Source organism: Spongiivirga sp. MCCC 1A20706, from assembly GCF_046524175.1.
GTDB lineage: Bacteria > Bacteroidota > Bacteroidia > Flavobacteriales > Flavobacteriaceae > Spongiivirga.
In genome coordinates this window covers 1-115,343 of sequence record NZ_JBEFZF010000008.1, presented here as the reverse complement: position 1 = coordinate 115,343, position 115,343 = coordinate 1, and the positions used below count along the sequence as shown (strand labels likewise).

Below are 115,343 nucleotides of genomic sequence, written 5' to 3'. Positions count from 1 at the left end.
TTCAGCCGCATTGGTATAATAATTTTCCTTTAAGAAATAAAAAGCCAAGAAAAACACTTATTCCTGGCTTTTTATTTGATTTTAAAAGAAGCTAATCTATTGCTCCCGACATGTTTTGTTCTTCTTCAACACCCGCTGTATGACTATTGGGCAAGAACCATTTTGGCTTAGTTAAGCCCTTTCTTTGTGAAGTCATTTTATTATTTATAGCGTTAGGATATTCCGTTCTAATATAATTATCATTTTGATCGTAAAAATCAATGCGATTTAATGTTTCATTTTCGTAGAAATATATTTGGTAGCTATTATCAGTATTATATTCGTATAGCTCATAACTTCTTAAGGTATCAAACTCGTCATAATAATCAACACGCTCTATGTTTTGATTTATATCATATCTATATATAGTGGTTTGAAATAAACTTGGTTCCCCATCAATGTAGAGATAACTTACTGATTTTTCGACCTTATCAAAGTCATTATATGTGTATTCAAAAGTTTGATTCAATTCTCCTTCAAGTGTATAAAACTTAGTAAGAAGTTGTTGTCCCATCTCATTATAGCTTGTTTCATCAAGTAATACGCCAGTTTCGGAATCATATCTTTTGGACAAGTTAATTATTCCATTTACATAGTATATTTCCGAAAAAAGAATACCCTCGGGTGAGAAATTTTTATCACTCGTAATAACCCCCGATTCAAAAGTTCGTATCGTTACGGCACCTTGAGCATTCGTGAATTTACTCCAAGAGCGAAATTCCATCATATCGTATTCGTACTCAAACATTACTATATTTATTCCACCTTGACCATCATCAATTTGGATAGTACTTGTACTTTTTTCCAAAGAATTATTTTCGCGATAGGTAAAAGTTCGATTTCTAAAGGACTCATTATCTTTGAAGCTTTCTGTTGATTCAAAGTTCCCATTTTCAAGGTAATTGGATATGGTTTTTAATACTGGGTTTCCATTAGTATAGGTAATTGTATTGCTAATTCTATTACCATTTTCATCATATGTTCTAACGGCGGTGTCAAGTAATTGTTCGTTTTCGTCTATTCGTTTTACATCAGTCGTTTTCCATTCTTCATCAAAAGTAAACTCATAACTTATGTTTGGCGAGTTTTCTTGAATTCTATGATCTCGCTTAATAATGTTATTTTCATCATACTCATATCTTGCAGTAACCTTTCGGTTTCTAAAGAAGAAGAAGTCTTCTATTTCATATTCAGTTACTAAGCCATCGGAATTGTAGGTTAGATAGGTAGTTTTAGTGACCAAACGGTTTGTGAATTTTCTATATTGATAAGATTCTAATATTTTTCCAGATTCATCGGTATAGTGCACCCAATAAAATCTATTAGGGGCGCCATATGACCACCAGTGTTCCACAAAAGGAATCAAATGGTACTGGTTGTTATCTTCTATTTCATAAGACCCTTCTACGTTCCGAGCTAAGTGCTTTGCCGCTATTTCCGGCAGTACTACCGTTAAATTCTCGTTGGTATTGGTATTAACCTCTTCTACAATTTTACTAAGAATATTGACTATGGACTTCTCATAATCAATTTCATCTACAGATATATTTTGTAGAGTTTGTGTTGAAATACTAATCCCATTATCAGGATTGCCATCACTGTCTAAAGTCTGAAGTAAGGCTGCAATATTTTTAACCTGTTTTGTGTTAACAGTAGATTCAGGAATTAAATCTATTGGAGTAATAATATCTTTGGCTATAGCCGTTCCTATTGGCAGACTTCCAACAGAGAATTCAATTTCCTCGCCTTCTAGATATGAGAACTCGCCATTTGCATTCGTTAGTCCAGTTTTGGTAGGTGTTTTAAATGTCAAGCCAGCGACCTCACTATCAATGAACCTCCCGGTCAAAACTTCAGCGGGAGTAGGTTCTTCCTGCATTCCTGAGTCGGGGTCTGTGATATCTGGATCAATTTCTTCTATTGAGCAAGCAGCTACTAAAAACCATATTAACGTAAAAAAAGTTAAGAATTTAAATAAGCTTGTTTGTTTCTGGTAATATTGCATTCCTATTATAGTTTAGTAAATGCAATATAGAGTATTTAATTTCTACTTCAAATAGAATATCTTTTGAACCTCAAAAAAATGGGATAAACTAAACACTTCAATAGTTAGTCTTTGTTTAAAAGTACATTTACCCTAGCCCAAAGCTCATTATGAAAAATTGTAGGCACCAAAGAATCATCTGGTGCTTCACCAACGCGTATCATTACTAAATTTTCGCTAGGTACAACACTAATGAATTGCCCATTCTTTCCGATAGCCGAGATCAGATCTGATGGCGCTTCTTCTGATAAACTTGTATCAAAGGAGGTAGCGATCCCGGGATAAATAATACGATCTTGACCATTTAACCACCATAAGTAACCATAAGATGGATTTAGATTTTGCGAAGGAGTTGTCATTTGGGTAAAGTAATTATTGTCGTTCAAAATTGCAGTTCCATCCCAATTTCCTCTATTTAATATGAGAAGTCCAAATCGAGCCATATCTCTCGTGCTACCCCAATAAACATTATTATCACCTGTTTGTCGCCAACTTCCTTTTAAGCCGATGGTGGAGCCCAATCGATTTGCTGTAAAAGCATTGTACGATTCATTTGAAGCACTTTCAACCACATTTTTTAATAAGGTATAGGGTGCATTGTGATAAAACCATTGATTGTCGGCATCTTGCTTGTATAAAAGGCAGGGAGCATCTACACAATTAAGATCAGCGATTTCATAATCTAAACCAGTGGTCATTGTCAACTGGTTTTTTATACTTATCAGATTTTCTTTTTCCAGTGGTAAATTGGTCCATCCGTTTCCAAGGTAATCCGACGTTTTATCATTAATATCAAGTAGCCCTTCTTGTTGGGCAATACCCAATAATGTTGCGGTTAAACTTTTTCCCGCTGAAGCCCAATACCAATTGGTGTTTAGGTCAAAGGGTTTTGTATTTAAAATGTCGTTCCCCCAATATTGTTCTAAGACAATTCGTCCGTTTTTTATAAGAATAAAACCTCTAGTTCTATTATCCTCTAGATAGGTATAAAGAGATGATAGTTTGCTTGTATCCCAGGATAGCGATTCAGGACTTACTGTTTCCCATTGATCAGAATCTATTTCAGGGAAGTACATCAATTGTGCATCAGGGTTACTTTCTGTATCATCTTCCGATTCACATCCGGTTGATACAGATACAATTAATAGTGCTATGATAAGTCGATATAAAAAGTACTTGGGGAACATGGTTACCTTGTTTTATCCAATAATGTAGACTTGGTTATCTCATAAAGGTTTAAAACGTTTTTTGAGTTTTATTCGTATATCATTAATTTTCTTCGGGGAGCATGGTTGCCTGATAAGCCCCCAGATCGGGGCTCGATGTTCGATTGACACCTAAAAGATCCAGTGGCACCTGTGAAGCGGTATTTGAATCTCCTAATCCCAAGCCCTCTGAAGCTAATCCAATTTGAAATTGATTGGCTGAAGGGTTTAGAAAATCAGGATTTGCATTAAATAGCATATTTTCAAAAAGGTTGAAATTGTCAAAGTCGTAAAGTGGATTTTCCGAAAATTGATTGTTTACATCATTAAACTGAAGCAAACAATTAGTAAAGCTATAATTAAGCTGAGCAGCATCATTTTGCTGCAAGAATAGCTCTAAATTATTATCACCTTCGATAATGCAATTGGCAAAATGTGCTTGAACAAGGTCACTTGTAAAGAAGCTTCCATCTTGCAACTCAACAAAATTATTAATGAGTAAGGTCGGGAAAGAGCGAGTTCCATTAAAATAGTTCGCAAACGTACAATGCTTAAAATTGTAGGTGCCGCCAATACTTAAAAAAGCAGATGAGCGTGCGGCACTGCCAAAGACAGTATTTTCAGCTTCGATAGTCGCGGTACGTGCCACCATACCAAAGTCTGAATGGTTAAATAGTTGACTATTCTTTATAATTAATGTTGGGTTTCCTTCTCCATCATTATTATCAACTAAAAGACCGATCGTCCCATTTTTAATAGTTGCATAGTTTATTTGATTGTTGGTGCTTCCATCAGTTAACCAAATGGCTCCCCACTGCCCGGCAACATCATCAAATGAACTTTCTAGCCTATCGCCTTCAAAAATCACCTCATTTTCAAGCAAGGTCTGGTCACTACTTAATGAACCATTTACTTGAATACTACCATTATTACCAACAATAATACCTGAATCTCTATGAAAATGAATTCGAGATCCGGCTTCAATGTTTAACACTTTATCGGCACCTACAGCTGCATAGCCGTAGATGACATAGGGCTTTTCGCTAGAAAAGTTCAACTCAGAATCATCAAGTAAAAAACCTTCTATTTCGGTCTCACTTGGTGTACCTACCCCCAGAATAAGACTTTCAGTGGTGCCATCATCAAAACGTTCTGGAAATAAAAAAACCGCATCCTTTACCAACGAAACAAGTTCAACCTCTTGTTGATTGGGGGCTTGGTCAAACTGTATAGCATCGGTATATAAAAACTCAAGATTTCCAGAAGCAACCTCTTCGATATCAATAGTGGTTTCGACAAAAACGAAAATACTGTCTTTTGCTAAAATGGTAATATCTTCAAAGCTAGTACCCGCAATACCATCTACACTTAATCTAATTTTACTATTGTTGCCTTCACGTAGACTAATGGTCGGTATTGAAATATCGTTGTCAGAACGGTTATAAACTTTTAGATTAAACGTACTGGAGCCAATATTGGTAAATACAGTGTCTAGATATACGGTATCCTTAGAAAAAGATAAAGTTCCGCTGCTTGGCACAGTATCAAAGTCTTTTCTGCAAGAGCTCCATAGCATAAACAACAATAGCGTAGAGAGCAGCCAGGCTATTTTTTTAACTTTTACGATATGCTCTGTTTTTGTTTTCAAATAATTAATTAAAGATTAGATGAACATTGCGATCATTTCATCATTCATTCTTGCCGGTTTTTGTGTTGCTCTATTCAGCATACACCAGTTAGTAACAGTCTTACAAACTAAGGTTTGATCTTCTTCTTTTATTATTTCAACAATACGGGTTGAAATAGCCCCACGCATTTTTTGAACGTAAGTGGTTATCAGCAATTTTTCACCTAAAAAAGCGGGGTTTTTGTAGCTAATATGATGATCCATCGCAAACCAAACCACCTCTTTTTTGTCTTTTTGTGTCGCCACCAGTTCCCAATGCTCCTTAGCGATATCTTGAACCCACAGTAGGTAACGTACATTGTTTACATGTTTGTTTTCATCAAGATCATTGTTGGTGACGATAATTTGTTTACTGTGTTGTTTCATTAATTATCGCTCGATCAATTCGACTTCAAACAATGTATCCCAATATTTACCGGTAACAAATAGTGTCTTCTTGGTTGGGTGGTAGGCAATACCATTTAAAACATCTAATTGATCATGTTGAGATACCTTCTCTTTTAGCCCTCCAAAATTAATAACACCTTCTACTGCGCCATTTTTAGGATTGATAATTACCGCAACTTCTCTATTGGGTTGCCAGGTATTAGCATATATTTTGCCATTGACCCATTCCAGCTCATTAATGTCTTTTAAAATTTTGTTATTAGTGCAAACTTGAATGGAACCTTCCTCAATTAACGTATCTGGATTAAGACGCCAAATATGAGCTGTACCATCTGATTTATAAAGAGTATTACCATCATTACAAAAGCCCCAACCTTCTTTACTTTGCCCATATTGAAAGCTTTCTTTTTTCTCAAGACTAATGGGATCGTAAACAAAGCCGATACCTGCTTGCCAAGTTAGCGCGTACAATTTGTTATTTAAAATCGTAATTCCTTCTCCGAAATGATTGGCTGCCAGATCAGCTTTCCTGTTTACAGATCCTGATTTTAAGTCAACTATACGTATTGACGAAGCGCCACGCTTTCCGGTACTTTCGTATAACGTATCGCCTTTAAATTCTAAACCTTGTGTAAAGGCCTTTATATCATGCGGATATTCGTTGATGACTTTGTAGCCATACACCTTTGGTTTCTCACTTGAAAAAATACTGACTGGTAGTCGAACTAACTCGACCTCATTATCATGGTAAATAGAAAAGAGAACATCATGTTTACCAAGTGGTGCATTATTTAGAGAAAGTTCAAAGTTAGAAGAGGTAGTAACCTGATCTTCACTTTCACCATCAATTTTATAGGTAATAGAATCGACAGTGATACCTTTGTTATTCACCAAACTGAAACGCAACACATCATTTGTGTTAATATGCTTTTTTTTGGTTAGCAATTGTACCGCAAAATTCGATCCTCTTGCTTTTTTTCCACCATTGCAGGAAAATTGGAGGCCAAATGTCACTAGGATCAGCGTTATTCTAAAAACCTTCATTATTTCATTTAAATTTTAGGCAATTTATTCATTTTACTCTTTAATAATAGTATGATAAGCCCTTTTTAATTTGAATTATCAATAGTTTTTTCAACTTTTTATTAGATAACTATCACATATTAAAATGAATAGTTAAAGGAGCTTCAAAAAGTTAAATTTAAGTCTAATAATTGCCTGCTAGATTTTAAATTGTAGTATCTTTGCAGTCGGCAAGTCCTACACAACCAGCTCCTGTTGAATCCCCCAGGGTGGGAACACAGCAAGGGTAGACGGTCGTAGCGGTGTGATGTAGGTCGCTTGCCTTTTTTTGTGCCCTATTTTTAAGTATTAAGTTGATGTAATTTTACTTTTCTTTGCAACTTAATTCCAACATTAGTTTATGCCGAAAGTAGTTTTAATTACCGGAGCCTCTTCAGGAATTGGTAAAAGCATTGCACTTTTTTTAAAAGACAAAGGTTTTGTCATATATGGTACCAGTCGAAATCCTGATCAGTTTACTGATGGGAATGCTTTCAAATTACTTCAATTGGATGTAACAAAACAGGATACGATCCAGAATACAGTAAATACGGTCATAGCTGAGCAGGGTAAGCTCGATGTATTAATTAACAATGCAGGGATGGGGATTACTGGCCCAATTGAAGAGACCCCTATTGAAGAAATGAAGTTTGCTTTCGACACCAATTTCTATGGCCCCATTAGCGTTATGAAAGCGGTTTTGCCACATATGCGTAAGCAAGGTAGTGGACTAATAGTTAATATTACTTCTATTGCCGGATATATGGGATTACCGTTTAGAGGTGTTTACTCAGCTACTAAGGGGGCATTAGAATTAATTACCGAGGCAATGCGGATGGAGACCAAAGCATTTGGTATTCAAATCACCAATGTAGCTCCGGGAGATTTTGCTACCAATATTGCATCTGGTCGCTACCATACTCCTGTTTTTGATGATTCGCCCTATAAGGAAACTTATGGAATGTCGCTTAAAGAAATGGATGCGCATGTCGATCAGGGAGGTGATCCAAATGATGTTGCGAAACAAGTGTATAAAATCATTCTGACGAAAAAGCCTAGAATACACTATAAAGTAGGGGCTTTCATGCAAAAATTTTCAATAGTGTTAAAACGGGCGCTACCAGATAAGGTGTATGAAAAATTGTTGGTAAACCATTATAAACTGTAAATAAAAACACAGTTTAATGTGACTTAATTACTGATTAACTGTTTACTTTTACACCATTAATTTGCTAAACAAATAATAAGCACAACAACTATGAAATTTTTTATCGATACCGCAAACCTTGATCAAATAAAGGAAGCTCAAGCACTTGGTATTTTAGATGGTGTAACCACCAATCCGTCCTTAATGGCTAAAGAAGGTATTACAGGTCAGGATAATATCATTAATCACTATAAAGCAATTTGTGAGATCGTTGATGGTGATGTATCCGCAGAGGTAATATCTACGGATTATGAGGGAATTATAAAAGAAGGCGAGGCGTTAGCAGCCTTGCATCCTCAAATTGTTGTAAAAGTGCCAATGATCAAAGAAGGGGTAAAGGCAATAAAACATTTTAGCGACAAAGGAATAAGAACTAATTGCACTTTGATTTTTTCAGCAGGGCAGGCGTTATTGGCTGCTAAGGCAGGTGCCACCTATGTGTCTCCATTTATTGGTCGTTTAGATGATATTTCTACTGACGGGTTGAACCTGATCGCTGAAATTCGCTTAATTTTTGATAATTATGCTTTTGAAACAGAAATTTTGGCAGCTTCAGTACGCCATACTATGCATGTAATTGATTGCGCTAAAATCGGAGCTGATGTAATGACAGGACCACTTTCATCAATAGAAGGGTTATTAAAACATCCGCTTACCGATATAGGTTTGGAGAAGTTTTTAGCCGATTACAAAAAGGGAAATGCTTAATACGCACTGATAGATTAACATAAGTAAAGCCCAAACTATTTTAGTTCGGGCTTTTTTTAGGCTCTGTGTTATAGCGTTTTTAATTATTATAAACTTTGTTGATTACCGCAGTTCCTTTTTTCTTATTCATTAAAAAAACATAGTTCTTTGAGCCGTTTGTAAAGAACTTTGCAGCGCTCCATCCAATGTCCGGTCTATTTAGATTATTGTCAAAGACATTGTCTCCAACTGTTCCGCTAGCGCTCACAAAATTTTGCTTGATTTTCCCATCTTTGTATTTCATCAAAAAAATGTATTGTTGATGGTTGCTACCTTTGAATTCGGCTGTGGTCCATCCTCGGGTCCAGGTCTTATTGTAAGTTCGCCCACCAACTAAGCCATTACTATTAAGTTTATAAATGCGGGCCTCTCCGGTAGACGATCTATAAAGAAAAAGATGCTTTTGAAAATTGGTTTGAAATACCTTGGCAAGGGACCATCCGGGGGTTCCGTTAGTTTCACGAATTTGAGAACCAATGGTCCCATTTGTATTTACTTTAAAAATTTTCGATTTACCTGTTGCAGTTTTCCTCAAATAGAGGAAACCGTTAGATCCTTGATTATAAAATTCTGCAATCGACCATCCCGATGTCCATTTTTTATCATAGACCCTAGGGCCGACTGTCCCATTACTATTAAATTTATGGATGTGTACGTCTCCGGTACCCTTTTTAAGTAGAAACAAGAAACTTTGCGAACCTCTTTGGAAAATTCTAACAGTGGTCCATCCAGTTGTCCATTTTTTGTCAAATATTTTAGCTCCTACGGATCCGTTTTGATTTAGTCGATTTATATGGACATCGCCCGTTTTAGACTTTAGCATAAAGAGATAGTTTGTATTTCCAATTTTAACCACTTCAACATTATCCCATCCTGAGGTCCATTGATATGCAAACAAGCCGGGACCCAGTAAATGTCTATTTGTGCGATTGGGATAGATGTTTCCAATTCCGATTTTATCAAATGATGAAAGTTCAGAATTCGATTTAACTTCGAAATCACAGCTAGTAATACTGTTGCTTATGCCATAAATCATAATTGATTTAGGGTCAAAACGAGTTGAATTGCCGATATTACGAGTAGATAGAGCTTCTAAATTACCTCGGGTTTTTTTCTCTGACCATCCGTTAGTTCTCTTATAAAAGGCGATAGCTTTTTTCCAATCCCAACAAATTCCGGCTGCAGGGTTTTGATGTTCGTGTTTTAACCCTAATGCATGACCAAACTCATGCAGTATAGTGCGTTTATATCTACTTTCGCTTATGCCATTTTTAATGTCGCTACCATCCCAGCCAAAATTCATAGTTTTTCCTGTAAAATTTTTAGCATCGGTTCCTATTTTTGACCACCACCCGCTGGTGGTGTCCATGCCTATGCGAATATCGGCCGAACTGCTGTTTGTGGTGAATTGAAATTTGATGTTAGCATGTTTTTCCCATTCTTTTGCATATTTTTTCACTTTGGCTTCAACTGTAAGTCGTTGAGCCTTTTTTGGTTGATTAGAAGATGAGACAAAGGCAACTTTTAATGTGGCGCCATTATCCCAAATTACATTCGGTAGTATCACTACGGCATTCGGAAGCACAGGAGGGAAGTCAAAGTCCATTGCACTACACATTTCAATGGAGTTGTTTTGTTGAAGCAATGTCGAGCCGATCTTTTTAATATTATTGTTTTTGACTGTAACATTTCGATTAAACTTACTAGTAGGTTTAATTTGAGCACTGATAGCAGAAAAGAACAATAGGAGATAAATTGTTGTTATCGTTTTCATGATTTCTAAGGATTTGTTCAACGTATATTTAATCCTTAGTGGTGTGAATAGGAGGGGAGGTTAACATGTTAGCGGTTTAAAAGATAACAGAAATAAAAAAGAGCCATATAGGCTCTTATTGATTTTTGGTATGTTTTTTTAGGAATTAATTCGAACTTACAATAGCCCGATCAGCATTCAAAATGGTAAGTTGTCTCTCAAAGTCGGCATCGAACAAATTTGCAAATGCATTGACGATTTTACCATTACCATCAACGATAATAGTTTTATGAATTCTAGGAATAATTAGCTTCTCTTTCATGCTTTCAAAGTTCTTAGCTCTAAATTGTGATTTGCTGTTGAAACTTGTGGTAGCTAAAGTATTCATCCACTTCTCTTGATCACTATTAATGTTAATTCCTATAAACTGTAGGTTTGGAAAACGATTCTGGTACTTAGTAATTTTTCTGTTTAAACTTCTAAGATGTCTTTTTTCATAAATAGACCAGAAATAGTAAATAGTACCATCTTCGTTTTTATTTAGGTCTTGAGTTGAAAGTTCATTACCATTAACATCAACAAGGTTCACTATTGGTAGCGGTTTCCCTTTTTGAACATTTTGAATATTGTGATACAAATCGTCTATTTCACGATCATACTGAGGGTTAGTCGAATATTTAAAGAACATGGTTAAGAACTTTTCATCATTCACATGTTCATGATTATCAAACAAATACGAAGTAGCTGTATGGCGTAATAGTATATTTTTAACCTTATCAGCCTTTACGACACTGTCAATTAGCTCCATTTTGTGAGTGCTATAGTGCAACGATTTGCTAGTAACATCACGATCACACAGATCATTACAATACTCATATGTAGCGCCGTTTACGTAAGACTTTAAATAGTTTATATATTGCCGATAATGACTGAGCATTTCATTGTTAAAATCAACCTCCTTACGAAATGCATAAAAATTATCTGGCATTTCATTGGCATTATCTCTACCAAATTTGTTTTTATGTCTAAACGGATAAAGCTCTTTTGTTCTATAGTGCGGATAATTGATAGTTGCTAAAAGTAATGTCTGGGCGTTTTCAGAAATTTCATTGTCAACAATAAATTTATCGAACTTGTTAAGCTTCAAATGCTGCATTGAATCTACCGCATTCATAAAGTGCTCCGGGGGAAATTCATACAGACTAAACGTATAATCCGTCTCTTCTTCGTGATCAAGATATGTTTCTAGCAAAAAGTTGTTTTTTTCCCCTCCTTTTCCTGAAAAAACCAACGATTCATCAAATTCAAAGGTATTTAATCTAAGCAAGATGCTATCACCGGGTTCTATATGAACATATTGGTACTCCGGACTATGCCAAAAATGATAAAGTCCTGGTAAAACTGAATCTATTTGTAGTAAAAAACGATTATTCTTATCAAGATTAATTGTATCAATTAAGGTATTGTCCTTAAAAAGAAGAACAAAATCCTCATTTGGATTCACAATTTGCCCACCAAAATATGCGATGTCACCCTTTCGGTCAGTTGATTGACCACAAGAAAAAAGTAAGGGAATAAGAATGAAAAAGTATAAGTGCTTCATATGCAATTGCTTAGCTAAAAGCATGGCGATATACTATTATGTTTCAAACAAATCTAACCAACCACCACAAACAGCGCTGTTAATAGGCTGTTAAATTACTTTCGGAAAAGTTAAGATATACATGGCATTAACGTTGATTTTAAATATTTTTGCATTCTGAAAAAAGTACGAAAGAAAAACTATGTTATCAGTTTCAAATTTATCGGTTCAATTTGGCAAACGAGTATTGTTTGACGAGGTAAACACTACGTTTAATCAAGGGAATTGCTATGGGATTATCGGGGCAAATGGTGCTGGGAAATCAACCTTTTTAAAAATATTATCTGGCAAGCAGGAACCTACTTCAGGGCATGTTCATTTAGAACCTGGGAAAAGAATGTCTGTTCTTGAGCAAGATCATTATGCTTATGACGAGTTTAACGTTTTAGAAACCGTTATCATGGGTAATAAGCCCTTGCACAAAATCAAGACTGAGATTGATGCTTTGTATGCTGACTATTCTGATGAGAATGCAGAAAAAATAGGAGAGCTTCAGGTGCAATTTGAAGAAATGAATGGTTGGAATGCCGATAGCGATGCGGCAGCGATGCTTTCCAATCTTGGAATAAAAGAAGATTTACATTATACCTCAATGGCCGATCTTGATGGTAAACAACGAGTGCGAGTACTGATCGCCCAGGCACTATTTGGTAATCCTGATGTGTTGATTATGGATGAGCCTACCAACGATTTAGATTATGAAACAATCGCTTGGCTAGAAAATTTCTTGGCTAATTATAATAACTGCGTAATCGTGGTGAGTCATGATCGACACTTTTTAGATGCGGTTTGCACCCATATTTCTGATATTGACTTCGGAAAAATTAATCACTTTTCAGGAAACTACACTTTTTGGTATGAATCTTCTCAGCTTGCAGCTCGCCAAAGAGCGCAGCAAAACAAAAAAGCAGAAGATAAGAAGAAAGAGCTTGAAGAATTCATTCGTCGATTCTCTGCTAACGTAGCAAAGTCAAAGCAAGCTACCAGTAGAAAGAAGATGATCGAGAAACTAAATGTTTCGGAGATTAAACCATCGAGTCGTCGTTATCCTGCAATTATTTTTGAAAGAGATAGGGAAGCGGGTGATCAAATTTTAAATGTAGAGGGTTTAAGTGCATCTTTAGACGGTGATACGCTGTTTCATAATGTAGATATTAATTTGGCGAAAGGAGATAAGGTAGTTGTGTTTTCTAAAGACAGTCGTGCGACTACCGCTTTTTATCAAATTATCAATGGCAAGCAAAAAGCAGATACGGGTGAATATAAATGGGGTGTAACCACAACACAATCATACTTACCTCTTGATAATTCAGAGTATTTTGATAACGAATTGAATTTGATCGATTGGTTGCGCCAATGGGCAACAACAGAGGAAGAACGTGAAGAGGTTTACATTCGAGGGTTTTTGGGGAAAATGATCTTTAGCGGTGAAGAAGCTTTTAAGACTAGTAATGTACTTTCAGGAGGAGAGAAAGTACGTTGCATGCTATCTAGAATGATGATGGTGCGTGCTAATGTATTGATGTTAGATGAACCTACAAATCACTTAGATCTCGAATCGATTACAGCTTTTAATAATTCGCTTAAAAATTTCAAGGGAACCGTATTATTTACTACACATGATCACGAATTTGCGCAAACAGTAGCAAATCGTATTATTGAATTAACACCTAACGGAGTTATTGATCGCTATACTACTTTTGATGAGTATATGAGTGATAAAAAGATAAAGGAGTTGAGGGATAAAATGTATGCCGTGACAGCATAAGTTCCTTAAATAAAATAGGTTAAAAACCCCGCATAAAGCGGGGTTTTTTATTTGATGGATTTTGGATATTTGTGAAAATATGGTGTTTAAATTACCGTATTGTCTTATTTAAAGGTCCAATTTTATTAAAAATAAATTTTTTTAAGAAAATTTAACTAAATTAAGGCTGACGTAATATCAACTAAAACCAAACTAAATGAAAAAAATTACCCTAGTAGCATTTGTTGCTGTGCTCGCCTTTGTTGTTTCCTGTACTTATGAAGAAGTTAATAATCAACCTGATACCGAAGCTATTGACATTATAGATCAAGACAAGCCATTAAATATTGAACAAATCAATAGCGCAATTCAAGAACAATTAGATACTAAAGGAGTTTTTGACTGGACCATGGCGAGTGATCATTTATTGTGGAGTGCAACACAACATAGTAATAACTTGCTAACTGTGGGCTACGGCATCAATGGGGAAAGTTTTAGTACCGCAAAAGGTCAAGCACTTGAAAGTATTAAAACAGAAATTTTGAATACCATATTAAAAAATTCTACAGCTAAGTCTACTGAAGATATTTTAATTTATGATGACGATATTTTAAATTACATCGATGTTACAGTTACTACTTTAGAAAGCATTGCTGAACTTAGAAAGAACAAGCAAATTCGCTATTTAGAACCGGAAGGATATCGCTTTTTTACCCAAGATCAAAACCAGGAAACAGGCCGATCTTCTGCTGGTTGTAGCCAAAGTGGTGTTAACATTCCTATAGCGGATTATGGAACCAATGGCAATGGAGCGAAAATACCTTGGAATTATTATGATCATAAAATTAATCAGGCTTGGGCATATAGTACTGGTCGTGGTATAGGAGTAGGAGTTATTGATACCGGATTGTCACCCAATCAACCACTTTTAGGTTCTCGTTTTGATGACTTTTATAGCGGGCGATACGTGCAGAAATATGGCACTTATGTCGATTCATTCTGGTGGTGGTCAACTAAGACTGATGGTCCAAATGACCGATGCGGACATGGTACAAGTGCCAGTGGAGTGATAGCTGCCCCGAATAATAACACAGGAGATTTTATAGGTGTAGCTTATGAAAGTAACTTAATTTCTTATAGAGGAACAAGCGATGTAGTACTTGAAGGTTATCATGAACGCAAGGGTGTTGCTAATGCTTTGAAAGCTTTAGCAAGAAGATCCGATGTTAAAATTATTTCAATGTCTATAGGATATCCCTGGTCCATTGGTCGTATTAAAGATGCCGTTCGCTATGCTTATTCAAGGGGTAAAATGATATTTGCAGCTGGTGGAACATCAACTAATTTTACAAACTGGTATGGTGTAATTTTCCCGGCAACGATGAGTGAAACAGTTGCTGTAACCGGAGTTGAGGAACGGGCGACTTATGATCGTTGTGATATTTGTCATGATGGTAGTAAAATTGACTTTACTATTATTATGGAAAGAAGTAACAATAACCACCAACCGGTTATAGGTTTCAACAATGGGGAATCTAGCAGTTTTGGTGGCTCGTCCACTGCCACGGCCACAACCGCTGGCATTGCTGCCTTGGTATGGGCTAAGAACCCTTCTTGGAACAGGAGTCAGGTTTTACAAAGACTAAAAGAATCAGGAGACTTTTATCCCAATAGAAGTAGTCGATATGGTTACGGAAATATAGACGCCTTGAAAGCGGTGAGAGGATATTAAAATGGGATTCGAAGAAATAAAAAGGCCCGTCAAGTATTTTGCTTGACGGGCCTTTTTTATTGTATGAAATGGGCTAAATATTAGCGCTCATTTCTTGTACTAAAGGTACTGCTTTATCCAACTCATCTTTATGAACAAAAATTTGTTGCATTCCGGCAGGGGCGCCAAAACCTCCTAGTCTTGCAGACTCAGCATCATCACGTACCACAGCAGAAATACCTAGCTCTTTAAGTCGACTTACTATCGATTGTACTTGAGCAAAATTTCCTGTATAAACTCGTGTATAATTGGAATCTGTCATCTATAAGTTTTAAAAGTTTGCTCGGTCATATTTACTATTCCAAATCATGGTATTAAAACTCTTTCCTAAGGCAAAACCGTAAAATAACACTACACCTACTACCGATTTAAGCATAAACAGAAACAACATCAAAAATTCAGTGTTAGAAGCTCCGTTTTTAGAGAAAATTCCCGTAGGAATCATACTTGTTAGTAGGTAACTCACCAGAATCATTACAAACATGAGATTGGGAAATGATTTAAATGGCATCATTAAGAGTTTTCTAAATGGATGAAGATCATTTCCCCATTTATGAATAAGATAAAAATATCCATTACCAATTGGAGTAAACAATAACGGATCATCGGCTTTCTCCAACTTAAATAACTTGGAAGGCGCTATTATTTTAAATGAATTAATTTCTATGTTATGATTTCGTTCTAAAGACTTTATCTCGCTGATAGCTGCATGAGGGATTTTAGATTTAAAATACTTAGAGTCTAAAAAGCGCAAGCGGTAATCAATGCAAATTTTCTTTATCTGACTAATATGATAGATACGATTACTATCTAGCAGATCGATATCAAAATTATTAGTAGAACCGAAGCGATTCCCTTTAATCACATTTTCTATACGTTCTTCTTGTAACCTATCTTTCTCTAAAACAGCATATACTTGAGAAAGAATATCAGTGTCTTTTAATTCTCGTTGTCGAGCTCTGGAAAGAGCTTCTTCGATATTTGTTTTTTTTAGGAGCATTTTCTTTTTCTTTAGCTCCACTAAATTAGTGCATTAGGATTTGGGATGCAAACAATATCAGATATGATATACCTTATTATCCGAATACTTTTTGTTTTTTAAATACCATTCTACAACGAATAGCCCAAGTATCAGTAATATGATCTGTACTATTATACCAACAGTTTCAGTGTGATTTAAAATTTCTGGATTTACTTCTTGATTATACCCAATTTCAAAAAGACCTTCGTATTCTTTTTTCATGCCTATAGCAGCCAATGTTACATTGGCTGCATAATGAATCCCAGTAGGAAGCGAAATACCATCGGACCAGATTGCAGAAATACCATATATAACTCCCCAAACACCCGGACCGATTAGCATTGTTAATATTGAAGCTGAATCAAAATGATATAAAGCGAATAGAATAGCCATTATCAATATTGAAAGTCGTATTCCAATCGCCTTATTCAACCTAATTAAAGGAAGCCCTCGAAATATAACCTCTTCCATGAATGCTAATGGGATTAATGCAAGTGTCCAAAAAATAAAGGAGATAATATTATAGTTTTCTTCTACATGAATTTCAAGATCAGTCATTATTATTAATATTCCAATCATTGAGATAGCAATTAAAAAACCTAAAAGGCATCCTATCAGAAAACGTTTTAGTGTTTTTGATTGCCAGTATAAACCGATATCTTTCAACGTTTTTTTCTGAAATCGAACGAAAATCCAAGACAGTGAAAGGGCTACTACTGTTCCGCTTAAACCGGTAATAAGCCGTTCGAATTTATGAGGCAACGTAATGGATAATTTGAAGGTTAATAATAAAATTGCTACAAATAGAGCACAAAAAAGTATTGATGAAAAAATGGCTTTTAGTTTCATGATATATTTTTAGTCCCATTTTAGTAAATAGGAAAATGAATATTAAGTTGTTGAAATATGAAATGCCTAATGGCTAGAATTTGAAGACATTTTCTTCTTTTTCCTTAGAAAAGGAATAGATAACGGATACCAATATTTTTGATCATTTAAAGCTCTAACTATATTGACCAGCGTTATTGTAATACTTAAGAGTAGTATCGCAATCGTGGCAATAAAATTAAAACCAGGAAGAATAAAGAAAAATACTAACGAAATAATAACGGTAAGGGTCACGGTAGCATGAAAGTTGACTGCAGCTCGGCCATGATCATCATAAATTTTGTTATCATCGGCTTTGTGAATCCATAAAAATAGCGGAAATAACACATTACAGAAAGGGATGACCAACCCTAAAAAAGGTGTCCCATGAATGAGTAAAAGCCATTTTTTTTGAAGTGTTTCTTCATTCGGATTGTCTAATGGCATTAGGGCATTTAACTCGATGTCCAATCCGACTGCAAGTAATTTTACTGTTTGCAGATGCGGACTGACATCACCTTTTTCAATACGTTGAATGGTTCTAACGGTAACCTGAGTTTTTTCTGACAGCTCTTCTTGGGTGAGGCCTTTTAATTTACGTTGATACAGTAAGTTTCTCGCAATAGATTGTTGTTCCATAGGACTGTTTTTGACATTGCAAAACTATTGCGAATAGGCTACTTTTATAACGACATTTAGATGTCACCTAGGTGTCATTTACTGGTTTTACAGGTGTTTCAAGATAATTATATTAATTATTATGTGAAAATGAAATGACCTTAAAACGAAGATCGGTAAGAAGAAAATGTTCTGAATGTAAAAGATACGATGGCGTTTAGTAATTATCGAAGTTGTGCTTCCAACTGTTTCTCGAAATTCTGCTGTAGCTTGTTCATGATTTTATCGATCTGTTTATCGGTTAGCGTTTTATTCTCGTCCTGTAGCGTAAAACTAACTGCATACGATTTTTTACCTTTTGGTAAGTTTTTACCTTCATAAACATCAAACAAACCAACTTTTTTCAGCAACTTACGCTCCGTTTTAAGCGCAATATCATAAATCTCCTTAAAACTTGTTTTCTGATCGATCAATAATGCAAAATCACGTCGTACCTCAGGATACTTCGGAATTTGGGTGAACATAATCTTGTTGTTTTTAAGCATTTTGATAACCACTTGCCAGTTCACTTCAGCATAAAATACTTCTTGATCAATACCAAAATGAGATAATATTGGTTTTTTAACAGTACCTAATGAAACAATTGTCTTAGTATTTGTAATTAAAGAAATACCTTCTCCAAAAATTTCATCGAATACTGGCTGTTCTTCAAAATGACTAATACCTAGTCGATTTAACAATGATGTAACTGTACCTTTTAGTTGAAAGAAATCGCTTTTCGTGCTACCAGTCGACCAATCGTCTGATGTCCGGTTGCCAGTGATAAAAAGCGAAAGTACCTTTTTTTCAATTCGTTTATCATTTATAAAATGATAGGTTTTCCCAAACTCAAATAAGTTAAGGTTTGATCGTCTGCGATTTATATTGTGAATAACAGCTTCAAGACCTGAAAATAATAATGATTGCCTTAGGACAGAAAGATCATTGCTCAACGGATTTAGCATGGTAATGTGGGCTGAATCTTTCAAATCGTCGGATAATGAAGTATAGGTTGGTGATGTTAACGAATTGGATAGAATTTCATAGAATCCTTGTCCTGCAAGTTGATCACCTGCTATGTTTTGTACCCTATGATCATCTAACTTATCAACATGAGCAACAGATGCATTAATTTTTGTTCCGAAAGAAATGTTGTTGTACCCGTACACTCTTAAAATTTCCTCTATTACATCAGCTTCACGAACAACATCAACCCGATATGCAGGAATGGTCAACCCGATTCCCGTTTCGGTAACGTTGTTTACTTTAATGTCTAAAGACATTAAAATATTTTTAATCTTTTCTTTAGGAATTTCCTCACCGATAAGCTTGGCAGTATTCTGAAATGAAAGAAATACCTGATGATCTTCAATTTTGTTTGGATAAACATCAATCAGGTCACTAGTGATTTCACCGCCTGCCAATTCCATAATCAAAATCGCTGCTCGTTTAAGAGCATATTCAGTGATGTTTGGATCGATGCCACGTTCAAAACGGAAAGAAGCATCGGTATTCAAACCGTGTCTTTTTGCGGTTTTACGAACGGAAACAGGGTTAAAATAAGCACTCTCTAAGAAAATACTGGTTGTATTCTCTGTAACTCCAGAACTTACGCCTCCAAAAATACCAGCAATACACATGGGCTTTTCAGCATCGCAAATCATTAAATCATCTTCATGAAGCGTTCGCTCAACGTCGTCTAAGGTGGTGAATTTTGTGCCGGGCTCTACGGTTTTAACGACAACCTTATTACCTTTTATCTTAATTGCGTCAAACGCATGCAACGGCTGCCCTAATTCATGCAAAACATAGTTTGTAGCATCCACTACATTATTAATGGGACTCAACCCAATAGATTTCAGCCTATTTTTCAGCCAATCGGGTGATTCTTTAACTTCAAGCCCAGAAATGGTAACACCACAGTAACGAGGAGCCAATTCTTTATTTTCAACCTGAACGTCAATTTTAAGGCTTCTATTTTCAACATGAAAACTACTAACCGACGGTGTAATAATCGTACTCATTACATCGTGCTGTTGAAGCCCTGCTTTTAAATCTCTAGCTACACCCCAATGGCTCATGGCATCAGCTCGGTTTGGTGTAAGTCCTATTTCAAAAACTTGATCATTTTCAACCTCAAAAACTTCAATAGCCGGGGTGCCTGATTTCAGATTACTGTCCAATACCATGATGCCATCATGATCAGTGCCAAGCCCTAACTCATCTTCAGCACAAATCATACCCTGACTTGCCTCGCCACGTATTTTTCCTTTCTTAATGGTCCAGGCTTCTCCCTTATCATCATAAAGTGTTGTCCCGATAGTTGCAACAGGAACTTTTTGACCCTTTGCAACGTTAGGCGCACCACATACTATTTGTAAAGGTTCTTTTTCGCCAATGTCAACTGTAGTTAGTTTAAGCCGGTCAGCATTTGGGTGCTGTTCACAGCTAATTACATGACCTATTACAACGCCTTTTAGTCCACCTTTTACCGACTCAAATTCTTCGATACCTTCTATCTCCAGACCAAGATCAGTCAGTAATTCTCCAGTTTTATCGGCACTCCAATCAATATTAATAAACTGTTTTAACCAGTTATAAGAAATCTTCATTCAGCGTAAATTTTCAAAGTGTCAAAGATAGCATAATGGCCTAAGTTGTCAAATATATCAGTAAATACTAGGGTTTGTTTTTGTAAGTTTTTTGTTGTTTTTTCGATTCTTTAGAAAACACGAGCTATGCTTAGATATTTAGTAGTATTATTTTCATTTATTTTATTGGTTTCATGCGCTGAAACCAAAACAGCTAATTCTTTGCAAAAAGGAATCTGGAGGGCTGAGCTTGAAGTGCAGGATAATAAGATATTGCCTTTTACTTTTGAAGTCAATGAAGATAAAACACTCACCATTTTTAATGCAGAAGAACGAATCTTAGTCGATGAAATTGAGATTAATGGGGATTCAATCACAATCAAAGCCCCTGTTTTTGAAGGTTATTTAGCCGGAATATTTACAGATGATACAACCATTAAAGGCGATTTTGTAAAGGAAAGTCTTGATCGCATCGTGCCGTTTACAATGAGTTATGGCAAAACAGACCGATTTGCAATATCAAAAAATCAAATGGCTGATTTAACCGGTGTTTGGGAGACAGTTTTTAGCCCTAATGTTGAGGAAGATCGATATATCGCTAAAGGTATTTTTAAACAAGAAAAAAGTGGGATTGTCACTGGTACATTTCGCACTACAACCGGAGACTATCGATATCTGGAAGGAGTTTTAGATGGTAATGAATTAAGCTTATCAGCTTTTGACGGAGGACACGCGTTTTTGTTTACCGCTACGGTTACGGATAGTACAATGACAGGAACTTTTTATTCAGGAAATCATTTTCAAGAGCCTTTTGTGGCAAAACGCAATGCGAACTACGAATTACCTAGTGATTATTCATTGACCTTTTTAAAAGAAGGCTATGATAAGTTTGAGTTCAGTTTTCCTGATGTCAATGGAAAGATGATATCTCTAGAAGACAATCGTTTTAAGGATAAGGTAGTTTTAGTGCAGATATTAGGCTCATGGTGTCCTAATTGCTTAGATGAGACTAAATTTTATGCGCCATTTTATAAGGAGAATAAGGAGCGTGGTTTTGAAATCGTTGGGCTTAATTTTGAATATGCTAAAACAAAGGAAAAGGCCATTAAAAGCATGAATAGATTGGCAGATAAAATAGGAGTGGAATATCCACTATTGTTGGCGCAGTACGGAACTTCGGATAAGGAGGAAGCAGCGAAAAAATTGCCAATGTTGAATCATGTATTATCTTATCCTACAACTATTTACATTGATAAGAAAGGTAATGTTCGTAAAATACATACTGGTTATAATGGTCCTGCAACCGGGGAGAAACACTTAGAGTTTAAAAAGGAATTTACAGCCTTTATTGGTGAACTAATAGCGGAGTAGTGGGTAGTATCATATAAAAAAACCTCCAAGATTTAGATCTTGAAGGTTTTTACTTTTTTCAAGTAAATTTTTCTAATTATTCAGCATCACCGGCATTACCAGCATTGTAATTTGTTCACCTTCATCTAAACCATCAATAGGAGTAAGAATCCCTGCACGGTTAGGAAGTGACATTTCTAACTGAACGTCATTTGCATTTAGGTTATTCAACATTTCAATTAAGAAACGTGAGTTGAATCCTATTTGTATATCATCACCTTGATAATCACAATTTAAACGCTCCTCTGCCTTGTTGCTATAGTCTAAATCTTCAGCAGAAATATTAAGTTCTGCTCCAGCAATTTTCAAACGAAGTTGATGTGTAGTTTTATTAGAGAAGATAGAAACACGTCTTGATGAGTTTAAAAACTGATTGCGTTCTACTGTTAATTTATTCGGGTTCTCTTTAGGAATTACCGCTTCGTAATTTGGATACTTTCCATCAATTAATCTACTTACTAATTCGGTGTTTTCAAATGAGAATTTAGCGTTGGAATCATTGTATTCAACCTTCACCTCCGCATCATTACCTGCCAAAATGCTTTTTAAAAGATTTAAAGGCTTTTTAGGCATAATAAATTCTGCTACCTCAGAAGCAGCGATATCTTCTCGGGTATATTTTACCAGTTTATGTGCATCAGTAGCAACAAAAGTCAAATTCTCGGGTGAAAATTGAAAAAATACACCAGACATTACCGGACGCAAATCATCATTACCGGCAGCAAAAATAGTTTTGCTTATAGCAGTTGCCAACACATCACCTACGATAGTAGTCGAGCTTGGATTGTCAAGTGAAACTGTCTTTGGGAACTCAGCACCATCTGCATACGCCACTGCATACTTACCATGATTAGAGCTAATCTCTACCGTATTATTATCCTGAACTACGAAGGTAAGCGGTTGTTCAGGAAATGTTTTTAAGGTGTCTAATAACAATCGGGCAGGAACTGCAATATTTCCTGTCGCATCCGATTCTACTTCTAAAACTGATGACATCGTCGTCTCAAGATCTGAAGCTGATACTTTTAAAGTGGAATTATCTAATTCGAACAAAAAATTATCTAGAATAGGTAGCGTATTACTGTTGTTAATTACGCCACCTAAAACTTGTAAATGCTTTAAAAGATACGTGCTTGATACGATGAATTTCATGTGAAGTAGTCTCTGGTTTAAATTACTGACAAATATAGGTAATCCCTTTGTTTGCTAAAACAAACTTATTAACATTTCTAACGGTATTTTTTCTTTCTGATGAGGTTAAATAAAAATCCAAAAACTGTTAGTGCAATTAACGGAACCACCATATTAACAATTTGCCATTTAGTACGTTGTTCAATCACTTTCTGTTGATCTAAAAAAGCAATTTTTATTTCTTTTGATCGAATATTTATCAAACCGTCGTCATTCAAAAGATAATTTACTGCATTCAATAGGAACTCTTTATTACCATACTGTTGTCCAGTCCAGCGATCGAATCCAAGTTCTAAAGGCCGACCTTGTTGAAATTGATTTTTTACCACATCACCGTCAGAAACAACGATCATCTTGGCATTCCTTCCATCTTCCATGGTCGAGTCCATCTTGAATGGTTTAATTCTGTTTTTATAAACTGATTTGAATTTTCCTTCCAACAAAACAGCCAGTGGTATATGTCCGGCAGTATAGCTCTGCAAATCCGGTTCTTTTTCTACAATGTCAAGTGAGATTATTTGTGGTGTTCCAACTTTTTTGGTTGCCGCAGAACTTTGCAGTAAGATCGTTTTCTTAATACTATTTTTAAGGGTGTCTAACGGATTTGCAAAATCAAATTTCACCAGATTAATATTATTAGAAATAGGGTGGTTAGTTGCAGCATCTGCCAGGGGCGAATAGAACCATTTTACAGGAACAAAGCGGGCATTATTGCCTTCTCCCGTAGCCAAGGTGATCGGAGCCGAGTATAAGTCGTTTACCAATACTGGATTTACTCGTACGCCATATTGAAATAGCATATCATTTAGGTTCAACTCCCTGTTAAACGCAAGTGCTTCCCCATTCTGCCTTAAACTATCTGTTTCCATATTAACAGCATCTAACAACCATAGACTGCTTTTGCCTCTCATGATAAATTGATCGATAATCATTTTTTCCTTATCTGAAAAAGCGATAGTGGGCTTGGCAATAATGGCAAGATCAAATCGCTCAAGATTTTTAAGGGTTTTTATTGGTTCATTATTCAGGGAATCTAAGTCGAAAGGTGCTATAAAGTACGATTCTTTTAAAGTAGATAAAAAGTCAATCAAATACCGGTCTTCAAGTTGTCCATTTCCTTTTAAAACCGCAATTTTTCTTTTCTTAGGATTCACCAGTCTGCTAAAACCATCAGCAAAAGCATATTCTAATTGTTGAACAGAATTGGCGACGCGTTCTTCCTGATTTGCTCCCAATTTATTTTTCATTAACGGTATACGAACAGTGCGATTTTGATAATTCGCAATGGCCCAAGGGACGATTAGTTCTTGCGAAGTTTTTCCATTTTCAGTGACTGTAACGTTAGCGGGGGTTAAACCTAGCTGCACAAGTTGTTGGGTAATAGCATTCGCATTTTCTTCTTCTTCAAATGGGTCAATAAAGTTGACTTGCACTTTATCATTATGATTTTCAAACTCCCTTAGTAACTGCTGTGTTTCTAATTGTAGGCGTTTAAATTCTGATGGAAAATCACCTTTCAAAAAGACATCAATAAAAACTGGAGAAGTTGCATTGTCTAGAGTGGCAATAGATGCTTCCGAAAGGGTATAACGCTGATCCTCGGTAAGATCAAAACGTTTATTAGCGGTAAAACCAAGCCCGACTATAAAACCGAGAAATATGATGGGTAAAGCATATTTTTTAAGGTCAATTTTCCTGTCTAATAACACCTGGGTGGTAATTAAAAACAGAAGGGTGAGCCCAATAAAGTAGCAAATATCAGCAATACTGATCACACCACGACCGGTACTTTCATAATGCGAATTAATACCTAGGCTTTCAACGAAAAGATCGGCTGAACCAAAGAGTTCAAAACCTGCAATACCATCAAATCCTAGATAAAATAAGAAGCACAAGAATACCCCACTAACAAATGCAATTATCTGATTTTGAGTAATAGCAGAAGCGAAGACGCCAATAGCCGTATATACTGAAGCAACTAGAATTAAACCAGTGTAAGAGCCGATTACACTGCCGCTATCAAATGAGCCTTCAGGATTACCTAATTTCGAAATGGTAAGTACATACAGTAATGATGGTAATAAAGCCAATAGCACTAATAAGAATGAAGCCAAATATTTTGCAACAATGATCTTAAAGCGCGAAATGGGTTTTATCAAAAGCAGGTCGAGGGTGCCCTGTTTTTTTTCTTCAGAAAAACTTCTCATGCAAACTGCAGGAATTAGAAATAACAGTACCCAAGGAGCTAGTTTAAAAAATCCGGACAGATCGGCAAAGCCAGAATTCAGTATGTTGAAATCTCCATTAAATACCCATAAAAATAGTCCGGTTACCAATAAGAAAATGGCGATTACCAAATAGCCGATTGGGGAAGAGAAAAAACTGTTTATTTCTTTTTTTAGTATGCTTAACATAAAATGTTATTCGGTTTTGGGGTCATTTACCACATAGAGGGTATCAACACTCCATGCTTCAGGTTTATCATTAAATAATGCTTTGGTAGCTTTCCAAACTTTTTCAAAATAGTCAGAATGTCTATAGGCATTTAAATGCGCTTCACTTTGCCAATGACTATAGGTAAAAAACAAGTTAGGAGTGTTTTTATCTTGATATAGCTCTAAATGATCGCAACCATGAAACCCTCTAATTTTCGACTTACTATCTTCAAAAATGCTAATAAAATCCTCAATATGCTGAGGGTTAAAACTCATTTTTACAATTCTTACCAACATTAGCTAAAATTTATAGTTATGGTATCTCTATAGTCCAAGGCATATAATGAAGATGCTCCGCCCACAGTCATTGGGTTACTTTTATAAATAGCGACTTCTAAAAATGAAGCAGAATTAAATACAATAAGTCCGCTACCATCTACTTGACGCTCGTTAATTGGAATGTCAAAATTTACAAAGTCACTATAGTTGTTATATATTTTGGTAAAACGGTGGTTTCGCACTGAAATTTCGAATGACCTGGTTTTTCCAATTTCATCAAACAGTTTTCGAGTAATGTTCGTAACAACATTACCGTAGTTGTCAATGTAAATAACGTTACCAATTATCTGATTCCCCTCGGTATTAATCGACGGTTTGATGGTGGTAAGCTGTTTTATTTCTTTGGCTTGTTTACCAATAACATCTAAAGTTCCGCCTCGAGCAATATGGCATGCGACTTTCACAAATACATCAAGTACAGTAAAACTGGTTTGCATGGTATTATGTATGTTAATCTCGACCATTTTTTCCGCAACAAATTCCGAACTAATCATTGAAACGATGCCATTATTTGCACAAATAAAATAGTGTCCATCCATTTTTAATGCTATATGCCTGTTTTCAGGAGTTAATTCAGCATCAATACCTATAATATGAATACTCCCAGCGGGGAAGCTTTTATAAGCATTTTGGATTATGTAGGCCGCTTCTTGAATATTAAAGGGAGAAACATCGTGTGAAATATCAATAACTTTTGCATCAGGCAGCTCCTTATAAATTGCTCCTTTAACCGCTCCTGCAAAGTGGTCTTTTTTACCAAAATCCGTAGTTAAGGTTATTATTGGCGTTGGCAAATTGTTGATATTTTTTTAATTAGGCAGATATAAAAAAACGTAAGTTTGTCTTATGTCATGGTCACTATAACAGGCTTCATAACATATATAGGACGAAAGTATATTTTTTCGATATAAAATTAAAGTGTTCTCGAAAAAGTTACCCACAAACAATGGTGTATATCCTTATTTTAATAAAGCATTAATTATTAAATAGATCGCATTTGAACGAACTTACAATCGAACTTTCTGAGATCACGCCAAGAGATTTCTTCGGACAGCAAAACGCAAATATCAAATTATTAAAGCAATATTTCCCTAAGCTTAAAATAGTTGCTCGTGGTAATAAGATAAAAGCCTACGGAGATGAAGAAATGTTAGAAGAGTTTGACAAACGTCTCGAAATGTTAATCGCCCACTTTGGTAAATACAACAAGCTTGACGAAAATGTGATCGAGCGGGTGCTGACCAGTAATAGCAGTGCAGATTATCAGACTTCAAAAGAAAGTGACGCTGTATTAGTTCATGGTGTAAGTGGCAGGTTGATAAAAGCACAAACAGCCAATCAGCGTAAATTGGTTGAATTAAGCAAAAAAAATGATCTTATTTTTGCTATCGGGCCAGCAGGTACTGGTAAAACCTATACTGGTGTTGCATTGGCAGTCCAAGCCTTAAAAGCAAAAGAAGTTAAACGTATTATTCTAACTCGACCAGCGGTTGAGGCAGGTGAAAATCTTGGATTTTTGCCAGGGGATCTTAAAGAAAAGTTAGATCCGTATATGCAGCCTTTATATGACGCATTACGCGATATGATACCGGCCGAAAAGCTGGAAGCACATATTGAAAAAGGAATTATTCAAATAGCTCCTCTAGCTTTTATGCGCGGTAGAACCTTAGATAACGCATATGTTATATTAGACGAGGCTCAAAACACCACCCATGCTCAAATGAAAATGTTCTTAACGCGTATGGGGAAAAATGCTAAGTTTATGATTACCGGCGACCCTGGACAGATTGACTTGCCAAGAAGAGTAATTTCAGGATTAAAAGAAGCCTTATTAGTACTTAAAAATACTCAGGGAGTCGGAATGATATTTTTAGATGATAAAGATGTGATTCGTCATAAATTGGTGAAAAAGATCATTGCAGCATATAAGGCTATCGAAAACCGCGATTAATAATATAAAATTGTCAGTTCAAGTGAATTTGATTGAATGTTTTTAAGATCAAATTAGTATCGAGAACTTTTATACTTTCAAGAAATAGATGAATACCATTACCAATACCAACTTCAATTTCCCTGGGCAACAATCAGTATATAAAGGAAAAGTACGAGAAGTATATAGTTTAGATAATGACCTTTTGGTGATGATAGCGACCGATCGTTTATCAGCTTTTGATGTGGTAATGCCAAAAGGGATTCCCTATAAAGGCCAGATTTTAAATCAGATCGCTACCAAGTTTATGAAGCAAACCGAGGATTTGGTGCCCAATTGGTTAATCGCAACTCCAGATCCTAATGTAGCAGTTGGACATCGGTGTGAGCCATTTATGGTAGAAATGGTCATTCGCGGTTATTTAAGTGGTCATGCGGCTAGGGAATATAAAGCGGGTAAGAGAATACTTTGCGGAGTATCTATGCCAGAGGGCATGATAGAGAATGACAAATTCCCAGAACCAATTATTACTCCAGCAACCAAAGCAGAACAAGGCGATCATGATGAGGATATTTCGAGAGAAGATATCCTGTCAAAAGGCATAGTTTCAGAAGAAGATTATTTGGTTTTAGAAGACTATACAAGAAAGCTCTTTCAACGCGGTTCGGAGATTGCGAAGCAACGTGGGCTCATTTTGGTGGATACTAAATATGAGTTTGGCAAAACCAAAGATGGTAAAATCGTTTTGATAGATGAAATTCATACTCCCGACTCATCTCGCTATTTCTATGCAGAAGGCTATCAAGAAAGACAAGAGAGAGGAGAAGCGCAAAAACAGCTTTCAAAAGAATTTGTACGCCAGTGGTTAATTAGCAATGATTTTCAAGGGCTGGAAGGGCAAACAGTGCCTGAAATGAGTGATGAATATATCAAGACAGTATCAGAACGCTATATCGAATTATATGAAAATATCATGGGAGAGGATTTTGTAAGAGCTGATATTAGTAATATTCAAGAACGTATTGAGAAAAACGTACTTCAATATCTCACGGCATAATGTAGAGGCTTCTAGATCAGACTTCAGTACTTTCTTTTTCGCTTTCCTCAGCCAAAAGTCTTAATCACTTACTCATTAATCTACTTCCCTCATTGCAGATTGTGGTAACCAAAGGTTGTATCTAGTTTAGTGTAAAATTCAAAAAGACACTAGGATGAAACGACTTATAACATTTTTAATTCTTGTTTTCATTACAACGGGAATTTCAGCACAAGAAATTAAAATTACAGGAACGGTTACTGATGCCAATGACGGCTTAGCATTGCCAGGCGTAAATGTGATGGTTAAAGAAACGATTAATGGTACTTCCACCGATTTTGACGGTCATTATGCCATAAAAGCATCGAAAGGTCAAATTTTAGTGTTTTCGTATATCGGTATGATCACCCAAGAAGTTGTAATATCAGATCAAACAACAATTAACGTATCACTAGAAAGTGATGATACAGCATTGGAAGAGATTGTGGTCATGGGTTACGCCACAAAAAAGGTAAAATCGGCTACTGGATCAGTAGTTGCTGATTATGCACCTGCAGAGTCAAGAAGTTCAACTAAAGGAGAGCGAAGACGGTACGAGCCACAATCCGGTCAATTAACAGCCGGTGAGATTAATGACCTAGAAAAATGGGAGGAGTGGTTAAAAGTGTCAAATGAAGATGAAGCAAAAAGGATAAAAAACAACTGGGGCTTCTTATTACAAGAAAAAATAGAGGTCTATGTGACCGATGAAAATGAGAATCCGCTACCTAATGCCCAGGTAACTATTTATAATGAACTTAATAAGTTAATCATGAGCACCCGTACCGATGTGTTTGGCAAAACGGTATTATTTAAAGATTCAAATGGTATTAAAAAAACTAAATACTATCGTGTTCAGGTTACTCATAATAATCAAATTAAAGGAAAGAAAATCACCAACGGTCATAAGGAGTTAAACTTTCAACTTACTAATGGTAAACAAGATAACAGCATCGATATTATGTTCACCATTGATGCTACCGGTTCAATGGGTGACGAAATTGCTTACTTAAAGGCAGAATTAAAAAACATAATGAACCGAATCGATAGTAGTATTGATGAAAAAAGGGTTGCCCTTACATTTTATAGAGATATAAATGATGAATATGTTGTTAGGGATTTCGATTTTGATACCAACATAAATAAGGTTCAAAAAAGCTTAGCAAATCAATATGCAGGAGGAGGTGGAGATTATGAGGAGGCTGTTGAGGTAGCACTTAAAAACAGCATGCAACAGTCGTGGAATAAGAATGCTAAAGCACGCATGCTGTTTTTGTTATTAGATGCACCTCCTCATTTAAATCAAGAAAATGTTGTGACTATTAAAAAACAGATCGCATTGGCAGCCGAAAAAGGAATCAAGATCATACCTGTAGTAGCAAGCGGTGCTGATAAGAATGTCGAATTTCTAACACGGTTCTTCAGCATAGCAACGAACGGAACCTACGTTTTCTTGACGGATGATAGCGGAATAGGGAATCCGCATTTAAAACCAACAACTGATAATTATAAAGTGGAAAGACTAAACTACTTGTTGGTACGATTAATACAAAAATATGCTGGTGTAAAAACAGATATTCAAATGGCCAGCAGATAATGATGTTGAGGTATGAGTTATGAGCGACGAATTTTGAAAAACACCAACTACTAATTACTCACTACTCATTACTCAATACTAAAGGAAAATACATTTGGTTGGAGGCGAAGAGCACCAGTGATCAGTTAGTTACTTAGTTGGTTTGGTGCTCTTTTTAATTTTCAGGTAAATACTCCTTGGGAATAGGCAAATCAGGACGTTCGCCCGTCCAATAAATATTAGTGACCCAATAACGGGTACCATCAAAAAATAGTTGAATACTATTGATGCCTCGGGCAAATGGTTCGGTATCAGAAACATTTTTAAATGATTCATAAGTACTCCAAACATGCACTAAGCTACCAAAAGTCTCCGTTTTACGATGAAGTTCCTTTTCAAAAAAGCCATTTTCTTCTAACCACTTTCCCGATAGTTCAATATAGTCTTTAGTAGTTAAATACCTCGGTGTGTTAGCACCTTGTCTATTGCGGCCTGAAGGAATTAATTTGGCATCGTCTAAGAACAAATAATTAAAAAGCTCCCAATTTCGCTTTTGTCCTTTCGGCCCCGAAATAACCGCATACAATGTTTCAATGGTACTGTCTAAAGTCGATACTTTTTGTAAATATTCATTTTCTTGGGCCTCACCAAAACCAAAAAAAGATATCGCTATTATTAGAACGTAAAATGATCTTTTCATGCTAATGTCTGTAGTTGTTTAATAGTTAAAGTTAATCATTATACTTTTTAAAAATATCAGAAACCACCTCTTCAATCTTTTCATTTTTTATCCTTTTTTCATAAAGGCTTGCTGAAGCTACGCGGACATCACAATCTTTTACCGGACAGCGCTCACAAGTAACGCCAACATTTACATGTTTTATTGCACGATCATCAATAAAAGAAATCTTTTTTTGCAGTTGTTTATTAATTAACAAGCCAAGACTAATACTACGAAATTGATCAGGGTGAAAAGGATCTTTAGTCGCTGATGCTAAAACTAAATACGATTGATTATCTTCTTGATAATGCGAGATCTGTAAATCAAAAGCATGATCGACGTTAGACTGTTGTAGCTGATGGATTACTTTTAACGAAACCCATCTTCTACAATAATGCTCGTTACTTTCATTAGCATGCGGCGAATGTTGATGCGTAAGGTGTAACTCTTTATTTAAGGAATATGATTCACTTCCTTCTTTATGAGTAAATCGAAGAAAAAACAAATTATTAAGCCCAAAATCTCTGGGTAAGATATTGGTCAATCGCTGGTAAACTGATTCCGGCGAGGCATTAAAAGCCTCAAATAATGAAAGGAATTTGGAGTTATCAAGCGCTTCACCGTTAAATATTGAAATGAGCTTTTCTGAGAGTGCTTTTCGGGGTAAAATTAATGCACCAGCAAAATAGCTGGCATATAAATTATTCAATACCTGGTCAAAATTTTCAAATTTGATCCAAGAAAATGTATAAAGGCGATCAGTAAACCCTAAAAAATTATAGGCAAGCTCCTTAGCATAGATAAACGCCTTTTGCGCATCATCAATGTGATCTGCTAATAAGAGGGTTTTTGTTTTGGGTACAAAAATAGATCGCAATGAATAAAGTTCCTTATGGGTTTTAAGATCTTGATCATTAATAGTGTACCCATATTCTTCGATCAAGATATCTTCAAGTTCATCTGTTTTTATCGGTTGTTGCAGGTTAATTTGATAGGCTTCTGCAAATTCTAGTACTTGTTCTTCTAAAAATTGAAAATAATTATTATTCGATTCCTGGTACGATCTAACAGAGGCTAAATAAAAGCTCTCCCTACTTAAATTGTAATGTTTTGCGATTTCAATGACCGTGCTTATAAAGGTATTGGTCTTAACAGGTGCTTCTGAAATAATATCGATGAGGTCAGATTCTTTTATGCCAAAGTGGTCTAAAGGAATTTCTTTTAAGATTTTTGATTGTAAAATTTCACCAATTGGAGCTAGGTTTTTATCTAGCTTTAAGGAAACGAGATTGTCATAGGGGACATCTAGTTTCTCCGATAATAATGCAATTTTATCAGTTTTGGGATACTTTTTCCCTTTTTCAATCTCATTTAGGTATGATTTAGACAAGCCAGTTAGCTTTGACAAGCCAAACAAGGATAGTTTTTTGTCAGTTCTTAACTGTTTTAACTTCAGTCCGAAAATTAATTTGATGTATTCCTCTTCCATAATTCTCAAACAAAGATATTCTTTTTTGCGAATTTATTAAAAATTGCGAAATAATAATATTTAGCGAACGTTCGCTTGTATTTATTGATTCTTTGTTTTAATATTGTTTTCTAAATAAGCGAAACATGGAACAGTTAGCAATCCAAACAGCAAAAATTCAATTTCATAACAGGATAACAAATCGATATCCTGAATTATTAACATCTGAGGCCCTGGAGTTTTTGGCGGCATTACAACTTCGATTTAATGAAGAGCGTCTTACTTTATTAAAAGCACGAAGAAAACAACAGCGAGGTTTTGATAAAAACGAGTACCCTGAATTTCCAAAAGAGACAAGGCATATTAGGGAGGCAGACTGGAAGGCATCTTCAATTCCGGACGATTTAATAGATCGTCGTGTTGAAATAACCGGACCAGTAGATCGAAAAATGATAATCAATGCTCTCAATTCTGGAGCTAAAACCTTTATGGCTGATTTAGAAGATAGTAACTGTCCGTCATGGAGTAACTGTATGGAGGGACAGCAGAATTTAATTGATGCCAATAGCGGAATTATTGAGTTGCTTGATATTAAGAAGCAAAAACACTATCAGTTGAATTCGAAGACAGCAGTGCTTATTGTTCGTCCACGTGGGTTACATATGAATGAAAAACATCTTCGAATTGACGGAGAGCATATGTCAGCTAGTTTGTTTGACTTCGGGCTATATGTATTTCACAACACTAAGATTTTAATGGAGAAAGGAAGCGCCCCATATTTCTATCTGCCAAAGCTTGAACATTATAAGGAAGCTGGTTGGTGGAATAAGGTTTTTGAATTTGCCCAGGAGTATTTAAGTATACCAAATGGTACTTTCAAGGCTACCGTATTAATTGAAACAATTACAGCAAGTTTTCAGCTAGATGAAATTATTTACGAATTAAAAGATCATATTGTAGGGTTAAACTGTGGTCGTTGGGATTACATTTTTTCCTACATAAAGAAGTTTAGAAACCATGATGGATTCATAGTCCCAAACCGCGATCAAGTTACAATGACCACTCCCTTTATGGATGCATATTCAAAGTTGGTTATTCAACGGTGTCATAAGCGAGGTATTCTGGCAATTGGTGGCATGGCTGCTCAAATTCCTATCAAAAATGATCAACGTGCCAATGAAAGAGCACTTGAAAAAGTAAGATTAGACAAAGAGCGGGAAGCGAAAAACGGACATGATGGTACATGGGTTGCACATCCAGGACTGGTTGAGCTGGCTATGAATGAGTTCGATAAGTATATGCCAACACCTAACCAAATGCATATAAGCAGAGATGACGTGAGCATTACAGCAATGAATTTGGTAGAAATCCCGCTAGGAACGATCACGGAAACCGGTATCCGTAAAAATATTAATGTAGCTATTCTTTACCTAGAAGCGTGGCTTAGAGGAAACGGAGCTGTAGCCTTGTATAATTTAATGGAAGACGCAGCAACAGCGGAGATCAGCAGAACACAGGTATGGCAATGGCTTCATAATGAGGTAAGATTAGAAGATGGTCGCTTTTTTAGTCTAGAACTTTACGAGCAGTTGTTAGATGAGGAGGTGGAAAAAATCATTACAGAGTTGGGGGATGTAACTATTAGAAATACACGTTTTGAAAGTGCGATTAATCTGTTTGATTCCTTAGTACGTAACCCGGAGTTTGAAGAATTTTTAACAGCACCGGCTTATCAAAATATCTAGATGACAATACAAAAAAAAGAATCCCATCAAAATGCGGTCACATTATAAACGGGATCCTTAAGAATACTTAAATAAATATCAATTGTAAAATTATGGAAACAAAAGACAAAATTCAAGCATTAGTAACAGATTGGCTTACCAATCCAAGGTGGAAAGGTATTGAACGTCCTTATACCGCTAAAGAAGTTATTAAATTACGTGGGTCATACACTATTGATCATAGTATTGCAAGACTTGGAGCTGAAAAGCTTTGGAAAAAGTTAAAAACACAGGATTTTGTAGCGGGATTAGGAGCTTTAACCGGAAATCAGGCTGTTCAGGAGGTTGAAGCTGGCTTAGAGGTCATTTACCTAAGTGGGTGGCAGGTGGCGGCTGATGCAAACTTAGCTGGACAAATGTATCCCGATCAGTCACTGTACCCCGCTAATAGTGTTCCGCAAGTGGTAAAAAGAATTAATAATGCTTTATTAAGGGCAGATCAGATACAAGTGGTAAATGGAGTTGATGATAAAAAAGACTATCTGGTACCTATTGTAGCAGACGCAGAAGCAGGATTCGGTGGTAATTTAAATGCATTCGAGTTAATGAAATCAATGATTGAAAATGGAGCGTCCGGTATTCATTTTGAAGATCAACTAAGTTCTGCTAAGAAATGTGGTCACTTAGGGGGTAAGGTACTGGTACCGACTCAAGAAGCTATTAATAAATTGGTAGCTGCTCGCCTGGCGGCAGACGTAATGGGTGTTCCATCAATCATTATAGCACGCACCGATGCCGATGCAGCTAATTTATTGACAAGTGATATTGATGATAGAGATAAAAAGTTTTGTACCGGAGAAAGAACTGCTGAAGGCTTCTTCCATGTCAAAAATGGGATTGAGCAGGGGATTGACCGTGGGTTGAGCTATGCTCCTTATGCTGATTTGATTTGGATGGAAACTTCAACACCTGATTTAGAACAAGCAAGGCAATTTGCAGATGCGATACATGAGAAATATCCAGAAAAAATGCTTGCCTACAATTGTTCGCCTTCGTTTAATTGGGCGGCGAAATTAAGTGAGGCAGAAATGGAAACATTTCGTGAAGAACTCGCCGCAATGGGTTATAAATTTCAATTCATAACACTTGCTGGCTTCCATGCTCTAAATACCAGTATGTTTGAGCTTTCAAGAGCTTATAAACTTCGTGGAATGGCTGGCTATTCTGAATTGCAACAACGAGAATTTACTTTGCAGTCAGATGGATTCAAAGCAGTAAAACATCAGGCGTTTGTAGGTACTACCTATTTTGACGCAGTACAAAATACGGTGACCGCTGGTACGTCAAGCACAGTAGCGATGAAAGACAGTACGGAGGTGGCGCAGTTTTAATTAGATTTTAGTTAGGTTAATAAAAAGGGATCGTGAAAAACGATCCCTTTTTTAATATATAAATTGAAAAACTCAAAAAGAATAGTATAAAATTTTAAAAAAATCTCATTTATTATGTTTAAAAAATCATATATATATAATAAACAGAATCAGGTATTAATTATAATATATGCTAAATTAGTATATTTATGCTAAATTAATATATATGTCTATTTCCAACTGTCCTAACTGTGGTTCAGATCATTTTGTGAAAAGTGGAATTATTAAGAATCGCCAGCGGTATCGATGCAAGTCTTGTTCGTATTATTTTACTGTGAATAAGCTTGGGAAAAGAATCGATGAATATTATGTTAACAAAGCTTTGCAGTTATACTTAGAAGGTTTAACCTACAGGGAAATAGAGCGAATTCTAGGGATATCTAATGTTAGCGTAATGAACTGGGTCAAGAAATATAATATTAAAAGACCTGCAAATTTTAATTATCATCCTACATATAAGATACTGAATGCGAGTGAGCTGGCTAGTTTTTTTCAAAAAAAAGAAAATATATCAGGAGCCGGAGTTGTAGTTACGGAATTAGGGGATAAGTTTATGCTTATAAAATGGGAGCGATTTAGGGATTAACTATATTATTAGCAAAAAACTATATTAATTTTTTGTTAGCAAATGAATTTGATGAGTTTAGTACTGCACGTAACTTTTTTATTTAGTACTAACCAAAATTCATTTTTTTATGAAAAACAGTTTAAAAAATCTGTTGCTAGTGTTTTGTATTGCAACAGCTTCTGTAAGTTTTGCTCAAGGAATCACAGAATATACTGGAGGTTTTAAAGTGAAGCTGAACGAAGATGGTTCTAAGTATTTTAGGATGATTACCTGGGGTCAATTTTGGGCTCAATATCAGGACGATGTACCCGATAATACAAGCAAACTAAACTTGAGTGTTCGTAGAGCACGTTTGTTAACGTATGCTCAGTTGAATAAAAAGTTTTTGATTCTAACGCATTTTGGACTTAACAGTCTTAATGGAAATAACATAAGTCCATTGGGAAAAGGTGAATCAGCACAATTATTTTTTCACGGTTTTTGGGGAGAATATCGTTTAGGTGAAAATCATGCTATTGGTGCTGGTCTACACTACTGGAACGGTATTTCACGTCTTAATTCGCAAAGTACTTTAAACTTTATGACTTTGGACAATAACCGACAGTCGTGGGCTACAATCGGACTTTCGGATCAATTCGCAAGGCATATCGGGGTGTATTTAAAGGGTAAACTTGAGAAATTTCACTACCAAATCGCATTAAACGAAGCGGTTTCTGACAACTTGCAGGCAACCGTAGATCCTGTTAATGGCGGGCCTGCCATTTACGCTGGACGCAGGCTACTAGGATCAAAAGATGCGGGCAAGACCTATGCCGGCTATTTTGATTATCAATTTTTGGATCAAGAATCTAATTTTTTGCCTTATCGTGTAGGGAGCTATCTGGGAAGCAAAAAAGTGTTTAATGTAGGTGCTGGTTTTTTCCTGCACCCTAGTGGTTCTGTAGTTGCTGACGCAACAGGTAACCTCACTGGGGAAGACGTTTCTATTTTTGCTGTTGATGCATTTTACGACAGTCCGTTAAGTGATAACGGGGACGCCATAACTGCGTATGCTACGTTTCAAAGCAATGATTATGGCGAAGATTTCCTTTTAGGTACTACCTATGCCACTGGTAATATGATTTATTCTCATGTAGGATATTTATTACCGGGTGAGCAAGGTAAAACCCGCTTTCAACCCTATTTATCATTTAATACAAGACAAATCGATGCCATTGATGACAACGCCACGCGATTTGGTTTTGGCGCAAATGCCTATTTTACTGGACACCATTCCAAGTTGAGTTTAGAATATAGTAACCAAAAGTTTGGTGATGCCGATGCTATTGGTTCGGTTACACTACAAGCAATGATTTACCTCTAAAACTATAATTATGACTGATAAACAAAGGGCGGTAGCCTATTGGAAAGAAAATTTGAAGTATTTATTAATTCTCTTGAGTGTGTGGTTTATCGTATCCTATGGATGCGGGATTCTTTTTAGGGAAGCGTTAAACGAAATAAGGCTAGGAGGCTTTAAACTTGGATTTTGGTTTGCACAGCAAGGCTCTATTTACGTCTTCGTGATACTAATTTTCATTTATGTACGATTAATGAACAAATTGGATAAAAAATACGGTTACGACGAGTAATCAATACTAACTTTTTAAAATTATAATTATGAGCGTTCAAGTATGGACATGGATTTTAGTTGCGGTTACTTTCGGACTTTATTTTGGTATTGCCATTTGGGCTAGGGCCGGATCGACCAAAGAGTTTTATGTAGCTGGCGGAGGTGTATCGCCATTAGCTAATGGAATGGCAACAGCTGCTGATTGGATGAGTGCTGCCTCATTTATTTCAATGGCGGGTATTATTTCTTTTGCAGGATATGACGGGTCAGTCTATTTAATGGGATGGACGGGAGGATACGTGCTATTGGCACTTTTACTTGCTCCGTATTTAAGGAAGTTTGGTAAATTCACAGTACCTGATTTTATAGGCGACCGGTATTATTCAAACACAGCAAGAACAGTTGCGGTTATATGTGCCTTAATTGTCTCATTTACTTATGTCGCCGGGCAAATGCGCGGAGTGGGCATTGTTTTTTCACAATTTTTACAAGTTGAAATAGAGTGGGGAGTAATCATTGGTATGGCTATAGTCTTGGTATTTGCTTTTTTAGGTGGTATGAAAGGTATCACATATACCCAAGTAGCTCAATATTGTGTGCTGATCTTTGCCTTTATGGTTCCGGCATTCTTTATTTCAATGCAGATGACAGGAAATATTATTCCTCAAATTGGGATGGGTGGTTCTGGTGCCGATGGTACTTTTTTACTTGACAAATTAGATGCCTTGCATACTGACCTTGGTTTTAAAGAATATACTACAGGATCTAAATCTACCTGGGATGTTTTTGCAATAACTTTAGCATTAATGGTAGGTACGGCAGGTCTGCCTCATGTTATAGTTAGGTTCTTTACCGTGCCCAAGGTAAAAGATGCACGTAAGTCAGCCGGGTTGGCACTATTATTTATTGCTATTTTATATACAACGGCTCCTGCAATTGCAGTTTTTGCACGAACTAATTTAATTGAAACTGTTAGTAACCAAGATTATGAAAAGGTTCCTGAATGGTTTAAGAATTGGGAAAATACCGGATTAATCGCATGGACTGACAAAAATGGTGACGGTAAAATTCAGTACGTAGAAGGGAAAGCGTTAAGCAGTAAAAAACCAAAATATGTGGATGTCAAGGATTCTGATGGTAATCGAGTTCCCAAAAGGGGGGAACATGGTCAGCGTTTAATCAGTAATGCAAGCGATGCAACTAATGAGTTATATGTTGATAGGGACATTATGGTGCTTGCAAATCCTGAGATAGCCAAATTGCCCAATTGGGTTGTTGCATTGGTAGCGGCAGGGGGGTTAGCAGCAGCGTTATCTACAGCAGCCGGATTGTTATTAGTGATATCGACTTCCATTTCACACGATTTGATTAAAAAGCAAATCAAACCTAACATTTCAGATAAAGGCGAGCTATGGGCAGCTAGAATAAGCATTTTGGTTGCAATCATTATTGCAGGATTGTTTGGTATTTATCCTCCTGGATTTGTCGCCGCAGTAGTAGCTTTGGCTTTCGGTTTGGCTGCAGCATCATTTTTTCCAGCAATTATTCTTGGAATATTTGATAAAAGAATGAACAGACAAGGTGCAGTTGCCGGAATGATAGTGGGTATTACTCTAATGTTATTTTACATGATACGTTATAAAACCGGATTGATTGGCGTAATGGATCCACGACCAGCATCTGAATGGTGGTTTGGTACTTCTCCCGAGGGCTTTGGTACTATTGCGATGATCGTAAATGTTGTGATATCGGTTGTGGTATCTCGATTAACTCCACCACCGCCTGAAAACGTTCAGGAAATTGTCGAAAACATAAGGATACCTAGCGGTGCGGGAGAAGCACAGGCTTCCCATTGATTATGGTGTTAGTTGGTCATGGTGCTACCGTTATGTGTAGCACCATTTTTTTCTTAATTTTAGTTGGAACTAGTCATTTTTATCTGTGAAAAAAAGACATCAACAAAAATTCGTAATTATTTCACTGTCACTGTTTTTGGTGCTCAATGTACCGCTGGTATTAATTTTTGATACTGATGGGCAGTTTTTAGGTTTTCCAACCTTTTATTTTATAGTGTTCTTATTGTGGTTATTAGTCATTGTTTTATCCTACTTTATTTTAAACAAACACTATGAGTAACATTTGGGTCATAGCTACGATACTTATCTACCTATTTTGCTTATTTCTCATTGCTTTTTGGGCTGAGCGCAATGCTAGTAGTAAATTAATCAATAATCCCTATGTCTACGTATTATCCCTTGCCGTTTATTGCTCTGCTTGGACATACTACGGAAGTGTAGGTGTGGCAGCGACATCAGGAATAAATTTTCTAACAATTTATTTAGGGCCTCTTATTGCTATTCCACTTTGGATTATCGTTATGCGAAAGATTATTCGCATTTCTAAAACACATAAGATATCAAGTATTGCAGATTTTATTTCATTACGATTTGGGAATAATAGATTTTTAGGTGGGATGGTTACTGTAATTTGTCTTCTTGCCATTGTGCCCTACATTTCACTCCAGCTAAAAGCTATCTCAGAAACATTTAAAGTGATCACTGGAAATGATAATACTGTTTCCAGTTCTATTTTTGGTGATTCAACCTTTTATATCTCCGTTTTATTAGCACTCTTTGTTGTGTTTTTCGGTACATTGAATACCGACGCTTCTAAACGTAGAAAAGGAATTGTAACAACAGTGGCAGTAGAGTCGGTTTTAAAGTTGATGTTTTTTCTGGTAATTGGAGCCTACGTTACGTTCTATGTATTCGATGGGACTGCAGATTTATATGGAAAAGCAGTAGTTACAGATAATTTTAGAAATCTAAGTTCTTTCAACGGTATCGACAACGGTTTTAATTGGATGTTTACAATTATGTTATCGTTTTTTGCAATTTTTCTTTTACCTCGTCAATTTCAGGTAACTGTTGTTGAAAATAGTAATGAAAAGCACTTAAAACACGCTATTTGGCTATTTCCATTGTACCTTCTTTTGTTTAACGTCTTTGTAATTTTCATAGCTTGGGCCGGAAACCTCTCACTACCTGACGGGGTAAATAAAGATTACTATACCTTGCTTTTACCGTTGCAGCAAGATAATCTGTTTCTGGCATTTCTAGTGTTTTTAGGAGGCTTTTCCGCTGCTATTTCTATGATTGTGGTGTCAACCTTATCACTGTCTACTATGGTAAGTAACAACTTGATTATACCTTATGGTTATTTAGATAAATTTGGTTCAGGAGATTTGGAAAAAAATGCAAATCGCATTAAAACAATCCGCCGTATTTCAATTTTTTGTTTGATAATAGCGGCCTACTTTTTTTATGCTCTTTTTTCATACGAACTTTCGCTATTTTCTATTGGGCTTATTGCTTTTGTTTTTATTGCACAGTTAGCACCATCCTTTTTTATCGGTTTGTACTGGAATCGTGGTTCTTCAAAAGCTGCGATTATTGGTATGATTGGCGGCGTTGTAGTTGTGGCCTATATGCTTATAGCCCCTCAAATGACTACTGTCATAACAGGTAATACTAACTTTATAGATTATGGCCCTTTTAGTATTGAGTTATTGAAACCATACCAGTTTTTGGGTATCGATTTTTTAAATCCCGAGGCGCATGCTTTTTTCTGGAGTATGTTGATTAATGGACTACTTTTCTTGTCTATCTCATTAGCGGGAAAGGGTAATTACAGAGAGCGGAATTATGCTGAAATGTTTGTAAATAGTGAAAATTATGAAAATCTTCAAGAGGGCGCTTTTGTTTGGAAGGGGGAGGCCTACGTTTCTGACATAAAATCGCTGTTAATTCGATTTTTGGGGGAGCAGCGAACCAAGAGAGCTTTTGATTTGTTTAATAGGAAGCACGATATCTCTGAAGAACAGGAACGCGCTGACGCGCGGTTGATTAACTTTTCAGAGAAATTACTCACTGGAAGTATTGGGAGTGCTTCCGCAAGAATTTTAATTAGCAGTGTAGCGAAAGAACAACCTGTTAGTTTGGTCGAAGTATTAAACATTCTTGAAGAATCAAAAAAAACCAGATTGGTCAACAAAGCGCTTCAAGAAAAATCCGATGAACTTTCACAATTGGCAGGTCAGTTGAAAATGGTGAATTCTGAATTACTCGAGCAAGATCGAATTAAAAATGAGTTTCTTGATACAGTAGCTCATGAACTGAAGACACCAATAACTTCAATAAAAGCTGCTTCAGAATTATTGACGGACGACGATGAGATGCCAGAGGGATTAAAACATCAGTTTTTACATAATATTTCAAAAGATGCGGATCGACTAAGTACCCTAATTCATAATCTATTGGATCTTGAGAAATTATCAAATGACGTTGATCCGCTTAATATCAAACCGTATCAAGTTGATCAAACTATTGAAAAAGCAATAAGAGGGGTAAAACAAATCGCAGATAAGAAATCGGTCGATCTATTATTTCAACCTGATGAACCTATGAGTGCGTATTACGATGAAGATAGAATTATACAAGTATTAACCAATTTACTATCTAATGCGATTAAATTTACCGAAGAAGATCATGGTAAAATTAAGATAAAAGCTTATGAACAAAATGGAAATATCGTGATTGATGTAGAGGATAACGGTAAAGGGGTTCCAGCTGAAGACCAAAATTATATCTTCGATCGATTTTACCAAGCTAAACATCAAAACATAAAAAAACCATTGGGCAGCGGACTTGGATTAGCCATCAGTAAAAAAATTATTGAGAATCACCATGGTGATATTTGGATAGATTCCACTTATCTTAAGGGCGCAAAATTTTCATTTACTATCCCTAAAGAAACAGTATGAATAAAATCTTAATCGTTGATGACGAACCCAATATTGTAATGTCGCTGGAGTACGCATTTAAACGAAAAAACTTTCAGGTATTTATAGCTCGAGACGGTAGCGAAGCTATGGAGATTATGGAAAAAGTAGTGCCAGACGTAGTGATTTTAGATATAATGATGCCAAAAGTAGATGGTTTTCAAACGCTTAAATATATTAAAGGGCAAGAGAAATTTAAGAATACTAAAGTGGTGTTTTTAACTGCAAAAACAAAAATTGATGATATCGAAAAGGGATTGCAGATGGGGGCGGACAAGTATTTAACGAAGCCCTTTTCAGTCAAAAAAGTTATTTCAGAAATAAATCAATTATTATAAAACAAAAGTTACGTGCAACTAACAATGTTTTTTAATAGTAATACAAAAAGTTATGAGTAATTATCATATCAAACACCTAGAAGAATATTTCCAGGTATACCGAAAATCAGTTAGAAACCCGGAAAATTTTTGGGAAGAAATTGCCGAAGAGCACTTTTTATGGCGCAAAAAGTGGGACAATGTATTAAGTTGGGATTTTTCAAAACCCGAAATAAAATGGTTCGAAGGCGCCAAATTGAATATAACAGAAAACTGTTTAGATCGACACCTAGCTACTAGAGCCGACAAAACAGCGATCATATTCGAGCCAAATGATCCGAATGAAAAAGCACAACATATCACATATCAACAACTAAGCGATCGTGTAAATAAGTTTGCCAACGTATTGAAAGATAAGGGTATTAAAAAAGGTGATCGCGTTTGTATTTATCTACCGATGATTCCTGAGTTAGCTGTTTCGCTATTGGCGTGTGCTCGAATAGGGGCGATTCATTCTGTAGTATTCGCAGGTTTTTCTTCAACCGCATTGGCAACCAGAATCAATGATAGTGAATGTAAAATGGTCATCACCGCTGATGGTTCGTACCGAGGAAACAAAACAATCGATTTAAAATCGATCGTTGATGAAGGTGTTGCGGAGTGCACTTGCGTCGATGCTGTTTTAGTAGTAAAGCGAATTGGAAGTGAAGTTTCAATGGTTGAAGGTAGGGATGAATGGTTGCAACCTCTACTTGACAATGCTTCAACAGAATGTAGTGCTGAAGTCATGGATGCTGAAGATGCGTTGTTTATTTTGTATACTTCTGGTTCTACCGGTAGCCCTAAAGGGATGGTGCATACCACCGCTGGCTACATGGTATACACAGCTTTTACCTTTAAAAATGTATTTCAATATCGTGAAGAAGATGTGTATTGGTGTTCAGCTGATATTGGTTGGATAACTGGTCATAGTTACATAGTTTATGGACCTCTTGCCAATGGCGCAACCACAGTCATGTTTGAAGGAGTGCCTAATTATCCCGATTGGAGCCGTTTTTGGGAAGTGATCGAAAAACATCAAGTAAATCAATTTTATACTGCACCAACTGCTATTAGAGCTTTGGCAAAGGAGAAATTGGACTATGTAGAAAAACACGATTTGTCTTCTTTAAAGGTATTAGGTTCAGTGGGAGAGCCCATTAATGAAGAGGCTTGGCATTGGTATAACGATAATATTGGTAAGAAAAAAAGTCCTATTGTTGATACTTGGTGGCAAACTGAAACAGGGGGAATTCTTATTTCACCGATCCCTTATGCCACACCGACAAAACCAACATATGCAACACTACCAATGCCTGGAATTCAGCCGGCTTTAATGGACGAACAAGGTGAAGAGATTAAAGGAAATCAAGTAGATGGTAGACTTTGTATCAAATTTCCTTGGCCAAGTATGGCTAGAACTATTTGGGGCAATCATCAGCGATATAAGGATACGTACTTTTCTGCTTTTAACAATAAGTATTTTACCGGCGACGGAGCGCTACGAGATGAAGTAGGGTATTATCGTATTACGGGTCGGGTAGATGATGTCGTGATTGTGTCTGGTCATAATTTAGGTACCGCACCCATAGAAGATGCAATTAACGAACATCCGGCAGTTGCGGAGTCTGCCATTGTAGGTTTTCCTCATGATATAAAGGGAAATGCATTATACGGTTTTATCATTTTAAAAGAAGTAGGTGAAAGTCGTGATCGCAATAATTTAGGAAAAGAAATTAATCAAACAATTACCGAACATATTGGTCCAATTGCTAAGCTTGACAAAATTCAATTTGTTCCTGGCTTGCCTAAAACAAGAAGTGGTAAAATAATGCGTCGTATTTTGAGAAAAATTGCTTCCAAAGATTTTTCTAACTTTGGCGATACCTCTACTTTACTGAATCCTGATGTGGTTCAAAAAATAAAGGAAGGCGCCCTATGATGAATTAAAAATGAAACCCTTGACAGGATTATGGAGAAAATTCCTCTTTCTGAAGACGAACTTACTAACATTAAAAAAAGGTACAAGTACAATCTTGAAAAGTTTAAAAGAAACTTTGTTATTTCGACTATAGTGGGACTGGCAGCCCTGTTTGTGAAAACGGATGCTTGGTTTCGTCTTGGTTGGTATCAACCTGAAGAAATTCCCGATATACCACCTAGAACTAACCTAATAGAGGTATGGGGTGCAGTTCCTGCTATTTTTATCATATTGGGAGTTATAGGGATTATTTTATTAGTAAGCTACCGCATGTTTTTATATTCATTTCGTATGGATATGAAGCATAAAATAAAAACTCGAGGTGTTTATGAGGTGGCTAGAATTCAGTTAATAAGCCAGAATTATGCGAGTATGTTGGATGGTGACGATGCAATACTTCATTTTAAAAAGAAAGACGGCACTCCTGTAAAACATGTGTTTTTTAATCAAGAGCAAAATCCTGATTGGTTGAAAGCTAAGAAATTCATGATCGAGCGAGCACAATATTCCTATACCCATTTTAAAGAGGAATTGGTTGAATAGTTTGAAAAGAATTCCTTTTTCTGATAGGGTCAAATTTATTAAAGAAGCTATAAAAGCCCATAAGTTGTTGGTTGTGGGCTTTCTTATTTTTTTTCTTATCGGTTGCATTCTTATTTATGTAGGAACAACTATAACTGAAAGCAGTACCAAATGGTTTTTATATGTTTTCGGCGGATCTTTTATTGGATTCATGTTGTTTTTTGTTGGATTTACGATGCCCTCTAGTTTGCGGTATTACTACGAAAAGGCACTAATCAAAAAATATGGTGCTTTTGGAAATGGCATTATCACCAAGTTAGAAATCGAGGATCATAGTTATATTGATGATGAAAAATCTATTGAACAATTTCATTATGGTATAGGGTATTCATTTGAGTATTTGAACAACACCTATGAAGGCTTTTTTTATGTGTATCATAAAGAGTGTTTTGAAAAGTTAGCTATTGGCGACACAATCCCTATTAAATTTTTAAAAACAAAGCCTGAAAAATCTTTTCCTCGACGTATCAAACTCTGTAATGAGTTACAGTTAACTAGGGAGTTTTGCGCTGAAATTGTTACTGTTGATTAGTACAGTTTAATGTTAATAAAATTAGTCTGCAAAACATCTTGTATTTAGTAATTTCGAGGTTCAGAATGGTTATGTTATATAACGATAAAATACTGAATCCGCTACGCTGAACTACTTTATAGATGTCATATTACCAATTCCGCTTCAAAAGCTATTTACCTATACGGTAACAGAAGCAGAAGCAAATTTCTTGAAACCCGGTTTTCGAGTAGCTGTACCTTTTGGCAAAAGAAAGGTATACACGGCCTTAGTCGTCAATATCCATCGAAATCCGCCTGAGACGTATGAAGCGAAATCTATTCAACAAATTCTTGATGAAAAAGCGGTAGTTAGGGCTGAACAGCTTTCACTTTGGAAATGGGTTTCCAGTTATTATATGTGCAGTATGGGCGACATTTTTAGAGCAGCATTGCCTAAAGCATTTTTGCTGGAGAGCGAGACCATAATTTATCTGAATGCAGACAACCAAATAAATGAATCGATCTTAAGCGATCATGAGTTCTTGGTGATTGAGGCTTTAGGACATCAATCTTCTTTAAAAATTGAAGACCTCTGGGCAATTTTAGACACTAAAAAGATTTTACCAATAATCAATAGCCTTATTGAAAAGGAATATATTGCTGTACAAGAAGAACTATATGAGCAGTATAAACCAAAAGAAGAAAGTTATGTAGTGCTTCATGAACAGTATACTGCTGAGGAAAAAATGCATGAGCTGCTAGATGTATTATCACGTGCGCCTAAACAACGAGAAGTGGTAATGCGCTTGTTTACCTTATCTGCTGCAACCAAAAAACCAATTAAAAAATCAATACTACAAAAAGAAAGTAATAGTACAGCTGCTATTATCAAAACCTTGGTTGATAAAGGGATTTTAAAAACATTTAAACAGCAGGTTGATCGTGTAACTTTTGAAGGGGAAACAAATGAGATTAAAACGTTAAATGCACATCAACAAAAAGCCTTAGATGAGATAAAACATTCGTTTTTAGATAAGGAGGTAACGCTGTTACATGGGGTAACTTCATCAGGAAAAACTGAAATATATGTGCAGCTTATAGAAAAAGAGCTAACTAAGGGGAGACAAGTATTGTATTTGGTACCTGAGATTGCGTTGACAACTCAGTTAATTCAAAGATTACAATATTATTTTGGCGAAAAGGTAAGCATATTCCATTCTAAATATTCGGTAAATGAACGTGTTGAGGTCTGGAATAATATGTTGAATAAATCATCAAAGGCTCAACTTATTGTTGGCGCACGATCGGCTATTTTTTTACCGTTTTCGAATCTTGGGCTGACTATTATTGATGAAGAACACGAGGCATCTTATAAACAGTTTGACCCAGCTCCAAGATATCATGCAAGAGATACCGCTGTTGTATTGGCTAATATTTTTAAAGCAAAAGTACTAATGGGGACCGCTACTCCCGCTGTGGAAACCTATTTTAATGCAAAGCAAGATAAATATGGTTTGGTGAATTTAGATAGACGGTATGGCGATGTATTGATGCCAGATATAGAGTTGGTAGATCTAAAGGATAAGCATAAGAAAAAGAGGATGCAAGGCCATTTTTCTGACCGTCTTATTGAAGAAATCGAGGAGGCCTTAAAGAATAAGGAGCAAGTAATTTTATTTAAGAACCGCAGGGGTTTCTCTCCAATAGTTGAATGTGGTACATGTGGTCATTCTCCGCAATGTCCCAACTGCGATGTGAGTCTCACTTATCATCAATACAAAAATGAATTGCGCTGTCACTATTGTGGTTATCGTATGGCGATGCAAACTAATTGTCAAGCTTGTGGTGTGGCGAATTTAGATAGTAAAGGTTTTGGTACACAACAGGTAGAAGCAGAATTAAAAGAACTATTTCCTAAGGTTAAAGTAGGTAGAATGGATCTTGATACCACTCGAGGTAAACACGGTTACGAAAAGATTATCAACGCGTTTGAGAATGAGGAAATAAGCATTCTGGTTGGTACTCAAATGCTAACCAAAGGATTGGACTTTAGAAATGTTGGTTTAGTGGGTATAATGAGTGCAGATAGTATGCTTAATTTTCCTGATTTTAGGGCACATGAACGCAGTTTTCATCTAATGCTTCAAGTTGCTGGTAGGGCAGGGCGAACCAAAAAGCGAGGCAAGGTTCTTATCCAAAGTTTTAACCCGTATCATCAAATACTGCAACAAGTTTCTACGAATGACTATTTAGGAATGTTTACTGATCAAATTAATGAGCGACGACAATATGAATATCCTCCTTTTTTCAGATTAATCAAAGTAACCTTGAAACACAAGGACTTTAATAAAGTAAACCGAGGTGCTGACTGGTTAAGTACCTATTTAAAAAATAGTTTTGGGAAATATGTTTTGGGGCCGGAATTTCCTCCAATTGCTAGGATTAGAAACCAGTATCACAAGAATATTTTGATCAAAATACCGAAACAGCAATCTCTTACTAACACCAAAACACACATAAAAAAAATCAGGAACAGTTTTGAAGCTATTCCTGATTTTAGAAGTATTCGATTAATTATCGACGTCGATAATTACTAAAGATTTTCTAACGCGTCGGATAATTGTGTTTTCTTATTTCTACTTAAAGGAATTTGTTTTCCTTCAACTTCTACTGTTTTACTATTAAAACGCTCCACTTTGGTCAGGTTAATAATATATGACTTGTGTATGCGTAAAAATTTATCTGCAGGCAGTGTTTTTTCAAACGACTTCATGGTCGATAATACGATGATACCTTGATCGTTTGTAATCAGCTTAATGTAGTCTCCTAAAGCTTCAATCCATTTTATCTCATTTAAGAATACCTTTTTCTTCTTAAGGTTACTCTTAACGAAAATGTACTCCTGATCTTCAGGGTTTACCGCATGTTTTGCTTTGTAGCGTTCGATAACACGCTCTATCGCCTTTTCAAAGCGATCTTTTTCTAAAGGTTTATGTAGATAATCTGTTACATCATAGTTAAAGGCTTTAAACGCATAATCTACCTTTCCGGTAACTAAAATAACCTGCGGTGGTTCTTGCAAAGACTCTAAAAGGTCAAAACCAGTCAATACAGGCATTTCGATATCTAGTAGAATAAGATCTACATTTTGCGTTTTTAAGCCGTTCTTAGCTTCAATGGCGTTGCTGTATTCGGCTACCAAATTCAGCGCAGGGTGATTCATAATAAGCCTTGTAATGGCAAGTCGCTGCGTGGAGGAGTCGTCTACAACAATACAATTAATTTTCATGTGTTAAGATGCTATATAAGTGTGCCGCAATTTATGAAAAAATCGATAATAAGCAATAAAATACGACTATTTAGTTGTTTTAAACAAATGCATGTTGTTTCATGTAAGAATTTAGACAAATAGATCGCAGTATAATCCTTTTAAAATTGGTGATTTAGCGAAAAAAGTATTTAATTTTCATTGTCCCATTATGATCCGAAAATCGTTCGGTTTTTTAAAAGTGCTTAATTCCCATAATCTTATTGTTTTAATGATTAAAATTAGCTACTTTTGCACCCGCTTTTAAGTAAAAAAGCAATTAACATATTTTATTTATTATGAATCAATACGAAACTGTTTTCATCTTGAATCCCGTTTTATCTGATACTCAGATAAAGGAAACAGTAAAGAAATTTGAAGATTTTCTTGTTTCTAAAGGAGCTAAGATGGTATCAAAAGAAGATTGGGGGCTTAAAAAGCTTGCGTACCCAATCCAAAACAAGAAAAGTGGTTTTTATCACTTATTTGAATTCACTGTAGATGGTGAAGCAATTACTCCTTTAGAGTTAGAATTCCGCAGAGATGAGCGTATTATGCGTTACTTAACAGTAAAGCTAGACAAACACGCTATCGATTGGGCGGTACGAAGAAGAGAAAAGTTAAACATTAAAGCGTAACAAGTATGTCTTCAATAGAACAACAAGCAAAAGGCAAGAAAGAAGGAGAGATCAGATATCTTACTCCTCTTAATATCGATACCAATAAAGCAAAGAAATACTGTCGCTTTAAAAAATCAGGTATCAAGTATATCGATTATAAAGACCCTGACTTTTTATTAAAGTTTGTAAACGAGCAAGGTAAAATCTTACCTCGTCGTTTAACCGGTACTTCACTTAAATATCAACGTAAAGTTTCTGTTGCGGTAAAAAGAGCGCGTCATTTAGCGCTTATGCCATATGTAGCAGACCTTTTAAAATAATTGGGAGGGTAAGAAGATGGAAGTTATATTAAAACAAGATGTAGAGCAGTTAGGCTTTAAAGACGATGTAGTGAGCGTAAAAAATGGTTACGGTCGTAATTATTTAATACCTCAAGGTTATGCGATTTTGGCAACTGAGTCTGCTAAAAAAGTATTGGCCGAAAACTTAAAGCAACGTGCTTATAAGGAAGCGAAGTTAGTAGAAGACGCTAAGAAAGTAGCAACTGCTATTGCTGACTTAACAATTAAGATCACTGCCAAAACAGGCGCAGGAGATAAGCTTTTTGGTTCTGTAAACAACATTAATGTTTCAGAAGCTCTTGAGAAAGAAGGTCATAAAATTGACAAGAAGTTTATTACCGTTGCCGGAGGTAACGTAAAAAGAACTGGAAATTATAACGCAAAAGTTCGTTTACATAGAGAAGTTGTTGTAGACCTGCCATTTGATGTGGTAGCAGAAGCAAAGTAATTAACAATTTTTCTTTATAATTAGTATAAGAAGCCACCATTTTGGTGGCTTTTTTCATTTAATTTTAAACTAATTATAACAAGCAATTAACTCAATCAAAACCTTTATGAAAACAAGATTATTGTTCATCTTTATGTTGGTTTTTAGTGCATGTACGTTTGCACAGGTAACGACCTCAAACATAAAAGGTTTGGTCTTAGATGACCAAAATGTACCATTGCCGGGAGCGAATATTCTGGCAGTTCACAATCCAACGGGAACCAAGTATGGCGCTGCTACGAACTTCGATGGCCGCTTTAACTTATTGAACCTTCGTGTCGGTGGGCCTTATACCGTAACTATTAGTTATGTTGGCTTTAAAACACAGGAATTTACAGATGTGTATCTAACATTAGGTAAAACCTATAACGTCGATGCAGCAATGACCACCGATGCAGCACAATTAGATGAGGTGGTGGTAACGGGAGACCAGTCTGGTACTTTTGGTAATGACCGCACTGGAGCTGAAACTAGTGTGGGAAGAAGAGAACTTACTAGACTACCAACTATTTCTAGGTCTACTAACGATTTCACGAGATTAGAGCCTACCGCGAGTGCAGGGTCTTTTGGCGGTAGAAATGATCAATACAATAACTTTTCACTGGACGGTGCCATCTTCAATAATCCGTTTGGATTAGATGCTGCACAACCGGGTGGGCAAACGAATGCAACACCAATTTCTATTGAAGCGATTGAACAAATACAGGTTACAACAGCACCTTATGATGTAACGCAATCTGGTTTTACCGGTGCTTCTGTAAATGCCGTAACTAAGAGTGGTACCAATGAATTTAGAGGTACGGTTTATGGCTTCTTTAGGAATGATGACTTAACCGGAGGAAAGATCAACGGAGATGATATCACCAAAACCGGACTAGAGCAAACGCAATATGGTATTAGTATAGGAGGGCCTATTATTAAGGATAAATTGTTCTTCTATGCCAACTTTGAAAGAGATGACCGTACCGAGTTAGGTACTGATGGTTTTATTCCAAACAGAGGATCAGGAGCGATTAATGAATCGCGTGTTGCACTTGCGGATTTGCAGTTGGTTGACAACATTCTTCGTCAGGTGGTTGTGGGTCAAGATGCCCAAGGAAATGATATTTTTTATAATCCAGGCGGATTTGAAAACTTTAATTATGATTCAGAGTCGACCAAAGGAATTTTCAAATTAGATTGGAACATTAATGATAATAACCGACTTGCCTTAATCTATAATTTCTTAAATGCGTCTAGAGGTTTGCCTGCTAACAGAAATGCGATACAGTTTCGCGGCCCGAGTTTAGCAACCCTTCAATTTGCAAACGCCGGATACGAGATTAATAACAATATTTCATCTTTTCAACTAGAATTGAACTCGACTTTATCAGAAAAAGCGACCAATAAATTACAAGTTGGATATACGTTTTTTGACGATTTTAGAAATCCGTTTTCTTCACCTGCACCGAGTATCACGATTCAAGATGGGGCGGGAAGTAACTATATCATTGCAGGTCACGAGCCATTTTCTATCAACAATAGGTTAGAGCAAAAAGTATTTCAGATCACTGATAATATGAACTTTTTTGAAGGAAACCACACCTTTACGGTAGGCTTCTCTTTTGAAAAATTCCAGTTCGACAACTCATTTAATTTAGGAGCTTACGGAGCGCAAGGAGTTTTCTTCCCAACGGCAGGTTCCGTAGCGGATTTTCAGAACTTTGCTAATTCGGGCGGGTTACAAGCAGCTTTTAATAGCGCAATCGCAACATTTAATGCTTCAAATGCAGCAGGAATTGGAAATCCTGGAGGTTGGTCATTGGCCGAAACGAATGTAGGCCAGTTCTCTTTCTATGCGCAAGACCAATGGGATGTGACTGAAGATTTTAAACTGACTTATGGTGTTCGCTTTGACAAACCATTGTATTTTGATACGCGGGAAAAGATTCAAGAGAATATCGCTAGAAAACCATTTACCTATCAGCCTAACATTCAGTACTTCAATCCAAATACAGGGCAAGAAACACTTATTAACTCTGAGCAATTGCCAAACAACAAGTTCTTGGCGTCGCCAAGAGTTGGATTCAACTGGGATGTAAAAGGAGACAACACACTTCAATTACGAGGTGGTTCAGGCTTGTTTACGGGTCGTTTTCCTTTTGTATGGTTAGGAAACCAGGTACAAGGTTTAGACTTTTTCTTCTATCAAGCGGTCGATCCTGAATTCCAGTGGCCACAAGTATGGCGAACCAATATAGGTGTAGACAAGGCTTTTGATAACGGATTAGTACTTACTGCGGATGCTTCTTATACAAAAGATTTGAATGCAGCGCACGTACAAAATTGGGGATTACGTCCTCCTTCAGCAGCATTAAATGCTCCAGGAGATAACAGAGCACGATATGCGGCTTCTGATATTGGTAACAGTGGCTTCGTTTTCACAAACTCTGATCAAGGACGCATTATCAATGCCTCTATAAAGGCACAGAAAAACTGGGATAATGGATTGTATGCAATGATGGCATATTCGTATTTAAATGCTAAAGAAGTAAATTCAGTCGACGCCGAAATTACCGGTGATGCATTTGCAGGTAATGCGGTAGTTGGGGATGCTAATAACGATGTGTTATCTTTTTCTAGATATGGCGATACACATCGCTTAATTGGGGTTATTTCTAAAGAATTCAAAACAGGAACTACCATTTCAACATTCTTTGAGTATGCTCAAGGTGGTCGCTTTAATTATATTTATGGAGGAGACATTAATGGCGACGGTTCTTCAATTAACGACCTTCTTTATATCCCGACCTCGGCAGAAGTGCAGCAAATGAATTTTTCTGGAGCGGGTCAAGCAGAGGCCTTTGAAGCGTTTATTCGACAAGATGATTACCTAAGTGATAACCGTGGCAGCTATGCCGAGCGCTATGCGGGATTAGCACCTTGGAGAAGTAGTTGGGATATTAAAATATTACAGGATATTAAAGTAAGCGAGAATAATAAGTTTCAAATCAGTTTAGATATTTTAAACTTTGGTAACTTGATTAATTCTGAGTGGGGTGTAATCGATCAACCGGTATTTGATCAAGTATTAGGAGTATCTGTAGATGCGACCAATACTCCAACGTTTACCTATGATCCTAATCAACGAGAAACATTCTCAGCAAATACCTCGTTAAATTCAAGATGGAGAGCCCAAGTTGGTGTTCGTTATATATTTAATTAAATGTAACTGGCAAGATTTCTAAAATCTTGTAGCGGTTGATGAATAACATCAAATAATTTTAAAAAGGCTGTGCATAATCGTGCAGCCTTTTTACTTTTGCATCGATTTAGAAATGAGCTATGAAGTACGAGCGATTAACAAAAGAACAGTTTGAAGAGCTACACCAAGAATTTATTAATTTTTTGGCTACGCAATCGATTACTGCGGAAGAGTGGAAAGATATAAAAGCCAGTAAACCTGAAGTTGCTGAACAAGAATTAGATGTATTCAGTGATCTCATCTGGGAGGGCGTTTTAAGCCGGGTAGAATATTTAGAAAATATTTCTTCGAGTCAGATGCATCTATTTTTTTTAGATGATCATCAAATGAGGTTAATCGCTGTAAAAGTGCTGAATCCGAGTATCGATTTGACCACTAAGGATGGTTTCGCGTGGTTCAAGAAAAATTTCTTGACCGATCAGGTAGAGATGATGACCGCATCTAAATCATATACTGAAGACAAGAACAAAGACCGCTTTGAGTTGATTAAGAAAGGAGCAGTCATCACCAAAGGGGAATTATTCAATTGGTTTGATCAACTAATCAATGTTGATTGATTTTTTAGGCAATAGGCAATAGGCAATAGGAAAGGGGCAAAAGACAAGAACCAATACAAAAAACGAGATAGGAAGTAGGATGTCACCTCGAGCGGAGTCGAGAGGTTTTTAAGTAAAAACTTAATCCGCACTAAAATAAATTTGAAAAACGAAATCGGAAATACAAAAAATAACATTTAGAAGTTTGATTCGTTAACTTTTGACTTTCGACTTAAAACCAGAAACCTTAAACAGTTTAACTTATAAGAATGGCTCAAAAACCATCAGTACCAAAAGGAACACGCGATTTTTCACCGACAGAGGTGGCTAAAAGAAACTATATCATGCAAATCATTAAGCATCAGTTTGGTTTGTTTGGGTTTCAGCCTATCGAGACACCTTCGTTTGAAAATTCATCTACCTTAATGGGTAAATATGGTGAAGAAGGAGATCGCCTGATTTTCAAGATTCTGAATTCCGGTGATTTTTTAAACAAAGTAGATGAGCAGTTATTTCGAGAAAAGGATGTGAAAGTCTTAACAGGCAAAATTTCAGAAAAAGCCCTTCGCTACGATCTTACAGTACCATTTGCTCGTTATGTGGTACAGCATCAAAATGAGATTGATTTCCCATTTAAGCGCTATCAAATACAGCCCGTATGGAGGGCAGACAGACCTCAAAAAGGCCGTTTCCGAGAGTTTTACCAATGTGATGCAGACGTTGTTGGAAGTAGCTCGTTGTGGCAGGAAGTAGATTTTGTGCAATTATATGATTCGGTATTTACCGACCTGAAATTAGAAGGAGTCAGTATCAAGATGAATAATCGCAAAATTTTATCCGGTTTTGCTGAGGTAATGGGGGCGAAGGATCAGCTAATCGACTTTACTGTTGCACTTGACAAACTTGATAAAATAGGCCAGGAAGCGGTAAAAAATGAAATGTTGTCAAAAGGGATTTCGGAAGATGCCATTGCTAAAATGCAGCCTTTATTTGAATTTGAAGGCAGTAACGATCAAAAGCTCGATAAACTAACTGAAATGCTTGCAAGTAGCGATGAAGGTACTGAAGGTGTTCAAGAATTGAAGTTCATTTTTGACATGATTGGTGCCATTGGCTTGAAAACGGCAAAGCTTGATATAGATATAACACTAGCTAGAGGTCTTAACTACTATACAGGAGCGATCTTTGAAGTTACCGCACCCGATACTGTGAAAATAGGTTCAATAGGTGGTGGTGGGCGCTATGATGACTTAACCGGTATTTTTGGGCTCAAGAATATGAGCGGAGTAGGTATTTCATTTGGGTTAGACAGAATTTATTTGGTACTTGAAGAACTTGGGTTATTTCCAGAATCGGTTCATACCGGTATAAAGGTCTTGTTTATCAATTTTGGAGAAAAAGAAGCGTTATATGCAACGCAAGCAATAGCTAAACTTCGAAAGGCAGGTATAAGTGCAGCCCTGTATCCTGATACTAGTAAAATGAAAAAGCAAATGCAGTTTGCTAATAAAACAAATGTGGTGTTTACCGTAATGGTCGGAGATCAAGAATTAAAGGATAACAAGTACACCATAAAGCAAATGCACTCAGGTCAACAGGAAACTGTAGACTTTGAAAAGTTGAAATCTATGTTGCTTGAAAGTTAGGACTAAAAATATCCTGTAAGTAGTCTTCTAAATACAGCAATTACCCCTGCGATTAAAACGATAAAAATAAATACTGTTGCGATTTTAAAAACAAAGGCATGAAGTGGTTTCATGTCACTAAACGCTTGTTTGTACCAATTTTTAAAATAACTTATTGCTTGCATAATCCCCCAATTAATTAATCGAAAACCAAAAGTGTCTATAGTAAGTAACACTAAAAAAATGATTTTAGTATATACGACTAAGATAATCATTTGGATTATACTCAAATAAAAATCGGCTAACAGTTGTTAACAACCTATAGCCGATTTCGATTACATAAGGTTTGGCATTACATGGTAAAATAGCCAGTAAATAGTTGATAAAAAATGGCTACAATGCTCACTGCAATTATTAGCAGCAGTATACTACTTGCAGCTTTAAAAACTACTTTTTGGTAATTTTTTAAATTTTCAAATGCCTGATTATACAGGTTTCTCAATTGTAAAAATGTCTCCATAACATATGGGTTTTAAGATTTAGGTATCGCTAAAGTACATATTTTATCGATAAAATACAAATCTAAATCCCAATACGTTTCTTCAGAAGTGCTTTATAACCAGTTTAAATCACGAAAAATCCTGTGCTTACTCTATATAAAAATGCAATGATTCCGGCTACAACACCACCTAATACTAACCACGATAGTGTTTTCAAAAAATATATTTGAAATGTTTTAAGTTGTTCGAATGCTTTTAAATATGCCTGCTTAAAAATTGTTATAGTTTCCATAATCTATTTGTTTTAAATGGGTTTGTCATTAGTATGACTTTATAAATCCCATATGGTTTAATTATCTGATGTAACCAAATCGCGTGCCAAGATTAAAAATTGGAGTTTTGAGTGATGAGCGGTGATGTAATTTTCTAATGAGAATTAATAAAAAACAGCACCGCGTTTTTTTTGATTGAGATGATAATGTTTTTATATTTGCACCCGCTAATTCAGCAAGTATACTAATTAGCACAATGGCGAGGTAGCTCAGCTGGTTACCCGCCCGTACCGAACGGCACGTTCGGGCGGGGAGCGTTAGGTTCAAGCTCTTATTCAAAAATTGAATCTTACATATTTATGGCGAGGTAGCTCAGCTGGTTAGAGCGTCGGATTCATAACCCGGAGGCCGCGAGTTCAAGTCTCGCTCTCGCTACTTATTTATGAGGCAGTTACAAGGTTTTTGTAACTGCTTTTTTTATATCCATGATTCCCAAAACAGACTATTTTTTTGGTTTTAATTGATTCTTTTAAGTTCATACTTTCTTTTAGTCACTTCACTTTCCATTTTAGTCACTTCACTTAAAAACTGACTAATCAGGCCAATTTCCAGATATACATTTGTACAAGAAATCAAACAAAAAACTTGTATAACTATAAAATCTAGAAATTATGAATACTACGGATTATAGAAACGGAAATAACATTAGTGGATTTGGTTTTACGCCAATTAGCGATAGAAACCCAATAGTACGTTTCGTACTGAGAATGATACACAAAATTAAACCAGAAAAGAATCAATCAAAAGAACTATACAGATGGACGAAGTACTCATTTATGCAATGATATTTGTTTTGAGTATAGATGTAGTGCTTTTAGTTCAAATATTGAAACTTAAAAGTCGCATCAACCGCTTAGAGCATGATATTCCGATGCATTTTAGGAGAATGCATGAACTATAAATATTAAAACTGATAATTATGAAAACGATAAAAACACTACTTGGATTATTAATAGTATTATTTTTCACAAGCTGTTCTACTGTTCGAGTAACCGATATGTGGAAAGAAGAAGGACAGGTAACAATAAAAAACAAGAGGATTCTTGTTGTTAGCAATACTGATAGCAAATTAGTACGAATTAATTTCGAAGAGGATATGACTTGCCGTCTTATTGATGAAGGATTTGATTCTGTTGAGAGTTACAAATTATTTCCTGATTTGAATACTGACGAGCCTCTAAATAAACAAGAAGAAGATAAGCTCATAAAAACTGTAAAAGACAAAGGATTTGATGTCGTAATACAAAGCAAGTTAATTGATGAGCAAGAATACCAAAGAGTGGTTCAAAATACTCAGACTAATAGTATTACACGACCTATTTATTATCGATATAGAGGCCGGTTGCATGTAGGATTCTACGACACCTTTTATACTACATCATACCCAACGCAAGTAAAAGGTACAAAATATATTATGGAAACTGTGGTGTACGATTTGACTAAACCTAAAGATCAATTAGTTACTATAGTAAATTCGGAAGTGCATAATCCCCAGACCCTAAAAAGAACTTCTAAAGACTTTTCTAAAGAAGTGGTGAAACAACTATTAGAGTAGTTAGGTTGATTGTTTGAGTTAGTTTATTTATTGATGACTGGAGGGCGGAATATGGCCCTCCAGTTTTATTACAAAAAAAGATAGTGGTATGAATCATATTAGTATAAACAGTTTAACTTTATTGGTTGATTACCAAAAAAGTATCATCAATAAACTATTAAAGTTGGCAGACTCTAGCAACATTAAACCTTTACAATTATTTAAAATATCATTGTTAATATCAATATTATTGACATTACCTAGAGTATTAGCCTATTTAGAAATTACCGATTTGTTAGCGCCAACTTTTACCAGAGCAACAATAGCCGACACCGTTTTCCGCGGGGTATTTTATTTATTGTATTCATATTTAATTATACGTCTGAATTCAAAAGGCTATAATTGGGTTCGAAGGTTAAAAAAATGGCAACGTAATAGTTTATCACTACTAGGTAATTTCATATTGTTCGTAATTGCAACGCTGCTGTTTTTTCATTTATATGAGATATTAGTAGGACAAATCATGCCTGAGCAGGAACAAGGATTAATGTACTTTGTAAACTTTGTGATTTTAGTGGTATTATTTTTCCTTGTAAGTACCATTCAATTGAGAAAGATACATGAGCAAGATTTACTGGATAAAGAAGCATTAAAGCAAGAAAAACTAAAGAATGAATTAAATGCCTTGAAAAGTCAGGTACGGCCTCATTTTTTATTTAATAGCCTAAATTCTTTAAATGGGTTGATAGGAGATAATAAAGAAGCAACTACATTCGTAAATAAATTATCCTATTTATATCGTTATATTCTTCAAAGTAATGATAATGATTTGGTAAGTGTGCAGGAAGAATTATCGTTCTTAGAAAGCTATCTTTTTTTAATTAAAACACGATATAAAAACCGTTTTCAAATTGATATTGACATTCCTGAAAACTATTTAAATGAGCAAATCCCCTCATTGGCTTTGCAAATTTTGGTTGAAAATGCAGTCAAGCATAACGAAATTTCAGAAACAAACCCACTTCATGTTACCATTGATGTGGAAGATGATGCCATTGTGGTGCGTAACAAAATTATTGAACGAAAAACACTGGTCAGCAGCACAGGATATGGGCTTGTTAACTTAAACAAACGGTATCAATTGCTTAAGGATATAAAAATAAGTATAAGCAATACCAATAATTTTTTTACTGTAAAACTACCGTTATGCAAGTAGTAATAATAGAAGACGAATTAGCTGCAAGTAATAACCTTAAAAGGCAACTAGCTAATATAGACAGTACAATAGAAGTGTTGGCCGTGCTTGATAGTGTTAAGCAATCAGTTGATTATTTTTTGAGTACACCTAAGGTTGATCTAATTTTTATGGATATCCACTTGGCAGATGGTATTTCGTTTGAAATTTTTGATCAGGTGCAGCTAAATGTGCCAGTTATTTTTACAACAGCTTTCGATCAATATACACTAAAGGCATTTAAAGTAAATAGTATTGATTATTTGTTGAAACCCATTATTGAAGAAGAATTAGAAGCAGCTATACATCAATTTAAAAATCAATCAGAAGATTCCGGTTCCAACGTTGCTGATACCGTACAACAATTATTAGCTCAATTAGATAAAAACCAAGAGGTATATAAAAGCAGCTATTTGCTTTCTCATCGTGATGAATTAGTACCGGTAAAAGTATCTGATATCGCATTTTTTTATATCGATACAGGGGTGGTAAGAGCCGCAACTTTTGAGAATAAAAAGTACGTTTTAGATAAGAAATTAGAAGATTTGGAAAAGGAGCTAGATCCTAGGATTTTTGATCGTGCAAATCGGCAATTTGTGGTTAATAAGAATGCCATAAAAACTATAAAAAAATACTTTGGAGGTAAATTAATAATACAAACGGTTCCGGTAGCGCCAGAACGCATTGTAGTTAGTAAGGCAAAGGCACCAATAATAAAACAGTGGTTAAATACTTGACAAACATTAATTTGATTAGTTATGAGTTTTGAATCGAATAGCAAGTATTATGATGCATTTGCATCTATAGTTAAGATTACTTTAAGAGACGGATATGTAGCAGAAGAAGAAATGATGTTTCTAAAACATCTTTCGGTTAAATTACAGATTCCTGCACATGAATATGAAGATGTCAGGGAAAACTATTTGTACAAACCAATTCAACCGTTAATCACCTATAAGGAGCGTTTAGAAGCGTTGCACAGATTGACTCAAATAATCGATGAAGATTATACTATCGCGGGTGATATTCAAAATAAGTGGGTAAACCGTATGGTAGTCGGATTGGGTTTTAATCCCGTTAATGCCAAGTATATTGGTGGTAAAGCAATGGATTTAGTTAAATTGGGAGTTGATACTAAAAGTTTTGTGTACGAGATTCAAAATTTGAATAGGTAAAGAATACAATATTTTAATTATTAATATATTTAAGTTTTTGAGCTTAACGGCATTCAAAAAACCTTTAAAAAAACCTATATTATGAAAAAAGAAGCCCTCTTAATTATTGTGGTGGCTATTTTATCTACTGTTACGATAAGCGCTCAGACAAAGAAAGACTTAGAACGCCAGAAAAATAAGGTTAACTATTATTCATCTGAAGAAACAGATAACCTCCAAATTTGGTTTTCTGAACAAGTTGATCAAATGAAATTGACCGAGGATGAGCGCACTGAATATTATAGTATTGTATTATACCATACAGTTAAAATGGCTCGTTTGGACGATAAGGACAAAAACTTAACGGAGGAGGAGCAAAAATCAGAATTTAAGGTGCTTATGGACAAACTGAATAAAGAAGCAAAGAAGATGCTCACTAATGAACAATATAAGATTCATGAAAAAAGTATTCAGGAACTTGCAAATAGTGCATATGCAAAACGAGGCTGGAAATTTAAAAAGGAGAAATAAATGAAATATGTAGCGGTATTTCTTTTTTTAATGATAGGAGGTGTTCATGCCCAATCGAAAAATTCTAATGCTAGTGCTATTGAAACGCATCGTGTTTTCGCCAAAGACGAGGAAGCTTATATAGAAAAGTGGTTCTCTGAATTAGATGCAGAAATGAATTTAAATGCTGAAACAAACCATAAGTATCAGCAAATTTTAAATGATTATGGTGAAAAAATGAGTGCACTAGGTTACAAAAAAACATTCAGTAAAGCTCAAGTACTTCAAGCATTTAAACAATTGGTTAGAGAACAGAATAGTAAAGTAAAACTTTTGCTCAATGAAGATCAATTTAAAATTCATTTTAGAAAATACAAAATATTGACTTGGTCTGTTTCCGACAGGCTATACCAACAATAACATTAATGAAAAAACTAACCATTCTAATTGTATTATTATTCACCATTGCTTCCGTCTATGCCCAACGAACCAAAACGGTTACTATTGGTATTCTTGCGGATGAGACGACAGTCGAAAATGCTCCTTTACTTAAAAAACTTCAAAACGAAATTAAAGCGGTTGTTGGGCAAGATGCCAACATAGTTTTTCGCGATCCGGTACAGAATGATTTTGATTTAGAAAAAGCCAAGTCAAACTATCAGACTATGGAGTTGAGCGATGTCGATATTATTTTGGCTTTTGGTGTGGTTAATAATATTGCCTTGTATCAGCAAAAAAGCTATGCAAAACCGGTAATTGTGTTTGGGTCGGTCAATAATGATTTTATTGACTTACCAAAAGATCAAAAAACATCAGGCATCAACAATATAACTTACATCATTGCTCCACTTTCTTATAAAAAGGATTTGGATGCCTTTAACGACATTTACGAGTATAAAAATATTGGCATTTTGGTGGATGCTTACTTACCTACTGCACTACCAATAAAAGACCTTTTCGATACATATTTTAAAGATAAAACATCGACATACACTTTAATTAGTATTCCTGAGGACGGTGCTGTTTCTAATCTCATCGAGGGTACAGACGCTATTTACCTCGCGGGTGGGTTTGATTTGTCAGAAACCGCTTTTAAAACCTTAGTAGATGACATAAACGAAAAGCAACTACCCTCATTCTCTGCAAACCGAATGCAAGATGTGGAAAAAGGAATTTTAGCTACCAACCAACCTGAAACTAATATTGATCAGCTTTTTAGGCGTATTGCATTAAATGTGGAGTCGATAGTCAATGGGACCAATCCTTCGGAATTACCGATGTTTTTAGAATATAAAAATAGATTGTCGCTAAATTTCAATACGGCCAAAAAAATCAAGTTTCCGTTGCGATATAGCATGTTAGGAAACATTGATATGATTGGAGGAGAAAGCAATTATATTGATAATGACGCTTATTCACTCTTAGATATAATGAATGGGGTAATAGGCAAGAATTTAGGATTAGAAGCCGAACGTAAAAATATTGATCTAAGTACTCAGGACGTGCAAACTGCTAAAAGTAACTTTCTTCCTGATATTTCTGCATCTGCATCTGGTGTCTATTTAGACCCAAGAGTTGCCGAAATTTCTAACGGTACTAATGCAGAGTTTTCTACTTCAGGAAGTGTAGGTCTGCAACAATTAATATATTCAGAAGGTGCCGCTGCAGGAATTACCATTCAAGAAAACTTGCAAAAAGCACAGCAAGAAACCTATAACGCTGCTGAACTTGATGCTATACTAAATGGTAGCGTGGCCTATTTTAATGCATTAATTTTAAAAACGAACGCTCAAATTCAAGCGCAAAACCTAGAAGTTACTAAAAAGAACTTGGCCATCTCTGAACAGAATTTTCAATCTGGCGCTTCCGGTAAGTCCGACGTACTTCGGTTTCGAAGTCAGATGGCGCAGAATATGCAAACTCTTATTGAAGCCGCTAATCAATTAGATCAAGCCTTCTTTACCATTAATCAGCTAATGAATAATCCCATAGACTTAGAAATTGATATTCAGGATGCTGTAATTTCTGAAGGCCTGTTTTCTAATTATCGCTATCAGGATTTTCTAGAGATTTTAGATAATCCCAAGCTTCGACCCAATTTGGTAGATTTTCTCATTGAAGAAGCCAAAAAAAATGCTCCTGAATTAAAAAATATCGGTTACAATCTCAAAGCAGTGCAGCGTACTTATAAACTGAATTCTTCTGGAAGATTTGTACCTACGGTCGCATTACAAGGTCAGTATAATTTGACAATTTCTCAGTCAGGAAAGGGAGCTGTTCCTCCTGTTGGATTTCCTGTTGCTCCTGATGGTACTTATAACATAGGCTTGAATGTTTCACTTCCTATTTTTAATCAAAACCAAAGAAACATCAACCAACAAACAGCTAAGATCCAAGAAGACCAACTTGATGTTCAAAAAAGTAATATTGATTTAAATATTGAAACCAATATTAATGCCTTAGTACTTGATTTGACCAATGAAATTGCCAACATTCAAATTTCAAAAATTGCAGAAGAAGCTGCCAAAGAGAGTTTAGATTTAACACAGATTGCGTATAGTGAGGGGGCAGTTCCGTTAATTCAATTAATTGATGCCCAAACCAATTATTTACAATCGCAATTGGCAAGTGCGACAGCCAACTATAATTACTTATTAGCCTCAATGCAATTAGAAAGAGCCATAGGTTATTTCTTTTTGATCAATTCTGATGATGCTAATCAAGATTTTATTCAAAGGGCAAGAACCTTTATTTTAAGTAGAAACTAACAATCAATATATCAGGAAATGAAATATTTAGGTTACCCATTATTCCTATTATTCACAGTTTTCACTTTACATTCTTGTAAAGAAGAAACAAAAAAGAAAGAAGAAGTATTACGCCCGGTGAATTACCAGGTTGTTGGTACGGCCGATGCTCAAAAAATTAGATCATTTAGTGGGGTTGCAAGAGCTGGAGACGAAATTGAACTAAGCTTTCGAAGCAATGGAATAATCACAGAGCTTAATGTAACCGTCGGGCAGAAAGTAAAGAAGGGAGACCTTATTGCTAAATTAGATAATGTACAGGCTAATTTGGCGTATGAGCAATCGGTTTCTGCTTTAAATAGTGCCAATTCTGCCATGAAAACGGCAAAATCGGCCTTAGATCGTATCAAGTCGCTATACGAAAGTGGTAGTCAGTCATTAAGCGATTACGAAACAGCAAAAAATAATTATCAAACTGCTTTAGATCAATATGAATCTGCAAAACGGAATAAAAGTATTCAGCAATCACAAATTAATTACGGATTTATACGTGCCCCTAAAGATGGAACGATTGCAAGCAAGCCTGGCACTTTAAATGCCAATGTAAGTGCAGGACAAGTAATTGCCATTCTTAATGCCGGTGAACAAATTAATATAATGGTGGGTTTACCGGAAAATGTTATTAATAAAGTTGAAACGGGTATGGAAGTCGATTTAACTGTATCTGCTGTCGAGGGAAATTTGAAAGGCTCCGTTTTAGAAGTCTCTCCGGTGGTCGATGCTAATTCGTCTACCTATCCGGTAAAAATTGATATCAATCCTGCCAACTCTGCTATAAAGCCAGGAATGGCAGCGAATGTTACGTTCAACTTAGGAGGTAATGAAGAAGCAAATGATAATGCTTTAGTTGTGCCGGTTAAAGCGGTGGGTGAAGATGGAAACGGGAATTATGTTTTCCTCATAGAATCTGCTGATAACAAAACGGGGACGGTTAAAAAACAAACAATTGAGGTAGGTGAACTAACAAGTAATGGCTTCAAGGTAAAAACAGGACTTAAGGGAGGAGAGAAAATTGCCACAGCAGGCCTACAAACTCTTTTAGATGGGCAAAAAGTAAGATTGCAATAATCAAATCTAAAGAAGCAGAATTATGAATCTTACGAAGTTTTCGATTAACAATAACCGTGTTGTACTAAGTATACTTGGTGTAGTAATGCTTATGGGCCTTGTGGGCTACCAAAGCCTATCTCGTGACAGCATGCCTCCCTATACAATTCGTGTTGCCTCAGTAGTATCCTCGTTTCCTGGAGCGAGCCCTGAACGGGTGGAAGAATTAGTGACCGATAAAATAGAGAAAGTTGCTCAAGAGCTTCCTGAATTAAAGAAAGTTACTAGCACCTCTAGAACCGGATTATCAGTAGTGCAGGTAGAATTGGTAATGCAAGTAGAACCACAAGACCTGCAGCCTGTGTGGGATAGGCTGCGTCGCAAATTAAATAGCATTCAAGGCTTGCCAAATGGGGTACAGCCACAGCTCAAAGATGATGGCATAGGTGAAGTTTTTGGTATTGCTGTTGGCATAACAAGCGATGGTTTTTCGTTTGCAGAAATGAAGGACTATGCCGATGATATGCGCGATGATTTGATTAAGTTACCAGATGCGGCAAAGGTTGAAATTAACGGAGATCAAGAAGAGCGGGTCTTTGTGGAATTTGACAATACAAAATTAAAAAGTTACGGGCTTACCTCGAATAGGTTACAAGGGCTCATTAGTAATACGAATATCCTGAGTTCTGGTGGTCAAATTAATGTTGAAGACGAACGCATTATTTTAGAACCAACCGGAAATTTTGATAATGTTACGGATATTGAAGAAATGCTAATTCCCGTTGGAGAAGGGGGGCAGGTGGTGCCTTTAAAAGATATCACCAATGTTCGAAAAGGCTATATCAATCCGCCTACACAAATTGTGCGAATCAATGGTAAAGAAGCCTTGTCACTTCATGTTTCCTTAAAGAAAGGAGCTAATATTATCAAGTTAGGTGAAGAACTTAATGTTGTTCTTGATGAGTGGCGTGCTAAACTTCCAATTGGTTTAGAGGTGAACAGATTAGCCTCTATAGACAGTTATATCGAACTAAAAATTAGTGATTTTATTGGCAATCTTTTACAGTCTATAGGTATTGTACTTGCTGTGATGTTAATTTTCTTGGGTTTCAGGACGGGACTCGTTATAGCAAGTTTAATTCCAATAGTGACGATTACTACACTATTTATAATGGGGTTAATTGATGTAGGTCTTAACCAGATTACTTTAGCTGCATTGATAATGGCCTTAGGTATGATGGTGGATAACGGAATTGTGGTGGCGGAATCGGTCATGGTGAAAATGGAAAATGGCGCCGATGTCAAACAAGCAGCTATCGACTCTTGCTCAGAGCTTTTTACTCCATTATTAATATCAACATTGACAACGTCAGCAGCGTTCTTATCATTTTATATGGCCGAATCGGTTATGGGAGATATTATGGGCCCCATATTCGTTGTAATCACAATAGCGCTTCTATCTTCATGGATAATAGCATTAAGTATCATCACCCTGTTTTGTGTTTTCTTTTTAAAAGTTAAAAAGCCGGAAGAAGGGAAAACCAGTTTTCTTGATCGCCTTATTAATGGGTTAAAAGCAAAATATAAAGATTTAATCTTAGTGGCTCTTAACTGGAAAAGAACAGTGCTTTTTGGTATTGTTGGGCTGTTTATTTTATCTATTCTGGGATTTGGACTCTTGGCGTTTGTTTTCTTCCCGGATAGTGATCGCAATATGATTACTGCAGACATTAATCTTCCTGAGGGAACAAAGATTGAGCGTACTCAAGAAATGGTTGCTGCTATTGAGTCGTTTATGCAAACTAAGCTTCAGGTTTCTGAAAATAATACTGATGGTATTGTTGATTGGTCAGCTTATATTGGCGAAGGCCCATCTGCGTATGACCTAGGATATAATCCTGACGAAGCGAACTCTAACTATGCTCATATCTTGATTAATACCTCCAATTTTTTGGTGAATAATGAGATGGTACGAAAGCTAGATTCCTTTTGTTTTGGTTCTTTTCCGAATGCCGATATTAAGGTAGGCCTTTTAGGTTCTGGTGGAGGCGGTACACCTATTGAAATTAAGGTTTCAGGAGATGATCCGGATAAGTTAGCTGAAATTTCTCAATCCATAAAAACCAGACTTTTTGGAATTTCGGGTACCAAAAACATAAAGGATGACTGGGGACCAAAAGGGAAAAAATTCATCATTGATATTGATCAAAATAAGGCGCAATTAGCGGGGGTTACTAATCAAGATATCGCAACTTCGCTGCAAACGGTGCTTGATGGTTTTAGAACCGGTGAGTATCGTGAAGGTGATAAATCGATACCTATTGTAATGTTAAGTGACCAGAATAAACAACAGTCCTTAGCATCGTTGGAAACCTTAAATATTTATGCACAGAATTCTGGTAAAAGTGTGCCACTACTTCAGGTAGCAACCATCTTACCGCAATGGCAATACACTCGTATTAAACGTTTGAACTTAACACGTACTGTAAATGTGTCTAGTGAGTTAACTGCTGAGGGAAATGCTTCTGCCATTACTGCCGAAATTACACCTTGGTTAGAAGAGCAAGCTGAAACTTGGGGTGCTGGCTATACGTATAAATTGGGCGGAGATGCTGAGAGTACGGCTGAGAACATGGGGGCTGTGGCCAGTTATTTACCATTATCAGCTTTTATAATAGTAATGCTTCTGATCATTCAATTTAATTCCTTTAGAAAAATGGTAATGATTGTTTGTACCATCCCGTTGGGAATTATCGGAATGGTGTTGGGACTCCTGATTTTTAATGTGCCATTTGGTTTTATGGCCTTTTTAGGGGTGATTTCTTTAGCTGGGATCGTTATTAATAATGCGATTGTTTTGGTTGATCGGATAGAAATAGAAGAAAATGAACTAAAACGCAAACCTCAAGATGCTATTATAGCAGCCTGCTTACAACGTTTTAGACCCATTTTATTAGCGACATTTACGACGGTATTAGGTTTGATTCCGTTGTATTTAGGAGGTGGAGAGATGTGGGAGCCTATGGCAGTAACTATCATGGTCGGCCTTTTATTCGGGACTGTGATTACCCTGTTGTTTATTCCTTCTTTTTATAGCGTGTTGTATAAGGTTAACTATAAAGGCTACGCATTTAATGATGAGCTGCTAGATTAATGATGCTTGAAAAGTTATTTTCTTATCGCTTTCAAATTTTCTTTTTTAGTCAGGTGGCGATCCTCTTTGGATCTCTGATAGTTCCATCTTTTGTATTTGAAGAGATCTTATCGCCGGTTCTTTTGATTGCTAATCTGACTACAGGCTTATTATTCTTTTATGGTGACCGCAAAAGAATAATAATTTTATCAATACTATTGATTCTGGCAATCACATTGTCTGTTATTACAGCTATCCAAGGCACTAATTCTGTAACGATGAATACCATACAGATGGCAACATTTTTTGTTTTTCATGTTGCTGTAGCATTTGCCATCATCAAACAGGTATGGGAGTCAGCTTTTGTAGACAAAAACATTATTTTTGGTCTGATTAGCGGCTACATTTCGTTAGGATTAATCGGCTTTTTTATTGGGCTTAGTATTGAAATGGCATATCCAGGTTCTTTTAGTGGCCTATACATTAATGGTATGGGGCCCGAAGTACTTACTGAACGAATGTTGTATTATAGTTATATTACATTACTTACTATTGGTTATGGTGATATTTTGCCCGTTACATTACTAGCGCAAAAAGCAGCAATTCTAATCGGATTAATGGGGCAGTTTTATCTAGTTATCATAACTGCTGTTGTATTAGAAAAGTATATAAGACATCGAAACAAATAATATTAAATGAAACACATACAGAAGCTTACTATTTTAGTGTTAACTAGTACTTTATTTACCAATTGTGCAGCAGTAAAGCTTGCTGATTCCTGGTCCTCAGCAAATTTTGCGAAAACAAAAAATGATAAGCTACTGGTGGTGGCCCGAACTTCAGATGCTGAGGTTCGAAAATCGTATGAAGATCAAATGGTTTTGAATCTAAAGCAAAAAGAAGTAAATGCGGTTGCATCTTATATTGCATTTCCTGAATTAAAGGAGAATAAAAATAGGACCGAAGAGGAAGTCAATGAGATTGTACAACGGTTTTTAAAAGATGGATTTGAATCAATCATGCTTACTTCATTAAAGGAGGTTAAAAAACTCGAAAAAAACTATACCACTCCGAAAATAGATATTGCAGATCCAAATTATGGTAAATACGGAATTGGTTTTACTTCATATTACAGCAACTTTGATGGTTTACCGGATATAAGTCGTTTTAATAGTAAAGAGAATCAAGAACTCGTTGTTCCGTTGTCCTCAACAATCTACATTTTAGAAGCAGTTACCTATGACTTGACCGTGCCCGATAAAGATCGATTAGTGCGTATCATATCGGTGGAAGCTACAGATCCTGAATCTGCAAAACAAGTAAGAACCAGTTTTTCGAAAATTGTAGCGAAGGAATTTGGCAAATAACAAGAATTAAAAAGCTTCATTTACACCAAAATAAATACCACTATTACCATCGATACCCGAACCGATATCAAAACGCAAATAAGTGTCTTGATCTTTAAATATTTTATAACGAATACCGGCACCGAAACTTGGTTTAAAAGTATCCGAGTTGAAGAATTTTTCAGGACGCTCTGCTACTTCACCGATAAGACCAAAAGCGGCTGCTGTCCATCTTGGTTTAAACCGATATCGATATTCAGCTTGTACTACATACATATGATTATCAATAAAACGTCCAAAGAAATAACCTCTTGCTCTAGTCCCACCACCATAACTGGCAAGCGATTGAAAGGGTATATCGCCATAATTAGTCTCCGCGTAAATTTGAGTGGCAAGCGTACTTTTTTCATTGACAACACTATACGCTCTTAAGTCTATTACATATTTATTAAAACCACTGGTAGCACCTAATAATTTAGTTGAAAACTGAGCTTTAGCTTGTAGAAATTGCCCTGATGTTGGCGAACCCGTGTTATCTCTTGAATCTAAATTGAAAATAGCACCTAAGGCAGAAACTACAGCTCGGTCGCCCCCTAAAACAGATCCAGAATCCAGAATACCATCCTCCTCAACCTCGGATATATCATGATTTTTGAAGGTATATTCAAACCCAAAATTAAGATCCGGCGGTAACCGTTTTAGGAATGCTAATCGGAGGGCATGCGTAGTCTGTTTATAAATCTCAAGGTTTTCATCGGGCGTTTTTGCCCCAATTCCCCAAAATTGATTCGGATATATTTCTAACAAGTAAGAGGCATCAATAAAATAATTACCGCTACCTAGATAAATTTGCGGCTTTACCTCAAACATGATCTGTTCGTTGAGTGTGTAAATCCCACTAAATAAAATATTTGAAGGTCTAGCGTTATATTGGTTTGATTTGTTTAATAAAAATAGCTGTCCACCACCACCAAAAGCAAATTCAGTTTCTGGAGTGTAAAAAGCTATAGGAATACCAATAAATTTGATGGATTTACTGGTGTTAATAGTATCCGATTTTATGGTGTTTTCCCTGGTGTTTCGCTCTTGTTGGGCATTAAGCGATAAATGAAATAACAATAATAGATAGAGGTATTTTTTCATTAAAAAAAGAAATCATCAAGCAATACATTAAAACCAAATGAAAACAGTGTATCGCTTACGGTTATTGTTTCGTTAAGTACCATATTATCCGAAGTCTCTGTATCTACATTTATCCAAAAAGAGTTGACGTTGAAAGCTAAATCAAATGCTATCCTATTGTTTATAACATAGCTATACCCAACGCCTACAATCGCTCCAAAACCGTTACCTTCACTTTCGAATTGAACATTACTATTTGCTTGTGCTACCGTTGTATCATCAAGATACCGTACATAACCAGCGGATAGTTGTAAAAAAAGAGCGCCTTTTGAGTTATTCGACAAGTAATAATTTCCCATTGGTCCGATAAAAAGGGTTTCCGTAGCTCTATTGATGTTACCTGAACCACTAGTCCTCTGAGCTTGAAAAGCGCCTCCTAATAGTAGTCTGTCCTTTACAAACTTACCTGTAGAAATATTGATTCCAAATTGGTTAGAAGTAGTTTTTCCTTCGACACCAGCAATTTCAGAAGTAGACGAACTAATTACGCCATCTAGTCCCGTAAGCCATCTACCTTTTCTAAAAGGAGTATCACTAGTCAGAGAATCTTTACTTTGGGCAGGAAGAGAGAACGATAATATACTAAGTAAAAAAACTAATATTAATCTAAATAAAAAGTTGTTTGAAATCATTAGCAAACTTTAATTTCAAATTTAGCCAATGATAATGAATTAATCGATATAATATTTTTTCTGCGCCATTTCTGAAATTAAAACACAAGTACATTAAATATACCTTACGGAACCTTCTTACCATATCTCAAACTCCCCGTTTCAATACCAATAGCTGTCTTGGCTAGAATAGTGAATATAAATGCACCTAACGCCCAAATACCTAGGGTGACACCAATTTCGATCCCGGTAGGCGTGTATTCGGCGATTTTACCATAGGGACCCGGTATGAATCCTGGAACGATCAAGCCAAAGCCTTTTTCAATCCAGATCGCAACAAAAAGAATAAAGCAGCAGAAGTACAGTGTTTTAAAGTTATTTCGGAACCTACCAAAGGTCAGCATTACAACGGCTAACACATTTAGGCCAATTGAAGTCCAAATCCATGGTAATAAGGCTGTTTTACCATGTAGACCAAAAAATAGATAAAATGCGCTCTCACTATGGTGTGTAGGCGCATAAAATTCCTTAAAGAGTTCAGAAATAAGCATAATCAAGTTGATTTGCGCAGCTACTGTTACAATCATTGCTATTTTCTTGATCGTTTCATCCTTTACCTTGAAATTAGAAAATGATCGAATGATCCCTAGTACAAGAATAATAAGTGCCGGCCCTGCTGCAAATGCCGATGCTAAGAATCGAGGTCCGAGTAATGCGTTGTTCCAAAATGGGCGCGCTTGTAATCCTTGATATAAAAATGCAGTTACCAGGTGTATAGCGACTGCCCAAAACACCGATAATATAGCTCCGGGAATATATACTTTTGGGTTGGAGTCCTTACCTTGATAATGCCGGAATAAGATATAAAATGGGATGCTTAAGTTTAAAAACAAGTAACCATTAAGTACGATGACATCCCATGTAAGCATGGAGTCAGGAAAGTTGAATACCCCAAGCCCTGGTATCATATGCCACAAAACAGCCGGTCCTCCCATATCGGCAACTACAAAAGCTAAACACATGATCAGGGCTGCAACGGCAAGGCCTTCGCCAATAAGAACAGCCTGTTTAAAGTCAATATCTTTCAGAATATATGTCGGCATTACAAGCATCACTGCTGCCGCGGCTACACCCACTAAAAACGTAAAGTTAGAAATATATAGTCCCCAGCTAACGCGATCGGTCATCCCTGTTACACTTAGGCCCTCGTCCAGCTGTATGGAATAGCAATACATTCCTGAAAGCATTACAATGGTGAGAAAGCCCATCCATAAATGATATCGTTTAGAGCCCTGCGTAATGGTATCCAGACTGTCGGTTACTAAACTTTTAAAAACTTTAAATCGTCTCATGCTTAAATACTTTTGATCAGTCCATGAAATACCAGAACTTGGGTTCCGTACCTAAATCTTCTTTTAATCGAAATACTTTTTTGTTTTCTAAAACCCAACGTATGGTGCTATCAGGATCTAAAAGATTTCCAAAGATGCGTGCACCGGTAGGGCAAGCCTCCACACAGGCCGGATTTTTTCCTTTTCTTGAGCGCTGAACGCAGAAGGTGCATTTTTCCATGACCCCTTTTTTGCGCATACGGTTGCCCAGGTAGTGTTGATTTTTATTAATCTCGTTTTCAGGAACTTCCGGCTTACTCCAATTAAATCGCCTGCCATCATAGGGGCAAGCAGCCATGCAATAACGACAACCAACGCACCAATCATAATCAATTACCACCAATCCGTCATCTTCTCTCCATGTTGCTTGTACTGGGCATACATCTACACAAGGAGGATTATCGCAATGAAAGCATTGCGTGCCCATATAAAAATGCCCTTCGGCGGGAACCTCGTGATAAAAGTTGTCATCAGCATCGTCAAACTTAAAGCCATTACCATCTTTCATTTCATGTATGCGGATGTATTGCATTTGAGAGTTTCTATCCTGATTGTTTTCTTCAACACAAGCAGAAACACAGTTCATATACCCCTGGCATTTCGATATATTAAATGCATAACCGAATAACACATCTTCTTTAGCATTTTCGGCGGTCATACTAATATTCTTACCTGTTCGCAGCTCATAAGATCGCATCAGGCGGGAAATGGTCGCTTGTTTTTCATCATCGGTCATTAATTTGTAATTACCCTTAAACTGTTCTTCCCAGTCTATCTGCGCTTTTTCTTTAGCCGTATCACCAGCCGTAATGCTGCAGCTTGTATGTACTGCGCCTGCGCCTATTAACAGACTAGCGGTTAATTTTCTAAAAGCGGTTCTACGATCCATCTTAACATCAAACACCTGATCGAAACCATCTTTATACCTTTCTTCACCAATAGATGCGTCAACTGCAGCTTCTAAAAAAGCCTTCTCACTCATTTCTTCTTTTTGATTAGGCATTTTCGATTGGTGTTCCCCTTTGCATCCACCTTCATTTTTTCCACAACCACAGGAGTTGGTAGTTGGTTTTTTCTTCGACCCGAGATCTAAGCGATACCATTTTTTTTCTTCACTCATAGGTGTTCTATTTGAATTCTAAACCGTCTTTTCGTTCTTTAACTTTCTCTGTATTAAATCGCACCGGCCATCTTGTTTCAAAGCTTGGGTTATGCGGGTTATGACAATTGACACAGGTCATAGAGGCTCTTGGAGGAGCCCAACCGGCAACTTTTTTTCCGTGAGCACCACCTTTCCAATCTTCAAATTGTACAGTATGACATTGTGCACATTGCTTATAACTTTTATTAAAATCGATAGTTTGCCCGGTAAGACTCACCAGATTATTCATGTCATTACCGTTATGGCAAGTAGCACAATTCATCACGTCAGCACTTGCGTGGACTATCTTAATATCCCAATGAGCTTTTTGAATACCATTACCCTTTATTTGGTTGAGAGGTTTTGTATGACATTCGGTACATGCATACGATTTAATTTCTCCTTTTCTTTCCGGGATTAGAAATGTGTGATGGCCTTCAGTTATTTCGAGTAGCTTGGAGTCGCTTAAAAGCAGTTCAGAACTAACTCCTCCATTTTTTCCAGTCTTGGACTCTGCGTGGATGCGTTCGTCCAAGCTATGATATTCGTCTTTTTTCTTACAGCTTACTATGGTTATTGCAACCAGAATTAATAGCAGATATATTGTATTGGAATTATTCATTTAGCTTATCGAATTGTCTCAGAAACTTTGTTGTATCAATTATGGTGGTTGTCATTTGCTTCGGCAAATGACATTGCCTACAATTAATGCGTTCTGGATGTGAAACTCTCAATTCTTTAACTGCTCCGGGACCTGCGTGACAAGCAATACAATTTTCTCGCATTTGTAATCCATGTGGAATCATTGGAGGGCTACCAAATAATGCATTATTGGCACCTGTACCTATGCTTGGAGGATGTATTTTTTCTAATGATGCCTGCTTGAATACACTAGTACTATTTTGAGCAACGTGGCATTGCCGACAGTTAACCATTTCGGGATGAGGAGTAACCGGTGCGTAGGCTTTAAATGCATCTACAAAACCACCATTTTGATGACATTGCAAGCAGCTATTTCCTCCAATACCCCTTTCTCCTTTAATGAGGGGATGGGGGATACTTGGTGGAGCTCCTAGATATGCCCTGTTTTTATAATAATCCTTTATGGTTCGTTCATAGGCAGAATCTACAGGCATATCCGTATAATTGAATTCGAACGTAGCTTGTTTAAAAACCCCTCTTTCAGAGGATAAGTAATTTCCTGAAGGAGTTTCGATTAAGGGGATATACGCTTCTTCTAGGCCCTTTTGATAACTGTAGTTCCAATTGAAAATGAAGCCAGCTAAAATGAGAATAAAAAATGATATGATGCCAAGTCTTTTTTTCATAGCCTACACTTTTTCAACTTTAACAGCACATTTTTTAAAGTCAGGTTCTTTTGAGATAGGACAAAAAGCATCAAGGGTAACGTCATTAATCAACATATTCTCATCGAAAAATGGAACAAAAACCTGCCCTTTGGTGGGTAGGCCACGTTCGTTAATAGATGCTGGTAAAACACAAGATCCTCTTCTTGAAGACACCTTTATTTTTTCGCCTTTATTAATGCCTAGTTTTTTTGCATCATCAGGATGAAATTCAATATAAGCGGCGGGCATTGCCTGGTGTAAAACGGGAATTCGCCTTGTCATGGAACCCGTGTGCCAATGTTCTACCACACGTCCTGTATTTAACCAAAACGGATATTCTTCATCAGGTGATTCCGCAGCTGGTTCGAATGGTCGTAACCAAATGATTGCCTTTCCGTCAGGTTTACCGTAAAAATGAAAATCTTCCCCGTTATCACAAGCCGGGTCATATTTGGCATTAAAGCGCCATTGTGTTGACTTGCCATTTACATAAGGCCAAATAACACCTGATTCTTTTTTAAGAACTTCTAACGGGGCCATACCGTGTTTTGCGCCTTCGTGAAACTGACGGTATTCATTGTAAATTTCATCTACATGATTTTCTTTACTATATGGAAACAAATCTCCATACCCCATTCTTTTAGCAACTTCAATGGTCATCCAAGCATCGGGTGTGGTCTCTCCTGGTCCCTCAACCATTTGTTCCCAGTGTTGTGTTCTACGTTCAGAGTTACCATATAAACCGCTTTTTTCAATATGCCAAGATGCCGGTAAAATGACATCAGCGACATCTGAAGTTGGTGTCGGAAATACATCGGATACTACCACAAAACAGGAGTCTTTTTTCATACCAGGACGGTATCGACTGGTCTTGGGTAGTGAAACGAGTGGATTGGTAACTTGTGTCCAAATAAATTTAATATCTCCGCGGTCTACAGCCCTAAACATCTCGGTAGTATGATAAGTCGGTTTAGAAGGAATATTTTCATATGGAACTTTCCATATTTTGGCGGCCAAACGTCGATGTTTCTCATTCATCACAACCCCTTTAGGTAGTTTATGTGTAAACGTGCCCACCTCTCTAGCGGTGCCACATGCAGAGGGTTGACCAGTCAATGAAAATGGGCCGTTACCCGGTTGCGAAATTTTACCGGTTAGTAAATGCATGTTATAGATGAGGTTATTCATCCAAGTACCTCGAGTATGTTGATTTACACCCATGCACCAATACGAAACTACCTTCTTGTTAGGGTCGCCGTAAATAGCAGCTAAATACTTAATATCTTTGACAGATACCTTTGAGTATTTAGCAACTTTTTCTGGGGTATAATCTTTTAAAAATTCTTTATAGGCTTGGAAATCTACTATTGAGGGTTTATCGCTGAATTTGTACTTATCTTCAACACCATAACCCATATTGGTTAGTCCTTTTGTAAAGTTGCAATGCTTCTCAACGAAAGATGTATTCATCCAACCATTATTAATAATCTCGTAGCAAATGGCATTTGCTACCGCAAGATCCGTTTGGGGTTCAAACAAGATTGATCGATCTGATGCAGCGCTCGATCGAGATGTACGTGTGGCAAAATCAATGATCTTCGCGCCTCTTGTACTTTTTTGTTCCAGCATTCTAGAAAATAGTACTGGGTGCATTTCCGCCATGTTATTCCCCCAGGTAACAAAATAATCGGCATGATCTATATCTTCATAACAACCCATAGGTTCGTCGGCCCCGAAAGTGGTTAAGAAACCTGCTACTGCACTTGCCATACAAAGGCGGGCATTACATTCAAGGTTATTGGTGCCAATGGCCCCCTTCATTAGTTTAGAAGCAACATATCCCTCCGGTATGGTCGATTGTCCTGAGGTATACATAGCCACCGAATCTTTACCATGTTTATCAATGGTCTCTTTCATTTTGTTTGCAACAAGGTCTAAGGCTTCGTTTAGTGGAGTTTTCACATAGCGCCCATTCTTTTTAACCAATGCATGCGTAAGTCTGTCTTTAGATTGTACGCACATTGTTTGGTGATAGCCTTTTACACAAAGCAGCCCTTTATTTACTTCACAATTGGGATCTCCTTTTACAGCGACGGCTTTGCCATTTTCTGTGCCTACCAAAATACCACATCCTACACCACAAAAACGACACGGTCCTTTTTTCCAATTCAGATTGGCATCAGGTGGAATTCCGGCCTCTTGTTCGTCGGCAAAAATGATTCCAGGAAACATGGAGGCCGCTGCTGCCATGGCCGATAGCTTTGCCATCTTTTTGATAAACTCTCTTCTATTTGTTAATGAGGTGAACATAAGCGCGCTAGTTTTGCTTAGAATTAAAGCCTGAAACCATTGATAATAGTTTCAGGCTTTTTATGGTTTTTAATTTTTCTTCAAGTATGACTTCGGAGTCTATATCTTCTGTGTCGGTAACCAGTATAAGAAGGTCTCGATTTTCGGCAGGTAATACTTCGCACTCCTGAATTGAAGACAGGTCTTTTAATAGTTGTTCTTTCTTTCCTTCATGCGGATGGGCTAGATAACTTTTTACTGGCATTGGTTGGTTTTGTTTAATGTTGTAGTAGCATTTGGTTGCTGCATTATAACATATCCCTAAGATAGTAAATTTGATAATATTAACATTCTTAAATCATGACTTTTGTCATAATTTGAAAGAATAAACCTCCGTTATATTTGCCTGTAAATAAAGCTTTTAATGTTTTCTGGCACCTCTGGAGATATTCAGTGTGGTGTTTGAGGATGAGATTTTTTGTTAGCTAAAAAGAAGGGAATTTGATAGCTTTTTTTCTTTAAAAAAAACACATAACATTAAACAAAATGAATAGATATCGCATAAGAAGTAGAATTTGGATTGAGTCTGGTGACAAGGTATTACTTGGTGAAGGCAGGGTTATTTTACTTAAAGCGATTGATGAGCATGGCTCGTTGTCGCAAGCTGCAAAATCTATTCATATGTCTTACAAAAAGGCATGGACACTTGTAGATGCTGTAAATAAATTGGCTAAAAAAGAAGTGGTTCAAAAAATTACAGGTGGTCGAAGTGGGGGAGGAGCCTCCATTACTCCATATGGGAAAAAACTAATAGATGCTTTTGATAATATTAATCAAAATTGCTGGATATTTTTGGATAAAGAACTGAAGGTTCTTGAAAAATTATGACACACTTCATTTAGCTAAAATCCGAATACTACTTATGGTTGATATTACTCAAAAAAATACTACACTACGCACAGCTACGGCTACAGCCATAGTTAAAGTAAGCAAGCAACAAACCATTGACGCAATTAACGATAGGAATGTACCTAAAGGAGATGTATTTGCTATGGCTAAGGCAGCCGGTTTACTGGGAGTTAAGAAAACCGCTGATTTAGTACCTGATTGTCATCCCATACCTATAGAGCATACGACTATTAATTTTTTAGTTAATGGGTTGGAAATTTCGATTACAGTTTTAGTTAAAACTATTTATAAGACAGGGGTTGAAGTAGAGGCAGTGCATGGAGCAAGCGTTGTGGCACTGACGATATACGATATGCTTAAACCAATAGATAATGCCATTGAGATATACAATATTAAATTAGAAAGCAAACTAGGAGGTAGGTCGACCTATAAAAATAAGTTTGAAAATCAGCTCAACGCAGCAGTTATTGTTTCGTCAGATGCTGTTTTCGAAGGTAAAAAATCAGATAGTGCTGGTAAGACCGTATGTGAGGAACTTGAAACATACCAACTTAACCTTTCGGAATACGAGATCATTCCTAATGCTCAAGAAATTATTCAACAAAAGGCAATGCAACACCAAACAGCGGGTATTGACCTAGTAGTTTTTGTTGGTGGTACGGGACTGTCTAAAAATGATATCACGCCAGAATCCCTGATGACAATACTCGATCGTACAGTTCCCGGAATGGAAGAAGCCATGCGAAAATATGGTCAGGACCGTACTCCATATGCAATGCTTTCTAGAAGTATTGTAGGTACCATTAACAATACACTGATTATGGCGCTACCCGGATCTACTAAAGGTGCTAAAGAATCTTTAGATGCGCTTTTTCCTGAGGTTTTACATGTTTTTAAAACACTAAAAAGGAATTCATAGTCCCGTTAGGGATCATATGTAACTTTAGTTCAGGTTTTTTCTAAAACTCTTTCGTACGTTTTGAATGATGTTTTGCACTTCAAGGGTATCAATACCTTTTATTTGAGCAATTTCATTATAAGACAGATTACCAAAAATGAACAAATCTGCAATATTTGATATTTCAAATGGCAACCAGTTATATACTTTATTTAAAGCACGTCTCCGTTCTTCTGTGAGGTTTTTGCGATCATCATCAATTTCCATTGATCGTATGATATTCTTTTCTGCATCTTCATATAAATAAACAAAATTATCGTCATGTTGGTGATATGAAATGTCATCAAGTTCATCTTTCATGAGTAGATCTTGATCCAGGTCGATTTCGAAGGTTTCATCTAATTGTTCCATTTCTTTTTCAAGGATCTTATTAATACTAAGTGTATTTTTATGAAAATCCTCCTTTTTATAAAGCTCGTCCAGTTTATTATTTACTAAAGAAAAGAGTTTTAACTTGATTTTGTTATCATCATTAATCCAACCTTCATAATCTTCATACAGCTTGCTAATAGCATCATCAATTATTCCATTAGCTTGATACATTTTTCGGGGAATAATGCCAACCGTTTCAGCTAGATATAATCTATGTTTAACATAAGGATTTAGGCTTGGTATTGCGTGCAATACCTTTTTACCAAATTCTTTGTGGTATTTTTCATCTACGTTGATTTTGCTCATAGTTTCTGATTAAAAGTTCAAAACTCCTACCTAATCAAATGTATGGTCTATAGCAACTTTAATTTATGACAACGGTCATGAATGAAACTGGAAAACAGGATAATGTGATAGATGAGCTGTTCATTTTTCAGCTTTTCTTTTAAACTAACTAATAATTATCTATATTGGAAGCATAATAAATTGAATATGCAAGAAAAGTCATTATTTGAACTTGAGTTTCCGATACATTCATCCCCCTCATTGTTGTATCAATATATTTCTACACCCTCTGGCTTGTCAGAGTGGTTTGCTGATAATGTAAACAGCCGGGGTGAATTGTTTACTTTTATTTGGGATGATTCGGAGGAACAGGCCAAATTAATAAGTAAAAAATCAGGAGAGCGAGTTAAGTTTCGCTGGTTGGATGATGAAGACGAGCCTTACTATTTTGAGCTGCGCATTGTGGTTGATGAGATTACAAAGGATGTTTCTTTAATGGTAGCCGACTTTTCAGAAGAAGATGAGCAGGAAGAGGCTAAGATGCTTTGGGAAAATCAGATTTCTTCTTTGAAACATGTCTTAGGATCTGTGTAAACATATAGAAGTAACTAGTATATTTGACCCGATTTTATATCGGGTTTTTTTATGATCAATTTCAACGGTGCTATTGTAGCTTCTAACAGTCAGTTATCAGTTTTTAATAGAGGGTTCTTATATGGTGATGCCTTGTTTGAAACTTTAAAAATCATTAATGGTAAACCCCTTTTTTGGGAAGATCACTATTTTAGGCTAATGGCTTCTATGCGTATTTTACGCATGGAAATACCAATGAACTTTACTATGGAATTTCTGCAAGAAGAAATTAGCAGACTCATGGAGGCGGAACAACTTGGTAGTACTTCGATTCGTGTGAGACTGACAGTTTTTCGGGACGCTTCAGGTTTATATACCCCTTCTACAAATAGTATTAAGTACCTAATTACTTCAAATAGATTAGAAAATGAGTTGTATGAAAATCCTGAACAAGACTATGAGGTAGAATTATTTAAGGATCACTATGTGAATCAAGGTATGTTATCGACATTAAAGACCACTAATAAAATGGTCAACGTTCTGGCGGGTATTTACGCCAAAGAAAATTCGTATAGCAACTGTATTCTTATTAATAATGAAAAGAAGGTCGTGGAAACCTTGAATGGTAATTTGTTTTTGGTCAAGGGAAATGTAATTAAAACCCCACCTATAGAGGATGGGTGTTTAAAGGGAATTATAAGAAAGCAGTTGCTAGCTATTATAGAGACCAATGATAAATATATAGTTGAAGAGGCATCGATCTCTCCATTTGAGTTACAAAAAGCCGATGAATTATTTGTGACGAATGTAATTCAAGGAATACGATCAATAACAAAGTACCGTAAGAAATTATATGAACGAAAAGTAGCTTCTGATCTTTTGATCAAATTAAACGCTAGGGTACGATTAGGTGCTTAGTTGTAACTGGGATTTTCCGGAGCATTGGACCAAATTTGATAGTCACCACCAAATTCTAGCATTTTTTCTTTCCAAAAATCTTCGCAGCATTTTTCAATAATTTCGCTTTTGTATTCATTTTCAATAACTACCCAACTATTGGAATGCAGCTCAGACTCGAGCTGATCGGTATCCCAACCTGAGTATCCTAAAAAGAACCGGATATCAGCAGCATCAATACTGCCATTCTGAATACCTAAAACGGCTGAATCAAAATCTCCACCCCAAAAAATCCCATTAGAAATTTCTATACTATTTTCAATTTTGTCCGGGACACGATGAATGAAATAAAGGTTGTCTTGTTCTACTGGACCTCCATTAAAAACCATAAACTCTTGTGTGATTTCTGGAATAAGTTCATTGAGTTTGAACTCAAGTGGTTTATTTAATATAAAACCGACAGATCCGTTTTCGTCATGGTTTGCAAGAAGCACCACTGATCTGTTGAAAGAAACATCGCCAATAATGGAAGGCTCTGCAATTAGTAGGTGACCTTTGTTGGGCTTTAAGGCAATCATAAATAGCAATTTGACTTAAATCTATTAAAAAAAAATAGCTTTAACAAATTTTTAGCGCTGCTGGGTAATATAGGGAAAATAAAAAAGCGCTCTTACTAAAGAGCGCTTTTCAATTTTATAACAGATATCGTCTTAGTTAACAGATTTAGCTAAATCTGCACCAGCTTTGAACTTTACAACGTTCTTAGCAGCGATTTTAATAGTTTTTCCTGTTTGTGGGTTTCTACCTTCTCTTGCTGCTCTTTTAGAAACAGACCAAGAACCAAATCCAACCAAAGAAACTCTTCCACCTTTTTTCAAAGCGCCTTCTACATTACCTAAGAAAGATTCTAACGATTTTTTAGCTGCTGCTTTAGAAATGCCAGCATCAGCGGCCATAGCGTCAATTAATTCTGTTTTGTTCATAATTTATAATTTAATTGTTAATGTTGGTTAAACATGTATTTAATACCACCACAAATTTATACGGATATTCGTTTCACGCAAGCAATAACGGGCGAAATAGAAGCTTTTGTTGATAACTTAAGGTGATTGTTAATAAAGCCGATATAAAAAATCGATGAACTGCAAATGCTGTGTTTACAAGGTATTTACGATACAAATGCATTTTCTTTAAACTCATATCCGTTTAAAAGGTCGTTTGCTCTCATTCTTTTTTTACCTGGCAACTGTAAATTTTTTAAAACAATGACCCCATCTTTTACTGCGACTTTAATTTGCTTATGCTCAACGAAAATCGTTCCGGCTGCAATATTGTGATTAACAATGTCCTTTTCTACTTCGTAAATCTTTAAAATGCCTTGATCTTCACCATTTAATAAATTACACCATGCTCCGGGATACGGACTAAGACCTCTTATTAAATTGTATATAGTGTCTATCGATGTCGTCCAATTTATTTTACACGTGTCTTTATGAATTTTGAATGCAGTACGTATGTCGTTTATTTCTGGTTGAGGCGTTGTGGTAACGGTTCCATTTTCAATGTCATCAACCGTATCTAGCACCAGTTCTTTACCAAGTATCATTAGTTTGTCATGTAAATCGCCAGCAGTTTCATCGGGTTCAATAGCAATTTTCTTAAAGTCTATAATATGTCCAGTATCTATTTTTTCGTCAATGAAAAATGTGGTAACGCCCGTTTCATTTTCTCCGTTGATGATGGCCCAGTTAATCGGTGCGGCACCACGGTAATTGGGTAGTAAAGAAGCATGCAGGTTAAATGTACCGTATTTTGGCATTTGCCATACCAATTTGGGCAGCATTCTAAATGCCACTACAATCTGTAGATTTGCATTAAGCGATTGTAGTTCTTCGATAAAATCTTCGTTTTTAAGGTTTGTAGGCTGTAACACTCTCAAGCTGTTTTCTAAGGCATATTCTTTAACTGCGGATGCCCTCAGTTTTCTACCTCTACCAGCTGGTCGGTCGGGAGCTGTTATTACACCCACGATATTGTACGAAGCTTTGACCAAACCATCTAGAATAGTAACTGCAAATTCGGGGGTGCCCATGAACACAATTCGTAATGATTCAGGTTTATTGTTCATGTAGTATGTATTTGTTATCATATGTTATAGCTAGCATTCCTTTCTCAGTCATTAGTTGTAGTACCTCAATAATATGTGCTTCTTGAAAAGGAAGCAAAGCTACCAATTGTTTCGAATTTTTAGGTAGTGTCAGTTCCGATGTTATGGCTTTTTTTATTTGTAGTTTCAATGTTTTGTTCAATTTTAGGAAACGAGCCTCACAAACTGAACAGTGCCCACAATCAGTATCTTGATGCTCACCAAAATATTGAAGCAGTTGTTTTGCTTTACATGTATTGTTGTTTGTGACATAATCAATTACCGCCTGTACCTGTTCTTTCTTTATTTTTTGGTATAATGTAGTGTTTTTTGCTATTGGGTTAATCGTACGATCATCCTCTCGCGGGACTAAAAAAGTGATCGTGCTATCAGTAGTTTGTTCGTTTAAACTAATAATACCATCACTGTATAGTTGCCTTAAGGCTTGGTCAATTTCATGGTGGTCGCAAAGTGTTTTATCGCTTATTAGTTGTTTGTTAATTGGTAATTCCTGATCAAAAATGCCACCATATGTTCTTAATATGGCTTTTGCAATCAGATCTATTTTTTGATTCCTATCTAAGTAATTCAAGGTTTCGTTATTGCTAGCAACAAACTGAATTTTAGTGATTTTTTCGAATTGAGGACTTAACGCAATGACACTCTCCCTGTCCAATGACCGTAGGCAGTTATAGGTCACAAGACTAGACAATTTATAGGTGTTACAAAAGTCAGAAAATTGGAAGGTATAACTAGTTTGTTGTCCTTCACCATAACTAATTTGAAAATAGTTACACAAGTGTCTATATACTTGTTTTATTGCAGCTACCGTGGGTAAGGTTTTTAAAAATTGATCTTTCACTTGGGTATGGTCAGCTTCGTTAACGAGCATTACAGCGATGGATGGTTTGCCATCACGTCCGGCACGACCTGCTTCTTGAAAATAGCTTTCTAAACTATCGGGCAGTTGCGTATGAATTACTGATCGCACATTAGGTTTATCGATGCCCATACCAAACGCGTTTGTAGCAACCATTACCTGAACGAGCTCGTCAAGCCATAACTGCATTCGTTTTTCTTTTTCCCTGGTTTCTATACCACCATGAAAAAAGGTACTGCTAATATCAGCTTGTTGTAGTAATCTGCTAATTTCAATAGTGGCTTTTCTATTACGAGTATAGACAATAGCGGGGCCGTTAGTTTTTTTTATGATATGGGCAAGCTGATAATGTTTATCTGCAGTTTTAATTACTTTAAATGAAATGTTATCCCTTGTTAGTGAGCTTTGAAAAACAGTCGAGTTTTCAAATTCCAATTCATAAGTAATATCAGTCATTACCTTTTTGGTTGCAGAGGCTGTTAAGGCAATGATATTGGTGGTTGGATGTAATTGTCTTAACAACGTGATTTTTTTATAAGCGGGTCTAAAATCATTGCCCCATTGCGAAATACAATGTGCTTCATCAACCGCGATAAGATTTACCGGCATTTGCCGAATACGTTCTTTTACCAAATCTTGTTGCAGTCGTTCTGGTGAGATATATAAAAATGTGTAATTACCATAAATGCAATTGTCAAGTAAGGTATCGACTTCTTTAAAGGGAATTCCTCCGGTAATTGCAATTGCTTTAATGCCTTTTTCTTGTAGCTGACGAACCTGATCTTTCATTAAAGCAATTAACGGAGAGACAACAATGCAAATACCTGGCATCGCTAGGGCAGGGATTTGGAAACAAATGGACTTGCCTCCACCGGTAGGAAGGATAGCTAGTACATCTTTTTTATCTAAAACAGCTTGAATTATTTCCTCTTGAGACGGTCTAAATGAGTCATATCTCCAGTATTGTTTTAATATATCAAGAGGTTGCTGCATTCAGGTGATTCAAAATGAAATTAACACGTTTGTTTACTGACAACAAAGGTACTTCTATCAAATCAAAATTAAAACGTTTATAGGCATCGACTAAATGATGATAAATTGCAGTCGCTTCTTCAAAAGTTTCAAAACGTTCATTATCTGAAATATAAATGCCTTCCCAGGGTGGCAAAATAAACACCTTGTCATAAACACATTGTTCGCAGGCATTAATAAACAGTTCATTATATTCCTGATCAAAGAAATCCATATAAGCAATGACATCAGGAACTCCGCGGTCTAAAAAAGTCAGTTCATGATCATTTTCTAAAGCGATACGATATTGATCAATACGCTGATGCAGAATTTTTTTATTAAATGCTAGTGAGTCGTCAACGGCATCAATTGGGTTCGAGGCAGTATCTGCTATTTCGCCTAATTTTTTTGCTTCTAGAGTCATGGTTCTTATGACCTCATGCAAGCATGTGTATCCCATTTCTTCCAAGAGATTAATAACGGAGGTTTTTCCTGTACCTGGGCCACCAGTAATAACGATTTTATTTGAAGCCAATACGCATTGATTTTCAGGCAAAATAATGAATTTATAATCGAACCTAAAAATTACAATACACTATCTGAGGTCGTGTTTGTAAGGCATTATATGGTAATTGTTTTAGATTTTTTGGAAAGCGATAAGGCATTTAAATCTTCCCTTGGTCGTATGCAGACAGAATTATCGGGCAAAGCACTATCTTTGTGAGCTATAAAAAAGAGCAATTAAGTAATTAAAATGGGTAAGAAAGAAGAGGATTTTTATCAGCGGTTAAAAGAAGAATTAGTTCAAAGTACTTTGTGGCCTGCTGAATACTTATATAAGTTTATTGTACCTACAGATGATACAAAAATAGCCCAAGTGCAAGCAGCCTTTAATAATATGGGGGCGGTTATTAATACCAAAACTTCTTCCAAGGGTAAATACACAAGTATTTCTATTAATGTGCGAATGAAAAATCCGGAAGCGGTTATTGAAAAATACCTTCAGGTCGGCGAGGTCGAAGGAGTAATTTCTTTATAATCGCGGCGGTTTTCGTATTCGGTTTAATTTTGCTACTTTGCAACCATCGATTTCTTCGCGAATTTTAGAAATCCCCAATAAAAAATAACAAGTTTGATAGATCAATTAGAATATAACACTGAGCGTGAAAAGCTCATAATACCTGAATATGGTCGCCATATTCAAAAAATGGTGAACCACGCCATCAGTATTGAAGATAGAGAAGAACGCAATAAAATTACCAAAGCCATTATTGGAGTTATGGGAAATTTACAGCCTCATCTTCGTGATGTGCCCGATTTTCAGCACAAGTTATGGGACCAAATTCAGATTATCGCAGATTTTAAACTAGATGTTGATAGTCCCTACCCTAAACCAGAAAAAGAAGTGCTTTTTGCAAAGCCTGCACCTTTGAACTATCCTCAAAACCATCCAAAATATCGTTTTTATGGTAACAATATCAAAACGATGATTGACGTGGCTAATACATGGGAAGAAGGCGAGATGAAAACCGCGCTTATTTATACGATAGCGAATCACATGAAAAAGTGTTTCTTAAACTGGAATAAGGATACAGTTGAAGATCAAGTTATTTTTGATCACCTGTTCGAACTATCAGAAGGGCGAATTCGTTTAACTGAGGATGATAGTGAAGACTTAAGTGCTTCTGGAGATTTAATGAGAAGTAGTTCAAAGAAAAAGTATACAAAAAAAGGTGGAGGTCGTAGCAACCGTAACCGCAAACGTTATTAAGCCTAATGGGTACGTTTAAAATAGAAGGTGGGCACCGCCTAAAGGGAAGTATTACTCCTCAAGGTGCAAAAAATGAGGCTTTACAAGTATTATGCGCTGTGTTACTTACAGCAGATAAAGTGACCATCGAGAACATTCCTGATATTCGTGATGTTAACAAGCTTATTCTACTTTTGAGTAATCTTGGAGTAAAAATCCAAAAGAATAAGCCAGGTTCATTCACATTTCAAGCAGATGACATACACTTAGAGTATCTTGAATCTGAGGCTTTTAAAGAGGAAGGTAGAGGGTTGCGTGGTTCAATAATGATCGTTGGTCCTTTATTGGCTAGATTTGGTAAAGGCTATATCCCAAAACCAGGTGGAGACAAAATTGGTCGCCGTCGTCTTGATACGCATTTTGAAGGTTTTATAAAACTAGGTGCTGATTTTCGCTACAATCGCGAAGATTACTTTTACGGAGTGGAAGCAAAGCAACTAAAAGGTACGAATATGCTTCTTGATGAAGCATCTGTAACGGGTACTGCTAACATTATTATGGCCGCGGTATTGGCGGAAGGCGTTACTACCATATACAATGCGGCTTGCGAACCGTACATTCAGCAGTTAAGTAATATGCTGATTCGTATGGGGGCCAAAATAGAAGGTGTGGGTAGCAACCTTTTAAAGATTGAAGGTGTTACCAAACTTGGTGGTTGTGAACACCGTATTCTTCCTGATATGATTGAGATTGGAAGTTGGATGGGCCTTGCGGCGATGACTCAAAGCGAGTTGACCATTAAAGATGTTAGTTGGGAGAATTTAGGGCAAATTCCGGATGTTTTTAGAAAAATGGGAATTACGGTAGAGAAAAGGGGAGATGACATACATATTCCTGCGCATACTGAAGGTTATGAAATTCAGAGTTATATTGATGGTTCAGTGCTAACAATCGCAGATGCACCTTGGCCCGGTTTCACACCTGACCTTTTGAGCATTGTTTTGGTGGTTGCTACACAGGCAAGAGGAAGTGTGTTAATTCATCAGAAAATGTTTGAAAGCCGGTTGTTTTTTGTCGATAAGCTTATAGATATGGGTGCAAAGATCATATTGTGTGATCCACATAGAGCCAATGTTATTGGCCATGATTTCAAATCTACTTTAAAAGCCACCACTATGACATCACCTGATATTCGAGCTGGTATATCGTTGCTGATTGCTGCATTGTCTGCAAAAGGCACGAGTACTATTCATAACATCGAGCAGATTGATCGTGGTTACGAGCGAATCGATGAGCGATTAAGAGCTATAGGAGCTAAAATTGTCCGTGTCTAAAGGGATCGGTTTACAAAATTCATAACAGCAAGGAAAATTCCTATACTTATTAGGACGATTCCAATAATACCAATGATCAGCATGTTTTTGTTGATGGTTTCCATAACCGTTTTCATAGCGTTGTTGGTGCTTGCTATTTCATTAATTTTACCGTGATTCCGTTCGTTTGCTAAGTGCTTTACTAGGGCGGTTTGAATTTTCTGCTGTTCAGCAATCTGCGATCGCTGACGCTTTAACAAATAATCATGTTCTATTATTCTAATAATAATAGGATATACATTCTTTTTGGAATACTTTCTTTCCCACTTTTCGTTAGAAAACGAAATTTTATAGTCTACAAATTTATCAGCATCCATACTATGATCAAAGGCCTCGTTAAGCTGAATTGCATGGGTATGTAGTTTGTTTATCGCGTCTAGATCTGAATTCTTGTCAACGATTTCATTGATTAATTCGTTTTTATTAGCATAGATAAATTGTAACGTTGCTAATTGTAGATTATCCATACGCTCCTTAAGCATTAAATAATCAATAACTGTAGCGATTAGATCTTTGTTGTATTTTAATTTGGTGCCAATGGCAGCACTGTAGTTTTCGTACAATCTATTTTCAAGAAGAATGAATTGCTCTTGCAGCATTTTAATTTTTTTACCACCTTCTTGGTACATGTAGGCATCTACTCCTTCCGGTAGCGTAACTTCATTATCATAGAAAGAACCTACATTTTTAAGGTAATAATAACTTTCACGCGCAGCTTCCGTAATAGACTGAATGTCTTCTGGAAGTGTTAGGGTAATCGTATGTTCGACCTGTTCGTTTTTCACGTATTTTTAATTAAAGTCGATCTCTATAATCGGTATTAGGGGAGGCACATAAAGCAGTAAGCGAATGTAGCCGAACAATGATAGGAAAATCAGTAGAGTTACAATTAAAAAAACGTTTTAAGTGTTAATTTATCTGATGTGTTGTTGATAAGTTTAAAAATAATCTGAATATAACTTCATTTATTAAATCAAAAAAATCAAAATTTAGAATACGTTAAATGATGATTATCAATAAATTAAGCAAATACCATTGGACAAACACTTTATGTTTACAAAACAAACTATTTAAAGTTCTACTTTAAATAACTTTGTCAATTAGATTGATATATAAAAACGGAAAGCTAATGTATTAAGCAACAGCTTCTTTGTATATTTTTAAACAACGTTCTCTAGCAAATTTATGATCTACTATAGGATTTGGATAGGTGAGTTCATCTAAATCTTTAACCCAGGTGCGAATGTATTGGTGTTGTTTATCGAACTTCTCAATCTGTGAACTTGGGTTAAATATACGAAAGTACGGAGCTGCATCCACACCACATCCAGCTACCCATTGCCAGTTACCAACGTTACTTGCTTGTTCGTAATCATGAAGTTTAAGGGCAAAATATGCTTCTCCCCAGCGCCAATCTATCAGTAAATGTTTACATAAAAAACTACCGACGAGCATTCGTACCCGATTATGCATGAATCCGGTTTCATTTAATTGGCGCATTGCAGCATCGACCAGCGGATAGCCTGTTTCCCCGTTTTTCCAGCGCTCAAATTCCGCTTCATTATTACGCCATGCAATTCGGTCATATTTTGGCTTGTAGGCTTTGTTTACGGTATGTGGATGGTGCCAAAGTATTTGCATAAAGAACTCTCTCCAGATCAGTTCATTCCAGAAGATCTCATTCTTTTCTGCTATTGCCTGCGCCACAATCTCTCGTATACTAACGGTACCAAAACGTAAATGAGGCCCTAATTTTGAGGTGGTGTCCTTAGCGGGGTAGTTTCTTGTTTCCTCGTAAGTCTGTATCAAATTAGGGCTTAATTTGTAGGGCGCAACTCTTATGGCTGCGCGCTCAAACCCCATTTCAGATAGCGAAATATTAGGAAGGTCATCTTTTGGTAAAAGCTTATCCAAATGCTTGTCGGAAGGGTAATGCTCTAGTCGGGTAGACCTGAATATTGTTTTCCATTGCCTCATATATGGAGTATATACAGCATAAGGATTTCCGTCTCCCTTTACCACCTCGTTTTTCTCAAAAATCACCTGATCCTTAAACGTGTTGAATTCAATGTTGGATTTCGCTAAGAATTCACCCATTTCATGATCACGCTTTCTGGCATAAGGTTCGTAGTCGTGATTGGTGTAGACCGCTTTAATATTGTATTCTTTTACAAGCTGTTGGAAGATATCGGTCGGAATCCCATAATGAAATGAGATTCCACTTTGGTAGTTTTCGTTTAAATGATGATTTAGTTTCTGTAATGTTTCATGAATAAAGGTTACTCTGCTATCCTCTTTTGGTAACTCATCTAAAATTAGCTGGTCAAAAATGAATATGGGTAATACTTTGAATCCCGACTGTAATGCATGATAAAAAGCGGTATTATCATGTAAACGAAGGTCTCTTCTAAACCAAAAAATAGTAATCTCGTCGTTCATTAACTCACATTCAGTGTTGACATACCTCCATCAACACCCAAAACTTGCCCGGTTATCCAACTACTTTGTTCTTGTAGTAAGAAACTGGTAATATTGGCAATGTCTTCAGCATTACCAACTCTTTTTAGTGGGTGGCGATTGTTCATTCGATCCACCTTCTTTTCGTGATTTAACAGGCGCTTCGCTAGTGGTGTATCAGTTAGTGACGGTGCGACCACATTTACTCTAATATTCGGAGCGTATTCTGCTGCTAGGGCCTTGGCAAAACCTTCAACTGCACCTTTGGCGCCAGCTACGCTTGTATGAAACGGCATTCCAACCTTCACGGCAACTGTGCTAAAAAATACCATACTAGCTTGTTTAGATTTCATAATTAGAGGTATGATGGTCTGCACTACTTTAACCAACGAGAGGTAGTTGATATTGATATCATTAACAAACGACTCGTATTTAAGCATTTTAAACGGTTTTAAATCGATACTGCCAGGACAATACACAAATCCATCTAAATGCGTCGGAAGCAAACTAATATCTAAAATATCTTCGCTTGCATCAAAAGGGATGTATTTACAGTTAACATCTTCTAAACCTTCACTAGTTCTTGAAGCAATGAATAAGGTGTTGTTTTCCGAGAGTTGCCTAGCAAGTGCATTACCAATTCCATAAGAACCCCCGATTATCAATATATTTCCCATAAAATTTATCCGTACATTTTAATGACCTTATCATGATCACCTTTGTGTTTACCAAAAAGTTGGATTAGTTTTTGTTCCCTATACTTAAAAATATTCTTAAGCTGTTTTCCAACAACCAATCCATGCATTATGCGCCCCAAAAAGCCAAGGGGCAGTTTATAATCAACAATATCTTCCATTTCTACCCCGCCATCGATCTCGGTTAGAAAATGTTTATGATGCCATAACGCATAAGGACCAAATCGTTGTTCGTCAACAAAGTAGTTTTTGTTGTCAACGTGGGTTATTTCAGTAACCCACTTCAATTTTATACCGAACATCGGTGTGACGTTATATTGAATAATTTGTCCAGCAAACATTTTTCTATCCGCTCCTGAGAGAATTTCAAATCCCATATGTGGTGGAGTAATGGTGCGTAGATTGACAGGGTCAGACAAAAAATCCCAAGCAGCATCTAAACTAATGGGTAGTTTTTGCTTAGTATGAAGCCTATATATTTTCATCGCTTTTTCTTTTGGACGAAATTACGATTAAAAATGTTTAATTAAAAATTAAAAAAGTTAAACAAATCGATTGAGGTGTTAACAATCATCGCAGCATTGCTCATCTTTTACCAGTTTACAGCTCATTACAGCTAGGATGGCCCCAACAAACGGAGCAGTAAAATATAGCCATGTGTCTGTCCATTTTCCTGACAAGATAGCCGGCCCTAATGTCCTTGCGGGATTCATTGATGCTTTAGTCATGGGGCCTGCAAACATTGCCTCCAATAAAACGACACCTCCAATGGCAATACCCGCCATAGTGCCCACTTCTTTAGAGCCTGTAGACACATTTATAATCACTAACATTAGGAAAAAAGTGAGGAATAGCTCTAATACAAAAGCACGCCAGGCTTCGAAGCCTTCAGCAGGAAATGTGGCACCCAATTCTTGACTGTCAGGAAATAAAAGATATAAAACTCCACTTGCCATAACAGCCCCCAAGCACTGCGCTATTAAGTATTTTGGTGTCTCTTTCCAACCAAACTTTTTTGCATAAGCAAAAGCAATCGTAACTGCCGGATTAAAATGAGCACCGGAGATATCACCAAAGGCATATATCATAGCCATTACAATAAGCCCCCAAGTAATTGCAACTCCCACATGGCTAACATCACCACCCGTTACCTCATTTATGGTCATTGCTCCGGTACCGCAAAATACCATGGAAAAAGTGCCGATTGTCTCCGCTATATAACGTTTCAATTATTTTCAATTTTTGCGCTAAGATAAACGCTTTTTATGTTTTTATTATCATCTGATAATTCGGGTTTAAATATCTTTGCCTCAACTTAAAACAGCATGAAACGGTTTATTTACATTGCCTTAGCAGTGGGTATTATTGCATTTATTAGCCTAAGTTTTATAAACTACAGGGTGACCACGCTTCATGAAATGGATAAGACGCTGGCGGAAGCATCTGGTTTACTATACTATAAAGGCGACTTAATAACTTTTAATGATTCTGGTAACAGTAGTGTACTCTATGTATTGGATATAGAGACTGGAGAAATTAAGAGAACTGTGTCGCTATTTGGTGCAAAAAAAATCAAATGGAGTGACTGGGAAGATATTACACAAGATGAAAATTATATTTATCTAGGCGATATTGGTAATATCTATGGATATCGAGATAATATGAATATCTATCGCATCAAGAAGTCAGATTTTGATTCAAAAGATGAAGTTGTTCCGGAGACAATTAAGTTCAAATACAAAGACTTTCAAGAAAAAGTATATATCGAGGGAGGGATTAATTACGATGCAGAGGCGTTGTGCATGATTGATGATACGTTGTTTTTATTTACAAAAGAGTGGAAGTCTGGACAAACTACTGCCTATAAGTTACCGAAAATTCCATCCGACAGTGTTCATCTTTTGACGAAAGGTGAATCATTTGAAGTTGATGGACTAATAAGTGGTGGGGCGTATGATGCGGAGAATAATAATCTTTTCTTAACCGGATATACCCGAACCCTGCAACCATTTTTATATGAAATTAATGACGTTAGCTCGACTGGTCTTTTCAATGGCCGAATCACTAAACATGATTTAAAGGGCACTGGCTTTACAAGTCAAATAGAAGGGGTTACCTACCATGATTCAAAGTTGTATTTGATCAGCGAACGTATTTACAAAACAATAAAAGGATTTAATATCGTTGTACCCGGAAAGTTGTACCGGGTGGATGACGTTGATTGATCTCAATTCATTTAAGGTTTTGTTAACATTTTTCGTATTACCTAATGACTACTTTCGTTATGTTAAACAAATCATCCGATGGGTTAGACAGGATGATATACCACGTAATATTAAAACTTAATTTTTATTTAAACTTTCAACCATGAAAAAGCTAATTTTCGCGTTTTGTTGTGTCCTGTTAGCAGGAATGACAATGAATGCACAAATCGAAACACCACAACCAAGTCCATTTGCTAAAATGGAACAAAAAGTGGGATTAACTGATGTACATGTAGAGTATTCACGACCTGGAGCAAAAGGAAGAACCATTTTTGGAAATTTGGTGCCCATGGGAAAACTTTGGAGAACTGGAGCAAATGCCAACACAAAGATCACCTTTAGTAATGATGTAAAAGTAGGAGGGAAGGACCTAAAAAAAGGTACTTATGCACTCTATTCAAAACCTAACAAAACTTCTTGGGAAGTAATATTTTACGCTGATGCTAATAATTGGGGTACTCCTAGAGAGTGGGACGAAAGCAAAGTTGCTGCCACTGTGACTGCTCAAGTTCAGGAAATTCCTGCAATGATTGAGAACTTCACAATTATGTTTGATAACTTGAAGAATGACAGTGCCGAGCTGGGCATTATGTGGGAAAAAACATATGTTGGCGTAAAACTAGAAGTTCCTACCGATAAAGCAGTGACGGCTTCTATTGACAGAGTAATGTCAGGACCAGGGCCTAATGATTTCTATTCGTCAGCTGTATATTATTTAGAGTCGGGTAAGGACATCAATAAGGCTATGAAATGGATTGACAAGGCGGTTGCAATGACTGAAGAAAAGCCACGCTTTTGGTACTTACGCCAGCAGTCGTTAATTCATGCAAAAGCAGGTAAGAAGAAAACTGCTATTGCTGCTGCTAAAAAATCCTTAGAATTAGCGGAAAAAGCTAAAAACGCAGATTACGTTAAGTTAAATACAGATTCGTTAAAGGAATGGGGGGCTATCTAAGTTAAACACTTTTGACAATACAATACAAAAGCCTCACTTTATAGTGGGGCTTTTTTTGTTTCCATACTGTCAAATATTGTAGCAAACAGCATCACCAAAACACATCCGATAAGGTTTAACCATAAATAGGCGAGTTCAATATAACCATATTTGTCCAGGGCAAATAGTGCAATTACAATGGTTTCGGCTAATAGGGCGGCAAAAAACACGCTATTTCCTTTAATCCATTTTAAAAAGAACGCTACGGCAAAAATTCCCAGTATGGAACCGTAAAAAATAGACCCAATAATATTCACAGCTTCAATCAAGTTGTCGAACAATGAAGCAAACATGGCAAAAGCCAATGCAATAAGCCCCCAAATAAGAGTGAATACTTTAGAAGCATTCAAATAAAAACGATCACCTTTATCTTTTACAAAATTTCGCTTATAAATGTCTATAACCGATGTGGTAGCAAGTGCACTCAATTCTGAGGCTGTAGACGACATCGCTGCTGAAAAAATAACAGCCAATAGCAAACCAATCAATCCTACAGGTAAGTGCTCCGTAATAAAAGTGATAAAAACATAGTCGGTGTCTTCGGCATCCATATCCAAATCATTTTGAGTAGAAGCTTTAGCGATAATGGTTTTTGCTTCATTTCGTAATGCAACTTCCGCATCGACCGTTGCATTCATTTTTTCAATTGTGGTTGCAGAAACTTCTCCCGATTTGTTTTCTTCCAAAAACCGATCAATAGCCTGTCTTTTTACTTTATTATTATCAACTAAACGCTGTTCTAGAACAGTATAATCAGCAGCCATTTCACTTTGTTTTACCTCGGCTACATTAGCGGCATTAAAATGAAGCGGAGCATCATTAAACTGATAAAACATGAAGACCATAACCCCTACAAACAGAATTAGAAACTGCATAGGTACTTTAAAAACACCATTAAATAGTAGTCCTAATCTACTCTCGGTAAGTGATTTTCCCGAAAGATAGCGTTGTACTTGGCTTTGATCAGTCCCGAAATAGCTCAAAAATAAAAAAGTACCACCAAGCATGGCGGTCCAAATGTTATAACGGTCAGAAAGATCGAAGTTAAAACTTACAATATTTAATTTACCTAGGCTGCCAGCTACATCAATGGCTTCTCCAAAACCTATATTTTCAGGAAGTTTATTTAACAATACAAAAAATGCGACAACCATTCCAGATAGAATTACGATCATCTGTTGTTTTTGTGTTTGGCTTACTGCATTGGTTCCGCCGGATACGGTATAAAAAATAACAACAACACCAATGATTAAAATGGTAACACTTAAGTTCCATTGTAAAATGGTAGATAAAATTATTGCCGGAGCGTAAATAGTAATACCGGCTGCCAAACCACGTTGAATCAGGAATAAAATTGCTGTAAGCGAACGGGTTTTAAGATTGAATCTGTTTTCAAGGAATTCGTAAGCCGTGTAGACATTCAATTTATAATACAAGGGCAGAAAAAAGATACATAAAATGATCATTGCCAATGGTAAACCAAAATAGAATTGCGCAAAGCGCATGCCATCATCATATGCTTGACCAGGTGTCGATAAAAATGTAATAGCACTAGCCTGGGTAGCCATTACGGAGAGACCTATTGTCCACCATTTTAGGTTATGATCCCCTTTTAAATAACTTTCAGTTGTTTTCGCATTTCGGCTTTTCCATACACCATAAATTACGATGGCTAATAGAATGGCAATGAGCACAGTCCAATCAATAATATGCATTAAGCGTAGAGGTTAGTTAGGTAGATGAAAATGGAAACAAGAATAAGCTGAAAAACCAATACCGTTATGTATATGTTTTTCCAGCTTCCCAGAAAAGGTGGTTTATCAATATCTTCCATTATCCTTTTATTTTAGATGACTGCGGACCTTTGCCCAATGATAGCATATTGGCAAAAAGCTTGTATGCCCCTGGTACTCCCGCAGGCAGTTCTCTAAAGAAACTAAGACCGGTATAAATGTAATGGCCTTCACCATATTTTGCGACCAGTAAACTACCGTCTTTGGCTGTTTCACCTTTATCATTCATGGATAGGATAGGGGTGAAATTTGCGTCCCATTCTCTTGGGAAATACAAACCGCGTTCTTGAACCCAGCCTTCAAAGTCATTAGGAGTTATTTGATTCGGAAAATTAAGTACCGGATGATCTTCTTTTAAAATACGTACCCGAGCTGTTTCATCAGTGACACGGTCGCGGGAAAGTTTTAGATCAAAAGGAGCCATAATCTTAACACCACGTCGACCTGCTGTATTGTATTGTACGATCATATTACCGCCTTGTTTTACAAAATCTAGTAAAAAACGCTGCTTAAACTTAAGTTCATCAACTACATTATAAGCCCGAATGCCCATCACAACGGCATCAAAATCAGCTAACGTATCTTCAGAAATTGAAGTTACAGGAATAACAGTGACATTATAGCCTATTTGTCGCAGACTTTCAGGAATAACGTCGCCGGCACCGGCAATGTATGCTATATTAGTTCCGTTTTTTTGTATTGCAACATTTACAACCTTGGTTTTAGAAGGCAATAAAACCGATTGAAATGGGATGTGGTCATAGTCAATCTCTACTAGTTGGTGAATATAATTATTAGCGTTAACGGTTAGTTTAGGCGAGATGGTACCTACACTTTCGTCATTAGGCGGAGTGACTTTAAAGATTACAGTCGCAACATCTCCTTTTTGCTTAATATCGAATGGTATTTCAGACGGAGTAACCTGCCAGCCTTCAGGATAATCTAAATATGCTTTTCCGTGGGCGTTATTTTTACCTGCCCGGATGGTTAACGAAACATCTTGAGTCGTTTTACCATCAAAAATGATTACAGGATTACTAAATGAAGCCGTCACTTCCGGTAGGACCTCAAAAGGTTTATATAATTCTCCTTTATCTGGTTTCGAGTAACGATACACAACGGGTCTATGCATTGTAATTGTTTGTGCATTAATAGTTAAAGAAATGGCAGCATTAAGAAAACGGGGAGTTTCTGGTTTTCCAATGAGTTGTTTGTCTTTAACGATGTACATACCTGGACTACCTTCATCCATTAACCAATACGGACTGGTATATTGAGTATTGAGAGGAATGGCGATTTTCTTTTTAATGTTTTGCCGTTCGTTATAAGGCAAGGTTGTCGTATTCTCGATTGTTGTTTTTAAAGGAGAAAAATTGATGTTTGTAATCGCCATATCAGCCTTACTTCTGTTGATTGCTTCAACATTTAGATCAACCAAACCACCCGGCGATACGGAGGCCGCATCTGCAGACACTTCAAGATATAAACCGGCACATGCACTAATAATATCTGTGATTTCCTCTAATTTGATTTTTTTCCAATGTGCATCTTCCAATTTTTCGATTAACTGATATGCATTCACAAGATCATCTAAATGCACAGCCGGATTTCTAAAATCGAAATCGGCTTCAACTTTTTCTAGAATATCACCAATTTTTTCACCCCCTTTTACTCGGTTCCAACTGGTATCTATGCCATCAAAAATATTGTCTTTGTCTTTAGGAAGATCTCCTTTTAAAAGTTCTATATATTCCTTTTGACTACCTCTCGTTGTGAGGCGACCAAAACCCTGGCATAAATGCTGACTACTTGCAATTGATGCTATTTCGTTATTAGATAGTCCTAAAGATGGGTAGTAGGTACCAATATCAACATTTAACATATTCGATTTGTCAGCCTTTCTAAAATTCTCTTGGCTACCATAAAACCACCACGATGTATTAAAAAACAACCGTCGAGGTTGCCAGGTTGATAAATTGGTAAGCTGATCACTATACTTTGTTTTATCTCCAACCAAGTCAAAGGCTTCAACACTAAGCATCGCTGAGGTTGTGTGATGTCCGTGAGTAGTACCAGGAGTTCGATGGTTAAATCTATTAATGATAACATCGGGTTTAAAAGTCCTAATTGCTCGTACGACGTCTCCTAAAACTTCTTCTTTGTTCCAAATAGATAAGGTCTCGTCCGGATGCTTAGAGTATCCAAAATCATTGGCCCTGGTAAATAGTTGCTCACCACCATCGACAGATCTTGCGGCCAATAGCTCTTGCGTTCGCATTACACCAAGTAGCTCCCTTATTTCGGTGCCAATTAAATTTTGTCCTCCATCTCCTCTAGTAAGCGATAAATATGCCGTCCGGGCCTTTACATTATTTGATAAATATGCAATGAGTCGCGTATTTTCATCATCAGGATGAGCAGCAATATAAAGTGCTGAGCCTAAAAAGTTAAGTTTTTTTACAGCTTCATAAATTTCGCTTGGGGTATGTCGTTTTGGTTGTTGGGCATCGACCGTGAAGAATACCAATAAGGTAAGAGCCAAGACTATTTTTCGCATCATTTAATTCTAGTTAGTGAGCATTCAAATATAAAGAGAATAGCGGGTGGCTTATTTCATTTAAGGAAGTTTTAACAGCAATCGATATACGCATACTGTATGCATAATTCTTGTTTTTACTTGTTCAAATTTGTTGAGCTGATTAATTTTGATTCAAAATGTTTCAGCTTGATCGATATTACTATTCTCACTCAGCAAAAGTATCTTAATCCTAAAACGGTTGATGCACTTACTCAGAATATTTTAGATGAACGCAGCTTATTGCAAACAGCATTAGAGGGTCGGGATCTAATTGTTGATGTTGTTTCTTGGGATGATCCAACCTACGATTACTCAAAGACCAAGGCTATCGTCTTTAGAACCATATGGGATTATTTTGAGCGCTTTGAGGAGTTCAATATTTGGTTAAACAAGGTAAGCCAGCAAACCAAATTGATCAATTCAAAATCATTAATCGATTGGAATATTGATAAGCATTACTTACAAGACCTCAAAGAAAAAGGAATTACAATAGTGCCCACAGCATTTGTTGATAGCGGGTTTCATAGATCATTATCGTCAATATGCGATGAAGAAAAATGGAATGATATTGTTATAAAACCTGCAATTGCCGGGGGTGCATTTAATACATATAAGGTTTTGGCAAGTGAACGTGCGGAATACGAAGATTTGTTTAAAAAATTGGTATCTGAACGGGATATGCTTGTACAACCTTTTATTGGGAGTATACAGAGTAGAGGAGAGGCTTCACTAATGGTGTTGAATGGAAAGTATACCCATGCCATTTTAAAAAAAGCAAAATCAGGAGACTACCGTGTACAAGATGATTTTGGTGGTAGTGTTCACGATTATGAACCAACAGAAAAAGAAATTGCTTTTGCTGAAGCTTGTTTCGAAGCTTGTGAAGAAATGCCAACTTATGGGCGTGCCGATATTCTATGGGACAAGAATGGAAACATTATGCTTGGTGAGCTAGAAATCATTGAACCCGAACTGTGGATTCGAAATAATCCGCAAAGTGCAGAGGACTTTGCGGATGGTATTGTTAAGTTTCTTTAATCCTTTAAAATCAAAGCTGGAATATTCAACTGCTTGAAATTTTCATTATAGCTTTTCATCTCGTTTTTGATGATATCGTCTCGCTCATTTTCATAAACCTTCCAGTCTTGCAAAAGATCTTTTAGACGCTCTTTTGCACCCGCAGTAACTTTTGGATTAGCTGCATCAATATAACCCGAAAGGTTGATTAATTGAGCATTCAATTTATTATTGAAATTGATGACATCCTGAAAAGTTTTTTGTTTAGGTTGAATCAAATTTTCTTCCCAGATTTCGATTCGTTTGATTAGTTTCTTTCCATCTTCAAGAAGTGCTTTAGCCTTATCATTATCCTTTAATAAAGATGCATAATGTTTTAATTGTGACTTCGCTGAACGCATTTTGTTTACTGATTCATGCATTTCCTTTATTGTCGCAGCAATAGTAGTTAACATAGTTTGCTGATCATTATAATCCGATGCAGAAGCCTCTATTGATGGATCTGCCAAAACAATGGCGGTTGTTTCCTGAACTTTGTCGTTTAAAGATAACCGAAGTGTATACGTTCCCGGACCTACAGATGATCCGTTGAGACCACCAAAAACAAATACTTTGCTTACTGGAGGAAGCGGATCTCTAGCAAAATCCCAGGTGAATCTGTTATATCCTTTTTTGGCTGGTAATGTTTGCGGTTTTGAGGGTCCGCCTGGCCATGATTTAAAACCTTTTGGCTTTTTGCTGCTATAGGTTCTTATCAACTCAGTTCCATTTAGAACCTCCAACTTTAATTCTAATGAATCCAACTTTTTTGGAAGGTAGTAATCAAATGTCACTCCGCTTTTGGGGTTTTGACCTTGACCAATGGCTTTAGAAGTGCCACCAAAAATGCGATAAGCGTCTTTCGGTTTAAAGATTTTAAATTCACTTTGATTAGTAGTCATTTGCTGTAAAACACCAAGGTCGTCCAATATCCAAAACCCTCTTCCAGATGTTGCAGCAACCAGATCATTGTCTTGAATAATCAGGTCATTTATTGGGACTGTGGGGAAATTTAATTTGAGCTTTTGCCAACTATTCCCGTCATTCGTTGAAATATACAACCCCACTTCTGTGCCTGCATATAACAATCCTTTTTTCTTTTTATCGGCCCGAACCACTCGTGCGAAGCCATTCGGGTCATCTAAACCAGCAACTATTTTCTTCCATGACGTTCCATAGTCGTCAGTTTTGAAAATATGGGACGAAAGATCCATTGACTTATATCGCATGATCACTACATAAGCCGTTGCCGGATCGTGTTCTGAAATGTCAATACTATTGATGATCCCATCAGGAATGCCCTTTGGGGTAATGTTCTCCCAGCTTTTTCCGCCGTTTTTAGTAACATGCAATAAACCATCATCGGTACCGGCATATATAATCCCTTTTTCATGTTGAGATTCAACCAAAGCAGTAATGGTATTATAGTTTTCCCCTCCTGCAGCCTCATTGGTATATGGCCCACCTCCGGGGCCGTGTTTTTCTTTTTCGTTTTTGGTCAGGTCGGGGCTTACTGTCTCCCAACTTAACCCACCATCAGTCGTTTTGAACACCAAATTACCAGCATGGTAAATGGTATTTCTATCATGAGGTGAACTAATTATGGGAGCATTCCAATTATATCGGTACTTAGAGTCTTTCGGAGCGATGCTCAATCCTAATTCAGGGTATTGTTTAATTGGTTTTTGTTCTTTAGAGGCTTTTGTCCACTTGCTAATATTCCCTTGATAGGTGCCCCCATACACGGTAGTTGGATTGTCAGGATCAAAAGCGATAAACGCGCTTTCGCCACCAGCAACGGCGTACCAGTCTTTCCAGTCAATACCTCCATCTTTAGTTCGGCTGGCAATTGCCATGGTCGAGTTATCTTGCTGACCTCCGTATACAAAATAGGGCATTTGATTATCGGTGATTACTCGGTAGAATTGAGCCGTTGGTTGATTTTGTTGGGTACTCCAACTTTTACCCCCGTTAAATGAGATATTGGCACCACCGTCGTTGGAGTTGATCAAGTTCGTATTATCCGTTGGATTGATCCATAAGTGATGATTATCGCCATGAGGTACAGGAATGTTCGTAAAACTTTTACCTCCGTCGATACTTTTCATTACCGGGGCATTTAAAACATATACCACATTTTCATTTTGAGGATCGGCAAATATTTCCATATAGTACCATGATCGCGCAATATTTACCCGATTTTTATTCACTTGTTTCCACCTTTTTCCGGCATCGTCCGATCGATACACTCCACCTTTTTCTCCTTCGGCTTCAACAACCGCAAAAACCTTTTCTGAATTGGCTCTTGATACCGAAATTCCAGCTTTTCCAAATGCATTTGGTAGGCCTTTTTCTAATTTTTTCCAGGTATCACCACCATCAGTAGATTTATAGAGTCCTGATTTTTCCCCACCACTTTCCATGATCCATGGATAGCGTCGATGTTGCCACATTGCTGCATATAAAATTCGCGGATTGTTCATATCCATCGATATGGATGAAGCTCCGGTATTTTGATCAATATAAAATACCTTTGACCAGCTTTTCCCTCCATCGGTAGAACGATATATACCTCGTTCGGTAGAGGGGCCATATTGAGCGCCTTGCCCACTTATATAAATGATGTTAGGATCTGTAGGGTGAATAATGACATCTGAAATATGTCTTGTTTTTTCTAAGCCAATGTGTGACCATGTTTTACCAGCATCTGTTGATTTGTATACTCCATCACCCATTGAGGTCATCACTCCTCTTGCGGCATGCTCACCCATACCAACAATCACTACATTAGGATCGCTTTCGGCTACAGCGATCGCTCCGACGGTTCCTGTTTTAAAAAATGTATCTGAAACATTCTTCCAACTAATCCCCGCATCGGTAGTTTTCCAAACACCACCACCGGTAGCACCCATATAGTAGGTAAAAGGTTGTCCGATAACTCCAGTAGAAGCTACGCTACGCCCACCTCTAAACGGACCAATATTTCGCCATTTTAATCCGTGAAACAAGCTATCAGTTAAGGCAATTCCACTTGGGGACTTTTGTTTTTTACGTTTCTTTTGGGCATTTACATTAAAGCTGACTAGAATCAGCAAAATAACTGCTAGTTTTAAAAGTTTCATGTGGTGGTATTTAGTTGTTTTATATAAGTTAGATATTATAATACTATACAGTTAAGCGCGATAATCTAATCCTCGCCCTTGGGTTCCGTTAGTCTGATTATTTCATTAATCATACGCACCACACCTTCTTCTTCAACGGTGGTCAGATTGTTAGCCAGATCCCCTGTTCTTTGGTTAATAAAATTTCTGTGCGTTTTGCTGAAAAATGCAGTTGCATATTGCGGATCATCAGTAAGGTCAGGATCAAAATTTGCTCTTCTCCAGGGTTGGTATTCATTGAACAAAAAATTAATCGCAAACTCCTCTTCTTCTAAATAATCACCTAAGACATCTTTCCATGAAATTAAACTTCGTCTTAATGTATCATTTTTAATAAGGTCAAAGGAAGAAGAATTTAAAAGTGCTTCCACTGCACCATTTTTAGGGTTGAACGATTTGTTCCTCCATATCAACGGGTAGTAATTTTTTATGCTATCAGTAAAATGAGAATTCGATTCATTTACTTCTGGGTTTTTAAGATTGAAATTCCCAATAGCATTTAACACCTTCTTACAAGCGTTAAAATTAACTCTATTAAAATCAATGATGGAGTCTAATTGCGCTTTATTTGATTTAAAATCCAGGTTGATTTCTTTTAAAAAGGCTTCCTCCTTTTTACGTTCTTTGCTCTGTTCATTCCAATTGTTTATTTGAAGTGCGATAAGAATACCAATTACGACAAGAATGATTTCGCCAATGGCATATTTAAGGTATTGGCCTGTTTTATTTTCCGAGAGTAAGCGCTGCCTGATTTTTCTAAAAAATTTGATCATGAATAATAATTGGAGTGTGAGAAAGCAATAGAGTTACTAGGGTGTTTTACGCTATTTAACATAGCTTTTATAAAATTAAAGATTGTTATTCCCTTTGACTCCATATTTCATAGATGGGGTCGCCTTTGCTAGATAGGCCTGAATGATGCCATTTACCATCTATCAATTTATAATCAAACTGTAATTGCATCCCGACTTTATCATTATCTCTTGAAAAGAACTCTAGGTTTTCGGTATACTTTCCATTAACTGTTGTATAAGTGCCGCCACCTGTGCCCATAAATTGTTTGCTTTCGGTATTGTAAGCAATCCATTGAAAACGGTTACCTGACAATATTTTCATGGTTTTTCTTGGTCTATTGGTATTCCGTTGTTGCATCTTGCCATCTCGAATACGTCCAGACATTAGCCAAGCTCCCTTTAGTTTTCCGGGTTTTCCATCATCAATGCGCCTTAATTTATTCTTATTGCCGACTACACCCATTACCGAATCGTTAACATAAACCTTAAAGCTTACTTCTGTACCAACGCGATCAGGGTCATTAGTGTCGAACTCGATAGTCTCGGTCATAGTATCACCATTTAATCGCCATGCACCTCCATTAGTTTTAATAAATGAACCATTTTCAGCATCGTATTGCGACATTACTTGGTAATTGTTTGAAAAAATAACAACAGTTTTTACCATTTTACCATTTTCTAAGGCATGAGTACCTCCCCACGCCCCGACGAAACTTTGAGCATAAATTTCTAAGGATAAAAAAATGGTCGTGATCAGGAATAAAGAAATTTTCATAGCAACTTATTTGCTTTATTAAATATATGACAATAAGTAGTTTAAATTTTTAAAATGTTACTCAAATCGATTAAATGGTCTTTTTTAATATTGATTTTCAGTCATTTAAAAAAAGAGTTGTAGAACAGAGGAAATATCACTTTATAACATACAGTATTATAGTATCTTAGTGGAGTAAAAATCAATCATGCCATTACAACTCATTTTTAATCAATACAAATTACTCACCGAATTGGAGTATAAAGCTGTCAGGTCTAGCGGTGCAGGAGGCCAGCATGTCAATAAAACCAGTACTAAAGTTGTTTTAAGTTGGAACCTTAATAAATCAGCAGTATTTAGCTATGAGCAGAAAGAATTGCTTAAAAAAAGACTAATAAATAGATTAAATTCAAGAGGCAATTTACAATTAAATTGTTCTGAAAGTAGAAGTCAAATACATAATAAGCAAACTGTAACTTCCCGGTTTTTTCAGCTTATAGAAGAGGCTTTGGTGGCAGAAAAAGTGCGCAAAGCAACAAAACCATCAAGAGCGGTCAAACAAAAACGACTGGATACCAAAAAAAGGCAATCAACTAAAAAAACGAATCGTAGAAAACCGGATATCGAATAAGTACGATTTACAATTTTTGGAGTACGATTTCCACTTATAAAAAGATTGAATTCCAAGCACCAAATTCTAAACTTCAGCTTACTAAATTAGAAAACTGCATACTGCGACTGCCAACTAAATACTGAATTTAAAGTGGAATATTCCCATGCTTTTTATATGGCATTTCTAACTCTTTATTTTCTAAAGTAGCGAATGCTTTTATCAGTTTTCTACGTGTATTTTCGGGTAAGATGACTTCATCAATAAATCCGCGTGCAGCAGCGCGATACGGATTAGCGAACTTATCAGCATATTCTTTTTCTTTTTCAGCAAGCTTGGCAGCGGGATCATCGGCTGCTTGAATTTCTCTTTTAAAGATAATCTCACTAGCACCTTTTGCTCCCATAACAGCGATCTCAGCTCCTGGCCATGCGAAATTAAAGTCAGCTCCTATGTGTTTACTATTCATAACATCATACGCTCCCCCATAAGCCTTTCTGGTAATAACGGTCACTTTAGGTACGGTAGCTTCACTTAAAGCATATAATAGCTTCGCTCCATTTGTAATGATACCATTCCATTCTTGATCGGTTCCTGGTAAGAATCCAGGGACGTCTACTAAGACTAGTAGTGGGATATTAAAGCAGTCGCAGAAGCGCGTGAATCTGGCAGCTTTTTTACTACTATCTACATCTAAAACCCCTGCCAAACTCATGGGTTGATTGGCCACTACACCCACACTTTTGCCTGCTAAACGTGCAAAACCTACGATAATGTTATCGGCATAGTCCTTATGAATTTCGAAGAAAGAATCCGCATCAGTAATACCACTAATCACCTGATGCATGTCGTAAGGCTTATTAGGGTTATCCGGCACAATACCTTTTAATTCTTCTCGTACTTCATCGCCTAACTCATAAAGCAAATCCAAAGGTTTTTCCTGATTGCTTTGCGGCATATAACTGATAAGTTTTTTTAAATCTTCTAAACATGCAACATCATTAGCACTGGTAACATGGGTGACGCCACTTTTCGTAGCATGTGTATGTGCACCTCCCAATTCTTCACTGGTCACCTCTTCGTTGGTTACAGTCTTTACCACATTGGGGCCAGTTACAAACATATAACTGGTGTTTTCAACCATCATAGTAAAGTCAGTCATTGCGGGAGAATACACTGCGCCACCGGCACATGGACCCATAATGGCGGATATTTGGGGAATTACCCCAGATGCTTTTACGTTACGATAAAAAATATCCGCATAACCACCTAAAGATCGAACACCTTCCTGAATGCGTGCTCCTCCGGAATCATTCAACCCAATAAAAGGAGCTCCGACTTGCATGGCCATGTCCATGATTTTACAGATTTTTTCGGCATGTGTTTCTGATAATGCTCCGCCAAAAACAGTAAAGTCCTGTGCAAAAATATAAACCAGTCGACTGTTAATCGTTCCATAACCGGTAACAACTCCGTCTCCATAGAATTGCTGATCGGCCATACCGAAATCTGTGGTGCGGTGCGTTACGAACATACCGATTTCTTCAAACGAATCTTCGTCAAGCAAATAATTAATGCGCTCTCGAGCAGTTAACTTGTTTTTTGCATGTTGTTTTTCAATACGAGCTTCGCCACCTCCAAGTTTAGCTTTAGCGATCTTATCATTTAAAATAGAAAGTTTGTCTTTCATAATGTTTATTGAATAGGTAAACGAAGTTGTTTTTTATCTTCCAAATATATTTTTAACGCAGCTTTGGCAGCAACGTTGGCCAAAACATTTTCATAGTTTTCGATGTCTTCTTTTGAGTAGTACTTTTTAACAAAATTGGTGTCAAAATCTCCCGAAACGAATGCTTCATGTCCACATACAAAGCGCCCAAAGGGCAAGGTGGTTTCAATACCTTTAATATGGTAATTATCAATAGCTTTGATCATTAACTGGATGGCCTCATCGCGCGTTTCACCATAGGTGATTAGCTTAGAGATCATCGGGTCATAGTAAATAGGAATTTCTTGCCCTTCTTCGAATCCATCATCTAACCTAATTCCTGGTCCTTGAGGAGTTTTGTAGGTGGATAGTGTTCCAATACTCGGTGCAAAGTTGTCATAAGGATCTTCTGCATATACACGAAGCTCTAATGCATGACCTTGAATTTTAAGGTCTTTTTGCTCAAAAGCTAATTTTTCACCTCTCGCAACTTTTATCTGTTGTTCTACCAAATCAAGTCCAGCAATAATTTCGGTTACCGGATGTTCAACCTGTAGCCGGGTATTCATTTCTAGAAAATAGAAATTGAGTTTTTCATCAAGCAAAAACTCAACCGTACCTGCGCCGACATAATCGCAGGCTTGCGCTACTCGAACTGCTGCTTCTCCCATTTCATTTCTTAATTTGGGAGTTAGTACAGCACTAGGCGCCTCTTCAACAACTTTTTGATGACGCCGCTGTACACTGCATTCCCTTTCAAATAAATGCACAACATTGCCATGTTCATCAGCGAGTACCTGTATTTCGATATGCCGAGGTTTGGTAACGAACTTCTCAATAAATACAGCGCCATCACCAAAGGCAGAAACAGCCTCACTTACGGCACGATCCATTTGTGATTCAAATTCGTTCACGTCTTCTACAATTCGCATTCCTTTTCCACCACCCCCTGCAGAGGCTTTTATAAGAATTGGAAAGCCGACCTTTTGCGCGATTTTTTTTGCCTCTTCGATATCTGTAATCGCGGTATCAACACCTGGCACCATAGGGATGTCATATTTTTTGACAGCATCTTTTGCTGATAACTTATCACCCATAACCCGAATAGCATGTGGTTTCGGACCTATGAATTTGATATTTGCTTTGGTCACCGCTTCAGCGAAATCTGCATTTTCGCTTAAAAAGCCATAACCGGGATGAATACCATCAACATTTAGATTTTTGGCTACGTCGATTATAACATCTCCCTTTAAATACGATTTAGATGAAGCAGCTTCACCAATGCAAACAGCCTCGTCTGCATATCTAACATGCGGTGCATGTCGATCAGCTTCGGAAAAAACAGCAACGGTTTTAATGCCCATTTTCTTTGCTGTTTTCATAACACGAATCGCAATTTCACCGCGATTTGCTACTAGTATTTTTCTCATTATAGTACTGGAGTTAATAGCGTTAATGAACTTGACTACTCAAATTCAACTAATAATTGACCTTTTTCAACTACTTGTGAGGTAGCGATATGAATGTTTTTTATAATTCCGCTTTTAGGAGCAAGCATTACATTTTCCATTTTCATGGCTTCTAAAATCAGTATAGGATCATTTTCTTCAACTTCTTGCCCTTCCTTGATTTCGATAGCAATAATCTGACCTGGCATGGGAGCATTAACGGTATTTACATTTTTCGATGAACGAGCGGTCAGTCCCATTTTATTGATGAGTAGATCAAGATCATTTTTGATAGTTACCTCTTGTAATTGGCCATTTATTTTTAGTGTATACGCCCTATTTTGATGATCATGTGATATGACTTCAATACCGTAGGAAGTGTTATTTTCAATTAGATGAAATATGTTTTCATCTGTTTTAATAAGATCCAGGTTTGCTACCTGTTTCTTATTCAAATCAACAGTATACTTATTATTGACATGGAGTTGAAATTTTTTGGAAGCCATATGTTGTTATGTAATTGTTATGGTTTTAATAAGCAATTAACCAAAATTAGTTAACAAAGTTAACTAATTTTTAGAATCTTGATGATCGTGCTAATTTTTTTAATGTTAATTTCTTTTCAGGATCTAGTTTTGCTGCCGTTTTAAGGAAAACTAATGCTGTTATGTAGGCGTCTCCCGCGGCGGTATGCCTGTCTTTCATTGAAATATTCATCTCTTTTGCTATGGTGTCTAAAGCATATGAGTCATTGGAAATGCTTTCGCTAATAAAATGCTTTGTCTTTTTATAAAGCATTCCGGTATCGTACATTTTGTTTTTTAATTTTCCTAAATTCATACGGTGTAAAGCCCTATCGATCATTCTTTGATCAAAAATTGCATGATGTGCTACCAAGGGGGCGCTTTTAATGTATTTGATGAATTGTTCTACTACATATTCTTCCTTGTGCTTTACTAGATTTCCCTTTTTCAAAATCCCATGTACCTCTACCGTATTTGCATTAAAAACTTCTTGATTGATGTACATTTCAAATGAGTCTGCAATATCGATCATTCCGTTATTGATAGCTACCGCGCCAATACTTAATATTCGATCGTTCTTAATATCAAAGCCCGTAGTTTCGGTATCATAGACAACAATCCTTGTTTCATTCAAAGGTTTATTAGTAAAAGTATCAAACGATTTCAGGTAGTCTGACCAAAATGTCGGAAAACCTTTTTTCTTTATAGAACTCCAAGGCCATTTCATGATTAAAGAAAACTAGCGAGTTGAAAACGAACCTTTATGAGTTCTTGAATATCTTTTATTGGCTTAAAACAGCGTTTTAGTTTTAACCTATCTTCTTTACTTAAACTACTTAGTTTGATGTATCTACCAGAATCGTTATTTTGAATTCCTTGTTTAGTTCTAAATTTGAGTAGTGCTTTAAAGGAGTAGGCGCATGATTTATAGAGCTCAGCGTTTTGAGGTTCTAACAAGGCAAGGTTTTCAAATCGCAAGGCGGTGTTATTGATGTTCTTAACTTTTTGTGACAGTGTTAATAGTCTTGCAGCATCTATTAGTGGCATCATAGCTCTAGACTTTATGTCAAAAGTGTCTTTATTTTTGCCATCATGTTCAACTAAAAATTGTCGAAAAAAACCAAGTGGAGATGGATTTTTAAGCGCATCTCTTCCCATATACGTACAGAATAGGTCACCCTTTTCTAGTGACTTATAAATTGATTCTGTAAGCGCATCAACTAACTTGGAATCTCCATATGCCAAATCAAAATCAAAGAAAATAGAAGATAGTAAGATGGTTTCCTCCGTTGGTTTCAAAATCCAATTTGAAAATTGATTTTTCCAATTTGATAATGACTCACACCATTTAGGGTTACTACCCATCATATCGGCTTTGCAATATTCAAAACCAATAGCATGAAGGTGTTTTGTTATTATGTTTGCAAGTTCAAGAAAGTATGCTTTAGTATTTGCATACTTGTCAGCATGTACATCTTCAAAAACGAGCGCATTATCTTGATCAGTAGGAATAAGTTGCTCCCTACGGCCTTGACTACCTAACGCCAACCAAGCAAAGTTGACCGGTGGTTCATTCGGCATTTCAGTTACTGACAGACTAATAGTTTGATCTATAATGAGACTGTTAAGTTCACCAATAATTTTTGAAACATGAGAAAGCGGAATATTCTGATCGATGTAGACCTTTAACAGTATTCCTATTTTAAGTCTAATTTCTCTTAGTGATTTAACCGATTTGGCCCGCCTAATACCTTTAATAAGCACTGATGGGTTATTGGCCTTTGATAAAAGAATGTCATGCTCTGTAAGCATTCCAATAAGTTTGGTGTGTGCGGTACCATCCTCAGTGATACATATGTGTCGAATATTATGACGTACCATAATCATTTGCGCTTGTGCAATGGTAATGCCTGAAGGTTGGGTAATAACTGGACTTGACATTATAAAAGACGCAGCGGTATTAATGCTGAAATCACCTGTTGCTATCTTGTTTCTAATATCTGAATTTGTAATAATGCCAACTGGTATTTGTTCATTACTGACCACAACAATACTTCCAATTCTCTGGTTACGCATTTTTATTGCCGCTTCTTTTAAAGGTGTATCTGGAGAACAGCATATAGGGTTCTTAATATAGGATGCCGTTTGCAACTCAAAAAGATCAGGATTCCGATCCACCTTGTATTCGGTAAAAAGTTTTCCTCCTTTTTCAAGTTCAATTGGGTTTCTAGTGTTGCTAGCAAAACTTGCGATAAGGTAGTTGCTTATCTTTTTGTCTTTTTCGGCAATTGGTGTAAAAATATTAATTGGGATACCATATAGAACTGACTCTTCGTTAGTTCTTGCAGACATTTGATAATTTTCTTTGGTAATTAACGGACGTAAACCAAACAAGTCACCTTCATCACATATATCAACTAATGATTCAGTTGTCTCATCTTTTTTATATAAGCCAACAGCACCATCTTTTACAAAATAAAACTGTTCATGCCTTACCTCATTTTCTTTAAAGCAATTACTATTCTTTTCAAGATAAATCACCTTAACATTTTCAGATATTTGTTGTAGATCTTCTTTTTGAAGAAGATCGAACGGAGGGAATCTCCTTAAGTTATCAGCAATACGTTCGGCAATAGTATTTTTCAAACCTGTTGTGTTATGGCTTTAATTATTAATTTATAGTAGGCTATATCGTGAGGAACATACGCTGACAATTCTTTTTTGTTTACACTATTAGTAAAGGTATCAATGGATAAGAGACGTACTGCCATTACCTCTTCTTCCTGTAAACTAACATCTTCTAAACTTATCAATGCTTTTACCATATAAATAAAGTGTATCTCATTATCTATTAAGTAATCATTATGGTGGTGTTCTTCATGCCAAGTGCCAATAAAGTGAAGATCTCCCGGTGAAAGTGCAATACCTATTTCCTCGCCAACCTCTCGTACGGCAGCTATTTTTGGATTTTCATCGGCGGCGATATGTCCTGCCACCGATACATCCCATAAGCCAGGAAAGGTATCCTTGTTTAAAGCACGTTGTTGAAATAAAATTTCTTGCTGATCATTCTGAATCCATATATGTACACTAGCGTGTAACAACCCATTTTTATGAGCATACGATTTCATGTGTTGTACACCAGTCGGGTTTCCTTTTTTGTCAACAATATCGATCAGTTCATCAGGCATAGTTATAAATAAAAGTCCCCTGTCTTAGTCAGAAAGGGGATTTATTTTACGATTACATCTTATTCAAAATAACTAAAGGTTTCATTTCCTTTAATCTTTAGTAAAGTCTCGTAAATAAGTTTGATAACGTTCTCCACATCATCACGATGCACCATTTCCACAGTGGTATGCATATAACGTAATGGTAACGAAATTAAGGCGGATGCTACACCATCATTACTATATGCAAAAGCATCTGTGTCAGTACCTGTACTTCTGGATAAAGCGTTGCGTTGAATAGGAATTTTCTTTTCCTCAGCCGTATCAGTTATCAAATCTCTAAGCTTTTGTTGTACCGCTGGCGCATATGCAATTACGGGACCTTTACCAATAGCACAATCGCCTTGTACCTTTTTATTGATCATCGGAGTTGTGGTATCATGGGTAACATCAGTTACGATTGCCGCATTTGGTTGAATGCGTTCGGCAATCATCTGTGCACCTCTCAATCCTATTTCTTCTTGCACAGCATTCACAACATATAGGCCAAAAGGTAATTTTACTTTGTTTTGGTGCAGTAGGCGGGCAACTTCAGCGATCATAAAACCACCAGCCCTATTGTCGATAGCCCTACAAACAAACTTGTCTTTATTTAGAATGTGAAATTCGTCAGGGTAGGTGATCACACAGCCCACATGAATTCCCATTTTTTCAACAGCTTCTTTGTCCTTCGCACCTACGTCGATAAAAATATTATCCGGTTTTGGAGGTTCTTCTTTTGATCTATTTCTAGTATGAATGGCTGGCCAACCAAATACACCTTTTACAATACCTTTTTTAGTATGTATATTGACTATTTTACTCGGAGCTATTTGGTGATCGCTACCGCCATTTCTCACAACATACAAAAGACCATTATCTGAAATATAGTTTACATACCAGCTAATTTCGTCGGCATGTCCTTCTATAACTACTTTATATTTTGCTTTCGGATTGATCACCGCAACCGCAGTGCCATAGGTGTCTGTAAAAAACTCATCAACATATGGTTTAAGATAATCCATCCATATTTTTTGCCCCTCCCATTCATATCCGGTAGGTGCCGCATTATTAAGATATTTTTCTAAAAAGTTGAGTGATTTTTTATTTAAAATTGATTTTTGCGCCATGCTCTATTGTATTTAACACGAAAATAAGAATAATAGTAATAATAAGGTATGATATAGAGTTGTAGTAATTAGTATTTTTGGTATGGTTTTAGGTAACTAATTGTTGTGAAGAAATTTCTGTATATACTGTCACTACTTTTATCGGTTTTTGTAAGTGGTCAAGAACCGATTAAAGATTCTATTCCTGAGGATTATATTAGGGTAGAAGGCGATTCTATTTGGCGACAACATATAGATCTCGATGAGGTGTATGTTTTCAATAAACTTAATTTTAAGTCGTATGATGAGAAACGACAGTATTTAATTTTAAGAAGAAAAACTATTAAGGTGTTTCCCTATGCTAAATTGGCAGCAGAAAAGTTGATAGAGCTCAATGACAGTATAAAAAAAATAAAGAAGCGTAGACATAAAAAACGCTATACTAAAAAGATCCAAAAATATATTGAGAAGGAGTTTAGTGCTGAACTGAAAAAACTCACTAGAACAGAAGGGCAGATTCTTATAAAGCTGGTACATAGGCAAACCGGTACTACTGCATTTGCTCTTGTGAAGGAGCTGCGAAGTGGTTGGAGAGCATTCTGGTATAATACAACGGCTAGTTTATTTGATATCAGTTTAAAGGAAGAATATAATCCTAAGGAGGTTCAAGAAGATTATTTAATTGAAGATATTTTGCAAAGAGCATTTGCAGGTAATCTTTTAAATAGGCAAAAAAGCGCGCTTGATTTTGATTACTTGGAACTTTCTAATAAGTGGTCGGGCGATTCTGAAGTTAAAAAACAATAAAAATTCCATTATTTTTTGCTATCTTACAAGTTCCCTTTAAACGGTAACACCTTTATTAGGAGTACTATGCGATAAGGCGTATAGTAATTGTTGATGCATTGTTAATAACTCCGACTATTTTTTATCAAAAAAAGGTTGGTCAGATTATATTCTCATTCTATATTTGCAGCCGCTTAGACGGGGAACGTTTTGGTTTGTTGAAGGAGTTCATTTTGTATTGGGAGTAGTGGGATAAAAAAAATTAATTTTTTTTGTTGTGTGAATTAAAAACTGTTTTTATATTTGCACCCGCTTTCAGGGAGAGTGAAAAAAGTTCTTAAAAATTAGTGGTTTTATGGTAGGTGTTTAGAG

Annotated in this window: 104 protein-coding genes, 1 tRNA gene and 1 other RNA gene (1 of these 106 running past the window's edge); 53 read left to right on the top strand and 53 right to left on the bottom strand. The window is 36.5% G+C overall.

Annotated features, from left to right (window positions below):
• Positions 1 to 19, top strand: the final stretch of a protein-coding gene (gene glyA, locus ABN763_RS16950; protein WP_410486688.1) for a serine hydroxymethyltransferase. The gene continues 1,271 nt to the left of window position 1, outside the view; 19 of the gene's 1,290 nt are visible here — the last part of the coding sequence; its start codon lies beyond the left edge, outside the window; it ends in the stop codon at positions 17 to 19.
• 72 nt (positions 20 to 91) lie between these two features.
• On the opposite strand, the gene ABN763_RS16945 is transcribed toward glyA, so the two are convergent.
• The 5 genes from ABN763_RS16945 to ABN763_RS16925 all read right to left on the bottom strand — a co-directional run bounded on the left by ABN763_RS16945 (position 92) and on the right by ABN763_RS16925 (position 6,406).
• Complete coding sequence (locus ABN763_RS16945; RefSeq protein ID WP_410486687.1) at positions 92 to 2,044, bottom strand: hypothetical protein; 1,953 nt, start codon at positions 2,042 to 2,044, stop codon at positions 92 to 94.
• A 104-nt stretch (positions 2,045 to 2,148) separates the two neighbouring features.
• Entirely contained in the window at positions 2,149 to 3,270 is a 1,122-nt protein-coding gene (locus ABN763_RS16940) for a serine hydrolase domain-containing protein (protein WP_410486686.1), read from the bottom strand.
• An 82-nt stretch (positions 3,271 to 3,352) separates the two neighbouring features.
• Entirely contained in the window at positions 3,353 to 4,936 is a 1,584-nt protein-coding gene (locus ABN763_RS16935) for a hypothetical protein (protein ID WP_410486685.1), read from the bottom strand.
• A gap of 15 nt (positions 4,937 to 4,951) precedes the next feature.
• A complete protein-coding gene (locus ABN763_RS16930) occupies positions 4,952 to 5,341 on the bottom strand; it encodes an acyl-CoA thioesterase (protein ID WP_410486684.1) in 390 nt (129 codons plus the stop codon).
• A gap of 3 nt (positions 5,342 to 5,344) precedes the next feature.
• Complete coding sequence (locus ABN763_RS16925) at positions 5,345 to 6,406, bottom strand: glutaminyl-peptide cyclotransferase (protein WP_410486683.1); 1,062 nt, start codon at positions 6,404 to 6,406, stop codon at positions 5,345 to 5,347.
• A gap of 207 nt (positions 6,407 to 6,613) precedes the next feature.
• Between ABN763_RS16925 and ffs the strand changes: the two genes are divergently transcribed.
• From ffs to fsa, 3 genes are all read left to right on the top strand, one after another.
• Positions 6,614 to 6,712: signal recognition particle sRNA small type (gene ffs, locus ABN763_RS16920), an RNA gene on the top strand.
• 73 nt (positions 6,713 to 6,785) lie between these two features.
• A complete protein-coding gene (locus ABN763_RS16915) occupies positions 6,786 to 7,592 on the top strand; it encodes an SDR family oxidoreductase (RefSeq protein ID WP_410486682.1) in 807 nt (268 codons plus the stop codon).
• 90 nt (positions 7,593 to 7,682) lie between these two features.
• A complete protein-coding gene (gene fsa / locus ABN763_RS16910; protein WP_410486681.1) occupies positions 7,683 to 8,339 on the top strand; it encodes a fructose-6-phosphate aldolase in 657 nt (218 codons plus the stop codon).
• Between the two features lie 79 nt (positions 8,340 to 8,418).
• Here the strand turns inward: fsa and ABN763_RS16905 are convergent, their stop codons facing one another.
• Positions 8,419 to 10,152, bottom strand: a complete 1,734-nt coding sequence (locus ABN763_RS16905; protein WP_410486680.1) for a M12 family metallopeptidase — start codon at positions 10,150 to 10,152, stop codon at positions 8,419 to 8,421.
• Between the two features lie 145 nt (positions 10,153 to 10,297).
• The gene (locus ABN763_RS16900; protein ID WP_410486679.1) at positions 10,298 to 11,734 is read right to left on the bottom strand and encodes a TlpA family protein disulfide reductase; all 1,437 of its coding nucleotides are present in this window, start codon (positions 11,732 to 11,734) and stop codon (positions 10,298 to 10,300) included.
• A 181-nt stretch (positions 11,735 to 11,915) separates the two neighbouring features.
• Between ABN763_RS16900 and ABN763_RS16895 the strand changes: the two genes are divergently transcribed.
• Together ABN763_RS16895 and ABN763_RS16890 are read left to right on the top strand one after the other, a co-directional pair.
• Positions 11,916 to 13,541, top strand: coding sequence for an ABC-F family ATP-binding cassette domain-containing protein (locus ABN763_RS16895; protein WP_410486678.1), 1,626 nt, complete (start codon positions 11,916 to 11,918; stop codon positions 13,539 to 13,541).
• Positions 13,542 to 13,737: 196 nt separating this feature from the next.
• Positions 13,738 to 15,252, top strand: coding sequence for a S8 family peptidase (locus tag ABN763_RS16890; protein ID WP_410486677.1), 1,515 nt, complete (start codon positions 13,738 to 13,740; stop codon positions 15,250 to 15,252).
• 73 nt (positions 15,253 to 15,325) lie between these two features.
• On the opposite strand, the gene ABN763_RS16885 is transcribed toward ABN763_RS16890, so the two are convergent.
• The 5 genes from ABN763_RS16885 to pheT form a co-directional block, all read right to left on the bottom strand.
• The gene (locus ABN763_RS16885) at positions 15,326 to 15,553 is read right to left on the bottom strand and encodes a DUF2007 domain-containing protein (RefSeq protein WP_410486676.1); all 228 of its coding nucleotides are present in this window, start codon (positions 15,551 to 15,553) and stop codon (positions 15,326 to 15,328) included.
• A 9-nt stretch (positions 15,554 to 15,562) separates the two neighbouring features.
• The gene (locus tag ABN763_RS16880) at positions 15,563 to 16,291 is read right to left on the bottom strand and encodes a hypothetical protein (RefSeq protein WP_410486675.1); all 729 of its coding nucleotides are present in this window, start codon (positions 16,289 to 16,291) and stop codon (positions 15,563 to 15,565) included.
• Between the two features lie 57 nt (positions 16,292 to 16,348).
• Positions 16,349 to 17,161: a CPBP family intramembrane glutamic endopeptidase gene (locus tag ABN763_RS16875; RefSeq protein ID WP_410486674.1), complete on the bottom strand. Its 813-nt coding sequence runs from the start codon at positions 17,159 to 17,161 to the stop codon at positions 16,349 to 16,351.
• Positions 17,162 to 17,227: 66 nt separating this feature from the next.
• Positions 17,228 to 17,818, bottom strand: coding sequence for a DUF4870 domain-containing protein (locus tag ABN763_RS16870; RefSeq protein ID WP_410486673.1), 591 nt, complete (start codon positions 17,816 to 17,818; stop codon positions 17,228 to 17,230).
• Positions 17,819 to 18,021: 203 nt separating this feature from the next.
• Complete coding sequence (gene pheT / locus ABN763_RS16865) at positions 18,022 to 20,448, bottom strand: phenylalanine--tRNA ligase subunit beta (RefSeq protein ID WP_410486672.1); 2,427 nt, start codon at positions 20,446 to 20,448, stop codon at positions 18,022 to 18,024.
• 126 nt (positions 20,449 to 20,574) lie between these two features.
• On the opposite strand from pheT, the gene ABN763_RS16860 reads away from it, so the two are divergent.
• Complete coding sequence (locus ABN763_RS16860) at positions 20,575 to 21,798, top strand: peroxiredoxin family protein (protein WP_410486671.1); 1,224 nt, start codon at positions 20,575 to 20,577, stop codon at positions 21,796 to 21,798.
• Positions 21,799 to 21,870: 72 nt separating this feature from the next.
• Here ABN763_RS16860 and dnaN read toward each other — a convergent pair whose 3' ends face one another.
• From dnaN to ABN763_RS16840, 4 genes are all read right to left on the bottom strand, one after another.
• Complete coding sequence (gene dnaN / locus ABN763_RS16855; RefSeq protein ID WP_410486670.1) at positions 21,871 to 22,989, bottom strand: DNA polymerase III subunit beta; 1,119 nt, start codon at positions 22,987 to 22,989, stop codon at positions 21,871 to 21,873.
• A 77-nt stretch (positions 22,990 to 23,066) separates the two neighbouring features.
• Positions 23,067 to 25,442, bottom strand: a complete 2,376-nt coding sequence (gene gldG, locus ABN763_RS16850; RefSeq protein ID WP_410486669.1) for a gliding motility-associated ABC transporter substrate-binding protein GldG — start codon at positions 25,440 to 25,442, stop codon at positions 23,067 to 23,069.
• 6 nt (positions 25,443 to 25,448) lie between these two features.
• A complete protein-coding gene (locus tag ABN763_RS16845) occupies positions 25,449 to 25,760 on the bottom strand; it encodes a putative quinol monooxygenase (RefSeq protein ID WP_410486668.1) in 312 nt (103 codons plus the stop codon).
• Positions 25,760 to 26,596, bottom strand: coding sequence for an S-adenosyl-l-methionine hydroxide adenosyltransferase family protein (locus ABN763_RS16840; RefSeq protein WP_410486667.1), 837 nt, complete (start codon positions 26,594 to 26,596; stop codon positions 25,760 to 25,762). Before ABN763_RS16840 ends, ABN763_RS16845 begins: the two co-directional genes overlap by 1 nt.
• Positions 26,597 to 26,799: 203 nt before the next feature.
• Between ABN763_RS16840 and ABN763_RS16835 the strand changes: the two genes are divergently transcribed.
• From ABN763_RS16835 to ABN763_RS16825, 3 genes are all read left to right on the top strand, one after another.
• Positions 26,800 to 27,753: a PhoH family protein gene (locus ABN763_RS16835; RefSeq protein WP_410486666.1), complete on the top strand. Its 954-nt coding sequence runs from the start codon at positions 26,800 to 26,802 to the stop codon at positions 27,751 to 27,753.
• Between the two features lie 88 nt (positions 27,754 to 27,841).
• Positions 27,842 to 28,789: a phosphoribosylaminoimidazolesuccinocarboxamide synthase gene (locus tag ABN763_RS16830; protein ID WP_410486665.1), complete on the top strand. Its 948-nt coding sequence runs from the start codon at positions 27,842 to 27,844 to the stop codon at positions 28,787 to 28,789.
• A gap of 154 nt (positions 28,790 to 28,943) precedes the next feature.
• Positions 28,944 to 30,404, top strand: coding sequence for a carboxypeptidase-like regulatory domain-containing protein (locus ABN763_RS16825; RefSeq protein WP_410486664.1), 1,461 nt, complete (start codon positions 28,944 to 28,946; stop codon positions 30,402 to 30,404).
• A 154-nt stretch (positions 30,405 to 30,558) separates the two neighbouring features.
• Here the strand turns inward: ABN763_RS16825 and ABN763_RS16820 are convergent, their stop codons facing one another.
• Together ABN763_RS16820 and ABN763_RS16815 are read right to left on the bottom strand one after the other, a co-directional pair.
• Positions 30,559 to 31,083: a hypothetical protein gene (locus tag ABN763_RS16820; protein WP_410486663.1), complete on the bottom strand. Its 525-nt coding sequence runs from the start codon at positions 31,081 to 31,083 to the stop codon at positions 30,559 to 30,561.
• A 31-nt stretch (positions 31,084 to 31,114) separates the two neighbouring features.
• Positions 31,115 to 32,593: a helix-turn-helix domain-containing protein gene (locus tag ABN763_RS16815; RefSeq protein WP_410486747.1), complete on the bottom strand. Its 1,479-nt coding sequence runs from the start codon at positions 32,591 to 32,593 to the stop codon at positions 31,115 to 31,117.
• Between the two features lie 125 nt (positions 32,594 to 32,718).
• On the opposite strand from ABN763_RS16815, the gene aceB reads away from it, so the two are divergent.
• The 12 genes from aceB to priA all read left to right on the top strand — a co-directional run bounded on the left by aceB (position 32,719) and on the right by priA (position 48,754).
• Positions 32,719 to 34,317 (top strand): malate synthase A, encoded by a 1,599-nt coding sequence (gene aceB / locus ABN763_RS16810; protein ID WP_410486662.1) that lies wholly within the window; start codon positions 32,719 to 32,721, stop codon positions 34,315 to 34,317.
• A 92-nt stretch (positions 34,318 to 34,409) separates the two neighbouring features.
• Positions 34,410 to 35,687: an isocitrate lyase gene (gene aceA / locus ABN763_RS16805; protein ID WP_410486661.1), complete on the top strand. Its 1,278-nt coding sequence runs from the start codon at positions 34,410 to 34,412 to the stop codon at positions 35,685 to 35,687.
• A 205-nt stretch (positions 35,688 to 35,892) separates the two neighbouring features.
• The gene (locus tag ABN763_RS16800) at positions 35,893 to 36,312 is read left to right on the top strand and encodes a helix-turn-helix domain-containing protein (RefSeq protein WP_410486660.1); all 420 of its coding nucleotides are present in this window, start codon (positions 35,893 to 35,895) and stop codon (positions 36,310 to 36,312) included.
• A 109-nt stretch (positions 36,313 to 36,421) separates the two neighbouring features.
• On the top strand, positions 36,422 to 37,657 hold the full coding sequence (locus ABN763_RS16795; protein ID WP_410486659.1) for a hypothetical protein: 1,236 nt from the start codon (positions 36,422 to 36,424) through the stop codon (positions 37,655 to 37,657).
• 10 nt (positions 37,658 to 37,667) lie between these two features.
• A complete protein-coding gene (locus ABN763_RS16790) occupies positions 37,668 to 37,925 on the top strand; it encodes a DUF4212 domain-containing protein (protein WP_410486658.1) in 258 nt (85 codons plus the stop codon).
• Between the two features lie 28 nt (positions 37,926 to 37,953).
• Positions 37,954 to 39,762, top strand: a complete 1,809-nt coding sequence (locus ABN763_RS16785; RefSeq protein ID WP_410486657.1) for a sodium:solute symporter family protein — start codon at positions 37,954 to 37,956, stop codon at positions 39,760 to 39,762.
• A 272-nt stretch (positions 39,763 to 40,034) separates the two neighbouring features.
• Entirely contained in the window at positions 40,035 to 42,728 is a 2,694-nt protein-coding gene (locus tag ABN763_RS16780; protein WP_410486656.1) for a sodium:solute symporter family transporter, read from the top strand.
• Positions 42,725 to 43,084, top strand: a complete 360-nt coding sequence (locus ABN763_RS16775) for a response regulator transcription factor (protein ID WP_410486655.1) — start codon at positions 42,725 to 42,727, stop codon at positions 43,082 to 43,084. The genes ABN763_RS16780 and ABN763_RS16775 overlap by 4 nt, the downstream gene beginning before the upstream one ends.
• Before the next feature lie 52 nt (positions 43,085 to 43,136).
• Entirely contained in the window at positions 43,137 to 45,044 is a 1,908-nt protein-coding gene (gene acs, locus ABN763_RS16770; protein WP_410486654.1) for an acetate--CoA ligase, read from the top strand.
• Positions 45,045 to 45,074: 30 nt separating this feature from the next.
• On the top strand, positions 45,075 to 45,626 hold the full coding sequence (locus tag ABN763_RS16765; protein ID WP_410486653.1) for a hypothetical protein: 552 nt from the start codon (positions 45,075 to 45,077) through the stop codon (positions 45,624 to 45,626).
• Positions 45,619 to 46,197, top strand: coding sequence for a hypothetical protein (locus ABN763_RS16760; protein WP_410486652.1), 579 nt, complete (start codon positions 45,619 to 45,621; stop codon positions 46,195 to 46,197). The genes ABN763_RS16765 and ABN763_RS16760 overlap by 8 nt, the downstream gene beginning before the upstream one ends.
• 106 nt (positions 46,198 to 46,303) lie before the next feature.
• The gene (gene priA, locus ABN763_RS16755; RefSeq protein ID WP_410486746.1) at positions 46,304 to 48,754 is read left to right on the top strand and encodes a primosomal protein N'; all 2,451 of its coding nucleotides are present in this window, start codon (positions 46,304 to 46,306) and stop codon (positions 48,752 to 48,754) included.
• Here priA and ABN763_RS16750 read toward each other — a convergent pair.
• Positions 48,751 to 49,446, bottom strand: a complete 696-nt coding sequence (locus ABN763_RS16750; protein WP_164032063.1) for a LytR/AlgR family response regulator transcription factor — start codon at positions 49,444 to 49,446, stop codon at positions 48,751 to 48,753. The two genes, priA and ABN763_RS16750, sit on opposite strands and share 4 nt — an antisense overlap.
• Positions 49,447 to 49,763: 317 nt before the next feature.
• On the opposite strand from ABN763_RS16750, the gene rpsF reads away from it, so the two are divergent.
• From rpsF to hisS, 6 genes are all read left to right on the top strand, one after another.
• Positions 49,764 to 50,102, top strand: coding sequence for a 30S ribosomal protein S6 (gene rpsF, locus ABN763_RS16745; RefSeq protein WP_410486651.1), 339 nt, complete (start codon positions 49,764 to 49,766; stop codon positions 50,100 to 50,102).
• A gap of 5 nt (positions 50,103 to 50,107) precedes the next feature.
• On the top strand, positions 50,108 to 50,404 hold the full coding sequence (gene rpsR / locus ABN763_RS16740; protein WP_164032057.1) for a 30S ribosomal protein S18: 297 nt from the start codon (positions 50,108 to 50,110) through the stop codon (positions 50,402 to 50,404).
• Between the two features lie 16 nt (positions 50,405 to 50,420).
• Positions 50,421 to 50,873 (top strand): 50S ribosomal protein L9, encoded by a 453-nt coding sequence (gene rplI, locus ABN763_RS16735; RefSeq protein ID WP_410486650.1) that lies wholly within the window; start codon positions 50,421 to 50,423, stop codon positions 50,871 to 50,873.
• Between the two features lie 106 nt (positions 50,874 to 50,979).
• Positions 50,980 to 54,117, top strand: a complete 3,138-nt coding sequence (locus ABN763_RS16730) for a carboxypeptidase regulatory-like domain-containing protein (RefSeq protein WP_410486649.1) — start codon at positions 50,980 to 50,982, stop codon at positions 54,115 to 54,117.
• Positions 54,118 to 54,236: 119 nt separating this feature from the next.
• Positions 54,237 to 54,713, top strand: coding sequence for a DUF6495 family protein (locus tag ABN763_RS16725; protein WP_410486648.1), 477 nt, complete (start codon positions 54,237 to 54,239; stop codon positions 54,711 to 54,713).
• Positions 54,714 to 54,961: 248 nt separating this feature from the next.
• Complete coding sequence (gene hisS, locus ABN763_RS16720; RefSeq protein WP_410486647.1) at positions 54,962 to 56,338, top strand: histidine--tRNA ligase; 1,377 nt, start codon at positions 54,962 to 54,964, stop codon at positions 56,336 to 56,338.
• 2 nt (positions 56,339 to 56,340) lie between these two features.
• On the opposite strand, the gene ABN763_RS16715 is transcribed toward hisS, so the two are convergent.
• From ABN763_RS16715 to ABN763_RS16705, 3 genes are all read right to left on the bottom strand, one after another.
• On the bottom strand, positions 56,341 to 56,502 hold the full coding sequence (locus ABN763_RS16715) for a hypothetical protein (protein WP_410486646.1): 162 nt from the start codon (positions 56,500 to 56,502) through the stop codon (positions 56,341 to 56,343).
• Between the two features lie 167 nt (positions 56,503 to 56,669).
• A complete protein-coding gene (locus ABN763_RS16710; protein WP_410486645.1) occupies positions 56,670 to 56,837 on the bottom strand; it encodes a DUF6747 family protein in 168 nt (55 codons plus the stop codon).
• A 104-nt stretch (positions 56,838 to 56,941) separates the two neighbouring features.
• Positions 56,942 to 57,109, bottom strand: a complete 168-nt coding sequence (locus ABN763_RS16705) for a DUF6747 family protein (RefSeq protein ID WP_410486644.1) — start codon at positions 57,107 to 57,109, stop codon at positions 56,942 to 56,944.
• Positions 57,110 to 57,450: 341 nt separating this feature from the next.
• On the opposite strand from ABN763_RS16705, the gene ABN763_RS16700 reads away from it, so the two are divergent.
• From ABN763_RS16700 to ABN763_RS16640, 13 genes are all read left to right on the top strand, one after another.
• A tRNA-Met gene (locus ABN763_RS16700) sits at positions 57,451 to 57,524 on the top strand.
• 236 nt (positions 57,525 to 57,760) lie between these two features.
• A complete protein-coding gene (locus ABN763_RS16695; RefSeq protein WP_410486643.1) occupies positions 57,761 to 57,934 on the top strand; it encodes a hypothetical protein in 174 nt (57 codons plus the stop codon).
• A gap of 134 nt (positions 57,935 to 58,068) precedes the next feature.
• On the top strand, positions 58,069 to 58,704 hold the full coding sequence (locus ABN763_RS16690) for a hypothetical protein (RefSeq protein ID WP_410486642.1): 636 nt from the start codon (positions 58,069 to 58,071) through the stop codon (positions 58,702 to 58,704).
• A gap of 88 nt (positions 58,705 to 58,792) precedes the next feature.
• Entirely contained in the window at positions 58,793 to 59,899 is a 1,107-nt protein-coding gene (locus ABN763_RS16685) for a sensor histidine kinase (protein WP_410486641.1), read from the top strand.
• Complete coding sequence (locus ABN763_RS16680) at positions 59,890 to 60,654, top strand: LytR/AlgR family response regulator transcription factor (protein WP_410486640.1); 765 nt, start codon at positions 59,890 to 59,892, stop codon at positions 60,652 to 60,654. Before ABN763_RS16685 ends, ABN763_RS16680 begins: the two co-directional genes overlap by 10 nt.
• A gap of 21 nt (positions 60,655 to 60,675) precedes the next feature.
• Complete coding sequence (locus ABN763_RS16675; protein ID WP_410486639.1) at positions 60,676 to 61,092, top strand: TerB family tellurite resistance protein; 417 nt, start codon at positions 60,676 to 60,678, stop codon at positions 61,090 to 61,092.
• Between the two features lie 81 nt (positions 61,093 to 61,173).
• Positions 61,174 to 61,602, top strand: a complete 429-nt coding sequence (locus tag ABN763_RS16670; RefSeq protein ID WP_410486638.1) for a hypothetical protein — start codon at positions 61,174 to 61,176, stop codon at positions 61,600 to 61,602.
• Entirely contained in the window at positions 61,603 to 62,001 is a 399-nt protein-coding gene (locus ABN763_RS16665; protein ID WP_410486637.1) for a hypothetical protein, read from the top strand.
• A 5-nt stretch (positions 62,002 to 62,006) separates the two neighbouring features.
• A complete protein-coding gene (locus tag ABN763_RS16660) occupies positions 62,007 to 64,349 on the top strand; it encodes a TolC family protein (RefSeq protein ID WP_410486636.1) in 2,343 nt (780 codons plus the stop codon).
• Positions 64,350 to 64,367: 18 nt separating this feature from the next.
• Complete coding sequence (locus ABN763_RS16655) at positions 64,368 to 65,456, top strand: efflux RND transporter periplasmic adaptor subunit (protein ID WP_410486635.1); 1,089 nt, start codon at positions 64,368 to 64,370, stop codon at positions 65,454 to 65,456.
• A 22-nt stretch (positions 65,457 to 65,478) separates the two neighbouring features.
• On the top strand, positions 65,479 to 68,589 hold the full coding sequence (locus ABN763_RS16650) for an efflux RND transporter permease subunit (RefSeq protein ID WP_410486634.1): 3,111 nt from the start codon (positions 65,479 to 65,481) through the stop codon (positions 68,587 to 68,589).
• Between the two features lie 257 nt (positions 68,590 to 68,846).
• Positions 68,847 to 69,257, top strand: coding sequence for an ion channel (locus ABN763_RS16645; RefSeq protein WP_410486633.1), 411 nt, complete (start codon positions 68,847 to 68,849; stop codon positions 69,255 to 69,257).
• Positions 69,258 to 69,263: 6 nt separating this feature from the next.
• Positions 69,264 to 69,935, top strand: coding sequence for a hypothetical protein (locus tag ABN763_RS16640; RefSeq protein WP_410486632.1), 672 nt, complete (start codon positions 69,264 to 69,266; stop codon positions 69,933 to 69,935).
• A gap of 6 nt (positions 69,936 to 69,941) precedes the next feature.
• On the opposite strand, the gene ABN763_RS16635 is transcribed toward ABN763_RS16640, so the two are convergent.
• The 8 genes from ABN763_RS16635 to ABN763_RS16600 all read right to left on the bottom strand — a co-directional run bounded on the left by ABN763_RS16635 (position 69,942) and on the right by ABN763_RS16600 (position 78,142).
• Entirely contained in the window at positions 69,942 to 71,057 is a 1,116-nt protein-coding gene (locus ABN763_RS16635; protein WP_410486631.1) for a BamA/TamA family outer membrane protein, read from the bottom strand.
• Positions 71,057 to 71,728 (bottom strand): autotransporter outer membrane beta-barrel domain-containing protein, encoded by a 672-nt coding sequence (locus ABN763_RS16630; protein WP_410486630.1) that lies wholly within the window; start codon positions 71,726 to 71,728, stop codon positions 71,057 to 71,059. Before ABN763_RS16630 ends, ABN763_RS16635 begins: the two co-directional genes overlap by 1 nt.
• 104 nt (positions 71,729 to 71,832) lie before the next feature.
• On the bottom strand, positions 71,833 to 73,059 hold the full coding sequence (dsrP, locus tag ABN763_RS16625; RefSeq protein WP_410486629.1) for a sulfate reduction electron transfer complex DsrMKJOP subunit DsrP: 1,227 nt from the start codon (positions 73,057 to 73,059) through the stop codon (positions 71,833 to 71,835).
• A gap of 16 nt (positions 73,060 to 73,075) precedes the next feature.
• The gene (locus ABN763_RS16620; protein ID WP_410486628.1) at positions 73,076 to 74,218 is read right to left on the bottom strand and encodes a 4Fe-4S dicluster domain-containing protein; all 1,143 of its coding nucleotides are present in this window, start codon (positions 74,216 to 74,218) and stop codon (positions 73,076 to 73,078) included.
• Between the two features lie 7 nt (positions 74,219 to 74,225).
• The gene (locus ABN763_RS16615; RefSeq protein WP_410486627.1) at positions 74,226 to 74,861 is read right to left on the bottom strand and encodes a multiheme c-type cytochrome; all 636 of its coding nucleotides are present in this window, start codon (positions 74,859 to 74,861) and stop codon (positions 74,226 to 74,228) included.
• Positions 74,854 to 75,567: a cytochrome C gene (locus ABN763_RS16610; protein WP_410486626.1), complete on the bottom strand. Its 714-nt coding sequence runs from the start codon at positions 75,565 to 75,567 to the stop codon at positions 74,854 to 74,856. The genes ABN763_RS16615 and ABN763_RS16610 overlap by 8 nt, the downstream gene beginning before the upstream one ends.
• A 3-nt stretch (positions 75,568 to 75,570) precedes the next feature.
• Positions 75,571 to 77,898, bottom strand: coding sequence for a molybdopterin-dependent oxidoreductase (locus ABN763_RS16605; RefSeq protein WP_410486625.1), 2,328 nt, complete (start codon positions 77,896 to 77,898; stop codon positions 75,571 to 75,573).
• A gap of 7 nt (positions 77,899 to 77,905) precedes the next feature.
• Complete coding sequence (locus ABN763_RS16600) at positions 77,906 to 78,142, bottom strand: hypothetical protein (RefSeq protein ID WP_410486624.1); 237 nt, start codon at positions 78,140 to 78,142, stop codon at positions 77,906 to 77,908.
• A gap of 281 nt (positions 78,143 to 78,423) precedes the next feature.
• On the opposite strand from ABN763_RS16600, the gene ABN763_RS16595 reads away from it, so the two are divergent.
• Both ABN763_RS16595 and moaCB read left to right on the top strand, forming a co-directional pair.
• A complete protein-coding gene (locus ABN763_RS16595) occupies positions 78,424 to 78,765 on the top strand; it encodes a winged helix-turn-helix domain-containing protein (protein ID WP_410486623.1) in 342 nt (113 codons plus the stop codon).
• Between the two features lie 34 nt (positions 78,766 to 78,799).
• The gene (moaCB, locus tag ABN763_RS16590; protein WP_410486622.1) at positions 78,800 to 79,705 is read left to right on the top strand and encodes a bifunctional molybdenum cofactor biosynthesis protein MoaC/MoaB; all 906 of its coding nucleotides are present in this window, start codon (positions 78,800 to 78,802) and stop codon (positions 79,703 to 79,705) included.
• A gap of 24 nt (positions 79,706 to 79,729) precedes the next feature.
• Here the strand turns inward: moaCB and ABN763_RS16585 are convergent, their stop codons facing one another.
• Positions 79,730 to 80,422, bottom strand: coding sequence for a hypothetical protein (locus ABN763_RS16585; protein WP_410486621.1), 693 nt, complete (start codon positions 80,420 to 80,422; stop codon positions 79,730 to 79,732).
• Positions 80,423 to 80,608: 186 nt separating this feature from the next.
• On the opposite strand from ABN763_RS16585, the gene ABN763_RS16580 reads away from it, so the two are divergent.
• Together ABN763_RS16580 and ABN763_RS16575 are read left to right on the top strand one after the other, a co-directional pair.
• The gene (locus ABN763_RS16580; protein ID WP_410486620.1) at positions 80,609 to 80,995 is read left to right on the top strand and encodes an START-like domain-containing protein; all 387 of its coding nucleotides are present in this window, start codon (positions 80,609 to 80,611) and stop codon (positions 80,993 to 80,995) included.
• Between the two features lie 51 nt (positions 80,996 to 81,046).
• Complete coding sequence (locus ABN763_RS16575) at positions 81,047 to 81,892, top strand: aminotransferase class IV (RefSeq protein WP_410486619.1); 846 nt, start codon at positions 81,047 to 81,049, stop codon at positions 81,890 to 81,892.
• Here ABN763_RS16575 and ABN763_RS16570 read toward each other — a convergent pair.
• The 5 genes from ABN763_RS16570 to ABN763_RS16550 all read right to left on the bottom strand — a co-directional run bounded on the left by ABN763_RS16570 (position 81,889) and on the right by ABN763_RS16550 (position 86,443).
• Entirely contained in the window at positions 81,889 to 82,449 is a 561-nt protein-coding gene (locus ABN763_RS16570) for a YqgE/AlgH family protein (RefSeq protein ID WP_410486618.1), read from the bottom strand. The two genes, ABN763_RS16575 and ABN763_RS16570, sit on opposite strands and share 4 nt — an antisense overlap.
• 132 nt (positions 82,450 to 82,581) lie before the next feature.
• Positions 82,582 to 82,854, bottom strand: coding sequence for an HU family DNA-binding protein (locus tag ABN763_RS16565; RefSeq protein WP_410486617.1), 273 nt, complete (start codon positions 82,852 to 82,854; stop codon positions 82,582 to 82,584).
• Between the two features lie 185 nt (positions 82,855 to 83,039).
• Positions 83,040 to 83,999, bottom strand: a complete 960-nt coding sequence (fmt, locus tag ABN763_RS16560) for a methionyl-tRNA formyltransferase (RefSeq protein WP_410486616.1) — start codon at positions 83,997 to 83,999, stop codon at positions 83,040 to 83,042.
• A complete protein-coding gene (locus ABN763_RS16555; RefSeq protein WP_410486615.1) occupies positions 83,989 to 85,890 on the bottom strand; it encodes an ATP-dependent DNA helicase RecQ in 1,902 nt (633 codons plus the stop codon). The genes fmt and ABN763_RS16555 overlap by 11 nt, the downstream gene beginning before the upstream one ends.
• The gene (locus ABN763_RS16550; RefSeq protein WP_410486614.1) at positions 85,874 to 86,443 is read right to left on the bottom strand and encodes an AAA family ATPase; all 570 of its coding nucleotides are present in this window, start codon (positions 86,441 to 86,443) and stop codon (positions 85,874 to 85,876) included. Before ABN763_RS16550 ends, ABN763_RS16555 begins: the two co-directional genes overlap by 17 nt.
• Before the next feature lie 219 nt (positions 86,444 to 86,662).
• Here ABN763_RS16550 and ABN763_RS16545 point away from each other — a divergent pair, with 219 nt between their 5' ends.
• The 3 genes from ABN763_RS16545 (at position 86,663) to murA (ending at position 88,992) form a co-directional block, all read left to right on the top strand.
• The gene (locus ABN763_RS16545; protein WP_410486613.1) at positions 86,663 to 86,947 is read left to right on the top strand and encodes a DUF493 family protein; all 285 of its coding nucleotides are present in this window, start codon (positions 86,663 to 86,665) and stop codon (positions 86,945 to 86,947) included.
• Between the two features lie 93 nt (positions 86,948 to 87,040).
• Positions 87,041 to 87,679 (top strand): DUF4290 domain-containing protein, encoded by a 639-nt coding sequence (locus tag ABN763_RS16540; protein ID WP_410486612.1) that lies wholly within the window; start codon positions 87,041 to 87,043, stop codon positions 87,677 to 87,679.
• Between the two features lie 5 nt (positions 87,680 to 87,684).
• Positions 87,685 to 88,992 (top strand): UDP-N-acetylglucosamine 1-carboxyvinyltransferase, encoded by a 1,308-nt coding sequence (murA, locus tag ABN763_RS16535; protein ID WP_410486611.1) that lies wholly within the window; start codon positions 87,685 to 87,687, stop codon positions 88,990 to 88,992.
• Here the strand turns inward: murA and ABN763_RS16530 are convergent.
• The 5 genes from ABN763_RS16530 to ABN763_RS16510 form a co-directional block, all read right to left on the bottom strand.
• Entirely contained in the window at positions 88,989 to 89,816 is an 828-nt protein-coding gene (locus tag ABN763_RS16530; protein ID WP_410486610.1) for a hypothetical protein, read from the bottom strand. The genes murA and ABN763_RS16530 overlap by 4 nt on opposite strands.
• A 349-nt stretch (positions 89,817 to 90,165) precedes the next feature.
• A complete protein-coding gene (locus ABN763_RS16525; protein WP_410486609.1) occupies positions 90,166 to 91,470 on the bottom strand; it encodes a cryptochrome/photolyase family protein in 1,305 nt (434 codons plus the stop codon).
• Entirely contained in the window at positions 91,470 to 92,165 is a 696-nt protein-coding gene (locus tag ABN763_RS16520) for an SDR family NAD(P)-dependent oxidoreductase (RefSeq protein ID WP_410486608.1), read from the bottom strand. The genes ABN763_RS16525 and ABN763_RS16520 overlap by 1 nt, the downstream gene beginning before the upstream one ends.
• 5 nt (positions 92,166 to 92,170) lie before the next feature.
• Entirely contained in the window at positions 92,171 to 92,668 is a 498-nt protein-coding gene (locus tag ABN763_RS16515) for an SRPBCC family protein (protein ID WP_410486607.1), read from the bottom strand.
• A 78-nt stretch (positions 92,669 to 92,746) separates the two neighbouring features.
• Entirely contained in the window at positions 92,747 to 93,412 is a 666-nt protein-coding gene (locus tag ABN763_RS16510) for an MIP/aquaporin family protein (RefSeq protein ID WP_410486606.1), read from the bottom strand.
• A gap of 96 nt (positions 93,413 to 93,508) precedes the next feature.
• On the opposite strand from ABN763_RS16510, the gene ABN763_RS16505 reads away from it, so the two are divergent.
• Both ABN763_RS16505 and ABN763_RS16500 read left to right on the top strand, forming a co-directional pair.
• Positions 93,509 to 94,408 (top strand): hypothetical protein, encoded by a 900-nt coding sequence (locus tag ABN763_RS16505; RefSeq protein WP_410486605.1) that lies wholly within the window; start codon positions 93,509 to 93,511, stop codon positions 94,406 to 94,408.
• A gap of 142 nt (positions 94,409 to 94,550) precedes the next feature.
• Positions 94,551 to 95,402: a DUF2911 domain-containing protein gene (locus ABN763_RS16500; protein WP_410486604.1), complete on the top strand. Its 852-nt coding sequence runs from the start codon at positions 94,551 to 94,553 to the stop codon at positions 95,400 to 95,402.
• 38 nt (positions 95,403 to 95,440) lie between these two features.
• Here ABN763_RS16500 and ABN763_RS16495 read toward each other — a convergent pair whose 3' ends face one another.
• Complete coding sequence (locus ABN763_RS16495; protein ID WP_410486603.1) at positions 95,441 to 97,156, bottom strand: sodium:solute symporter; 1,716 nt, start codon at positions 97,154 to 97,156, stop codon at positions 95,441 to 95,443.
• A gap of 118 nt (positions 97,157 to 97,274) precedes the next feature.
• Positions 97,275 to 99,791 (bottom strand): PIG-L family deacetylase, encoded by a 2,517-nt coding sequence (locus ABN763_RS16490; RefSeq protein WP_410486745.1) that lies wholly within the window; start codon positions 99,789 to 99,791, stop codon positions 97,275 to 97,277.
• A 168-nt stretch (positions 99,792 to 99,959) separates the two neighbouring features.
• Here ABN763_RS16490 and ABN763_RS16485 point away from each other — a divergent pair, with 168 nt between their 5' ends.
• Positions 99,960 to 100,850 (top strand): RimK family alpha-L-glutamate ligase, encoded by an 891-nt coding sequence (locus tag ABN763_RS16485; protein WP_410486602.1) that lies wholly within the window; start codon positions 99,960 to 99,962, stop codon positions 100,848 to 100,850.
• Here ABN763_RS16485 and ABN763_RS16480 read toward each other — a convergent pair.
• The 3 genes from ABN763_RS16480 to ABN763_RS16470 all read right to left on the bottom strand — a co-directional run bounded on the left by ABN763_RS16480 (position 100,847) and on the right by ABN763_RS16470 (position 105,598).
• Positions 100,847 to 103,990, bottom strand: a complete 3,144-nt coding sequence (locus ABN763_RS16480; RefSeq protein ID WP_410486601.1) for a VPS10 domain-containing protein — start codon at positions 103,988 to 103,990, stop codon at positions 100,847 to 100,849. The genes ABN763_RS16485 and ABN763_RS16480 overlap by 4 nt on opposite strands.
• A 65-nt stretch (positions 103,991 to 104,055) precedes the next feature.
• Positions 104,056 to 104,802 carry a DUF6090 family protein gene (locus ABN763_RS16475; RefSeq protein WP_410486600.1) on the bottom strand — a complete coding sequence of 249 codons (747 nt, stop codon included), beginning with the start codon at positions 104,800 to 104,802 and terminating at the stop codon, positions 104,056 to 104,058.
• Between the two features lie 85 nt (positions 104,803 to 104,887).
• Entirely contained in the window at positions 104,888 to 105,598 is a 711-nt protein-coding gene (locus ABN763_RS16470; protein ID WP_410486599.1) for a membrane or secreted protein, read from the bottom strand.
• A gap of 187 nt (positions 105,599 to 105,785) precedes the next feature.
• Between ABN763_RS16470 and arfB the strand changes: the two genes are divergently transcribed.
• Positions 105,786 to 106,208 carry an alternative ribosome rescue aminoacyl-tRNA hydrolase ArfB gene (arfB, locus tag ABN763_RS16465; protein WP_410486598.1) on the top strand — a complete coding sequence of 141 codons (423 nt, stop codon included), beginning with the start codon at positions 105,786 to 105,788 and terminating at the stop codon, positions 106,206 to 106,208.
• A 127-nt stretch (positions 106,209 to 106,335) separates the two neighbouring features.
• On the opposite strand, the gene ABN763_RS16460 is transcribed toward arfB, so the two are convergent.
• The 7 genes from ABN763_RS16460 to ABN763_RS16430 all read right to left on the bottom strand — a co-directional run bounded on the left by ABN763_RS16460 (position 106,336) and on the right by ABN763_RS16430 (position 114,206).
• Positions 106,336 to 107,877, bottom strand: a complete 1,542-nt coding sequence (locus ABN763_RS16460) for an acyl-CoA carboxylase subunit beta (protein WP_410486597.1) — start codon at positions 107,875 to 107,877, stop codon at positions 106,336 to 106,338.
• Between the two features lie 5 nt (positions 107,878 to 107,882).
• Entirely contained in the window at positions 107,883 to 109,325 is a 1,443-nt protein-coding gene (gene accC, locus ABN763_RS16455) for an acetyl-CoA carboxylase biotin carboxylase subunit (RefSeq protein ID WP_410486596.1), read from the bottom strand.
• A gap of 35 nt (positions 109,326 to 109,360) precedes the next feature.
• Entirely contained in the window at positions 109,361 to 109,849 is a 489-nt protein-coding gene (locus ABN763_RS16450) for a biotin/lipoyl-containing protein (RefSeq protein ID WP_410486595.1), read from the bottom strand.
• Between the two features lie 70 nt (positions 109,850 to 109,919).
• Positions 109,920 to 110,594: a PolC-type DNA polymerase III gene (locus ABN763_RS16445; protein WP_410486594.1), complete on the bottom strand. Its 675-nt coding sequence runs from the start codon at positions 110,592 to 110,594 to the stop codon at positions 109,920 to 109,922.
• A 2-nt stretch (positions 110,595 to 110,596) separates the two neighbouring features.
• Positions 110,597 to 112,513 (bottom strand): DUF294 nucleotidyltransferase-like domain-containing protein, encoded by a 1,917-nt coding sequence (locus tag ABN763_RS16440; protein ID WP_410486593.1) that lies wholly within the window; start codon positions 112,511 to 112,513, stop codon positions 110,597 to 110,599.
• On the bottom strand, positions 112,510 to 113,058 hold the full coding sequence (locus ABN763_RS16435) for an NUDIX hydrolase (protein WP_410486592.1): 549 nt from the start codon (positions 113,056 to 113,058) through the stop codon (positions 112,510 to 112,512). Before ABN763_RS16435 ends, ABN763_RS16440 begins: the two co-directional genes overlap by 4 nt.
• A gap of 59 nt (positions 113,059 to 113,117) precedes the next feature.
• Complete coding sequence (locus ABN763_RS16430) at positions 113,118 to 114,206, bottom strand: M42 family metallopeptidase (RefSeq protein WP_410486591.1); 1,089 nt, start codon at positions 114,204 to 114,206, stop codon at positions 113,118 to 113,120.
• Positions 114,207 to 114,311: 105 nt separating this feature from the next.
• On the opposite strand from ABN763_RS16430, the gene ABN763_RS16425 reads away from it, so the two are divergent.
• Positions 114,312 to 114,992 (top strand): DUF4294 domain-containing protein, encoded by a 681-nt coding sequence (locus ABN763_RS16425; protein WP_410486590.1) that lies wholly within the window; start codon positions 114,312 to 114,314, stop codon positions 114,990 to 114,992.
• The last annotated feature ends 351 nt before the right edge of the window (positions 114,993 to 115,343 follow it).

Excerpts from the sequence above, each read along its gene's own strand:
- ABN763_RS16945 (WP_410486687.1), bottom strand. The coding sequence starts at position 2,044 with ATGCAATATTACCAGAAACAAACAAGCTTATTTAAATTCTTAACTTTT.
- ABN763_RS16940 (WP_410486686.1), bottom strand. The coding sequence starts at position 3,270 with ATGTTCCCCAAGTACTTTTTATATCGACTTATCATAGCACTATTAATT.
- ABN763_RS16930 (WP_410486684.1), bottom strand. The coding sequence starts at position 5,341 with ATGAAACAACACAGTAAACAAATTATCGTCACCAACAATGATCTTGAT.
- ABN763_RS16925 (WP_410486683.1), bottom strand. The coding sequence starts at position 6,406 with ATGAAGGTTTTTAGAATAACGCTGATCCTAGTGACATTTGGCCTCCAA.
- ABN763_RS16915 (WP_410486682.1), top strand. The coding sequence starts at position 6,786 with ATGCCGAAAGTAGTTTTAATTACCGGAGCCTCTTCAGGAATTGGTAAA.
- fsa (WP_410486681.1), top strand. The coding sequence starts at position 7,683 with ATGAAATTTTTTATCGATACCGCAAACCTTGATCAAATAAAGGAAGCT.
- ABN763_RS16905 (WP_410486680.1), bottom strand. The coding sequence starts at position 10,152 with ATGAAAACGATAACAACAATTTATCTCCTATTGTTCTTTTCTGCTATC.
- ABN763_RS16900 (WP_410486679.1), bottom strand. The coding sequence starts at position 11,734 with ATGAAGCACTTATACTTTTTCATTCTTATTCCCTTACTTTTTTCTTGT.
- ABN763_RS16895 (WP_410486678.1), top strand. The coding sequence starts at position 11,916 with ATGTTATCAGTTTCAAATTTATCGGTTCAATTTGGCAAACGAGTATTG.
- ABN763_RS16890 (WP_410486677.1), top strand. The coding sequence starts at position 13,738 with ATGAAAAAAATTACCCTAGTAGCATTTGTTGCTGTGCTCGCCTTTGTT.
- ABN763_RS16885 (WP_410486676.1), bottom strand. The coding sequence starts at position 15,553 with ATGACAGATTCCAATTATACACGAGTTTATACAGGAAATTTTGCTCAA.
- ABN763_RS16880 (WP_410486675.1), bottom strand. The coding sequence starts at position 16,291 with ATGCTCCTAAAAAAAACAAATATCGAAGAAGCTCTTTCCAGAGCTCGA.
- ABN763_RS16875 (WP_410486674.1), bottom strand. The coding sequence starts at position 17,161 with ATGAAACTAAAAGCCATTTTTTCATCAATACTTTTTTGTGCTCTATTT.
- ABN763_RS16870 (WP_410486673.1), bottom strand. The coding sequence starts at position 17,818 with ATGGAACAACAATCTATTGCGAGAAACTTACTGTATCAACGTAAATTA.
- pheT (WP_410486672.1), bottom strand. The coding sequence starts at position 20,448 with ATGAAGATTTCTTATAACTGGTTAAAACAGTTTATTAATATTGATTGG.
- ABN763_RS16860 (WP_410486671.1), top strand. The coding sequence starts at position 20,575 with ATGCTTAGATATTTAGTAGTATTATTTTCATTTATTTTATTGGTTTCA.
- dnaN (WP_410486670.1), bottom strand. The coding sequence starts at position 22,989 with ATGAAATTCATCGTATCAAGCACGTATCTTTTAAAGCATTTACAAGTT.
- gldG (WP_410486669.1), bottom strand. The coding sequence starts at position 25,442 with ATGTTAAGCATACTAAAAAAAGAAATAAACAGTTTTTTCTCTTCCCCA.
- ABN763_RS16845 (WP_410486668.1), bottom strand. The coding sequence starts at position 25,760 with ATGTTGGTAAGAATTGTAAAAATGAGTTTTAACCCTCAGCATATTGAG.
- ABN763_RS16830 (WP_410486665.1), top strand. The coding sequence starts at position 27,842 with ATGAATACCATTACCAATACCAACTTCAATTTCCCTGGGCAACAATCA.
- ABN763_RS16825 (WP_410486664.1), top strand. The coding sequence starts at position 28,944 with ATGAAACGACTTATAACATTTTTAATTCTTGTTTTCATTACAACGGGA.
- ABN763_RS16820 (WP_410486663.1), bottom strand. The coding sequence starts at position 31,083 with ATGAAAAGATCATTTTACGTTCTAATAATAGCGATATCTTTTTTTGGT.
- ABN763_RS16815 (WP_410486747.1), bottom strand. The coding sequence starts at position 32,593 with ATGGAAGAGGAATACATCAAATTAATTTTCGGACTGAAGTTAAAACAG.
- aceB (WP_410486662.1), top strand. The coding sequence starts at position 32,719 with ATGGAACAGTTAGCAATCCAAACAGCAAAAATTCAATTTCATAACAGG.
- aceA (WP_410486661.1), top strand. The coding sequence starts at position 34,410 with ATGGAAACAAAAGACAAAATTCAAGCATTAGTAACAGATTGGCTTACC.
- ABN763_RS16800 (WP_410486660.1), top strand. The coding sequence starts at position 35,893 with ATGTCTATTTCCAACTGTCCTAACTGTGGTTCAGATCATTTTGTGAAA.
- ABN763_RS16795 (WP_410486659.1), top strand. The coding sequence starts at position 36,422 with ATGAAAAACAGTTTAAAAAATCTGTTGCTAGTGTTTTGTATTGCAACA.
- ABN763_RS16790 (WP_410486658.1), top strand. The coding sequence starts at position 37,668 with ATGACTGATAAACAAAGGGCGGTAGCCTATTGGAAAGAAAATTTGAAG.
- ABN763_RS16785 (WP_410486657.1), top strand. The coding sequence starts at position 37,954 with ATGAGCGTTCAAGTATGGACATGGATTTTAGTTGCGGTTACTTTCGGA.
- ABN763_RS16780 (WP_410486656.1), top strand. The coding sequence starts at position 40,035 with ATGAGTAACATTTGGGTCATAGCTACGATACTTATCTACCTATTTTGC.
- ABN763_RS16775 (WP_410486655.1), top strand. The coding sequence starts at position 42,725 with ATGAATAAAATCTTAATCGTTGATGACGAACCCAATATTGTAATGTCG.
- acs (WP_410486654.1), top strand. The coding sequence starts at position 43,137 with ATGAGTAATTATCATATCAAACACCTAGAAGAATATTTCCAGGTATAC.
- ABN763_RS16765 (WP_410486653.1), top strand. The coding sequence starts at position 45,075 with ATGGAGAAAATTCCTCTTTCTGAAGACGAACTTACTAACATTAAAAAA.
- ABN763_RS16750 (WP_164032063.1), bottom strand. The coding sequence starts at position 49,446 with ATGAAAATTAATTGTATTGTTGTAGACGACTCCTCCACGCAGCGACTT.
- rpsF (WP_410486651.1), top strand. The coding sequence starts at position 49,764 with ATGAATCAATACGAAACTGTTTTCATCTTGAATCCCGTTTTATCTGAT.
- rpsR (WP_164032057.1), top strand. The coding sequence starts at position 50,108 with ATGTCTTCAATAGAACAACAAGCAAAAGGCAAGAAAGAAGGAGAGATC.
- rplI (WP_410486650.1), top strand. The coding sequence starts at position 50,421 with ATGGAAGTTATATTAAAACAAGATGTAGAGCAGTTAGGCTTTAAAGAC.
- ABN763_RS16730 (WP_410486649.1), top strand. The coding sequence starts at position 50,980 with ATGAAAACAAGATTATTGTTCATCTTTATGTTGGTTTTTAGTGCATGT.
- ABN763_RS16725 (WP_410486648.1), top strand. The coding sequence starts at position 54,237 with ATGAAGTACGAGCGATTAACAAAAGAACAGTTTGAAGAGCTACACCAA.
- hisS (WP_410486647.1), top strand. The coding sequence starts at position 54,962 with ATGGCTCAAAAACCATCAGTACCAAAAGGAACACGCGATTTTTCACCG.
- ABN763_RS16715 (WP_410486646.1), bottom strand. The coding sequence starts at position 56,502 with ATGCAAGCAATAAGTTATTTTAAAAATTGGTACAAACAAGCGTTTAGT.
- ABN763_RS16710 (WP_410486645.1), bottom strand. The coding sequence starts at position 56,837 with ATGGAGACATTTTTACAATTGAGAAACCTGTATAATCAGGCATTTGAA.
- ABN763_RS16705 (WP_410486644.1), bottom strand. The coding sequence starts at position 57,109 with ATGGAAACTATAACAATTTTTAAGCAGGCATATTTAAAAGCATTCGAA.
- ABN763_RS16695 (WP_410486643.1), top strand. The coding sequence starts at position 57,761 with ATGAATACTACGGATTATAGAAACGGAAATAACATTAGTGGATTTGGT.
- ABN763_RS16690 (WP_410486642.1), top strand. The coding sequence starts at position 58,069 with ATGAAAACGATAAAAACACTACTTGGATTATTAATAGTATTATTTTTC.
- ABN763_RS16685 (WP_410486641.1), top strand. The coding sequence starts at position 58,793 with ATGAATCATATTAGTATAAACAGTTTAACTTTATTGGTTGATTACCAA.
- ABN763_RS16680 (WP_410486640.1), top strand. The coding sequence starts at position 59,890 with ATGCAAGTAGTAATAATAGAAGACGAATTAGCTGCAAGTAATAACCTT.
- ABN763_RS16675 (WP_410486639.1), top strand. The coding sequence starts at position 60,676 with ATGAGTTTTGAATCGAATAGCAAGTATTATGATGCATTTGCATCTATA.
- ABN763_RS16670 (WP_410486638.1), top strand. The coding sequence starts at position 61,174 with ATGAAAAAAGAAGCCCTCTTAATTATTGTGGTGGCTATTTTATCTACT.
- ABN763_RS16665 (WP_410486637.1), top strand. The coding sequence starts at position 61,603 with ATGAAATATGTAGCGGTATTTCTTTTTTTAATGATAGGAGGTGTTCAT.
- ABN763_RS16660 (WP_410486636.1), top strand. The coding sequence starts at position 62,007 with ATGAAAAAACTAACCATTCTAATTGTATTATTATTCACCATTGCTTCC.
- ABN763_RS16655 (WP_410486635.1), top strand. The coding sequence starts at position 64,368 with ATGAAATATTTAGGTTACCCATTATTCCTATTATTCACAGTTTTCACT.
- ABN763_RS16650 (WP_410486634.1), top strand. The coding sequence starts at position 65,479 with ATGAATCTTACGAAGTTTTCGATTAACAATAACCGTGTTGTACTAAGT.
- ABN763_RS16645 (WP_410486633.1), top strand. The coding sequence starts at position 68,847 with ATGAATACCATACAGATGGCAACATTTTTTGTTTTTCATGTTGCTGTA.
- ABN763_RS16640 (WP_410486632.1), top strand. The coding sequence starts at position 69,264 with ATGAAACACATACAGAAGCTTACTATTTTAGTGTTAACTAGTACTTTA.
- ABN763_RS16635 (WP_410486631.1), bottom strand. The coding sequence starts at position 71,057 with ATGAAAAAATACCTCTATCTATTATTGTTATTTCATTTATCGCTTAAT.
- ABN763_RS16630 (WP_410486630.1), bottom strand. The coding sequence starts at position 71,728 with ATGATTTCAAACAACTTTTTATTTAGATTAATATTAGTTTTTTTACTT.
- dsrP (WP_410486629.1), bottom strand. The coding sequence starts at position 73,059 with ATGAGACGATTTAAAGTTTTTAAAAGTTTAGTAACCGACAGTCTGGAT.
- ABN763_RS16620 (WP_410486628.1), bottom strand. The coding sequence starts at position 74,218 with ATGAGTGAAGAAAAAAAATGGTATCGCTTAGATCTCGGGTCGAAGAAA.
- ABN763_RS16615 (WP_410486627.1), bottom strand. The coding sequence starts at position 74,861 with ATGAATAATTCCAATACAATATATCTGCTATTAATTCTGGTTGCAATA.
- ABN763_RS16610 (WP_410486626.1), bottom strand. The coding sequence starts at position 75,567 with ATGAAAAAAAGACTTGGCATCATATCATTTTTTATTCTCATTTTAGCT.
- ABN763_RS16605 (WP_410486625.1), bottom strand. The coding sequence starts at position 77,898 with ATGTTCACCTCATTAACAAATAGAAGAGAGTTTATCAAAAAGATGGCA.
- ABN763_RS16600 (WP_410486624.1), bottom strand. The coding sequence starts at position 78,142 with ATGCCAGTAAAAAGTTATCTAGCCCATCCGCATGAAGGAAAGAAAGAA.
- ABN763_RS16595 (WP_410486623.1), top strand. The coding sequence starts at position 78,424 with ATGAATAGATATCGCATAAGAAGTAGAATTTGGATTGAGTCTGGTGAC.
- moaCB (WP_410486622.1), top strand. The coding sequence starts at position 78,800 with ATGGTTGATATTACTCAAAAAAATACTACACTACGCACAGCTACGGCT.
- ABN763_RS16585 (WP_410486621.1), bottom strand. The coding sequence starts at position 80,422 with ATGAGCAAAATCAACGTAGATGAAAAATACCACAAAGAATTTGGTAAA.
- ABN763_RS16580 (WP_410486620.1), top strand. The coding sequence starts at position 80,609 with ATGCAAGAAAAGTCATTATTTGAACTTGAGTTTCCGATACATTCATCC.
- ABN763_RS16575 (WP_410486619.1), top strand. The coding sequence starts at position 81,047 with ATGATCAATTTCAACGGTGCTATTGTAGCTTCTAACAGTCAGTTATCA.
- ABN763_RS16570 (WP_410486618.1), bottom strand. The coding sequence starts at position 82,449 with ATGATTGCCTTAAAGCCCAACAAAGGTCACCTACTAATTGCAGAGCCT.
- ABN763_RS16565 (WP_410486617.1), bottom strand. The coding sequence starts at position 82,854 with ATGAACAAAACAGAATTAATTGACGCTATGGCCGCTGATGCTGGCATT.
- fmt (WP_410486616.1), bottom strand. The coding sequence starts at position 83,999 with ATGAACAATAAACCTGAATCATTACGAATTGTGTTCATGGGCACCCCC.
- ABN763_RS16555 (WP_410486615.1), bottom strand. The coding sequence starts at position 85,890 with ATGCAGCAACCTCTTGATATATTAAAACAATACTGGAGATATGACTCA.
- ABN763_RS16545 (WP_410486613.1), top strand. The coding sequence starts at position 86,663 with ATGGGTAAGAAAGAAGAGGATTTTTATCAGCGGTTAAAAGAAGAATTA.
- murA (WP_410486611.1), top strand. The coding sequence starts at position 87,685 with ATGGGTACGTTTAAAATAGAAGGTGGGCACCGCCTAAAGGGAAGTATT.
- ABN763_RS16525 (WP_410486609.1), bottom strand. The coding sequence starts at position 91,470 with ATGAACGACGAGATTACTATTTTTTGGTTTAGAAGAGACCTTCGTTTA.
- ABN763_RS16520 (WP_410486608.1), bottom strand. The coding sequence starts at position 92,165 with ATGGGAAATATATTGATAATCGGGGGTTCTTATGGAATTGGTAATGCA.
- ABN763_RS16515 (WP_410486607.1), bottom strand. The coding sequence starts at position 92,668 with ATGAAAATATATAGGCTTCATACTAAGCAAAAACTACCCATTAGTTTA.
- ABN763_RS16505 (WP_410486605.1), top strand. The coding sequence starts at position 93,509 with ATGAAACGGTTTATTTACATTGCCTTAGCAGTGGGTATTATTGCATTT.
- ABN763_RS16500 (WP_410486604.1), top strand. The coding sequence starts at position 94,551 with ATGAAAAAGCTAATTTTCGCGTTTTGTTGTGTCCTGTTAGCAGGAATG.
- ABN763_RS16495 (WP_410486603.1), bottom strand. The coding sequence starts at position 97,156 with ATGCATATTATTGATTGGACTGTGCTCATTGCCATTCTATTAGCCATC.
- ABN763_RS16490 (WP_410486745.1), bottom strand. The coding sequence starts at position 99,791 with ATGCGAAAAATAGTCTTGGCTCTTACCTTATTGGTATTCTTCACGGTC.
- ABN763_RS16480 (WP_410486601.1), bottom strand. The coding sequence starts at position 103,990 with ATGAAACTTTTAAAACTAGCAGTTATTTTGCTGATTCTAGTCAGCTTT.
- ABN763_RS16475 (WP_410486600.1), bottom strand. The coding sequence starts at position 104,802 with ATGATCAAATTTTTTAGAAAAATCAGGCAGCGCTTACTCTCGGAAAAT.
- ABN763_RS16470 (WP_410486599.1), bottom strand. The coding sequence starts at position 105,598 with ATGAAAATTTCTTTATTCCTGATCACGACCATTTTTTTATCCTTAGAA.
- arfB (WP_410486598.1), top strand. The coding sequence starts at position 105,786 with ATGCCATTACAACTCATTTTTAATCAATACAAATTACTCACCGAATTG.
- ABN763_RS16460 (WP_410486597.1), bottom strand. The coding sequence starts at position 107,877 with ATGAAAGACAAACTTTCTATTTTAAATGATAAGATCGCTAAAGCTAAA.
- accC (WP_410486596.1), bottom strand. The coding sequence starts at position 109,325 with ATGAGAAAAATACTAGTAGCAAATCGCGGTGAAATTGCGATTCGTGTT.
- ABN763_RS16450 (WP_410486595.1), bottom strand. The coding sequence starts at position 109,849 with ATGGCTTCCAAAAAATTTCAACTCCATGTCAATAATAAGTATACTGTT.
- ABN763_RS16445 (WP_410486594.1), bottom strand. The coding sequence starts at position 110,594 with ATGAAATGGCCTTGGAGTTCTATAAAGAAAAAAGGTTTTCCGACATTT.
- ABN763_RS16435 (WP_410486592.1), bottom strand. The coding sequence starts at position 113,058 with ATGCCTGATGAACTGATCGATATTGTTGACAAAAAAGGAAACCCGACT.
- ABN763_RS16430 (WP_410486591.1), bottom strand. The coding sequence starts at position 114,206 with ATGGCGCAAAAATCAATTTTAAATAAAAAATCACTCAACTTTTTAGAA.